Genomic DNA, 115343 nt, shown 5'->3' on the forward strand with positions numbered 1-115343 from the left:
AGGGTACTATTCTGGGGTAAAAAGCGTCATGAATTCTTGAAATTCCGTTGGTGTCCAGTAGTCCATTTTTTTCTTTTTGACTGGTAACTTTTTCAGTTGTTGGCATGGATTTTCTTTTAGTACCCCATGTTTCACTGCAACATCAAGTAATTTCTTCATCTGAATCATGAGTTTATTGATTGTGTTATTAGACAAGCCCTTGTCTGAAAGGGAAGAAAAGTTTTTAGCTTTTTGTGCGTCAGTTTTTCTATCTTTGCTTTTGCAAAATAGGTTTTGATGTATCCGATTGTAGTTATACTTTTGTGTCGCCATGTAGCTTTCTTTTCTTTGTTCCTCTGTGTCTATTTCTACCACCAATGCATATAACATATCCATTGACATGATACTTGAGGCAAAAGAGGTATCGCCTAATTGAGTAACTCTTAGATGATTTTCTAGCTCGATTGCTTCTTTGCGAGTAGGGATATTTCGTTTGATGATACATACGATTAGCTTGCCTGTGATAGGGTCTTTGACGTTTGATAAATCGATTACGCTTGCCAGTAACAGGGTTAAAACCATCTGAAATATCTACAATCCATGTCCTTGTTGCTTTGCCAAGCTTGAAAAGATGGTGTAGTTTCTACGTCCAGCTTTGAAGCTGTCTAAGAGGGTATCCTGTACCTGTCTGAGTACGTTTGAATGTACGTTAGTCGTTTGTCTTTTTGCCATAATAATGGTCTCCTTTATTCGTTATATTTGCAGGAACTAGAAAAATAGCTCCTATTCTATTGCAACAAAGAAGCCAAGCTTTGTCAGTAAAGGATTTCCGAGGTGCCAAAATCTTAAAAGGACTCCTGTTTACTTTTATTCCACCACTGACTCACCGTTATTTAACTTCTCTAAGTATTCTACTCGGCAAGATACCCCCATGTTAGATAGAAACAAGTACAGGGAGTTCATATAGCTATCATTCAAATTAAAAAGCACTAGGAATAGCTCTATATAGCCATTCTTAGTACTTTTATATTAGTTTTTCATTCAATTCTCTTTGTACTACTAGAATCACTTGTGCTAGTATCAGTCGTATTGGTTGAATCATCTGTACTATCCTGTGGTACTACGGGGTGTGCTTTCACAGCAGCTAAGGTAGTATTGATTGCCTCAATATGTGGTTGAAAGATTGTTTCAGTAGAAGTGTTTGCAAATAAAGGACGAAGACTGTACTTGCGGATTATCAGCTAATGCTTGTTCACCTGCTTTGATTGCTTGGTCAAGAGCGTCCACATAGTGTGATTGATACTTGTCTTTATTCAAGTAAGGTTTGGCATCAGTAATGGTTTGTTCAAGTAAAGCTCTGTTGTCTTCATCTACAGTTGGTGTATCAGTGTACCAGTTAACCGCAAAGCTCAATTCATTAAGAAATGTTTTCTTGTGTAAAGGACTACTAAATATTTATTAATATAAGTAGCTAGTAAGTACCCCAAGTATGACTAATAGCGTGATAGAAGTAGGAAAGGTGGATACTACGCTTCCCAGTAATACGTTATTCAGTGATCAAAATAGCTGAAAGCCAAGTGTACCAAGAAATTTGGTCTTTTGGTAGGTGAAAAGTCGGTCGTACCAATGGATTGCAGTGGTAGTGGTGAGAGCAGAAGCTGCCTCATTGCTGATACCCGAGGATAAGCAACTTACCTTTGGTCTGGTACGATTGCCAGCTATGATTTATACCTTTCAAATTTGGGGTATCTGCTATACATGGTAAATTTAAGTGTCTTACTCGTTGGGTGGTGTGGATTTAGTATCTAACCTTGAGCTATGAAAAATACCTTTGGTTTTCTAGTGATTTGATTTCTTTGTCTTTATTTATCATAATTGAAAATTTAAGAGTCTCATTGGTTGAAACCATTCTTTTCGTATCTATAAAATTCCCTTCAATATTTGTAATTGGAGGGACTTTTTTTATAAGAACTAGCTGGTTAGAATTGGATTTTATCAACAATTTTTTGGATGTTATAGGTGGTGTCAATTAGAATATAGTTACATTTAAATTTTTTGCACATCTCTAGGTTAAATATGTTATCTTCTAAGGTTGAACTACTTGTACAATAAGAATCATCAATTCTTTGCTCGATTGTACTTGCATATTTTTTGATTTCCGAAAAATTCTTTTTTATATAATCTTGACTTAATATCAAACAATAATGTTTAATGGATGATAAATATGAATCATCAAATGAATCTTTCCAATTGAAAGGTATATAGACGCCTTCAATTATTAGGTTTTGTTTATTTTCAATTGCTGTCTTAATTATCTCTTTCGTTATATTCCATAGGTATTCAGTCATAACTTTATCATCTTCTACGGTAAACTTCGTATTATCGCTCCGAATTAATCCCATTTTTAAGTGGTCTAACGATAAGTATGGATAGTTGACTTTTTCAAGTAGCTTTTGAGAAAGTAATGTTTTTCCGGTATGGGAAGCACCTGATATTAAAATAATCATTATTTATCCTCCTAGTGAAATTTAATGTTAACTCTATTTTACCATGTTTATGTTTATACACTTCTTTTGTTTATATGTTTACAAAAATACCCCCACTATCTGTGGCATGAAATAGTAGGCAAGAAGTAGGACAACTTATCAAAGGTGATTGAAAGCTAAAAGGAGGAAATACCTATTTTTTCATACTAGGCAGATTTCCTCCTTACATTAAATTAGCCACAATCTACTGAAATTACATTTGTCATACTGTCAGTATATTTATCAAGCGTGTGATTGCTAATAAAAACTTAAAACGGACAACAGCGATGAAAACTTAGAGACAAGACTCTTGATATTCTTTAATCGTTAATGCCCAAAGTACCAAAATCAATCTTTTTGTATTCTATGTCTTAAATTGTTCAACCATGTTTTTGCTGATTTTAGCTCTGCCATTGTCAACTCGTGACCTTGATTGAAAGAATAGACCGAAGAATGACTACCACTACTTTCAAATGCGTTTACTAGTTCATCAAAAGATTCTTTCGAAACAATGGGGTCCTCCTTTCCATACGAAAGCCAGACCATTTGTTTTTTTCCATCAGTCGAGTGATTGTTTGTGCCAAGTGACATTGGGTGAAAAAAGATTCCCTTCGATAGCTCATGTTCTCTTTCTAGTAATAGATGGGCAGCGATGTTTGCTCCGTTAGAATAACCAAGTAGTATCCAGTCTTCTAAAGGAATGTTTTCTTCCGTACTAATCTCTTTAATTTGCTTTAGTAAGCTATCTGTTTCATTTTCTAAATTATTGAGATCGAATTGATTGAGACCATGTCGCTTAAAGAAACGATTCATTCCATTTTCTTGGATGTTTCCACGAAAAGATAAAATTGTGCTGTCTGGATCAATATACCTCGCAAGTTCAAGTAAAGAATATTCATCTCCACCTGTACCATGTAATAGAATAAATTTTGCTGCATTTTTTGTTCCTTGCTCAAAAATGTAGTTCATATTGCTCACCTCGAGTTATTGTTATTCTGTTAACGTTGTATATTCGCATCGCTTGTATCAAAAGGTCGAACTATTTCTTCCATAGCTAGCCGTTTTTCTTCAAAAGCGGGTGGTAAAGATAGCTTTTCTCCCGCATGTTCTTTTCTTTCATCTTCAAAAAAACCAGGACCATCTGTTGCCAATTCAAAAAGTACATGTGAAGAGGCTAAAAAGTATTCAGATTGAAAATAAAAACGATCAACAAAACCAGAATCAGGTAATTCTACTTGTTGAATTTTTTGAATCCAGTGGCGTAAAGCTTGTTTATCAGCAACTCGAAGTGCAAGGTGATGAATATTCCCAAAACCTTCGATTGCATTGGGTAAATCATTGCGGACCTCAACAACAATAGTGGCACCATTTCCACCTTCACCAACTTCAAATTGATGGAAATTTCCTTCTTTAGCAGTTTCATGAAATCCAAGTAATGTTTTGAGAATGTGTTCAATACTTTGTAATTGGCTGACTCGAACAAAAACTGGACCAAGTCCGATCAGTGCAAATTGAGTAGGGACATTACTTTTTTTCCAAGGCGTGCCAGCAGCAACTCCATGATTTTGTTGATCTGAAATCAATTGATAGGATTGGTTATCGAAGTCTTCAAATTCCAGGTATTTTTTACCAAAGCGTTCCTTGATATTTGAGTGAGTGATTTGATACTTTGATAAACGTTCATGCCAAAAATTTAGTGCAGAGTCGTTGGGAACACGGAAAGAGACACGAGAAATACTGTTTGTTCCTTTAGAGCCTTTAGATTGATAAGGAAAGTCAAAAAAAGTCATATCTGTTCCAGGTGCACCATTTTCATCGGTAAAATATAAATGATAAGTTTCGATGTCATCTTGATTAACGGTTTTCTTTGCCAGTCGTAGTCCCAAAATATCAGTAAAAAAACGATAAATTTTGGTTGCATTGGAAGTCATAGCAGTAACGTGATGTAGACCTTTAATCTGTGTATCCATAATTATTCCTCCGAAATACACTTACAAAAAGTAAGTTTTATTTTTACAAGTATAGTAAGAATCCACAGATAATGCAATTATTCTGTCCTTTTAACAAAATAAAAAACGGTACCCATGTTGGGTCCGTTTTTAATTTGATTGAACATCTAAAATAGAATAGCTACGTACATCAAAACGATTGCGACTTGTTGAATATTCAATTGGTTGGCCATCTTTTAAATAAACGATTTGTTGAACTTCTAAAATAGGATCAGTTGCAGAACAATTTAAGTATTCTTGATCGAACTCTGTGCTTTTATCTGCAGAAATTGTTCGGTAAGCACCAGCAAAAAAAATATTTAAAGATTGATGTAAATAATCATAGATAGAAGATAACAAGTGCTCTCGTTTTAAACCGGGAACTAGATGGACAGGCATATAGGTATGCTCTAAAATATATGGTTCATTTTCTAAAATTCGTAATCGTTGAATATTATAAACAGGTTGTTCAGGTTGAATCATTAAATGCTCTTGTATTTGTTCATTTGGAAATTCAACATCAAACTGGATAATTTGACTAGCCAAAGACTGTTGACGTCGCGCCATTTGATGACTAAGCCCTTCATATTCATTTGCTGGGGAAGTATCTTTTTTGAAAAAAGGATGGTTCAAAACTTTTGTTCCAGAACCTCTTTGAGAATAGACAAGTCCTTCCATTGCGAGAATATTGATTGCTTTTTTGATTGTCATTCGGCTAGCGTCAAATTCTTTTACTAGGTCAGTTTGATTTGGTAAAAAACTATCTGGTGGGTATTTTTTTGAGCGAATACGATCTCTTAACGTGTTCGCTATATCTTCATATTTTGGCACAACATTCACCTCTCTTTGAGTATAGCGAAAGTTGGAACAACGGACAACTGCTAGAAGAGAGAAGTAAAAAGAAAAAGACCAAACTCATTAGAAACTATCCAATGTTTTGGTCTTCATGTTGTTTTTTAAATGTCAGTCACTGGTTGTTTATCTAAAACTTTCAGGAATGGATACCAAATGAGTCCAACAACAATGAAATCAATCACTTGTAAAAGACCACCTAGCCATGAATTAGTTGCAAGAATACCACTAGCGACAATGGGAACAGTCCATGGTACAGATACACCTGTTGGAGGAGGAACGATCCCAGCTGCCATTACTAAATAATTCAATGTAGTAACCACAAGTGGTGCAATTACCCATGGTATCAAAATCGTTGCGTTTAAAACAATTGGTAAGCCGAAAATAGCAGGTTCGTTGACATTAAAAATACCAGGTGCAAGGGCAAGCCGACCAACGTCACGATATTGCTTTTTCTTTAAGAAGAACGCCATAATCAAAACCACGGCTAATGTCATTCCAGATCCGCCGAGACCAACAGTAAATGTTTCCATGAAAGGTTTTGTGATAATGTGAGGAAGTTCTTTACCAGCTTGATAGGCTTCCAAGTTATCTAACATTAAAGTATTCCAAATTGGATCCATTACAGAATTGACAATAATTTGTCCATGAAGTCCGAAGAACCATAGAAATTGAACAAAAAATAAAGCAAGTAGGGTTGCAGGTAAGCTACTACCAAGTCCTGTTAAAGGTTTTTGGATTACTTCGTAAATAACATCGTGTAAGTTAGTGTTAAATATACCAGTCACAAGTGCATTGATAAATAAGAAGACTGTTAATGTTACAACAGCAGGAATCAAAGCAGCGAAAGACTTCGTCACTGCAGGTGGCACGCCGTCAGGCATTTTGATTTGCCAACCACGTTTTGTAATCCGGCAATAGATTTCCGCTGCTAAGAAGGCAGCAATCATTCCAATAAACATTCCTTTTGCACCTAGGCGATCAAGTGTAAGTACACCGGAAACTTCTTCACCATTTGTTGTAGTCATAACAAATGGGGTAAGAATCAAGAAGCTAGCAAACGAAACAGCACCGCCAAAAATGCCATCGACGTCATAAGATTTAGATAAATAATAGCCAATACCAAATGTAACAAATACGGACATGATACTCATTGTCGCATTCTGTCCATTTCCAAAGAGAGTCGATAGCGTTCCTTTAGTCGCGTCATTGAAAAAAGGAAGATTATTGATCACCACGACTATTGAACCAAACATTGTTAATGGAAAAGAAAGCATAAAGGCATCACGTAAAACGGTCAAGTAACGATTTTGCCCTAAAATATTGGCTAAGGGCATGATTTTTTCGGAAAGTTTGTCCATAAATCCATTCATATTTTTCACCTCTAATTTTTTTGCAATCGATTACAAACAAAATATAGCACCGATTTATACAAATGTCTAGTCATTTGTATAAAAAGTATTGATTTTTATTTGATTGTCGGATAAGATGGCGTTATCAATTGAAAAGTGAGGACCTTTAACATGAAAAAATATAACTTTCCAACTAATTTTTGGTGGGGATCTGCTGCCAGTGGCCCACAAACAGAAGGACGCATTGCTGGAGACGGTAAAGGTGAAAATATTTGGGATTACTGGTATGCAAAAGAACCTGAAAAATTTTTTAATGAGGTTGGACCAGATAAAACATCGCAGGTTTACACAAAATACAAAGAAGACATTCAGTTAATGAAAGAAACAGGTCATAATTCATTTAGAACATCTATTCAATGGAGTCGATTATTTCCAAATGGAACGGGTAATATCAATCAAACGGCGGTTGCTTTTTATCGAGAATATTTTCAAGAATTACGAGAAAACGGAATAGAACCATTTGTAAATTTATATCATTTTGATATGCCTTTAGCTTTACAGAAAAATGGAGGGTGGTTGAATCGTGAAACAGTAGATGCCTATGTGAGCTATGCGAAAAACTGTTTTGAGTTGTTTGGAGATCTTGTTCAAACTTGGTTCACGCATAATGAACCGATTGTTCCTGTTGAGGGCGGGTATTTGTATCAGTTCCATTTTCCAAATCACATTAGTTTAAAGGAAGCAGTCCAAGTTGGTTATCATGAAAATATTGCAAGTGCTAAGGCAATTCAAGCTTACCATCAAATGGGACTGGCAGGAGAAATTGGAATTATTTTAAATTTGACGCCAAGTTACCCAAGAGATAATGGTAATCCAGAAGATGTCAAAGCAGCAAAAATTGCGGATGCTTTTTTTAATCGTTCATTTTTGGATCCAGCTGTCAAAGGAGAATTTCCAGAAGATCTAGTTAAAATTATTCGAAATTTAAACTTGCTTCCTGAGATTGTTCCGGGAGATTTAACTTTGATAAAGGAGAACACTGTTGACTTATTAGGAATCAATTACTATCAACCACGTCGAATCAAAGCAAAAGAATCAACACCGGATAAGCTATCCTCACCAATGCCAGATGATTTCTTTGACAATTATGAAATGCCAGGTAGAAAAATGAATCCTTATCGTGGTTGGGAAATTTATGAAAAGGGAATCTATGATATTTTAACGAATACACGAAAAAACTATGGGAATATCAAATGTTTTATCTCGGAAAATGGTATGGGCGTCGAAGGAGAAGAACGATTTGTGAATGAGTTTGGTATGATCGAAGATGATTACCGTATCGAATTCGTTAAAGATCATTTGAAATATGTTCATCAAGCAATTGAGGAAGGAAGCAATTGTGTTGGTTATCATATGTGGACGTGCATGGATAATTGGTCTTGGACAAATGCGTATAAGAATCGTTACGGCTTCATCGCTGTCGATTTAGAGAAAGAAGGAGCGCGTACAATTAAGAAATCTGGTCATTGGTTTAAACAAGTAGCTGATGAGCATGGATTTGATTGAGCAATTGACTGGATAAGTTAGGCATGTGAGAAACTGGAGAAACGCTCAAAGATTTTCTCCAGTTTTAGTTTTTGCTAGGCTATCATTTCACTTCTGAGATTATTCGCAGTAGACTAATACTAGAGCAAATGAGAAAGAAGTGAAAAATATGCGAAACAAAGTAAAAAGTTCGTGTACAACGATTTTAGTTGGGAAAAAAGCGAGCATCGATGGGTCAACAATGATTGCTCGAAATGAAGATAGTGAGAAAGCAATCGAACCCAAACGTTTTATTGTTGTCCAACCAGAAGCTCAACCTAAAGTCTATGAGTCCAAGATTAGTCATGTATCAATTCCTCTGCCTGATAATCCTTTACGATACACAGCCACACCGAATGCCGATGATTCAATCGGAATTTGGGGCGAAGCAGGAATCAATCAAGTGAATGTGGCAATGACAGCAACGGAAACTATTACCTCAAATTCACGAATTTTGGGTGTAGATCCTTATGTCGAAAATGGTATCGGGGAAGAAGATTTGTTAACAATTGTTTTACCTTATATTACTAGCGCGCGCGAAGGAGTTATACGACTAGGACGGTTATTAGAAGAGTATGGAACCTATGAACCAAATGCTCTCGCTTTTTCAGATAATGACGAAATCTGGTATTTTGAAACAATCGGTGGTCATCATTGGGCAGCAATCAAGATTCCTGATGAAGCGTATGTGATTGCACCAAATCGAATGAATATCGATATTTTTGAGGTTGATTCAGAAAATACCATGTGCTCTGAAGATTTAGTCGAGTTAATTGAAAGCTATCACTTGAATCCTAATCCAGAAGAAACACTTAATTTACGTCATATTTTTGGGAGTGCCACAATCAAAGATCATCATTATAATAATCCACGTGCTTGGTATGGTCAAAAGTATTTCACGCCAGAAATCGTACAAGATCCAATGGATGACAATCTGCCGTTCATTTGCTATGCAAATCGAAAAATATCAGTTGAAGAGATCAAATTTGTTTTGAGTTCACATTATCAAGATACCGTGTTTGATGTGTATGGCACAGGAACAGAGCAACAAAGGAAAAGCTTCCGACCAATTGGCATCAATCGTAATATCCAATGCCATATTTTGCAATTGCGAAATGATGTTCCTAAATCAATTTCTGGTATTCAATGGCTGGCATTTGGACCGAATACATTTAACGTGTTGGTTCCTTTTTATACCAATGTTGAACAAACACCTGCACGTTATTCAGACACGTCGACTAGCTTCGATTTTAATCATCCTTATTGGTTATTCTGTATGGCAGCATTGATTGGTGACTATGATTACGACCGATTTACCGATATTTATGCGGACTATGAACAAGAAAGTATGGCTTCTTTTAGAAATAAACAGTTGCTAGCTGATGCACAAGCAACAAAGAGTTTTAGCACTGGCTATTTAGAAGAAATCAACCAACAGCTTGCAGAAGAATGCTATGATCGAACAGTTGCCTTATTAGGCAAAATGCTTGAAAAGGGAGCTACACACATGAATTTGCGTTTTGATCTTGGTGATTAAATCGTGACCACATTGGTTGTCCCAAGAAAAGAACAGTGATAAACTTAAGAAAAGGGAGGCGTTTACAATGACGAACACATATCAAAATATTTTGGTTGCAATTGACGGCTCAGAAAAAGCAGAAAAGGCATTTCTTGAAGCAATTGCGATTGCGAAACGAAACCAAGCAACTTTGCACATCTTATATGTTAATGAAGTAACAGGAAATTATTTTGGTGATTTTGCGTTTGTAACAACTAATTTACAAGCAGAGCTCGATGAAGTAGCAGAAAATCAAATGAAAGCTCATCGGAATTTAGCAATTGAAAAAGGGTGGACAGATATTGAAACGTATATCCTTTATGGTTATCCTAAAACACTTATTGCTAACTTCAATGAGTCAAAAGAACCAATTGACTTGATTATTATGGGATCAACTGGGTTAAACGCAGTGGAACGTGTCTTAGTAGGATCAACTACCGCATATGTCGTGAACCACGCACCATGCAATGTGTTAGTAGTAAAATAAAATAGAAAATAAAAAAGCAATCAACAACAATTGACGAAGGGTGAACCAATCAATGGTTTCACGATAAGATACGTCGATTTGTTGGATTGCTTTTTTTATTTTGTCTTTTTTATAAAATAGGTGATAGTAGTCGGGAAATTTGTTGTTTGAATAACAGCCAGGTAGACATTTCTTTGACTGTTTCTGTTGTCATAGTAGAACAGTTTTCTTCATCTTCAAGAAATTTATCAGAAAGTTGTTCTAAAAATTCATGGTCATAAATGACTGCACTGGTTTCAAAGTTTAGACGATAACTGCGGATATCTTGATTGGCGGAACCCACCATACAGATTTCATCATCCATGATCAATGTTTTCGCGTGTAAAAAACCAGCTTCATAAACTAAAATCTCAATGTTTTCTTTAATCAATTGGCGTGCGTAATATTGTGTAGCACGGTAAATGAATGGATGATCGGGTTTATTTGGAATCATGATTTTGACATGGACACCTGAAGCAGAAGCAATTTTTAATGCAGCAATCACGCTCTCGTCAAGAACCAAATAAGGTGTCTGAATCCAAATTCGTTTTTTTGCTGAAGTAATTAGTTTGATAAAGGCTAACTTGATTTGTTCACGCTCATTATTTGGACCACTTGAAACTAATTGAATATCAACATTGCCATTTTGCTCGTTATTTTCGTCCACTTTCTTGAAAAAATAATCCAAATGATAGCCAACCTTTTTTTCTTCTGAAACGGAAACGTTCCAATCCATTAAAAATCGAAGTTGCAACAACGACGCAGCAGCACCGAAAATTCGAATGTGAGTATCACGCCAGTAACCGAACTTTTTGGTCGTATAGACGTATTGATCGGCAATGTTGAAGCCGCCAGTATACCCAATTTTTCCATCAATCACAACGATTTTTCGATGATCATGATAGTTTAAACGAAAACGAAGTAATGCTTCTTGAGAAGTTAAAAAGGTTTGCGCTTCTCCACCATTGGCGATGAGTTGATTAAAATCTTTTGCTTTTGTACCATGTGAGCCAAATGCATCATATAGTAGGCGAACTTGAACTCCTTGGGCAGCTTTCTTTTCTAATAAACGTAAAACCTGATTGCCGATCTCGTCAGTTACAAATGCGTAATACTCAATATGGATAGAGTGCTTAGCCTCTTCAATATCGTTTAACAAAGAAGTTAACTTTTCTTGTCCATCAGTTAATAATGTAAGTCCATTTTTTCGAGTTAAAGGCATCTGATTCAAGGATGAGAAGAAGTCAACGAAGGCTTGTTTTTCGACTTCATTTGTTTGAGAATCGTAGAGCTCGATGGTACCATCTCGAAAATTCTGGAAATTTTCTAGCTCCTTTAAATCACTTTGTCGTAAGTAGAATTTTTTCTTGTCCGTTAAACCACGTCCAAAAAATAAATATAGAACAAAACCAACAACAGGTAGCGCAAATAGCACGAGTAACCACGCCCAAATGGCTGCAACATCGCGTGGCTTGATTAAAATAGTTATCAATGCAAAAACAGCATTAATTAAATAAATTGCTGAAACAATAAATCCTACCAAATAATTTTCCTCCTTTATTTCAATAGTGATAGTATAACATGAGTCGAAAAATAAACCTACGCGTGACCACTGGTTTCAATTACGGAAAATCTAGCAAATTGGCTGAACAAACGGAATAAAATAGTTGCTTTTTGTCATTTAATACGATAGGATAATAATACAGTTGAATATCTCCTTAGGGGAGTAACCGGCAACAAATTGTTGCGATAATATCAACAGTAAGTTAACCGATGGTTTTCTGGTATTGTATGAAATGGTGAGACCTAAGACAAATGTTGATTTGTCTTGGGTCTCTTTTTTTTCAGGCAAATGATGCCAGAAGCAAAAAGATTAAATGGGGGATGAAATTTGGAAAACAAGGAACAAGCACAACGAGTGATCTATCAAGAACCAATTGATTCGTTGATGCAGCAAACACACAGCTCAAATGAGGGTTTGAGCACGACGCTTGCAAAAGAAAAACTAGAAAAAGACGGGCTAAATCAACTGAAAGAAGCACCAAAAAAACCGACTTGGAAGTTATTCTTAGAAACATTCAAAGATGCGATGGTAATTGTGTTACTGATTGTTGCGCTTATTCAAATGATCATGGGAGAATACGTTGAATTCTTCGTTATTTTTGCAGTATTGATGCTTAACTCGGTTATCAGTGTGGTACAAGCAAAAAAGGCAGAAGGTTCATTAGAAGCATTAAAAAGTCTCTCGGCACCCGATGCTCGTGTCATTCGCGATGGTAAAGAAAAAACAGTGCCGGCAAAAGAACTAGTAGTTGGTGATTTAGTATTACTTGAAGCAGGAGACTATGTTCCAGCGGATGGTCGTTTAATCGAAGCCGGCTCGTTACAAGTAGATGAAGGTATGTTGACAGGTGAGTCGACTGCAGCTGAAAAAGAGGTTGTTGAAATCACAAATACTGTTCCGATAGGTGATCGTGTAAATATGGTCTTTAGTGGAACAATCGTGACTTACGGCCGTGGGAAATTCTTGGTTACTTCAACTGCAAATAACACTGAAATCGGACAAGTGGCTGGATTGTTAGAAAGTACAACAGAACAAACAACACCACTACAACGTGGACTAGACAAATTTAGTAAGAAGCTAAGTTTAGCCATTCTTGCTTTATCATTGTTGATTTTAGGCATCCAACTATTACGTATTTTCCTTGGTGAAGGTACTGGTGACTTAACTGCTGATATTGTCAGTGCTGTAATGTTTGCTGTAGCTGTTGCTGTAGCTGCAATTCCAGAAGCTTTGCAATCAATCGTTACAATCGTGTTATCTTTAGGAACAAATAAAATGGCTAAACGTCATGCGATTATTCGTAAGTTACCAGCAGTAGAAACATTAGGCTCAACAAGCATTATTTGTACGGATAAAACCGGTACTCTGACCCAAAATAAAATGACTGTTGTTGATTATTACTTAGCCAATGGTGACTCAGGAGACTTTACGGATAATCCGGAAAAATGGTCTGCTGATGAACGTCGCTTGATTGAAATCTCTGTGTTAGCAAATGATGCTTCAATCAGTGAAGACGGAACAAAACTGGGTGATCCAACTGAGGTTGCTTTTATTGATTTTAGTGAAAAATTAAATCAACCATATCAAGAAATCCGTTCAAACTTCCCTCGTGAAGCAGAGTTGCCATTTGATTCAGATCGTAAATTGATGTCAACGGCGCACACATTTGATAATGAGAAATATTTGCTAGTTAAAGGTGGACCAGATATCGTCTTTAACCGTAGTAAAAAGGTTTTGTTGAATGGTGAAGTTGTGCCGATGACAGATGAATTGATGACAAACTTCCAAAATCAAAACGAAGCGTTTTCTAATCGTGCTTTACGTGTGTTGGCTTTTGCTTATCGTCCAATCGATAACTTAGACTTAACATTTGACGACGAAAATGATCTTATTTTAGTTGGGATTTTGGCAATGATTGATCCACCAAGAAAAGAAGTAACGCAAGCTGTTGAAGAAGCACGTAGTGCAGGAATCAAAACAGTGATGATTACTGGGGACCACAAAACAACTGCGGTTGCAATTGCTAAGGAAATCGGCATTTTTGAAGAAGGAAACCAAGCGTTAACTGGTACAGAACTAGATGCTTTATCCGAAGATGAATTGATGAATATCTTAGAAAATGTGACTGTTTACGCACGTGTTTCGCCTGAAAATAAAATCCGAATCGTTCGCGCTTGGCAAGCAAAAGGACATATTTCTGCGATGACAGGTGATGGTGTCAACGATGCCCCTGCATTGAAACAAGCAGACATTGGGATTGCTATGGGAACTGGTACAGATGTTGCCAAAGATGCTGCGGCAATGGTCTTAACAGATGATAACTTTGCTTCAATCGTGAGTGCGGTAGAAGTTGGACGTAATGTGTTTGATAATATCAAAAAAGCTGTTGCTTATTTATTTGCTGGAAACTTAGGTGCCATCATTGCAATCATCTTTGCATTGGTTGCTGACTGGTCAAATCCATTCACGGCACTACAGTTGCTTTTCATCAACTTAGTAAATGACTCTTTACCTGCGATTGCTTTAGGAACAGAAAAAGCAGAACCTGCGACAATGAGTCGACCACCTAGAGATCCAAATACAGGTATCTTTACAGGCAGAACGCTGATTTCAGTAACTTATCGCGGAATTTTGATTGGTGTCGCTGTTATCTTTGCTCAGTGGTTAGGGATGCAACATTCACCTGAATTTGGCGTAGCAATGTCATTTACAACTTTGATTTGGTGTCGTACATTGCAAACATTCCCAGCACGTTCCAATACACAAACTGCATTCCAAGCTGGCTTCTTCTCAAATAAAGTTGTCTTGCTTGCGGTAGTTGTATGTAGTGCTTTGTTTAGCTTAACAATGATTCCGGGTCTCAAAGAAGTCTTTTCTATTCCGTCAGCCTTTGGCGTATCAGAAGTCTTGACGTGTTTGGGTCTGGCAGTTGTAACAATTCTTTTAATGGAAATCACAAAATTGATTATTGTTCGTGTCCAAAATGGAAAAGTAACAGAATAGCAATTGATTAATCACAAACTAGTTAGATAAAAATAAAAAGAAGTGTGCTAGTGATTAGCATACTTCTTTTTTGAAATTAAGGATGAAAAAAATGGATGAAGTAGCATGGGATGAATTTGCTGAAGAATATTACATTATTCAAGAAGAGTCACAGACTCCAATCGTCACAGATCTTGTCGATTACTTATCTAAGGAATCTGTTTTGCCTGCAGCCTCACTAGCAGATGTAGCAGGAGGGGCAGGCCGTTACCTACCTGCACTTGCTGAACAGGTTGGCAAGTACGAGCTAAACGATTTTTCAGCAGCAATGTTAAAGTACGCGCAACAAAAAGCAAAACGTTCTAAAGTGTCAAATGTGGTGTTCAAGAAACAAACGTTTGATGCATTCTTGAATTCAGCGAAGCAGTATGAAGTGATTTTTTCAGCGTCAAATCCAGCTTTTACTGAAACAGCACAAGTGGAAAAGCTAATGAGAAAAGCAAAAAAATGGTGCGTCATGGTACGAGTAATCAAATCAGAAGATGATCTTTTTACAATAATCGATGATGCGTTAGGCTTAGCAGTGGAAGACCCAAACGTTACACCCACTATCAGTAATCAGATAGAAGCATTTTTACAGAGTAAAAAAATTTTAGTTAAGAAAAAAGACTTTACGTATCAAATCAAGGAAACGATCTCAAGAGAATTATTGACTGAATATTACGAATCAGAGATGACAGCTGAATTGAAAGAAACAATCGAAAAGTTATTTAACAAAAAAAATGAACTTATCAGTACAACGACCGTAACTTATCGGCTGTTACTTTGGCAGATAAAAGAGGGTTCTCCAAAAAATTAACAAGGATAGATCTAATTTATCTTTTTAGCGTATATATAATTGAAAGCAAAAGCTCCATACAAATCAAAAAAGATTTGTATGGAGCTTTTGCTGTTTATTTTATTTCTTTATAATACCGAATATCGTTTTCTACTTTATAAATTGAAAATGGCACGTCACTGTTGTATTCTGCCTGTTGGCCATGCTCTGGTAGAACTTCAGTAAAAATTTGTTCATATTCTGCTACAGAAACTTGTTGGCGATTATCAAATAAAGCTTGATGATCTTCTTTGTCTAGGAAATCTTGGTAATTTTTTTCCAAAGTTCCAGTAAAAAATTCGCTGACTGCTCCAGAACCATAACTAAATAGCCCAACGCGGTCACCGGTACGTAAAGCTGTTGAATTTTCAAGCAAGGAAATCAAACCAAGGTAAAGCGAGCCAGTATATAAATTACCAACACGACGACTATACTGGATACTTTCATCATAACGGGTCAATAAACGTGATTGGTTTTCTTCATCTGTTTCAGCTAAAACACTTTGTAATGCTTTTTTTCCCATTTTTGTATAAGGAATGTGGAAGCATAATGCTTGATAGTCTTCCAAGGTCAAACCAGTTTGTTTTTTATGTTGTTGCCAAACTTTTTGGAAAGACTCGATATATGTCGCATTTGATAACGGACCATCAACAACAGGAAATTCGCTGTAATCTGGGCGCCAGAAATCATAGATATCTTCCGTTAAAAAGACACTGTCATCTTCAATTGAAAGAATTCTTGGATTTGCAGTGACCATCATAGCTACAGCTCCAACACCTTGAGTAACTTCTCCGCCAGTTGCTAAACCATAGCGAGCAATATCACTGGCAATCACTAAAACTTTTCGTTCAGGATGATTGCGGACGTATTCCTTGGCCATATGTAAAGCAGCGGTTCCCCCATAACAAGCTTCCTTTACTTCGAAAGAACGAGCAAATGGTTGGATTTTTAATAAACGATGAATAATGACCGCACTTGCTTTTGAATGGTCGACACCGGATTCTGTTCCGACGATGACCATGTCGATTTGTTCACGGTCTTCGTCTGTAACCAATTTACTAGCAGCATTCGCGCCTAAAGTGATGATGTCTTCTGTTGCGCGGTTAACCGCCATTTGATCTTGTCCAATACCAATATGATACTTGGCAGGATCATCTCCACGACTTTCAGCTAGCTCAGTCATGTCTAAATATAAATTTGGAATAAAAAAGGAAAGACGATCAATCCCGATTTTCATTTCAACACCTCTTCACTCATAATTAAAACTTACTTTAATAAAGTATCATAAAATCTTTAAAAGAAATATAAAAAAGACAATATTTAAGGATTGTTAAAATTTTCAAGTGGAAAAAATGATCGAGAGTGGTGAGCTATTTGTTTTTACTTGAAAGAATGTTATATTTTTGTAGGAGGTGGCTTACTTGAAAGAAGTCGTAATTATAGATGCTGCAAGAACCCCCATAGGTAAATACCGTGGGAGCTTGAGCCGTTATTCTGCTGTCGAATTAGGAACATTGACTACGAAAAAATTATTGAAAAAAGCTGGTATCAACAAAGAGCAAATTGATCAAGTCATTTTTGGAAATGTTTTGCAAGCCGGTAATGGCCAAAATGTTGCTAGACAAATTTCAATCAACAGTGGGATTCCCACAAGTGTACCCGCGATGACTGTCAATGAAGTATGTGGTTCAGGAATGAAAGCAGTTATTTTGGCACGTCAATTGATCCAATTAGGTGAGGCACAAGTCGTTATCGCTGGTGGGACGGAAAGTATGTCCAGAGCACCTTTGCTTCAATCTTATGAATCTGAAACAAATAGTTATGGTGAACCAATTTCAAGCATGGTCAACGATGGATTAACCGATGCTTTTTCAAATACTCATATGGGATTAACAGCTGAAAATGTTGCCCAACACTATCACGTGACTAGAAAAGAACAAGATGAATATGCACTTGCTTCTCAACTTAAAGCAGCTAAAGCAACCGAAGCCGGAATTTTTACGGAGGAAATCATCCCTATTGAAATTACGGAATCGCAATGGCTAGCAACAGATGAATCTGTTCGTGGGAACAGCACGATAGAAAAATTAGAAACACTGCGTACCGTATTTGCTGAAGATGGGACAGTGACAGCAGGAAATGCCTCACCATTAAATGATGGAGCCTCTGTATTGATCTTAGCTTCAAAAGAATACGCTATCGCAAATGATCTTCCTTATTTAGCAACAATCAAAGCAGTAGCAGAAGTTGGCATCGATCCATCAATGATGGGGATTGCGCCAATTACTGCTATCAATCATTTGATGGCTAAAACGGATGTTTCTTTAGCAGAGATTGGTTTATTTGAAATCAACGAGGCTTTCGCAGCTTCTTCATTTGTTGTGAATCAGGAACTCCAGTTGGAAAGTGACAAAGTAAATATTTATGGTGGTAGTATTGCTTTAGGTCATCCAATTGGTGCAAGTGGTGCTCGAATTTTGACAACTTTAGGCTACGGGTTACTAAGAGAAAAAGAGCGTTACGGAATTGCTTCATTATGTATCGGTGGTGGGCTAGGATTAGCGATGCTGCTGGAAGCAAATTTAGAACTGAATGAGGAGCAGTCTTTGCAAAAAAAAAAGTTCTATCAGCTGACGCCAATGCAACGTCGGGAGCAGTTAGTTGAAGAAGGAGCGTTAACGGAGAATACTGCCGACCTATTTGCGCAACAAACTTTACCTGAGGAAATAGCGAATCATCTGATTGAAAATCAAATCAGTGAAGTTGAAATTCCATTAGGAGTCGCTCAACATTTTCAAATTAATGGAGTTAAAAAATGGATTCCAATGGCTACAGAAGAACCTTCAGTGATTGCAGCAGCCAGTAATGGTGCGAAACTATGCGGAAATATCAAAGCAGAAACACCACAGCGATTGATGCGTGGACAAATTGTTCTAGCCGGTCAATCGGAGTATCAAGCAATCATTCAAGCACTTGAAGAACGTAAAGAAGAATTGATTTTGTGTGCAAATGAGAGCTATCCTTCAATTGTGAAACGTGGTGGTGGTGTAAGGGAAATTACAAGTCGTGAGTTTCAAGGAGAAGAACTAGCTTACTTGTCAATTGATTTCTTAATTGATGTAAAAGATGCCATGGGAGCCAATATTGTCAATGCCATTTTAGAGGGCGTAGCAACAAAAATTCGTGGATGGTTTCCAGAAAGAGAAATTTTATTCAGTATATTAAGTAATCTAGCTACTGAATCTTTGGCGACAGCTCGTTGCACGATTCCATTTGAGCGTTTCTCTTCTGATCGTCAAATGGGCGAGCAAATTGCAAAAAAAATCCAACAAGCGGCAGAATACGCGAAATTAGATCCTTATCGTGCAGCAACGCATAACAAAGGAATCATGAATGGAATCGACGCAGTTATTTTAGCAACAGGTAACGATACTCGGGCAACTGGTGCAGCTATCCATGCTTATGCTGCTAAAACTGGCCGCTACGAAGGTTTAACACAATGGCGTGTAACTGAGAGTGGCTTGAATGGAAAAATCACGTTACCGTTAGCAGTTGCAAGTGTTGGTGGCGCATCAAAGGTGTTGCCAAAAGCTGCAGCTTCTTTTGAACTACTAAAAGTCGATTCTGCAAAAGAACTTGCACAACTAATTGCAGCCGTTGGTCTAGCTCAAAATTTGGCAGCATTGCGTGCTTTAGTAACGGATGGTATCCAAAAAGGACATATGTCACTTCAAGCAAGAGCATTAGCGATGACAGTGGGTGCTAAGGGCAGTGAAATCGAGCAAGTGGCCCAGATACTAAGAAGTATGGAAAAAATGAACCAAGAGATTGCGAAGAAAATATTAGCGGAACTTCGGCAAACAAAAGAATGAAATATTTTTGATCGATAGAAAAAACTGAGGCAAATTTCTTGCCTCAGTTTTTTTAAAGAACACTAACATTACTTAAGTTATTCCTTTTGTTATTGATTTGGTAGGTGATAAAATAAAGAGGAAACAAAAATAAATAACGAAGGAGAGAAGCGATGGAAAAGAAAATATGGGGATGGTTGTTAGTAGGGGTTATATTTTTGGGCTGTGTCTTGCCGGCTGTAAAGGTAGACGCGGATATGTTTGATTATTATTGGGAGGGGCGAGCAAGAAATCAAACTTGGATGAGCGACCTCAAAGATAATACACGTTTATCAGAACTGTCAATCCCAGGAACACATGATTCAGCATCACATGGGATCAAGAACAGTACAGGACTCGGATATGCTAAGACACAAAGTATTGACATCACTCGGCAATTAAATAATGGCATTCGGTTCTTAGACGCACGTGTGTGTGAAACAAATGGTTCGTTTGCAATGCATCATGGTGTGTATTACTTAAATTCAATGTTTGGAGATGTCCTGAATAGCGTCACAAGCTTTCTTAGAAAAAATCCGGGCGAAGTTGTGTATATACGCTTAAAACAAGAGAATAGTTCAGTAAGTGACCAAGTATTCAATCAAGTTTTAAACGAAAAATACCTGAAAAATAGTTGTTGGAAAGACTTCTTTTATTATGGGCGTAGTAATCCAACTTTGGGAGAAACTAGAGGGAAAATTGTTATTTTACGTAATTTTTTAGGAAATAGTGTGGGAATTCCTTACCCAAGTCAATTTGATATCCAAGATTATTGGGATCCCGCAGATCCTGCAGATAAACGCTGGGCGATTGAACAGCAATTGGCAAAAGCCGCAAAGAGTCAAGGAACAGATAATATTAAGTATATTAATTATTTAAGTGCATCAAATTTCTTTTATCAAATTAAAGGTTTTGCAGAAAAAATGAACCCATTCACTGTAAATTATATCCGAAATAATCAAGTGAAACATGTGGGCATCGTAGCGGCTGACTATCCAGGTAGTGAATTAGTGAATACCATTATTGATCTAAATAATCGATTACTAAAAAATCCAGAGAAACATGGCGAATATTCTAGTTCAATTGTGACGATTCAAACACTATTGAACACGAATAAAGTGATTGATTGGTATAAAAGTTTTAATAGTGGAATCATCTACCCTAATAACAATGGTAGTAATCAAAAATGGCAAATGTGGTACGATTCAAACGCAAAAGCCTATCGCATACATACATATGACTATGGCCATCTTGCATTAAGACAAGCGACTACGCCTTATAATACCTCAAGATATAATGTGGTGATTGAAGGTGCGGATGACAGTAACAGGGGGTTGTGGCAACTCATTCCAGCAGGAGAACATGGCAAGAACAAAGTATACTACTTGAAAAATTGTGCAAGTAATCTTTATTTAGATGTAAAAAGCAGTGTGCATGATCCTTCAGGTGAGTTGATTACTTTCCCATATACGGGAGAAACAAATCAAAAATTTGTGATAAATGTAATCAGATAAGAAAAGATGACCGCCATGTCTATCCTTTCATTAGATTTTTTGTCTAACGAAAGAGATAGACGCATGGCGGTCATCTTTTTTCTTATTAGCGATTAGCAATAGGCATTGCTGCAAATTGTTCAATCAATGGTACAAGTGTTAATTTCACTTTGTATTTTCGTTCAAGTGCTTTTTCAATGGTAAATTCGTTGACTGTTGTCATTGAAATTTCAGCGAGTTTACGAGGTTCATCTGTTGTTTTTTCAAAGATGATTGCAGTATCTGCTGTTTTTTCAACATAGAATTTTGGATATTCTGCAACAGCGGCTGCAAACTGATCAAAGTTCAAGTCAGATGTAGCTGCTGGCGCTTTTTCAGTGACAGGTTCTACGTTGACTTCTTCAGTTGCAACTGATTTTTCTTTTGTTTCTTGCGCTTCAGTAGCAGGAGCCACTGGTGTTGAAACAACTTCAGCAGTTGGTTCATTGTTTTTCATTCGTTGGTCGTTCCAGTAAGAAACGATTTCGATCAATAGGTTATCGCGAAAACGTTCAAAGATATCTTTTTCGCCAGAACGAATACGTTTCAACACGCTCGTAAAGTTATCATCAATTGGCACGTTGATGCGAGTGGATTCATTTGAATTTCCAGCCAACCCAATTGTTAAGATCTGACGATTCTTTGGATCAAGCATTACTTGTAAGGGTAAGCCATAACGACGTAAACTTTCTTCTTCTAATGAATTGAATAGTTGACTTCTAATTCCATCTAAAGAGGGACGAAATTGATTTAATAATTTTTGTTTTTGTTTTTTCTTCATATTTTTGATTTCTCTCCTTCACTCATACCTTATCGATTATAAGAAAAATTTTGCCAATTGAAAAGGATTTAAAGGAAAAAACTTATGTAAGTACGCATAATGTTCCAATAATCGTTCTTTTTTGTCGAAAATTTTTGTTTTTTTAGATTAAGGGGGGAAACCAATAAAAAATTTTCCCTCAAAAAATAAGAAAAGAAGAGAAAGGGTCAAAAAAGAAAGCTTGGACAATTTTTTGTCCAAGCTTTCTTTACTCTTTTGGTAGTAACGCAAAAACGTTTAGTTCTGGTGAGTAGATAATTTCATGATCTTTCCAGTGAGTCACCATCAACGAATGATCCAAGCGTTTTTTGATCTCTTGGATTTTTTGATTATGTGACATATTTCTGGCTGGAAAGTGTTGGATTTTATCTGATTCAATCAAAAAGATAAAATCTGGATGAAATGTCTGAAGAATCTCTTCGGGTAATTCTTCTAATCTTTGGATAGGGTTCATACTTTCACCTACTCAATTAAAATTCAGTTGTATCAGGATTTTTAGCTTTACCCACGACGCCATCTAATGAATCGATTTGTGCCATTTCTGTTTCAGTTAATTCAAAGTCAAATAATTCTGTATTTTCTTTGATTCGACTTGGTGTGACCGACTTAGGTAAAGGTAAAAAACCATGTTGTAATGACCAGCGTAAGGAGATTTGTGCGATTGTTTTTCCATGGGCTTCAGCAATTGTTTGCATTTCAGGAACATCAAAAATTTTCCCCGTTCCTAAAGGACTGTAAGCTTCAAGAATCATATCATGTTGTCGGGCATAGTCCACGACTTCCGGTTGTAGTTCACCAGGTGCTAAGAAAATTTGATTCACCATTGGCATGATGCTTGCTGTTTTGGCTAAAGCATCTAAATGATGAGGTAAGAAATTACTTACACCAATTGCTTTGATTTTACCTGCTTCATATAACTCTTCAAAAGCACGCCAAGTTTCAGCATTTGCTTTTTCCCAGTTTTCACGGAAGGTAATTGGATTTGGCCAATGAATAAGAAAAAGATCAAGATAGTCTGTTTGTAGTTTTTCTAAAGACTCTTCAAAGGAAGACATTACTAGATCATAGCTATGATTGGTATTCCATAATTTCGTTGTTAAGAAAATCTCTTCTCTAGGAATACCACTTTCTTTGATTGCTTGACCAACACTTTCTTCATTTTTGTAACCTTGTGCTGTATCAATATGACGATAACCAGCCGCTAATGCTTCTTTCACAGAGGCAACAGCTACATCGCCATCAGGGGTTTGCCAAGTACCAAAACCAACGACTGGGATTTCATAACCATTTGCTAAACGATACGTGCTTGTTAAGTTTTCCATATTCACATCTCCATTTCTCTTTTCTTTCTCTAGTTTAGCGCATTTTTTACAAAAAGTAAGGCCTCGTGCTTTGATTTTTCTAGCGAAAAAGGAAAAGAAATATGGAGAAAAAATCTTTTTGATGATGCTAGCTTTTTTTTATTTTTTCAGTACACTAGAAAAGAAGGGAATGAGCACATGGATATTTATTTAAAGAAGGCAATCTTGCATATTATTGATCGTGAAACAGGTTCACCTGTTTTTTCACAAAAAGAATTGGACTTGACGAAGGACTTCATTCGTGATTTTTTGCAAAAAAAAATTCAAAAAATTTCTTCTGCGCAAACTAAAACGGGGCATTTGGCAGAAGACAGCGATTTTGCTAAAAGTCTCCAACACTTTTCTGACGATTTTATTGTAGCGAGTGAAGAAATCGTAACGCGCTGGTATGAAATCTATCAAGAAAGTGAAGAAGCACCAAGCGCTGATGTATTTATTGTGATGTATGAAATAGATACAGAATTATATGTAGCACTATTAAAAGTAAACTATCGTGAATCATATACTCATTTTGTTGAGGCAGATGAAACGGGAATTGAAAACAAATTGATCTTGAATCGTGCAATTTTAGGCTCTAAATCTCAAAAAGCAGATGAAGCAATTGCAGTCAATCTGCGGGAGTTATCTTATGAACTCTTGGAGAAAAAATATGAATTTTCTGGAAAAAAAGAGTGGTACTTCTCAGAAAAAGTGATCGAAAGTGTACCAGCACCTTCGTTAGAACAAAATGTCAAAGTGATCCAAAAAGTGGCGAAACAAATAGGAAAGAAATTTGAAACGGAAGAGTTTGATATGGTTGCAGATTTGAAAGAAGCTGTTTACGATACCATCGAAGAAAAAGGTCGTCTTGATCACGAAATGATTGCTGAAAAAGTATTCAAAGAAAATATCTCTGCTAAGATGGCTTTTAAAGAAGAAGTACAAGAACATGGTTTTGTTCCAGAAGCAATTCCTGTAAGAGAAGTACAAGAAATCTCAGAGAAAAAATTTGGCAAACAAAAGTTCAAATTATCTAATGGAATTGAATTGATTGTTCCAGTAGATGTTTATCGTAACCCAGATTTGATCGAATTTGTGAACAATCCAGATGGAACAATCTCTGTAATGATCAAGAATGTCGACGAAGTGTTGAATCGACTATAAGAAAAGTCAGATCGTTCCACGATAAGTGAAATAGAAAGCAAGAAAAAAAGCAGCTCAGATATATCTGAGCTGCTTTTTTTTTCAAGATCATGAAACGTTACTCCATTTTTTCTAATGCTTCTTTAGGAACATCAGTTTCTTTGACTTCTTCCCAACTCATGACGCCTTTACGTGGATTGACCTTAAGTTTTAAATAGGCGTTTAGCTTTAAAGGACGTTCTCTCGCTTCATTTAAAGTAACTTGTTTCGCTTCCCCATTTTTATTGTAAGCATTTTGTTTATACGTATATGTGGTATAGGATTCTCCGTTATCAGAGCGTTCAGTATGCTTTTCCCCATTTGTAGTAATTTCAGTATAGTAAGTTTCGCCACCATAAAAATAATTATAAGCGAACATACTTCCACCAATAAAGACGGCTAGTAGGGCAACTAATCCAATTATTTTTTTCATATTTTTCACCTCTGTTCTCTATTATTCCTGAAAAAATGTGATTCGTCTATTGAATCTTCTCAAACTAGTTTTATTTATAAAAAACTATACAAAAAAGGACATTAGAAAAGCGAATGTACACGAAAGTGTTCTTAGTTGACTTTGACCAATTTTGACGTATAATAATCATTGTTCCAGTCTTACAAAAAGTAAGGAGGACATATTCGTTTTTATTTTATAAAAAAAGGACTATAATAAAAACGTGAGAGCTGAAAGTTCAGTGATCTATATTATTTAGGAGGTTTGTAAATTATGGCAAAAGAACATTATGACAGAAGTAAACCACACGTTAACATTGGTACCATTGGACACGTCGATCATGGTAAAACCACTTTAACTGCTGCAATCACAACAGTATTAGGGAAAAAAGGCCTAGCAAATCCTCAAGACTATGCAAGTATTGATGCAGCTCCTGAAGAACGTGAACGTGGAATTACAATTAATACAGCACACGTAGAGTATGAAACAGACAAACGTCACTACGCACATATTGATGCACCAGGACATGCGGATTACGTTAAAAATATGATTACCGGTGCAGCTCAAATGGACGGTGCAATCTTAGTAGTATCTGCTACTGATGGCCCAATGCCTCAAACTCGTGAACACATTTTGTTATCACGTCAAGTTGGTGTTAAATATCTAATCGTTTTCTTAAACAAAACAGATTTAGTTGATGATGAAGAATTAATCGACTTAGTTGAAATGGAAGTTCGCGAACTATTAAGTGAATATGGGTTCCCAGGTGATGATACACCTGTAATCAAAGGTTCAGCTTTGAAAGCTTTACAAGGTGATCCAGATGCTGAAGCCGCAATCATGGAATTGATGGATACAGTTGACGAATATATTCCAACTCCAGAACGTGATACTGACAAACCATTATTATTACCAGTGGAAGATGTTTTCTCTATTACTGGTCGTGGTACGGTTGCATCAGGTCGTATCGATCGCGGTGCTGTTCGTGTTGGTGATGAAATTGAAATCGTTGGTATCAAACCAGAAACTCAAAAAGCAGTTGTTACAGGTGTTGAAATGTTCCGTAAAACACTTGATTATGGTGAAGCAGGAGATAACGTAGGTGTACTACTACGTGGGATCCAACGTGAAGATATCGAACGTGGACAAGTAATTGCTAAACCAGGTTCAATCACACCACATACAAAATTCAAGGCAGAAGTTTATGTATTGACAAAAGAAGAAGGCGGACGTCATACACCATTCTTCAATAACTACCGTCCACAATTCTACTTCCGTACAACGGACGTAACAGGTACAATCGTATTGCCAGAAGGTACAGAAATGGTTATGCCTGGCGATAACGTAACAATCGACGTAGAATTGATTCATCCAGTCGCAATTGAAAATGGTACAACATTCTCAATTCGTGAAGGTGGACGTACTGTTGGTTCAGGTATCGTTACTGAGATCGAAGCATAGACACGTTTAAAAATAATCTGAACACAACTAAAAAGGATTCCAGAAATCATTTCTGAAATCCTTTTTTGCTATTTTTTAAACCATTTTTTCAATCCTTTTTGTAAAGGACTCATTTTTCCACTTTTTTCAACAGGAGCATTGTCGATAATCAGTAACGCAATCATGACATACGCAATCCAACTATCTCGAGAATAAAGGGTATATCGAGGTGTCCAATGTGTTGCATATTTTTCTTTGTATTCACGTAATCCATGGAAAGAATAAAAATGGGAACCAAATTCATAAACCAAGTAAGCAATTCGCTCTTGAAGAAAACTTTTTCTAGATGTTCCCACATTCGAAAGAGGAGCCATTCCTAGGTTGAACCATTGAATCCCTTGCTCTTTCATATGATTGAACAAGTGGATGAATAAGAAATCCATGCTACCAGAAGGCGCCTTTTTTGGATCATAACGCATCAAATCGATTGTTCCAACTTTGTTATCTGTATAAGTTGGCATAATATTTGCGAAGGCAACTATTTCTTTTTCGGAATTTCGGACAACAGCAATAGGTCCACGTTGAAGATAATCTTCAGCAAAAAATCCTAGCGAAAACCCTTTTTCTTTACGACTGCCAAGCCAGTTATCGGAAATTTGTTTAAATGTTTGCATTTGTTCTACAGAAAATGGAGGCGAAAGGACTTCAAAAGTAAATCCATCACGTTCGATTCGATTAATGACTGCCCGAGTACCCTTCATTTTCTTCCCAGAAGTAGTGAATTCAGGTAGTTCAACGTACGCTTCTTCTCCCATTTTGATGAAATCATAGCCTACGTCATGGAGAATCATTACAAGTTCTTCACTTGACTCATAAAAAACAGGTAAGTAGCCAAGACGATCCGTTTCTGTAATAAATGCTTCAATTGCTTTTGGAAAATCTTCCTTTTTCCCAGAAGGATCCCCCATAACAACACATTTATTGTTATAAGAGGCAAACTGTAATAATACAGTTGGTTCACCATTTGATTCGTAAGTGAACATCCGTTTATCTTTCAAGAAAATAAGTTGACTATCGGAATTCCCTCCATAATTAGCCAGCACAGCTGTTGCTTTTTCTTCATCAAAAACTTCACCCACTAATTTCTTTTTCCCCTGTAAGAAATGAACAAAGAGGATCATGATCAAGCTAACCGTAACAATTGCTAAGAAACCAGAGAGCCAGATTTTTTCAGATGGAAATAGAAAGAATGAAATAAAGTGATGCTTCCGATGGGGAAATATCGGCAGATTATAGACGCCAATTACCAGATACAAAATGGTTAATGTGCCAATCAACAAGCCATCGACGGTTAACCATTCCCAAGAATAAACTAGTTGTTCTCGAAAAAGCTCATTTTTTGAAGCAATGATGATCACTAATAATAGGGTCAAGAAAATTGATCCAGTCAAGGTGAAATCACCAAGGATAACATACAGTAACGCAAGACCTACAATGATAATTGTTGGTAAATAGGCACGAGTGACTCGTGCAGCGATTCCGCGTCCCATAATCAATAATAAGAAACCTAAAATAATGCTTGGAAACTGGACGATAAAATGGAATTTTAGTGGGTTCAATGTGTGCAACCAATGAAACTCCGAAAAAGCTTGTGGAATTGTAGCTGATAATACGAGCATGATGCCAGAAAAATAAAGTAAAACAACAACAATTTTGTGCGCAATTTCTGTCGCCAGTTGTCTAGGAATACCAGAATAGCGCTGATTGAAAGAGGCACCGATATTTTTGAAGAAAAAGACGATACCCAATAAAAATGGAATAAAGTAATAAAAAATCCGAAAAAGTAAAATCCAGACCACTACGATTTCACGAGGAATCCCGATTGCTGATAACCCGAGAATCATCATTACATCGAAACTTCCAATCTCACCGGGAATCATCGATACGATTCCAATCACAGAAGCCGCAATAAATAAAGGAATTGTCTGCCATAAATCAATCGGAATCTCCATTAAAAAACCGACCGAAAGAAAACTTAGCAGGACACCTGTCCATTCTAAAAAAGAAACAAGCAGTAATTGTCCGCGTAGCTTCCAAGTCAAACCACCCAAGTATCCTTCTTTCTTTAAGGTAGTGACTAACAAGACAACTGGAAAATATAGCCCACCACCAATTAACCAAATCCAATATTGTTTGATGAAGGGAGTCACAGGAGTAAAAAGCACCAGCAAAAATGACAATAAACTATAGATAGAGAGTCCTGCCATCAAAAATAAGAAAATTTTCGAAAGGGCCTGCATGACTTTCTTTCCATCTTTTTTCTGTCCATAAAGTTCTGAACGAAGACCGATACTTACAAAACCACCAAAACCTGCTACATTGTTAATCGTATTGATCAACCAACTTGTTTCGAGTAAATAACTCCACGACAATTTTTGACCTAATAAACGATTTAAGATTACATCATAACCAATCATTGGTGCGACACAAAGTAATCCAATGATGAACATCAAAAATGTTTTCCAAATCGGGATATTGGAAAAAGTCTGAGCTAGCTGATCGACAGACAACGTCTTACCGATTGATAAGAGTTCTCCAAAAATAATCACAACAACAGAAATTAAAAAAATTGTTTTAAATAGTCCTAAATGATTCTTAAACCATTGAAGGGCTGTTTTTAACACATAAATCACCTACTATTCTTCTAAAAAATTTAGTACTTCTTGATTGAATCTTTTTGGATCCTGACGCGCTAATTGATGGCCACTTCCTTTTACAAGTACAAAGGAAGCGTTAGGCAAAGTTTTTGCTAAGAAAAGCGAGTGCTTGAGCTTGATCACATCTTTTTTCCCAACTAAAATCAGTGTCGGACAAATAATTTTGCTTAATTGTGTTCCAGTCAAACCAACATTATGTAACAGTAAAGAAATCACTGCTAATTTTTTTCGTAATTTTGGCCAAAACAAGGAAGCAATCCAAATCATGCCGTAGTGAAGATAGCTAGCAACCAATGGAAGTAGGCGGACACCCTGAACTAAAGTGTTTCCGGAATTCAAAATCAAACGATGAACATTTTTTGGATACGTACTTGCGAAAACCAAAGCTAAATTAGCACCATCGCTAAATCCTAAAATATCCACTTGTTGGATATTTTCCAAAACTAATATCGTCGCTAAGTCTTCTGCCATTAAATTGAAGCTCAAATTAGCGGATTCGTTAGTTGAATGACCTTGACCGCGACTATCAATTAAATAAACTGTGAAATGTTGTTCAAAAAGTGGAACTTGTTGTGAAAAAAAAGTTCCATTGCCCCCATTACCGTGGAGTAAAAAAAGAGGGAATCCACTACCACTTTTTTCATAATAGATTTGACTGCCGTCTGCCATTTTTGCATATTTCTTTTCTTTTTTCACATAATCACCTACTGTTTAAAGTATAACGATTTTTTCTGTTTTTAGACAATTGTTTTTCTTGAAACTTATCGATCAATTTTGTAAGTTGACAAATTTTATGGGAAAATTTCATTTTTTATTAAGTAATTTACAGAAAACAAGTAAGAAATGGCGAATCTTGAAAAGAAATAGTAAGATAAAAAAAGATGTCTAAATAACTAGGTGATGTATGATGAAGAAAAAAAGATTTTCAATAATGAAAGCTTTCTTTTTTACGATACTACTCGTGCTCGTTGGAGGCGCAATTTTTTTTGCTAATCGAACGTACCAATCTGTAAAAAAGGTAGAAGCTTATCAAACAGAAATAACAGAAGCTACACAAAAATACCAAATGGAAAATGACGAAACTTTAATCAAAGCGATTATTTTAACGGAATCAAAAGGTTCTGGAAAAGATTTGATGCAGAGTTCTGAAAGTGCGCATGGTGAAACGAACGTGATTGATGATCCACAGGAAAGTATCAATCAAGGTGTGAGCTATCTGGCAGAAATGATCGCGGAAGCTAAAAAACAGGGGTGTGATTTAGCAACTGCCATCCAAGCGTATAACTTTGGTAAGGATTATATTGCGTATGTAAAAGAAAACGGTGGTGAAAATACAGTCAAGTTAGCTGAAAAATATTCTAAAACAATTTTGAGTCCATTGTTAGGAAATGAGGAACAGACACAGTACCGCTATTGGCGAGTCCAATCTGTTTTGTACAATGGTGGCTATCTTTACCATAATGGAGGAAACATGTTCTATGCGGATATTGTGATGATGAATGAAAAGATAATCCAAGCATATGAAAAAATATTTAATTAAGTAAAGGTGAAAGTATCATCTGTCTAAATTTTTATTTAGACAAATTTGAGAAACAGAATTTATTTTTTTGAGTGGAGAATCTGTTTGAACCCTAAAAAAACAAGTTGTTTTTAAGTCAGGAAAACGCTAGACTTAAAGACGTGATTATTTTTGAAAGTTGGCGAAAAATGGAAAATAAAAAAATGATGGGTCTAACACAGGAAGAAGTTAGACAAAAGCTGGCTTTAGGTCAGCAAAATGACTATCAAGAAGATGCTTCAAAAACAACTAGACAAATTTTCAGCGATAACATTCTGACATTATTCAATTTTCTGAACTTTGGGATTGGTGTCTGCTTACTTTTAGTTGGTGCTTACTCCAATATGGCTTATATCGCCATCATTGTCATGAATATCGTTATCGGAATCTATCAAGAGATTCATGCACGAAATCTTGTTAGAAAATTGTCGATCGTTTCTCAATCTGAAGTAACGGTTGTGCGTGAGGGAAAAGAGCAAGCAATTTCAACAAAAGAGCTTGTGCTGGATGATTTAGTAAAAATTGGTGCGGGAGAACAGATTCCTGCAGATCTGCAAGTGCTGAGTGGTCGAGCAGAAGCAAATGAGGCTTTATTGACGGGCGAATCGGATCTTATCGTTAAGGAAGCTGGAGCAGAATTACTCTCTGGGAGTTTCTTAACAAGTGGTTCAGTTTTTGCGAAAGTGATTCGGGTTGGAGCAGACAACTATGCTGTTCGTTTAACGAGCGAAGCTAAAAAACATAAAAAAATTCAATCTGAATTAGTTGACTCAATCAGAAAAGTATCGAAATTTACCAGTTTTGTCATTATTCCATTAGGGATTATTTTATTCTTGCAAGCATTATTTATTAGAGATGCGTCAATCAAACTATCAGTTGTTGCTTCAGCTGCTGCGTTACTAGGAATGTTGCCAAAAGGATTGGTATTATTAATCAGTATTGCTTTGACAACTGGAGTTACAAAGTTAGCAAAAAAACGGATACTTGTTCAAGACATGTATGCAATTGAAACCTTGGCTCATGTCGACACACTTTGTTTGGATAAAACAGGAACAATCACGGAAGGGAAAATGAGTATCCAGCATGTAGAAGCATTAGATAAACGTTACGAAAAAGCAATTCCAGAAATTATTGGGACTTATTTAGCAGAAAGTAATGACAATAATGTGACGATGCAAGCTTTACGTAATTATTTTGCGGTTTCCAATCGCTATCAAGTAGAAGAGGTCTTAGCATTTTCTTCTGATCGAAAATGGGGAGCAATGGAATTCCCTGAATTAGGTGTGGTGTATGTTGGGGCACCAGAACGATTAGTTCCACAAAGTCAGTTACCAGAACGATTGATGTCTGCACAGGCAAATGGTTATCGTGTCTTGATGTTAGGCGTTGCGCCTCATCAAAAATTATCTGAGGATAAACCAACCGGTGTTGAACCCATTGCTTTATTTGAAATTGACGACCCTATTCGGAAAAATGCACCAGAAACATTAGCTTATTTACATGAAGAAGGTGTGGATCTAAAAGTTATTTCTGGTGATAATCCTTTTACTGTTTCTAATATTGCGAGACGTGCAGGCTTGCCTAATTATGATGCATATATTGATCTTTCAGATTTAATGAACGAGGAAGATGTTCGAAAAGCTGCGCATGACTATACAGTTTTTGGTCGGGTAAGTCCTCAGCAAAAGAAAACTCTTGTCAATGAGTTAAAAGAGAGTGGTCGGACAGTTGCGATGACAGGGGATGGCGTAAATGATGTATTAGCACTTCGTGAAGCTGATTGTAGTATTGCCATGGCGGAAGGCGATGGGGCAACTCGCCAGATTGCTAATTTAGTTTTACTTGATTCAGATTTCACGACATTGCCAGAAGTTTTGTTTGAAGGCCGCCGAGTGGTTAACAATGTGACTAAAGTTTCGGGAATTTTCTTTATCAAAACAATTTACTCCTTCATTTTGTCTATCATATGTGCGATTACAGCAGTTGGGTTCCCGTTTATTCCAATTCAAATCACATTAATTGATCTAGCTATTGAAGGGTATCCGTCATTCTTCTTGTCTTTTGAGCAAGATAAACGAAAAATAAATTATCGCTACTTGCCGACAGCGCTGATCAATGCTTTACCAAATGCAATTTTGGTTGTCTTAAACGTTGTGACGGTTTATCTGTTGGGACAACGATTGGACTGGTCAAATGGTGAAACGACAACATTGATGTATTATTTATTGATTGGCATTAGTTGTTTAGCTGTAATCAAAGCATGTTATCCTTTCAATCCACTACGAATTTTCTTAGCTGTAACGACAATTGTTGGGATCTATGTAGCAGCGATGCTTTTCCATGGCATTTTAGAAGTAAACTTAGGCGTGGGAAATCAACTTGGTTTATTCGTTGGGTTCATGGCAATAAATATTGTTCTTCGTCTAGCGTATTGGCGTGCGAATATTCAAGAAAAGCTATTGAATAAGTTTGCTTAAATGATTCATTAATTTGTTAGAACGTTATACTTGAAAAAGAACAGGAATATGATACAATCAAACATGTATAATTGTGTCCTTTAAAATCGCGCTGATTTCGGTTGGTGCGATTTTTTACCGGTTATTCTCCTGATAGATTTACTCGATTTTTATGGAGTATACAAATGAGGGGGTGGAAACAATGGTTCAGCGAATTCCTCAGGAAGTGATTGAAAATATTCGAAGTCAAACGAATATTGTTGAGGTGATTGGACAATATGTTCAATTAAAGAAATCTGGGAAAAATTATTTAGGACTTTGTCCCTTTCACGAAGAAAAAACACCTTCGTTTTCCGTAGCTGAAGATAAACAGATCTTTCATTGCTTTGGCTGTGGAAAGGGTGGAAACGTCTTTACTTTTCTTCAGGAACTTGAAGGATTGACTTTTCCAGAATCAGTTGTAAAGGTCGCAGAATTTGAACAAATTCCCTTAGCAGATCAATGGAAACAACAAACATATGTTGTTAATGAAACAGATTCAGCTACTGGCAAACTACTCGTGGCACATGAAAAAGCTGTAGAAGTTTATCACCATATGTTGTTACACACGAAAGCCGGACAGCCTGCACTTGATTATTTACTGAAGCGTGGTTTGACAATGGAACTGATTGAAACGTTTAAGATTGGTTTCGCACCAAACGAACGTTCCTTTTTAGTTCAAGTGTTCAATAATGAGTCATTATCGAGTGATGTCTTTGAACGTTCAGGATTGTTTATCAAGCATGATGATGGTAATTTCTCTGATCGATTTTATCAGCGTATTATGTTTCCAATCAATAATTCACAAGGACGAACGATTGGTTTTTCTGGTCGATGGTTAGCACCAGAGAAAGGGCAAGAAAAAGATCAACCTAAGTATTTAAATAGTCCAGAAACAGAACTATTTAATAAGCGCCAAGTTTTATTTAACTTGGATAAAGCAAGAAGTGAAATCCGAAAAAGTAATGAAATACTACTGTTTGAAGGATTCATGGATGTGATTGCAGCCTGGCAAGCTGGAATCAAGAATGGCTTAGCTTCAATGGGAACCAGTTTGACTGCTCAACAAATCCAGCAAATGGAGCGCTTAACAAAAGAGCTTGTATTTTGTTATGACGGTGATCAAGCAGGGTTTGAGGCTACCAATCGTGGAATCGAACTTCTACGTGAAAATAGTCGATTGCAGTTATCTATCGTGGTTGTGCCAGAAAAACTGGATCCCGATGAATATTTGCGAAAATATGGTGAAGCATCCTTTCAGGAATTGATTCAACATGGTCGTGAAACAGTCTTTACATTTAAAACACGTTATCTGAAACAAAATAAGAATTTAGATAACGAAAAAGATAAGTTAGATTATCTCCAAGAAGTGTTGATTGAATTAAGTAAAGTAGTCTCACCAATTGAGCAAGATATGTATCTATCACAGCTAACAAGTGAATTTCAAGTTAGTCGTGAAACGATTCAAAAACAATTGCGTGAGTTGAAACGAACAAACCGACAAGAACGGCAACGAGCTGCCGAACCGAACATGCCAGTGGTAAAGCAGGAGTTACCGCAACAAAAACAACCGCTGACACAAGTTGAAAAAGCGGAGCAAATGCTGTTGTATCGTGCGTTCAAAGAAATCTCAGTTCGGAATCTTCTAAAAGAACAAGAGTTTCAATTTATCCATGATGAATATGCAGAAATCTATTTTTTATTTGATGCTTATTTATCACAATATGAAGAGTTTAACCTTGCAGACTTTTTAAACTTTTTGCAAGATGAAAAAATTAGGCGTTTAGTGGTTGAGATTGCTTATTTGCGAGTGGCCGAAGAAAGCTCTACGCGCGAGATTCAAGATTTACTGGCTGTTATCAGTAAATCTGGCTTAGCTGATAAAATAATCGAAAAAAAACAATTGCAGCAAGAAGCCAGGCGTACAGGTAACAAACAGTTAGAATTAGAATTGACAATTGAGATCATTAATTTAACGAGACAGTTAAAACAAGCCAAATAGCTACTTGAAGGGGGCCTTCTTTTATGGCAAATGTAACGGATAAGAAAAAATATGAAGCAGCAGTAACAGCTTTCATCAAAGAACACAAACCTAAAAGACAAGTTGTTTATGACGATTTATCAAACCAACTTGCTACACCATTCACATTGAATGCTGAGGAAATGGACAAATTGATCCAAAAAGTTGAAGATGCTGGAATCAGTGTTGTTGACGAAAATGGTGAACCATCAATCCACAGTTTAAAAAGTGGTGAGAAAAAAGCTGAAAAAGCAAAAACAGAGGATCTATCTGCACCAACTGGTGTAAAAATCAATGATCCAGTTCGTATGTATTTAAAAGAAATCGGCCGAGTTTCCCTTTTAACAGCTGAAGAAGAAGTAGCACTTGCCTTAAAAATCGAAGAAGGCGACCAAGAAGCTAAACAACGTTTAGCTGAAGCAAACTTACGTCTAGTTGTAAGTATTGCGAAACGCTATGTGGGTCGTGGGATGCAGTTCTTAGATTTGATCCAAGAAGGAAATATGGGTTTAATGAAAGCCGTTGAAAAGTTTGATTACCGTAAAGGATTCAAATTCTCAACTTATGCAACTTGGTGGATTCGTCAAGCAATCACACGCGCGATTGCTGACCAAGCACGTACGATCCGTATTCCAGTTCATATGGTCGAAACAATTAATAAATTGATTCGTATCCAACGTCAACTACTCCAAGATTTAGGTAGAGAACCAACACCTGAAGAAATTGGAGCAGAAATGGACCTACCTACAGAAAAGGTACGCGAAATCTTAAAAATTGCTCAAGAACCTGTCTCATTGGAAACACCAATTGGTGAAGAAGATGATTCACATCTTGGAGACTTCATTGAAGACCAAGAAGCTACAAGTCCTGCTGAACATGCAGCTTACGAATTGTTAAAAGAACAATTAGAAGATGTGTTGGATACACTGACTGACCGGGAAGAAAACGTGTTGCGTTTACGTTTCGGTTTAGATGATGGTCGAACAAGAACCTTAGAAGAAGTAGGGAAAGTTTTCGGCGTAACACGTGAGCGTATTCGTCAGATTGAAGCAAAAGCCCTAAGAAAATTACGCCATCCTTCACGTTCAAAACAATTAAAAGATTTCTTAGAATAAAAAACAAAAAGCTGACACAAAACAAATCAACGTTTTGTGTCAGCTTTTTAGTTGATCAAATAAAAAAATTACGTAATATCTATTTTCTAATCCTTATTTTTAACGTTCGATTTACTTATTTGTTAGAAAATCGTAAAGATAAACTATTGGCTGATAGGTCAGAATGTGATAGATTAAATGTTAGCGTTAAACTTAGTTAAAGGAGCCGATCACTAAGTGAAAAAAAAATGTCCAAAATGTGGATCGAAAAAGATTAAGGGTCAAAAAGTTTGCCCAGATTGTGGCTTTAGCCTTGAAGAAAAAGATCAGCACATTCAAAATAAACGAGATGTTATCGAATCGAAAGACCAATCTCTTGAACAATTTCCTGAAGAGAATAACCAACCAGATTTTCCAGATACAGAGCTAAATGACCCAATTGAATGGTCAGAACTAAAAGATTTACCACTTGAATCAGTTATGGAATTGTTTGATGCCTCGGAAAAGTCAGAAGCAGTAGCGGAAAAAGAAACTGCGGGTGAACGATTGGAAGAAAAGAAAGAGAAAGCTGTCAAGCCTATGAAAAAAAATCGAGATAAGCAACCAAAGGATCAAAATGAAATCAACACTGAAAAAGGACTTTCAGTTGATGAAGTAGTTGAAAAAGAAAAACAAGAACGTATTACACAACTAAAAGAAAATGTAAAAAAAGAAGATGATCAATCAATTCTTGCAGCCTATATCCAAGCACATCGTGAAGACGTGGATGAAGAACAATCAAAAGAATTGATGCAAATGATCCATGAAAAGATTGCTGCTAATCAGACATCTGAGATTGCAGAAGGTGCAGCAGATAACAAAGAAGAAAACAGTGCTGACACGGAAGCTGTCGTGTCTACTTCTGCTAAAAGCGACGACGAAAAAGGAGAAAAAATAGAACGTTCAGAAGAGTTGGTCACGAAAGAAAAATCTGCTGTGCCAGCTGTTGAAGGGCGGGAATCTAAAGTTGACGAAGCGGAAGAAACAGCAGAAGAACCAATAGCTGTTTCTCAGAAACAATCAGCAAAGGATGAATCTTTAAAGCTTGCTAAAGTAGGTTCAAATGAGCATTTAAAAAAAGCTTCAAAAAAAGAAGAAGTGAATTCTCCCGAATATGATGCTACTGTGAATCAACCAGTAGAAGCGGACGAACCAACTGAACAAATGACTAAAAAGCCTGCTGTAGCGTCTGTTAAAGCAAATCAAGAAGCTGGAAAAGAACCAGCAATGATAACTCCAAACCCAGAACAACCAACTGGAAAATCCAAAAAAGTTAAAAAAGGTCCTTACCTACTGTTAGCTGCAGTTATTTTACTAGGTGTTGGTGGTTGGGCATACTATGACAATCAACAAAAAGTCGAAGCTGAACGAATTGCTGAGGTAGCCAGACAAGAAAAAAAAGTCTCTGAAATCAAAAAGGAACTAGCTAGTTTTTACTTTGGTGATAAAAATGAATTCATTCGTACAGACCACTTGAATCAAGATTTGTCGAAAATCAAACAAGAGTTAAACGAAGTTGATTCTACAAAAGATTATCAAGAATTGAATGAGACGTATGATGATATTCAAGCAAAGATAATCAATATCAAAAAAGTAAATGATTTGTTTATTAACCCAGTAATTGAAGATGATCATTTAGCCGAAAAACCAGTGCTAAGAAATACTGATAAAATCGAAGCAATTGAAACCGATGATTCAGATTTTGGTGAACTTATTCAAAAGGCCCAGCAAGAAGCGCAGAAACAACTCGAACAAATTGAAACAGCTGAAGAAAAGACAAAAGTTGTTTACCAAGATGAAAAAGTTGTTGAATCAGCTACGCGGGATCAATACAAAACAGCGAAAGAAGCTGTTGATAAAATTGTAAACAAGGAACTTGCCGATTCTTTCAAGCAACAATTAACAAAAGTAGATCATCAATTATCGGAGAAAGAAAAACAAGCAGCTGAGAAAAAAGCTGCAGAAGAAAAAGAAAAACAAGAAGCAGAGCAAAAAGCAAAAGCAGAACAAGTTGCTGCGGCTCAAGCAGCTCAAGCAGAAAAAGCAGCTCAGGAAGCTGCAAAAGCAAACACAGCTTCTAGTAACACAACTGTTGGCTCAGGCTCAACAGCGAATCAACCGATCATGGGAACAAATGCAAGTGATGTTGCAGATAGTTCCAACGCAGCGTGGAACTGGGCATCTGGAGTAAGAGAAAGTGTCATCGCTACTTGTATTCAACGAGGCTATATTGTTGACGGCGGCTATAAGTTAGAAAAGGCACAAATCAGAAATGGTGAAGGCTACTACAATCTTTACGCAACTTCAACTAAATCTTCGCTAATGAACGGTATCGGTGAAAGTGCTTTGCCATTTTATATCGTAACAATCAACTGTAAAACAGGTTGGTTTGGTGGAAATGGAAGTAACTAAAAAATTACTAATTAAACAAGCGAATGGCTTAGGCGAATCATGATAGATGATCGCCTAAGTTTTTTTATGCCTTACTGCTTGGAACATTGTTCTTGGTGAAAGCTGTATGTTATGATAGCAGAGAAAAGTGATGGGAAAACAAAGCCTTTCAATTAAAAGGAGATCGAAATGAATAATTTATTAGCAAATATATTTACAGGAATTATTATTGATGAAAATGAAAAAAATTATTTTGTCCAAAAGAATGGACAAACTTTTGGTTTAAGCAAATCAGAAGGCGAGCATAAAATTGGTGAAGCGGTTGAAGGATTTGGCTATCAAAATCAAAAACATGAAAACCGTTTAACAACGTTGATTCCTAAAAGTCGCATTGGTCATTATGCTTTTGGAACAGTAACAGCAACTAGAAGAGATCTAGGTGCTTTTGTGGATATTGGCTTACCAGATAAAGATTTTGTTGTTTCTTTAGATGAATTACCAACAATGACGGAATTGTGGCCTAAAAAAGGAGATCGATTAATGATTGCCTTGAAGGTAGATGCAAAAAATCGTATTTGGGGTGAGCTTGCGGACGAAAAAATCTTTAAATCATTGAGTAAGCAGGGGAATGAAGAACTAAAAAATAAAGATGTTTCGGGAACGACTTATCGCTTGAAATTAGCAGGAACGTATGTCTTGACCGATGATTTTTATGTGGCGTTTATTCATCCGTCTGAACGTTACCAAGAGCCGCGCTTAGGTGAACATGTAAGTGGTCGTGTTGTTGGTGTTCGACCAGATGGTGTTTTAAACATCTCTCTGAAACCACGCGCCCATGAAGCAATTAGTGATGATGCACAAATGATTTTGACGATTTTAGAACGTTCGGCAGAAAAACAATTACAATTTACGGACAAATCAGATCCAGAAGATATTATGAAAACTTTTGGAATCAGTAAAGGTGCTTTCAAACGTGCAATGGGAAATCTGATGAAGCAAGGATTGATTAAGCAAGAAGACGGTGTGACGAAATTAATCGAAAAATCTAATTGAGAATATCTTGCATGTTTTTCTTAACTAGCTTATAATTATTATAATTTAACAGAGTATTATTATTTGCTTATTTATAATTATTATAAATTGTTGGAGTTGAATTAATGAATGAATGCTATATTAGCAATGAAGAAAACGAAACAACAATTACATGAATCAGGTTTTAAATTGACTCCGCAGCGAGAGGCGACGCTGCTTGTGCTCTTAGAAAATGAAAAGGAGCATCTGTCTGCCGAAGAGATTTTCTTTTTAGTTAAGAAAAAAAGTCCAGAAATTGGTCTTGCAACGGTTTACCGCACGTTAGAAATTTTGACTGATTTAAAAATTGTCGATAAAGTGAGCTTCAATGACGGATTAGCTCGTTATGATTTACGAAAAGATGGTGCGAAGCATTTTCACCACCATTTACTATGCCTTAATTGCGGTGCTATTGAGGAAGTCGAAGAAGACCTTTTGGGAGAAGTTGAAGAAGTTGTTGAAAAAAGATATCATTTTTTAGTGAAAGATCATCGTTTGACCTTTCATGGAATTTGTCATAACTGTCAAGAAAACGAAAAGAGAAAGTAGCCCGTCTGTTGAAAGACGGCTTTTTCTTTGTGCAGATAACGTAAATGGACTATCGAAATAAAGGTGTATCTGATATGATAGAGAAAGCATGAGGTGGGTTATAGTATGAAAGAAGAATTAAGTGAGTACCTTCATTATTTGAATATTGAACGTGGACTTTCTGCCAATACGCGTAAAAGTTATGAACGCGATTTGGAACAATATTTGCATTTTATGGAAGAAAAGAAGATTACCTCTTGGCAAATGGTCGATCGTTATTTAGTCATTCAGTATTTAGAAAAATTACATGAAGAACAAAAAGCGACTGCAACAATTACTCGAATGATTTCTAGCTTAAGAAGATTTCATCAATTTTTGCGACAAGAACGCTATACGGACCATGATCCTATGCAACATATTGATACACCAAAAAAAGCACAAAAATTGCCAAGTACATTGACGCTTAAAGAAGTCGAAATATTGATTGAAACCCCGGATACTTCAAAAACATTAGGAATTAGAGATCGGGCAATTTTGGAAGTAATGTATGCAACTGGCATGCGGGTTAGTGAATTGATCAATCTAAAACTTGGGGATCTTCATCTTTCTCTTGGCTTACTACAAACAATTGGTAAGGGAGATAAAGAACGGATCATCCCTTTGGGAGATTATGCAATCCAATGGCTAGAACGTTATTTGGATGAGGCACGTCCATTGTTGGTGAAAGATACTTCTGAACTGCATGTATTTGTAAACAACCATGGAAAAGGACTTTCTCGACAAGGAATTTGGAAGAACTTAAAGCAATTAGTACAGCAAGCAGGTATTCGTAAAGACGTCACACCACATACTTTACGTCATAGTTTTGCTACGCATTTGTTGGAAAATGGAGCTGACTTACGGACGGTACAAGAATTATTGGGACATGCAGACATCTCAACAACACAAATCTATACACATATCACGAAAAAAAGAATGACAGATGTTTACAAGCAGCATTTTCCAAGGGCTTAATTAGAGGAAGGTGAAATAATGTTAACACATTACCGAAAAGAGAACCGAAAAATTGCAATGGGCTTGTTAAGCTTTCATAAAAAATTATCGGATCAAACAGATTTGTTAAAAGAAATCGATGTTTATGAAGCAGAAAATAAGTATGAACTATTTTTCTTCACTCCAGAAGACTCGACGAACATCCAAGGGATCATCGGTATTGAATGGATAGGTAAGGATCAATTGATCATTCATGATATTTCGTTGAATCCTTCTTACCGAGGAGAAAATATGGGCTTTCTGATGCTAAATGAGCTTCAGGAAAAATACCCCGAAGTGACCTTTTTAGCAACTGAAGTTACGAAACCTTACTTATCTAAATGGCAATGAAGCATAACTAAGAAAGAGTGAAACATTTGACTGAAATCAATATTAAACTAGATATTTTTGAAGGGCCATTGGATTTATTGCTTCATTTGATTCAGCAAATGGAAATTGATATTTACGATATTCCAATTGCGACGATTACGGAGCAGTACATGAACTATATTCACACGATGAAAACGATGGAGCTAGCGTTAGCTGGAGAATATTTGGTAATGGCAGCCACACTAATGGCAATCAAAAGTAAAACATTACTGCCCGTTCAGGAGTTAGCAATTGAAGATGATCTGATATGGGAAGAAGATCCACGTGACGAATTGGTCACACAACTTTTAGAATATCGAAAATATAAGTACGCAGCGGAAAAGTTGATTGAAAAAGCTGAGGAACGCAGTTTATATTATTCGAAAGAACCAACTATGGTAGAAGACTTGGCAGAAAAAGAATTGCCTCTCAAACGTGGGCAAGTAAAAAAAGTCGATTTATTTCGAGCCATGCAGGCTATTTTAGAACGGAAAAAATTTTCACAAAAAGTGGAAAAAACGATTGCCCCAGATGATACGACAATCGAAGAACGTATGAGTTTTATTAAGGAAAAGTTAGTAAACAGTCAATCAGGCTGTACATTTGAATCATTTTTTGAAGCCCCAACAAAAGCAGAAGTTGTGACGACCTTCATGGCATTACTTGAACTGATGAAAAATGGGCAGATTTTTGCTGAACAGGCAGAAAATTATGATTCAATCATGCTTTATCCAGTAGTAGGAGATACAACGAATGACAAAATTAAGTGAACTAGAAGCTATCCTTTTCGTTGCCGGTGAAGCAGGAATTGGCAGTGACGAGTTAAGTTATTTATTGAATATTGATAAACAGGAATTATCTGAACTGATTGTGGCCTTAGAAAAAAAATATCAGGCGACTCTTGATTCAGCGTTACACATTTTCGAAACAGAAGACCATTTCGTCTTAACAACAAAAAAAGAATTAGCACCACTTTTAAAAAAATATGCACAAGGTTCATCAAATACGTTATCACAAGCAGCAGTAGAAACGTTAGCAATTATTGCTTACAAACAACCAATTACACGTACAGAAATCGAACAAATCAGAGGTGTCCAAGCTTCTGGTCCCGTTCAGCGATTGGTTGCTCATAAATTAATTGAAGAAAAAGGACGCGTGGAAGGACCAGGTCGTCCAATTTTGTATGGAACGACAGGTTATTTCCTTGATTATTTTGGTTTAAAAGACTTAACAGAGTTACCAGACACACAAGAACTAGAAAATGCGTTAAAAGATGATGCATCATTGGATTTGTTTTTTGATGGAGTGAGCGAAGGAGAACAAAAGTAATGGAAAGATTGCAAAAAGTAATTGCACACGCCGGAATTACTTCTCGAAGAAAAGCAGAAGAATTTATTTTGGCTGGTCGTGTAAAAGTCAATGGCACAGTTGTGAGAGAATTAGGTGTAAAAGTGGGTAAACACGATGTTGTCGAAGTAGACGAAGTACCTATTTATCAAGAAGAATATGGGTATTATTTACTTTATAAGCCTAAAGGAGTTATTTCTGCAGTATCAGATGATAAAAACCGAAAAGTGGTTACAGATTTATTGCCGATGGTAAAAGAACGAATTTACCCTGTCGGGCGCTTAGATTATGATACATCTGGTATTTTACTATTAACAAATGACGGCGAATTTGCACAACGTTTGACGCATCCAAAGCATGAGGTTGATAAAGTGTATGTGGCAAAAGTAAAAGGGATTGCTACAAAATCAGTATTATCTCCTTTAACGAAAGGTATTAAATTAGAAGGACGAAAAACGGCACCTGCTAAAGTTCAAATCTTATCAGTGGACCCTAAAACGAACCATAGTATTGTTGAGTTAACAATTCATGAAGGGCGTAATCATCAAGTAAAAAACATGTTACAGGCAGTTGGTTTACCCGTGCAAAAACTAAAACGAGAAAGATATGGGGATTTGACTCTTCAAGGGTTACGTCCGGGAGAATATCGTGAGCTAAATAAAAAAGAAATCAGTACGTTACTAAATCATTCAAAATGATAGCTTACTTTTTGTAAGAGATAAATGTTGCATTTTTTTCAAGGCTATGTATAATGTAAGTGTAAACAAAATAATATAAAAGGTTCGTCTTCAGGGGCAGGGTGCAATTCCCGACCGGTGGTTATAGTCCACGACCTATTTCTTTAGGAAATAGCTGAATCGGTGAAATTCCGGTACCGACAGTATAGTCTGGATAAAGAAGATAGAGCTTATTTGACTAATCATTTATCAGATAACTCTAACTCTATTTTCCCTGCGAAAGTAGAGTTTTTTTGTTTGAAAAATTAGTTGGATAGTTCGCTGAAGAGGAGTCCTAACAGGAGGATTTCAAATGAAGAACACACGGGTACAAAAAATGGTTATGGTAGCGATGTTCGCTGCAATCGGGTTAGTTTTGCAATTTATTGCTTTCCCAATTATGCCGGCATTTAGTTTTTTAAAAATTGATTTCAGTGATATACCTGTCTTGATTAGTATGTTTTTATTTGGCCCTGTAGCTGGTGTAGCTACGGCTTTCTTACGCTCGCTGTTACATCTGGTGACAACAGGATTTTCACCAGACAATCTAGTTGGGGATGCTGCAAGTTTCTTGGCAACGACTATTTTCACGTTACCAATTTTCTACTTCTTCAAAAAAATTAAAAAACATGCAAATAGAAATAAAATTCTGGGCGTTGTTTCCGGAACTTTAGCAATGACGCTTTTTATGAGTGTCGCAAACTATTTTGTTATTACACCATTATATCTGATGTTCTTTGGATTGAATGCAAATCAAATGCTAGGTATGCCACTAGTAAATTATGTGTTGATCGGGATTGTTCCATTTAATTTAATCAAAGGATTCATCGTTAGTGCTGCTTTCTTAGTTTTACATGCTAAGCTATTACCTTGGTTGAGTCGTAAACAACATGCTTTAGAACAAAGACATACGATTTAAAAATGAATATTCAAAAGGGCCAGTAATTTTTTGGTCCTTTTTTTTTGAAAAAAAATGCAATAAAACCGCAAATGTAAACGTTTTATTAGTTGTTATTGAGTATTTTATTTTTTTATGTATAAACATGAATTTGTAATAAATGAATGTGAGATTCTTCTCTTTTTGAATGACGAATAGGTTTGTTTACAAAACAAAGAGACAGGCTACAATTACTTTGAAAGAAGTATCTTAGATGAAAGGAGGCAATGAGTCGTCACTATTAATGGATTTTTGAACAAAAAGTATCATTTATTCGAGATATTATTTTTGTTCTGCCGCTCTTTTTGATAAAATAACGATGGAACCAATATTACTTGATTCTAAAAATGAAAAAGGGAAAGGAAGAAGAAAATGGAACAAAAAAAGAAAAAATTTCAGATGCCGTCAGCGTATACGGTCTTATTCATTATCATTGCAATTATCGCTGTCCTTACTTGGTTCATTCCAGCTGGTCACTATAGTGTAGATGATGCAGGCAATATCATCGCTGGATCGTATCAACGAGTAAAACAAAATCCACAAGGTCTTTGGGATATTTTTATGGCACCAATCAATGGGATGTTGGGGGTTGAAGCGGGTGAGTTAACAAGTGCGACACCAGCAGCTATTCCGATTTCATTCTTTATCTTGATCGTGGGTGGATTTTTAGGAATTATCAATAAAACGGGTGCATTAGATGCCGGAATCGCTTCTGTCGTTAAGAAATTTAAAGGCAAAGAAAAAATGTTGATTCCTGTTTTAATGATTTTATTCGCTTTAGGTGGTTCAACTTACGGAATGGCCGAAGAAACAATTCCTTTCTATGCGTTACTAATTCCAGTTATGATGGCTGTTGGTTTTGATACTGTAGTAGCCGTTGCAATCGTTTTAGTTGGTTCGCAAGTAGGTTGTTTGGCTTCAACAGTTAATCCGTTTGCCACTGGGGTAGCATCACAAGCTGTTGGTATCTCTATGGGTGAAGGAATTGGCTTACGTTTCTTAATGTTTGTGATCTTATTAGGTATTTCAATCATTTATGTTTATCGTTATGCTTCAAAAATCGAAAAAGATCCAACCAAGTCTTTGGTTTATAACCAACGACAAGAAGACATGAAACACTTCGATATCGAATCGATTGGGCGTCAAGAAACAATTACAAGCAAACAAAAATCTGTTAACATTTTATTCTTTATTACTTTTGGTATCATGATCATCAGCTTGATTCCTTGGACAACATTGAATGAAAACTTTACTATTTTTGAATCATTAACAAACTGGCTAACAGGTCTTCCTGTAATTGGTACAGTATTAGGGATTGATATGTTACCACTTGGTGACTGGTACTTCCCAGAAATCACTATGTTATTCCTAGTTATGGCGATCGTTGTTGCATTCACATACGGTATGAAAGAATCTGAATTCATTTCAGAATTCTTAGCTGGTGCATCAGACTTGATTGGTGTAGCAATCGTTGTTGCTGTTGCTCGTGGTATTCAAGTTGTTATGAACAATGGTTTGATTACAGATACTATTTTACACTGGGGAGAACAAGGGTTGAGCACATTATCTTCAAGCGTGTTCATCATTATCACGTTCATCTTCTATATCCCAATGTCATTCTTGATTCCATCAACATCAGGCTTGGCTGCGGCTACAATGGGGATTATGGGACCTATGGGTGAATTTGCTGGTGTAGGTAAAGACTTAGTTATCACTGCTTATCAATCTGCTTCTGGATTGGTTAACTTGATTACTCCAACTTCTGCTATTGTTATGGGGGCTGTTGCGATTGCTCGTTTTGACATCTCAGTTTGGTGGAAATTTACTGGTAAACTAATTGCTATTTTATTCGTAGCTATCTGTGTGATTCTCGGCGTTGCAGCAATGATTTAGTTTTGCCTAGACAAAATGATTGGAAACATCTATCATTGAATAATAAAGTAAACAAAGCTAACTGAGTTGGCTTTAAGAAGACTCGGTAGGCAAACTATCGGGTCTTTTATCTTATTAGGAGGTAAGTGTAATGAAACAATTTGTTACAAAAGAACATCATGAACAAGCGTTACAATCACTTAATGAACTAATCAGAATCCCTTCTGTATTAGATGAAGAGGATACTGGGAAAGGACATCCTTTCGGGACAAAAGTTGTTGAAGCATTAGACAAAGTGTTAGCAATCAGCGAAGAATTAGGATTCCGCACATTCAAAGACCCAGAAGGCTATTATGGTTATTCAGAAGTTGGTTCTGGTGATGAATTGTTTGGTATTTTGTGTCACATGGATGTTGTTCCTGCTGGTGATGAAAAAAATTGGGATACAAAACCGTTTGATCCAACTGTAAAAGATGGTTGGTTGATTGGACGTGGATCACAAGATGATAAAGGACCATCAATCGCTGCAATGTATGCTGTCAAATCATTGATGGATGCTGGTATTGAATTTAAAACACGAATTCGTTTTATTTTTGGGACAGATGAAGAAAACTTATGGCGCTGTTTAGATAAATACAACGAAAAAGAAGAAGGAATCACACAAGGTTTTGCACCAGATGCTGAATTCCCATTGATTTACGCTGAAAAAGGATTATTACAAGCTTATCTAACTGGTCCTGGCACTACTGATTTTTCTGTGAAAGCAGGTGGCGCACTAAACGTAGTTCCTGATGCGGCTCCATATTCTGGTGAAAAATTAGAAGAAGTGAAAGAAGCATTGAATAAACTTGGTTTTGATTTTGAAGATCATGGTGATTCAATTATTGTTCTTGGAAAAAGTATCCATGCGAAGGACGCACCAGAAGGCGTGAATGCAATTTCACGTTTGTCTATGGCTTTAGCTGAAGTCTTCGATTTTGCACCAATTGATTTCTTAGGCAAATTGGTGAAAGAAAATGCAACTGGTGAACATGTTGTTGGAAAAACGAAAGATGAGCAATCTGGCGAATTAACAATGAACTTTGCTAGCTTAGAAATCACACCAGAACAAACAAAAATTGGTGTGGATATGCGTATTCCTGTAACATTCAAAAAAGATGATCTGGTAGCAAAATTAGCTGAAACAGTGAAGAAATATGAATTAACTTATGAAGATTTTGATTTCTTAGATTCTTTATACGTGCCACTAGATAGCGAATTAGTAAAAAATCTTTTGCAAACTTACCGTGATATCACTGGTGACATGACTGAACCATTTGTATCAGGTGGAGCAACTTTTGCTCGTACAATGAATCAATGTGTGGCATTTGGCGCAATGTTCCCAGATACACCAGATTTCATGCATCAAGCAAATGAACGTTGGGAATTAAGTAGCATGTATAAAGCTATGGAAATTTATGCTGAAGCTGTTTATCGCTTGTGTGCGAAATAAGCTATTTGTGAGAGAAGCATTTTACTCAAAAAATAAGAAAAATGATTAGAAATTATTTTCGAATTTTTGAGTGATTTGTGCTTATTTTAAAGGAATGACTTATTGAACACTAGTTATTCAAAAAGGAGATGTGATAAGATCTTATCACATCTCCTTTTTTATTTGTTTGGAATAATTAAGAAATTATTTTCGTCATTTTTTTGAAATACACGTATAATAAGCTAAAAGAGGATTAAAGGAGGATGGTAGCTTGAAAAAATTAGGAAAAATATTCTTAGGTATACTGATTGTTTTAAGTTTGATTGGTGTTGGAAGCTATTATTATTTAAAAGAAAATACTTATGAACCAAGCCAAACTGCATTAACATCCAGTAAAAAAGCAATTGATAACAAGGAATACCTTTTATTTGAAAGTCCAAAAAAGAAACTTGCAAAACAACACCCAATCATTATTTTTTACCCAGGTGCTTTAGTTGAGCCAACAAGTTACAGCGTTTGGGCAAGCAAACTTTCTGAAACTGGCTATGACGTGGCAATCGTCAAAATGCCACTTAATCTAGCGGTACTAGATAAAAATCGCGCAGAAAAAGTGATTAAAGATTTTCCAGATCGTACCTTTGTTTTTGGCGGTCATTCGCTTGGTGGAGTAATGAGTAGTCGTTATGTTTCTCAAAATGTGACAGATAAGAATAAAGGTATCTTTTTCTTAGCGAGTTATCCTGACAAAAATGGGACATTATCTCAGTCAAAAATTCCGGTACTTTCAATTACTGCATCAAAAGATCAAGTATTAAATCAGGAAGCATATGAAGATGCTAAACAATATTTGCCTACGCAAACAAAGTACGTGGTGATTAATGGCGGAAATCATAGTGGGTTTGGTTCGTATGGTGAACAGAAAAAGGATGGACAAGCCGAAATTACGAATGAAGACCAGCAGATCGTCCTTGTGAATACGATTGAAAACTGGTTAAAGCAAAATGGTTGGTAGTTCGTTACTTTCGATCATTAGTAAATAAAAACGTGAGCCTAGCGAAACAGTTTGAAAAAGTAGCAACTGAGCTAACTTTTTTGAGAAGTTTCTGACTGGACTCACGTTTATTTTTGAGCAAAATTTTTGCTCGTTCTATCTTGATAGACAAATTCTTCTATAAAATTCATAATTGATTTGTCGAAGGAATGATAAATTATTTTTGTTCTTCCAAGAGTATTGCTCGAACGGGACACTTCTGATAGGCTTTCTTTACATACTCAGTTTCTGCTTTGGTGACGAATTGTTGATGTGCTTCTGGTTCTTGTGCAAAGAGCACGATTCCTTCTTCATCGTAATCAAAAATATCAGGAGCCTCAATTTGACACAGGCCGCAAGCGATACAACGTTCGGGTACAAGTTTACATAATAATGACATGTTTAACCATCCTAACTTAAGGAGAATTGCTATGCTTTTATTTATTCTATCTTTATTTCCCTCAAGAAACAAGTTGAGGATCAGTTCTTTTTATCAATTATTGACAGGTAAAAAAACAACTTCCGTATTGATTTTTGGATTCTTAAACCAATTGTTGCCGGCACACAATAGTTTACCAGAACTAACTCAGAAAACCTATCAAGAACGATTAACTGAGTTAGAAAAATCAGGTTTGATTCAGATTGAAGAAAATGAAGTTTTCTTGACGTCAAAAGGGAGAGAACGTCAAAAAAAATTGAATGTCTTGTATCCTGATTTACATTTTGATCTCTATGGTAGAAATTGGGAAGAGGCATGGCGATTGGTAAAATTCGCTATTCAAGTCGTTTCTTATTTAAATGCGCATCAGTCAGAATATTTACCAGCAGAAACCAGCCCATTTTATACTACTAAAATCAAAACGTGGTTAGTCCATAGTGGCTATTCAAAAGAACAGCTAGCTGATACAATTTATCACGAATTATCGACTTGTTTAGGCAAATTAACGAAGGAACAAGCTAATTTATTAGCCAATCAGTTTTCTGGTTATGAACAAATCGGGTTACTGCCCTATCAACTAATTGAGACGAGTGAGGATGAAACGACAGTCTATTTGCAACAGGCACAAGCTGTTCACGCTTTTTTCAACCAATTGCAACGGTTTCCAGATTTTTTATTCAGTCAGTTATTGTTACCTATTTTGGAACAAAATTACAATCAAAGTATGCTAGTCACGCGACAACTTTTTCTTCAAGGGCATTCTCTCTCTGAAATCATGACATACCGTCATTTGAAAAAAGGGACAATAACGGATCACTTAGTTGAATGGGCATTGTTTTTAGACGATTTTCCATTTGATCAGCTGATTTCGAAAGAGACCAACCAATTATTAGCGAGTCAAGCGACACCTGTCCAAACTTGGCGTTATCAAGAATTAAACAAAACGGGTACACTTGATTATGGTGAATTTCGTTTTTACCAAATACGAGCTTTAAAAGGAGGACGAAAAGATGAATTTAACAGCTGAGTTAAAACGTTATTTTGGTTTTTCAACTTTTCGCCCAGGTCAAGAGGAAATTATTCAAACATTGCTGAACAAAGACAACGTATTAGCTGTGCTGCCAACGGGAAATGGTAAAAGTTTATGTTATCAGTTAACAGGTTATCTATCAGAAGGTTTGGTCGTTGTGGTTTCACCATTGCTATCACTAATGGAAGATCAGGTTATGCAGTTACAAAAAATGGGCGAAAAAAGAGTTGTTGCCTTTAATAGTTTATTGACCTTTCCAGAACGTAAATATGTTATGGAGCATTTATCTCAATATAAATTTTTATTCTTAAGTCCGGAAATGTTATTGCAATCAGAAATGTTAACCCAATTAAAAAAGCAAAAAATCGGACTTTTCGTAGTTGACGAGGCACATTGTGTTTCACAATGGGGTGTCGATTTTCGCCCAGAATATCAACGTTTGGGCGAAGTAAGAACCCAATTGGCGATTCCAGTGACCTTGGCACTTACAGCTACAGCAACAAATGCAGTCCAACGAGATATCGAGACCGTGTTATTTACAAACAAACCAAAAATCGTTAAGCATTCAGTGAATCGAGAAAATATAGCTTTATTTGTAAGAGAAACGACTCAAAAGACGGAAGAGCTAGAAGCGATTATGAAAGAAATAAAGGGTGCGACCATCATTTACTGTGCAACGAAAAAAGAGGTGGAGCGTTTATATGCAGAATTACGTGGTCGCTTCGCTATTGGCTATTATCATGGTGGTCTAGATGCGAGCCAAAGACGCCAATTACAGCAACAATTTTCTCAAAATCAATTGCAATTTTTAATTGCAACAAACGCATTTGGCATGGGGGTAGACAAAGCGGATATTCGTTATGTTATCCATTATGATTTACCAGATAGTCTGGAAAATTATGTGCAGGAAATCGGACGTGCCGGACGTGATCAGAAGCCAAGTACGGCCATTTTGTTGTACCAAACAGGAGATGAAGCGATACATCATTTTTTTAATCAATTAGCGAAAGAGCAACGTCAGGGATTTGAAGTTTACTTAGCACATGCGCAGGAGCCAGAACGCCCCTTTGATGAACTCCAACAAAAATGGTTAGAAATTGTCAAAAAAACAAATCAACCGGATCGATGGATGGAAAAATTAAAGCTTCAAGAAAAAGAGAAACAGTTTCGTTTATATCAAATGTTACGATATATCCATGCATCTACTTGTCGCAGAGAATTTATTCTGAATTATTTTGGCGAAAAATTAACAGCAAAACCCAAAAATTGTTGTGATTTTGACGAAGCAACATGGTTTCTTCCAGCAGAAACAAAAGTAAGAACAAGTCATTTTGAGAATAACTGGGAAGAGATTTTACTAAATTTATTTAAAAAAAACGTAGAGGGATAATTTTTTTCGGCATGGCCCATTTTCCTATGGTATAATACTCACGAAAGAAATTAGGAGGTAGCAAAGGTGAGCAGAAAAGATAGACATCAATCATCAGAAAATAACGAAACACAAGAACCGTGGGAGCAACCGATTTATGATACTGAAGATGAAAATTCTTCAAGAAGCTCTCAAAGACAACAAAAGAAAGGAAATACTGTTTTCTTATCAATCTTTTTGTTTTTATTAGTACTTTGTATCGCAATCCCTGCAGGAGCTTACTTCTGGATTAGAAATGGTTCAAGTAATAATGCAGCAAGTTCGACTTCAACATCGACAACTTCATCAATCGTGGAAAGTTCAACCATGAGTTCAAAAGAAGAGTCAACAACTGTCTCTTCAACTACTGCAACAGTTCAAAGTTCTGAAACTGTAGAATCAAGTATTATTGAACCAGAAACTTCAAGTTCAGTTGCACCAGTTACACCACCAGCTTCAAGTGAAACAGTCACACAAGAAACAGAAACAACACCTTCTTCATCAACAGAAGCAGTGGCTGGTTCAACGACAGTTGTTCAAGCGGGTGAAGGACCAAAACAAGTAGCTGAGCGTGCTGGAATCACGATTGATCAATTGTTCCAATTAAATGGAATGGACCCCAACAGTTATATGTTATATCCTGGACAGGAATTACGAGTGAAATAATGTGAGCCGCATTTTGCGGCTTTTTTTTGAGGAGCGTTTTTATGACAAAGATTAGTATTGCAATTGATGGGCCGGCTTCTTCTGGCAAAAGTACTGTAGCAAAAATTTTAGCGAAAGATTTTCAGTATATTTACACCGACACAGGAGCTATGTATCGAGCAGTGACCTATCTGGCAATCAAGCATCAAATTTCTTTTGCTGACGAAGTTGGGTTAGTTACTTTGATTAAAGAAAATCCAATTTCTTTCCAACAAAAAGCAGATGGCCAGCATGTGTTTGTTTCAGGACAAGATGTGACAGCTGAAATTCGTCAGCCTGATGTGACAAAAGCTGTTTCAGAAGTTTCAGCACATGGAAAAGTCCGAGAAGAGCTTGTTGCTATTCAACAGCAAATTGGTGAAGATGGTGGCGTGGTAATGGATGGACGTGATATTGGAACAGCCGTTCTACCGCATGCAGAGATCAAAATCTTTTTAGTAGCAAGTGTTTCTGAACGGGCACAACGCCGTTACAAAGAAAACCAAGAAAAAGGGATCCCAACTGATTTAGAAACCCTAACAAAAGAAATTCAAGAACGTGATCATTATGATTCGACACGTGAAATTTCTCCGTTGAAACAAGCAGAAGATGCCGTACGAATTGATACAACGGGAAAATCTATTTTAGAAGTGGTAGCAATGATTAAAGAAGTTGTTTCCGAAAAAGGCTATCAATTATAAGGCTTGGTTGAAAAAAAAACGATGAAATAAGCGGAAAGTTGAGAATTTTCAAATAAACCGGGCGAAATCGCTTTATTTTTTTTTAAGAATCAATTAAACTTAAATTAATACCGTACTTACGGCATAATGTTGGTTAGGAGGACAAGTGTTATGACAGAATTTGATCAAAATCAAGCAGATAGCAATCAGTCAATGGAAGATGCAATGAAGAGCGTCCAAGAAGTTAGTGTTGGCGATGTAGTTAAAGGTGAAGTTTTAGCTATTGAAGACAAACAAGTAATTGTTGGAATTGAAGGTGCTGGCGTTGAAGGTGTCGTTCCAGCAAAAGAATTATCGACATTACCTGTAGATGACATTGATGAGCTTGTTCATGTTGGCGATCTTTTAGACTTAGTTGTTATTAGTACAATTGGTAAAGATAAAGAAAACGGAAGTTATTTATTATCCAAACGCCGTTTAGATGCAAAAAAAGTTTGGGAAGATATCGAAAAAGATTTCCAAGCTGGTAAAATTATCGAAGCACCAGTAACAAACGTAGTTAAAGGTGGTTTAGTTGTTGATGTTGGCGTACGTGGATTTGTACCTGCATCAATGGTTGAAGATCACTTTGTAGCTGATTTTTCAGAGTATAAAGGGCAAACGTTGAGCTTCAAGATTATTGAAATCGAACCATCAGAAAATCGTTTGATTCTTTCTCATAAAGCAGTGGTTGAATCTGAAAAAGAAGAAAAGAAAAAAGAAGTATTAACTGCTATTCATGAAGGAGATGTCATTGAAGGACGTGTTGCACGTTTGACTGACTTTGGTGCTTTTGTTGACTTAGGTGGAATTGACGGACTTGTTCATGTTTCAGAAATTTCTCATGGTCACGTAGCAAAACCAAGTGATGCATTAGCTGTTGGGGATGAAGTAAACGTAAAAGTTTTATCAATCAACCCTGAGCAAGAACGTGTTTCACTATCAATCAAAGATACATTACCTGGACCTTGGACAGACATTGAATCAAAAGCACCAGTTGGAGCTGTTCTAGAAGGCACAGTTAAACGATTAACAAGCTTTGGCGCTTTCGTAGAAGTTTTCCCTGGGGTAGAAGGTCTTGTTCATATTTCTCAAATTTCACATAAACATATTGCGACACCTCATGAAGTACTTCAAGAAGGTCAAACAGTTGATGTGAAAGTATTAGAAGTTAATCCAGATGAACATCGAATTGCTTTAAGTATCAAAGCTTTAGAAGAAAAACCTGCTTCTGAAGAAGAACCAAAAAATATTGAATCCTATGAATTGCCAGAAGAAAATACTGGATTCACAATGGGTGATATTTTAGGTGATGCGTTAAAAGAAGAAGTGGAAGAAACGACGGGCGACGAATCAGATAAATAATTAAGTCATGTAATTTAAGACCAAGACGAAAGTGACAGCTTTTGTCTTGGTCTTATTTTTTCGTTCTTGATTAGTGATAATCAAGAAAAATCTAAAATAGTTGGAGGAATTGATTAACTAAGCTTGAAAGTTTGGGGTTCATTCGTTAAACTAAGTAGGATTGGAAACTTGTGAGGAGGAAAAAATATGGCAAATCCAACAATTGCAATCGTTGGCCGTCCGAACGTCGGTAAGTCTACGATTTTTAACCGCATCGCTGGCGAGCGTATCTCGATTGTCGAAGATACTCCAGGAGTGACTCGTGATCGTATTTACGCAAAAGGCGAATGGTTAGGTCGTGAATTCAGCGTGATCGATACAGGCGGGATTGATTTAGGTGACGAACCATTTATGGAACAAATTAAGCATCAAGCAGAAATCGCGATTGATGAAGCAGATGTGATTATTTGTGTAGTTAGTGGACGAGAAGGTATCACTGACGCGGATGAAATGGTTGCAAAGATTTTATATCGTAGTAATAAACCTGTTATCTTAGCAGTTAACAAAGTAGATAATCCTGAAATGCGTAATGATATTTATGAATTTTACGCATTAGGACTAGGTGATCCATACCCTGTTTCTGGGAGTCATGGTCTGGGAATTGGTGATATTTTAGATGAGGCAGTCAAATATTTTGCCACTGACACGGAAGAAGAAGACGATGATACCATCAAATTTAGTTTAATTGGTCGTCCAAATGTCGGCAAATCTTCTTTGATCAATGCAATTTTAGGTGAAGATCGCGTAATCGTTTCAGACATTGAAGGAACGACTCGTGATGCAATCGATACCCATTTTGTATCAGAAAGTGGTCAAAAATTCTTGATGATTGATACAGCGGGGATGAGAAAACGCGGGAAAGTGTACGAAAATACTGAAAAATACAGTGTTATGCGTGCTATGCGTGCCATTGACCGTTCAGATATCGTTTTGATGGTCTTAAATGCTGAAGAAGGAATTCGTGAACAAGATAAACGTGTTGCGGGATATGCACACGAAGCAGGTCGCGGAGTCATCATCGTGGTGAATAAATGGGACTTAGTGAAGAAAGAAACAAACACCATGCGTGATTTTGAACAAGAAATCCGTGATGAATTCCGTTATCTTGATTATGCACCGATTATTTTTGTTTCTGCAGTGACGAAACAACGTTTGAATCGTCTGCCAGAAATGATTGAAGATGTTAGCATGAATCAAAATCTACGCGTTTCATCCGCAGTATTGAACGATATCATCATGGACGCTGTAGCAATTAATCCAACACCAACAGACAAAGGCAAACGTTTGAAGATTTTTTATGCAACGCAAGTGGCTGTTAAGCCACCAACCTTTGTGGTATTTGTTAATGAAGAAGAACTAATGCATTTTTCTTATGAACGATTTTTAGAAAATCAAATTCGTAAGGCTTTCACTTTTGAGGGAACTTCGATTCGAATCATTCCAAGAAGAAGAAAATAGGCATTTTACCATAGTCATTCTTTTTTTTCAAAGAATAAAGGTACTTTCTTTTATTACGTTTTAATGACCAAAAAAAGCACGTTAAAATCAGTAAAAACCTTGCCATTAAGCGGTTTATATGATATCGTGATAACAGAATATTGAAGTAAGTCAATATTTCTATTAAACTTTCTGGACCACTCAGATTGTATAATTGGTTGATGTTTTACATCATATCTCTTGTTGAGGAGGTGAATCTAATCCATGGCAAACAAAGCAGAATTAATCGAAAAAGTTGCTTCAGCTACTGATTTAACTAAAAAAGACGCAACTGCAGCTGTAGACGCTGTATTTTCAACTATTCAAGATGCTTTAGCTAACGGCGAAAAAGTTCAATTAATCGGTTTTGGTAATTTCGAAGTTCGCGAACGCGCAGCTCGCAAAGGTCGTAACCCACAAACTGGTGAAGAAATCGAAATCCCAGCTAGCAAAGTACCTGCATTCAAACCAGGTAAAGCATTGAAAGACGCAGTTAAATAATTGTGTAATAAAAAGCGCTTGTAGCCATATGGCTACAAGCGCTTTTTATGTAGAGTACAATTACATTATTGATTAGTAAAAATAAAGAGGCATAAAAAATATTCAATTAATGTAATGTGTCTCCAAAACGTATTGTTTATTTCAGATGACACTCCCACCCTAATCCCAAATTAAATTCTTCCAATACACTTGTGTAGTTGAATTGCCCATCATTTTCTTGAATCAGATAATTGATCATCGAAGTATTCGCTTCGTTTTCCATTTTTGAGTGGAAGACAGGATTGCTATATAATGCATTGAATTCTGAATGGTTTAGTGCATGATAAAGTTCATGAAGGATCACTTGTTTTTGCTTTTCTTCTGATTGATTTTGATTGATGACCATTAGATTCAAGTCATCAAAATAATAGCCTCTTTTTTCTAATTCCATCACGACTAGCTCAATTCCATGACTAGCGAGTAGCTCCTTTATTTTTTCCATAAAAAAGACTCCTTACTTACTCATTCGTCCTTCTAAAAATGCGCGAATGGCCTCTCTGTCATTGTCCGTCATCGGTTTTCCATCAAAGCTTTTCACATTGTCTAAGATTTTATTGAGATCCTCTGGTATCGTTGATTTGGTGCCCAAAGAAGGTGTATCTGTTCGTCCAAGTAAATAATCTGTTGAAACGTGAAAGTATTCTGCGACTTTTTCAAGAGTTTCCGCTTTTGGACTACTTGTCCGCCACTGATAGATCACATTTTTTGACAGCCCAATATCTTCTGCAAGCTTATTTAAGCTGATTCCTTGTTTTTTTGAAAGATTCGAAACTCTTTCGTATAAACTCATTATAAAAACTCCTTTTTATATTTTTTTATAAAAATGTTGAAAATTATAAAATAATGGGATAATATTATTTATAGATTACTTATGCAAAAACAAAGTGAATAAGAAATGTTGTTTTTGTTACTTTTATTTTATAAAACTTTATGATGTAAGTCAATGTAAGTTTAGATTTTCAAGATAATTATATTTTTTTATGAAGATAGTAATAGTAAGAGAATGACGTCAATAAAATATTTTACCTATATAAAATTAGTTAGGAGTGGAGCATTTTGCGAAAATCAACATTTAATTATATTAAGGATATTTTATCTGATTATTATCAAACAGATGCGTATATTAAACAAAGAGAAGAAGAATTACGCCATCCATTTATAGAAGCCGATTTGAATAGCTCTATTCGTGGTCAAGGAAACCATAACGTAGCAACTGAAAGGATGGCTATCACGATTGCAATGGATCGCCGACTTTGGAATTTAGAAAGAAACCGTGATGTGGTGAAAGACTGTTTGGCGCGCGCGGATGAAAATACAAAAGAAATCATCGAGAAACTCTATTTACAAAAAAATGCAACAGTCAATTTATTGGGAATGAGTCAACGCTTGTTTATTAGTAAAAGTAAAGCTTACGAACTAAGAAATGATTTTTTTGAAGCTGTTGCAGATGAGTTAGGTTTGTAACTTTGGAAAAACTCAGGAATTTTTTTCGTAGTCAACAGGCTAAAATAATATCATCAAGAAAATAAACATTTCAGAATTAATTAACTTGCTTCTTAAAAATGAAGAAAACTAATTTAGAATTGAAAAATTTTCTTGAAGTTATTATAAGGTGGTGATTTCTACTTAGCTCAACGTTTTTCGTTTCAAAAAACGTTGAGCTAAGATGACTGAAAAAATTAGAATAGGGTAAAAATTTGATTTTGATTATATGTTTTAAATTAGAGATAGGCATGTTAAATAGGCATGTCTATTTTTTAGGACAAATAATAAAAATTGAAAGGTGGTAACAGATTGATTATCGATAATTTATTATTATGGAATGAATTCCGAGGATTACTAAATAATATTTACATCCAAATTTTTGTTTGGATTGTGATTGCAGATATTGTGACAGGTATTTGCAAAGGAATTTTAATTAAAGAAACGAATAGTACAAAAGGTTTAATGGGGATTGTAAAACACCTACTAGTTATTGGCTTGGTTTTGATTTCATATCCGTATCTAAAAATTATGGGGTTTGAAGGAGTAGCAACAGCGTTTGTCTTTTCTTACATTGCTGTTTATGGTATTTCCGTAATTGAAAATCTAGGACAGTTAGGCATTCCTGTACCAGAATTTGTCAAAAATCGTTTTAGTAAATTAAAAAACACATCAGAAAAACAAGGTGAAGAAGAAAATGGAGGGGAAAAATAATGGTCAAAATTATCAATAATTCCGTTTGTCGTGGCGTAGCAGGTAAGCGGGTGGGAAGTGTAAAAGGTGTTGTCATTCACAATACTTGGACAAATACAACTGCTGAACAAGAAATGAATCGTTTGGAAAATATGACACCTAAACAATTAGAAGCTGGATTTGCCCATTATTATGTGGACGAAAAGACAATTATTCGCACGGAAGATACTTACAATCGGGCTTGGCACGTGGCGAATTCAGAAGGTAATAATAGTTATCTTGGTTATGAAGTACGTGGTAATCGCGAAACGTCCAAAGTAGTATTCTTACAAGCAGAACAAAATGTTTTCTGGCAGGCTGCAATTGATTTACATTATTATGGTTTATCAGTCAATCGTGACACCGTTAAATGTCATCATCAGTTTTCAGCAACTGAATGTCCGAAGCGCTCATTGATGGAACATTGTGGATTTGATTCGACGTTTGCTATACCAACAGAGGTTACTGCCAAAATGCAAGATTATTTTATTTCTCAAATCAATAAATATTATGATGATCCAACTTTGCAGCCAGATGGAAGTAGCGAAGGAGATAATGAACATGATGAAATTATTGCAGGAAGTCCAGCAAAAACGATTAATGGAATGACTGCAAAACTAGATATTTATAATGAAAATCCGATTGGTTCTTTCCGTGGAGCAGGCTGGGCACATGCTGGGAAACAGACCTTTAATTATTGTTTTATCTTCTTGATGGACGCTGAGACTGGTAACGAAATTGAACGACAACAATCAAAAAATATTGCACGCCCAGATGTAAATGCAATTTACGGATTAGCTAATGATAACAAGCCAGGCTTTGATGGAAGCATCAATATTACGAAACAAGCTGGTAAGAAAGCTTATATCAAAATTCGGTTAACTAATGATAGTAGTGGAAATACAGTAGGTGGTGCAAAAGATGTAGACTTTAATGAATATGTATTAACAATCCCAAAACGGTCACACTAACATAAAATGATTAGGATTAACAAAAGTTGGCACAAAACATAATTGTGTTTTGTGTCAACTTGGTACATAAAATAAAAAAAGATCAACTAAGGTTATCAACTGATATACCCATTATTTTTTAACGCTTTTTGATGTTCACAAGGTTCCCCAACAATTGTGAAGTTAGTGATTCTAGTGCTTTCTTGTTGATTTGACCAATCGTAAGTGCAGTTTTTGCCAGTCCAAATGCTATCACAAGCAAAGCAATGATATTCCACTCCAATTAGTCCAGCTGGATTTTCATCTTGAATCTACCCAATACATTTAGCTGTGCCATTGTCATCGTGGCTTGATCTAAGTCGAAATCATAAGGATTATAAGTAAATTCTGTTAGCGGTATCGTTTTAGTAGCTAGTGCTTTTGCTAATACAGGATCGACGCTAGCTTTTTCTTCGGATTTTTTCTGTTTTTTCTGATGTTTGTTCTTCTGATAGTTGTTTTTCTGGTTGTGTCTGTATCGTTTGTTGACTTGTTTCAGTTGAAATAGTTGAAGAAGCTATATCAGTTTTCTTTTCAGGATTTTCCTGAATAATGGTAAAATAAAGAAAAGGGGGGATGCGTGTTGGAACTTAAGTTTTCCATGGTTGAACAAACCACAACGATTTCTTACGGTGAAACGTTAAGCAGTCTACTAAAACCATTGGCTATCAGAGAACCAATCTTGTTCTTAACTAATCAGCGTTATTATGATTTGTTTTCAGAAAAAATAAATCATTTTTTTGCAAATCAGGCAAATGTTGATTGGTATATTTGTACGAATAGTGCACAATGCAATAACTTAACAGAACTTGCGCATCTCTTAGACTATGTCAAACGTTTTTCGGAAAATCAGCAGCTGGTTGTGATTGGATTTGGAAATGAAGGAATGATGGAATTAGCTAGTTTTTTTCAAAAACACACGATTCTTACAACAAAGCTTTGGTTGATTCCTGTATCTGCTCGTTCATTCGGTGGGGCATTAACAAACAAACGCAGTATTTTACAGTTACCTTATCAGGCTGTTTTAGAAACAGAGAATTTGCCTGAACGAATTTTCTATGACCAAACGATTAGTGATCGCCAAGTTGAAGGCAAACAAATCGACTTTTTGACGTTTATCGTTTGTGGATTGGTTTGTGATTATGGTTTCTTACAGAGCTTATACAAAAATTACTCAACACAGCAAAAATTACACAACGTTCCTTTTTCAGGAATGCTTGAAGAATTGGTCTATTTTTACCAAGAAGAGGCGGAAAATCTTGCAACTTATGGTAAACTATTTGAGCAAGCTTTTTATCTAACAGAAAACGGACATTTATTATCAGCAAGTATGAAAAAATTTTTAGGGTTGATTTTTCAACTAGTTTGGAACGTCGAGCGTAATGCAATCTCTTTTCAATTGAAAAATTTTTTTATTTGGTTGCAACATCTTGGTTATCCAATTGACTGGTTGGAGCAGCTATCTGAAGCTGAATACTTAGAAAATGTCTTGAGTTTAGCAGAAAAAAGCAAAAAGATTCTTGTTTTAGAAAAAATTGGTATAATAGAAGGATACCATTCACCAAGCGAGAATGAATTGTTGAAAATGATGACAAGATATCAACAAATTGTCAATGAGATTAGAGGGAATTGAATGAAAACGTATAGTGAAAAAATGTTACAAGCCTTGTCTGAAGAAGATTTAGCACAGGCGCAACTATTACTTGTACAGGCTTTAAAGGAAGACCCAGCGGATGTTTTAGCTGAATTAGGCGAAGAGCTATTAGCAATTGGCTTTTTAGAAGAAGCAAAACAAATTTTTGAGCAACTTGTCACGCAATATCCTGAAAATGATGGCTTAAATATTCCATTGGCAGAGATCGCGATTGAAGATAATGAAATTGACGAAGCATTTACGTATCTAGAAAAGATAAGTAAAGAGAGTGATTATTATCCGCAAGCGTTATTGGCCATTGCTGATCTGTATCAAGTAATTGGTATTCCAGAAGTAAGTGAAGCAAAATTAAAAGAAGCAGCTAGTTTACTTCCCGACGAACCATTGATTCAATTTGCTTTAGCAGAATTGTATTTTTCGGTGGATCGATTTAAAGAGGCCGCTGTTATTTATGACAACTTGTTAAACAGTCAGATCAAAGAAATTTCTGGTATTTCCATGCAAGAACGTTTAGGGCAATCACTAAGTATGCAAGGTGAGTTTGAAGCAGCAATCGAACCATTAGAAGCAGCATTGGAAGAAGAACGTACAGATGATCGATTGTTCCAATTAGCTTTTACGAACTTACAATTAAAAGAAAATCAACAAGCAATCAATTACCTGCAGGAATTACGGACAGTTAATCCGCATTATCAATCACTTTATTTGTATTTAGGACAAGCACTACAAGAAGAAGAATTGGTTGAAGAAGCACAAACAGTGTTAGAAGAAGGAATCAAAGAAAATCCGTATCAAGTTGAACTGTATCATTTAGCTTCTGAAAACGCCTTTCGTTTGCATGACAAAGAAAGTGCTGAAAAATTATTGTTGCAAGCTCTTGAGTTAGGAGAAAAACAAGATGATACGTTATTGACTTTAAGTAATCTTTATTTAAATGAAGAACGTTATGAAGATGTTATTAATGCAGTCAACCAAATGGAAGAAACAGCAAATCCGTATGCCGAATGGAATTTAGCTCATGCGTATAATGAATTAGAAGATTTTGCTGTTGCAGCGCTCCATTATGAGCAAGCTTTCCACGAGTTGCAACATGAACCAGATTTCTTGAAAGAATACGCATTTTTCTTACGTGAGGAAGGAAAACTGGATCAAGCAAAAGAACTATTAAAACGTTACTTACATCATGAACCTGGAGATATGGAGGCCCTGTCTTTATTAGATGATCTATCATAAGGGGTGATCAAGATGTTTATAAATGTGCGAGAAAAAAAGAACTTCCTAACATGGATGGTGAATCATGTTTCATTTAGTCGTCGTGAAGTTTTTTGGATTTTGAATTACTTGTCAAGTCATGAAGCGATTTTGAAAAATGTTCATTTTGTTGAGGGGGCGGATCAAACTTCCCGTGGCTTACAAATCAGCGACTTGTCTGTAGCTGGTGAACCAATGAAGTTGTTTTTAAAAGGAAAAGTATTTACTGATACGGATCAGATCTTTCATGAAATTCGATTGAATCGAACAGAACCATTGTATGTGGAATGTTTTTTTGAAGATGCGTGGCAAACGAGTGAATATCTATCGATTTTAGAAGACAATCCTTTTGCTACTTGGGAATCAACGATTGCGGAAGAAGAAACAGAAGCAATTGAAAAATACTTTCATGTAAAAGAACAAGAGGCACACTTAAAGATGCTTTACGCACAAATTGATCAAGCATTAGAAGATGGAAATAAGGATGCGTTCTTGAAACTATCCGATGAAGTCAATCGTCAAATTTTAGCAGATGCACAAAAAGCGTCAGATAAAAATGGCGTTAGTTAATCAAAAAAATTGTAGTTCCAAGCAATAAGGATGCGTTTCTAAAAATCGTTTTTCCTCTTTTTATGAAAAGAGAATTTATTGCCGAAGAAGCTGCTTGGGGAACACCATGGATAAGGTGGTGGCGCAAAATGTTTGGCTTCGACAAGATAGCAGACATGTAAAATAGCTTTAGATTGTTTGTTATTTCGAAGAGTTGTTTTAAGCGCACCGTTTATTTAAAAGAAAAGGGGCTGTGACAATATTGTTGTCACAGCCCTTTTTTTTGTCTGAATTTCAATCGTTTGGTTTGAGGCTTCAAATAGGTAAATCCTTCACCGGCAACTTCATGAACATTAATGACGGAGAGAAAAGCTTGTTCATCAATTTCATGGATGATTTGCTTGGCAGAGGCCAATTCGCTAGAACTAACAACTAAGTAAATGATTTTCTTTGAATAACCAGAAAATCCACCCTCACCATTTAAAAAAGTGACTCCTCGTTGTAGACCAGTCATCAATAACGGTGCAATTTCATCACTTTTATTAGAAACAACCAATAGACCTTTTGCAGAATAACCACCATCAAGAATCGAATCAACCACTCGACTGAATACGTACGAAACAATCAAGGTGTACATCATTCGTTTCAAATCAAGATAAGTTAATGAAGCCAGTAACACGATAATATCAAAAGTGAGTAATGAGCGTCCCATAGATATACCATAATTCTTTTCTAAAATACGTGCAATGATGTCACTACCGCCAGTCGTTCCTCCCATACGATAGACCAAACCGCTACCCACGCCAGCAATGAGTCCTGCTAATAAAGCAACAATCAATAAGTCATGTTCTAAATTGATCTCAATAGGGACACGTTGCCAAACCCAAAGAGCAGCTGATAAAGAAACAGTTCCTAGAATGGTATAAGCGAGTGAGCGTCTACCAAGAATTTTTCCCCCGATGAGAATCAACGGAATATTGATAAGTAAAGTTGTATAAGCGGGATCAATACCAAAGAGTGCGCGTAAAATCAAAGTAATCCCTGAAACACCACCTTCAGCTAAATGATTTGCGATATTTAGATAGACAAGTCCAAAGGCATAGATACTTGTTCCAATAATAATAAAGAAAACCTCTTTAATTGTTTTTAATAATGTCATGTGATCCCTGCTTTCGTTAAAATAGCTGAAAAAGTTAGAAAATTTTTTCAATTCAATATTAATGTAGCATGTAATTTTCATTTTCACAATTGCTCTTAGCTATGTTTTACTGTAAAGTTTTGTTAGGATAAACTTGAAAGGGGAACGCTATGAAGAACGAACGGACATTAAGAAGTATGCAGATAGAAGTGGATGAGTATATTCAACAATTCAAGGTCGGTTATTTTTCTCCTTTAGCTCAAATGGCACGCTTGACGGAAGAAGTCGGCGAGCTTGCGCGAGAAGTCAATCATTCTTATGGGGAAAAAGCGAAAAAGAAAACGGAGAAAGAAAATTCTGTTGCACAAGAGTTAGGCGATGTGCTTTTTGTTACAATGATTATGGCTAATTCACTAGATATTGATTTGACAGAAACTTTTGAGAAGAATATGGAAAAGTTTAACCGAAGAGATCATTACCGATTTGAGAGAAAAGATGGTCAAAGGGACGAAGGATAAACGTCCAATCAAAGAGAAATACTGAAGAGGTAGAAAAATGAAATTAGAACAATTACCGCTGGAGTACCAAAAGGCGATTCCAGTTTTACAAAAATTAGAACATGCCGGATATGAAGCTTATTTTGTCGGCGGGAGTGTTCGTGACATCTTATTACATCAGGAAATTCATGACGTGGATATTGCAACGAGTGCGTTCCCACAAGAAATCAAAACGCTGTTCCCTCGAACGATTGATGTCGGCATTGAACACGGAACCGTTTTAGTCTTAGAAGAAGAGGAACAATATGAGATTACAACCTTTCGAACAGAATCGACTTATCAAGATTTTCGACGTCCGGATAAAGTGGAATTTGTTCGTTCGCTTGAGGAAGATCTAAAGCGACGTGATTTTACAATCAATGCATTTGCTTTAAAAGAAGACGGAAAAATCATCGACCTTTTTGATGGCTTGGCTGATTTACATAACCATGTTTTACGAGCTGTAGGAAATCCTCACGAACGTTTTCATGAAGATGCACTACGAATGATGCGTGGGCTGCGATTTGTTAGTCAATTGGGCTTTGAATTAGAAACAGAAACAATGGAAGCAATCAAAGAAAACCACACCCTATTGGGGAAAATTTCTATTGAGCGAATCAATATTGAATTTGTCAAAATGCTTTTGGGAAAAAATCGTCGAGCAGGTTTACAAGCATTCGTTGAAACCGAATGTTACATCTATTGTCCAAGTCTAAGTGAGGAAGGTGAAGCCTTGCTACGAATGGCTGATTTGCCAGATATTCCGTTGAGAACTGAAAGTCAAGCATGGGCATTGCTACTAAATCAATTAGGTCTAGCTGGTTCAGCAGTCCGACCTTTTTTGAAAAGTTGGAAGTGCTCCAATCAAATGATTAAAGAGGTACAGGCGTTAGTCCAAGGATTGACTTTGCGACAACAGGGGCCGTTATTACCAATGTCTCTGTATCAACTAGGGGAAACAGCAGCTGTTCAAGTAGAAGAATTAATGGTTTATTTTGCGAAAACACCTGAGCTTGAGAAAGTAAAGGAGGCTTATCAAGAACTTCCAATCAAATCATTACGAGATTTAGCAATCGATGGGAAAATTTTACTAGCTACGATGGAGCGAAAACCAGGTCAATGGGTCAGTGAGGCACTGCATTCAGCAGAAGAAGCGGTCATTAATCAACTAGTGAAAAATGAGCGTGAAGCATTATTGACTTACGTGAAGGAGCAACTCAGTAATTAAAGTATAAGAGGAGGCGTGGAAAAAAATATTTTTTCCACGCCCTTTTTCTGAATAAATGTTGTTTCTCAAACAGCTCTTCTATGTAGCTAGCATCCATTCAATAGATGAAGAGCTATTCTGTATGACTACTGGCTAGAGTATTGAGCCAAAATGTTTTGAATTACAACTTCTATTCACGGTTTTCTCCAAGCTACGTCTTTGACAATAAGTTCTCTTTTCATAAAAAATATGAAAAACTATTTTTAGAACTTAAAATGTGACCACTTACATTTGTTATGCTAAACTTGTAGTGCAATGCTGATTATTATTTGGAAGAAGGAGATTTTTTATGAAAAAAGAAATGACAGCGCTAAAATTTTATTTCCGTAATGGAGAAACTTGGACGATTGATCGTCGTCATATTGGTGACTTATGGATCAAACAAATCACAACGAGCTTTGGAAGAATCAATGGAAGTGAATTTGTTGAGATTCATCCATGTGCTGGATTTAAAATCGAAATTTTTCAAGAAGGCGACTCAGTTGCAACGCATGATATCAACTTGGGTGGCTTAGAAATGGGCATGTTTAGCCGTGCGTTAAAATATGAAGATATTGAGCGGATGGAAATTTTATATCGTAATGGTACGCCTGATATGGTTTATTTCCCTTACCTAGATAAAGGAACAGAAGGTTTGGACAATCAATATCAATCAACAAAAATCAGTGAACAAACGGGAAGCTTGTACATCGTCATCAATCCTGAACAACGTGTAGAAGAAGTTTACAGCCAATTTTTCGAATAGAAAAGTAGTAAAATGTATTTGTTTTTTTCCTCGACTACGGGGCGAAAAATGGATACATTTTTTGCTGTGTCCATTTGTAAAATCGCTTAGTGCAGTGAAATGAAAGCTTCATTTTTATTTTCTGAAAGAACTTTTTAATTTTTTTGCGGAAAACTTGCTATCTTGCATCTTTTGGAATAGAATAGGGTTTTGAAAAATCATTGTAAACAGCAAACGGACAATAGTGAAACGAGAGATGAGCTCGATTAAAAGAGTTCGAAGTTTTGCTATCAAATGTGCAGTTTGTATATAGGAGATCTGAAAAATGAGAGAGAGTTTTGAAAAACAAAAAAGACTGTTGCATGATCGCTATGGGGCATTTTCAATGGAAGATCGTCGTCGGATTCTTTGCTATTTACGAAAGAAAAATATTTTAACGTATCGTCAAATGGAACGTTTAAAACATGAATTACTTCGTTTAGAATCAAAACGAGTACAGTGTGAATTAGATGGCAATGAGGTACAAGCTGAAGCTGTCGAAAGTAAGATTTTGAAGAAAAAGGAACAATTTTTAAAGGTACTTGCACAAAATAAAAAATAGAGGAGATGGGCCATGGAATTTGCTGAATTAGTAATCATCTTTGCTGTAACGATTACTGCATCAAACATAGTCAGCCGCATCTTACCGGTAATACCAGCACCATTGATTCAAATTTTTCTTGGAGTTATTTTAGGTTTAACAAAATGGGGTGAGTCCATCAACTTTGAACCAGAATTATTTCTGGTGATGATCATTGCTCCTTTGTTGTTCCGTGAAGGTGAAAAAGCAGATGTTACATCAATTCTTAAAAATTTTGATACAATTCTATTTCTAGCCTTTGGTGGGGTTATTTTGACTTTGCTTGGTGTAGGAATGACACTGTCGTTTTTACTACCAAGTTTACCTTTTGCTGCCTGTTTTGCCTTTGGCGCGGCGCTTGGGCCAACAGATGCCGTTGCGGTCAGTTCCTTGTCAGGGCGAGTGAATATTCCCAAAAAAGCCATGCATATCTTAGAAGGCGAGGGCTTACTCAATGATGCATCGGGCGTTACAGCCTTCCAATTTGCGTTAGCTGCCTTGATCACTGGTTCTTTTTCTGCGGTAAATGCAGGAGTAAGTTTAGTGATCTCAAGTTTGGGTGGGGCACTTGTAGGTTTTTTGCTGGTTTGGGTTAAACGAAAAGTCATCAGCATGATTGAAAAAGCTTCGGCTAGAGATGTGACAGGCTATTTATTAATCGAACTTTTATTACCTTTTTTGGCATATGTGTTGGCAGAAGTCTTTGGTGTTTCAGGTATTATTTCTGCGGTCGTTGCTGGTATATTACAAGCATCCAGTTTTCGAAAAATCACGATTTTTGATGCAGAGTTATCCAGTTTATCCAATAGCACTTGGACCACTGTGACATTTACGCTGAATGCGCTCGTGTTTATTTTCTTAGGAATTGAATTGACACAAGTCTTTTCGCCTGTCTGGGAGAATGGGGCCTATCCCAATTGGATGTTGATTCTTGTCATTTTGTTGATCTCAGTGATGTTGTTTGTCATTCGTTTTGTTTCAATTACGGCTTTTTATTTATTTAAGGGTGGCTTAACTAGATTTAAAGAGGAACTCAATGAAATTTTGATTTTAACTTTTGGTGGGGTTAAGGGGACAGTCAGCTTAGCAACAATTTTTATTTTGCCGCTGACAATTAATGGCATGGTCTTTCACCAGCGATCATTGCTGCTATTCTTAACTGCAGGTGTCATTTTGGTTACGTTGGTTGTTGGGATTCTTGCATTACCAATCTTGACTGAAGAACAAGAAACAAATGGAACAGATTTAAACGTATTAATGATTTTAGAAGAGGTTGTCGAAAGTTTGCGCCAAGAAGCAAAAGACTTACCGAAAAATTCAAAAGAGTATCTGGCGACAGAAGCTGTGATTGAAAATTATCAAGAACGAATTCGAGAACTGTATTTTGAAGATTTAACGGAAGATGAAAAACAAGAAGTACAAGAAATCCAAGCACTTATTTTGTCGATTGAACGTGATGGATTAGATGAAAGCTATCGTTCAGGTAAATTGACAGTCAATGGTTATCGCTTTTATTCACGGTTTTTGTCACGCTTTGAACGCTCAATTACAGGTGAAATTCTCTCCTTTATCGGTTTTTGGTTATTATTTGTTCGGCGAGTCATTCGAATTATTTTGCATCCAAAAATGTTCTGGGAACGTCGCAACAGAGAGCAACAAACCGTTGTTACAAAAAAAGATATTAGTGATGTAAGAGATGTCTACCATAAAAATACACAATTGATTATTGAAAGCTTGGACAACCTAACAGATGTGTATGGCGATGTGATGATCCAATTCTTTATTGAACAAAGGAAAGCGCAAGAAATGCGGATTATGTCGAAAAACTTTTTCTCTACAATGATGATTCAACAAGAAACTTTATTTACGAAAAAAATGCTTCGAGGCTATTATTTGGAACGAAAAGTTGTCGATGAATACGAAGTTGCTGAAACGATTACCACTTTTTCAGCAAATGATTATCGAAAAAATATCAATCTTTTAGAATCCTACACAATGAATAAACCGGCTGATACTTCACCTTTACGATTTGTGTATGGTCGAAAAAAGCGCGAGCTGCAAACCAAAAAGATGAAGCAACAAGCGTACGATAAATAATGAATTTAAGCAAGCTTGAAAGAAAGATCATGATGATTTTTCTTTCAAGCTTGCTTTTTCGTTTCTGATAATAGTTAAGTGAAAAAGTCTCATTATTCTTATGGATTTTATGATACAATAACCGAGATAAGGAGGGGACAAGTTGAAAGAATTAAAAGTAACTGACCTCAAAAAAACTTACGGAGAAAAAGATTTGTTTAATCAAATTTCTTTTTTGATTCATGAAAAAGATCGGATTGGATTGATTGGAACAAATGGTACTGGTAAGACTAGCCTCTTAAATATCTTAGCCGGCATAGATAGTGGTGATGGGGATCGCCAGACAGTTTTTTATCCAACGAATTACCGAATAGGCTATTTATCACAATCAACAGATTTTTCAGATGAGTTAACTGTTCTACAAGCAGTTTTCCAGGGTACAAGCCCTCTTATTCGAACAGTACGTTCCTATGAAGAAGCTTTGCTACGCTTGAGTGCTAATGGTGATGATCCAGCTGCACAAAAACAATATGCACAAGCGGAAGAAGCAATGAATAAAGAAGATGCTTGGACGACAGATACGAATGCAAAAATTATTTTGCAAAAGCTAGGTATCAGTGAATTAGATAAAAAGATTGGTACACTTTCTGGTGGGCAAAAGAAACGTGTGAGCTTAGCTCAAGTCTTGATTGATGAACCAGATTTATTATTGTTAGATGAACCAACAAACCATTTGGATTATGCAGCAATTGAATGGCTTGAATCTTATTTGAAGCAGTATCGTGGTGCATTACTAATGGTTACCCATGATCGTTATTTCTTAGATCGAGTGACGAATCGAATTTTTGAATTGGCGTTTGGTGAGCTTCATGAATATAAAGGAAATTATGAAGCGTATGTTCTAGAGAAAGCAGAGCGTGATCGTGTCGAAGTTGAACAGGAAGAAAAGCGCAAGCGTTTATACAAACAAGAGCTTTCTTGGATTCGCGCAGGTGTGCAAGCACGGGGCACAAAACAGCAGGCTCGAATCAATCGCTTTGAAGATTTAAAAGAAAACTTGTACCAAGTAAACCAGGAAGCAGACTTAGAGTTGAACATCGCAACACAGCGTCTTGGAAAAAAAGTTTTAGAGATCAAAGATGGGTATTATTCCATTAACAACCAAATTTTATTAGCTGATTTGCAATTGTTGATTCAAGCAAAAGAACGACTAGGAATTACTGGAAAAAATGGCGCTGGAAAGTCCACTTTACTAAATATTTTGGCTGGACGAATAACCCTAGATAGTGGTACATATTCTATTGGGGAAACGGTGCGATTAGCGTACTACACACAAGAAAACGAAGAGATGGCGCCAGATCAACGAATGATTTCTTATTTGCAAGAAGCTGCAGAAGAAGTTAAAACAGCTGACGGCGCTCAAATTGGTGTAGCCGAATTATTGGAGCGATTCTTATTCCCAAGATATATGCATGGCACACGAATTGGTAAACTTTCTGGTGGCGAAAAACGACGTTTATATTTATTAAAACTTTTGATTCAACAACCGAATGTTTTATTATTAGATGAACCAACCAATGATTTAGATATTGCTACGTTAACCATTTTGGAAGATTATTTTCGAACATTTCCAGGTGCAGTAATTACTGTGTCCCATGACCGCTATTTCTTAGATAAAGTAGTTGATAAGTTACTTGTTTTTCAAGGAAACGGCAGGCAGGAACTTTTTTACGGAGACATGTCCGACTACTTAGAAAAGCAAAAGGAAGAAGACAAAGTAGTCGTTGCTAAAGCAAAGCCAAAAGCTACACCAAAAGACGAAACAAAAAAGAAAAAGCTCTCTTATATGGAACAAAAAGAATGGGCAACTATTGAAGATGATATCGCAGAGTTAGAAAATAAACTCGATGAACTGCAAGAAGAAATGAACCATCAAGGAGATGACTTCACACGTCTTCAAGAATTACAAAAAGAAGTAAGTTTGACAGAAGAGCAACTGGAAGAAAAAATGGCTCGCTGGGAATATCTTAGTGAGTGGGCCGATAATTAGGAGGAGAATGAATGGAACAAGCTTATCTTGATTTAGGAAAAAAGTTGTTGGAAGAAGGAAATCAAAAAGGTGATCGAACAGGAACAGGTACACTTAGTACATTTGGCTATCAAATGCGTTTCGATTTACAAAAAGGTTTTCCATTGTTAACAACTAAAAGAGTCCCATTTGGTCTCATTAAAAGTGAATTACTTTGGTTTTTAAAAGGAGATACGAATATCCGCTATCTTTTAGAAAACAATAATCATATTTGGGATGAATGGGCGTTTGAACGCTATATCAAAAGCGAAGATTACACTGGTCCAGATATGACGGACTTTGGCCATCGAAGCTTAGTTGATGAGGCGTTTAACGAACTTTATCAAGAACAAAGTAAACAATTTTGCGAAAAAATCATCAATGATACAGAATTCGCAGCAAAATATGGAGATTTGGGACATATTTATGGGTATCAATGGCGTCATTGGGAAACAAAGGATGGCAGTTTTATTGATCAAATCAAAGAAGTGATCGAAGCAATCAAAACGACGCCAGATTCCAGACGTTTGATTGTTTCAGCGTGGAATCCTGAAGATGTACCAAGTATGGCGTTGCCTCCTTGCCATACTATGTTTCAGTTTTATGTTTTTGAAGGTCGCTTAAGTTGTCAGTTGTATCAACGAAGTGGTGATGTTTTCTTGGGTGTTCCATTCAACATTGCTAGTTACGCATTGCTTACTCATTTGATTGCGCATGAAACAGGGTTGGAAGTTGGTGAATTTGTTCATACGCTAGGTGATGCGCATTTGTATTCCAATCACGTAGAACAAATGAAAGAGCAATTGAGTCGTGAAATACGTGCGTTTCCAAAATTAAGTTTGAATCCAGAAAAAAAATCTGTATTCGATTTCGAAATGGAGGATATCCAATTAGAAGGATACCAACCACATCCAGCAATTAAAGCACCGATTGCTGTGTAAGAAAGGATGAGAAGATGCTAGCTGCAATTTGGGCACAAGATGAAAATGGACTGATTGGAAAAAATGAGCAACTTCCTTGGCGATTACCGAATGATTTGAAGTTTTTTAAACAAACAACCGAATCAAATATTTTAGTAATGGGCAGAAAAACATTTGAAGGAATGGGCAGTCGACCATTGCCAAACCGCCAAACAATCGTCCTTACACATGATAAAAATTATCAAGCAGATGGCGTAACCATCATGCATGAACTAGAAGAAGTCCTTGCTTTTGAAAAAAAAGCAGATGGCATTGTATTTATCGCAGGTGGTGCTGCCATTTACCAAGAATTTTTACCTTACTGTAATGTATTGTATCGCACCGTGATTCAGCACGCCTTTGATGGTGATACATACTTTCCAACTGTTGATTGGGAAGACTGGTCATTGATCAATGTCAGTACAGGTGAAGTAGATGAAGCCAATCCTTATGTACATCAATTTGAAACGTATCAACGAAACGAAAAATAAAAACGACAAGAATTTTTAATTTCGCTCGTATGTATAAAAAAGACCTTTGCACGTACTTCGCGCAAAGGTCTTTTTTTATGCGTTCTTTTTGGAATCAAGTAAAGAATAAGACAGAAAAATACATGAATCCTGCACCTAACATAACAAAAAGATGCCACACGACGTGCATGAAGCGAACGGATTTCAAACTATAGAAAAAGGCACCGATTGTATAAGAAAGTCCACCTAAAACCATTAATGAAATCCCCGTTAAACCTAATGAATGGTAAAGAGGTACTGCAGCAATCAGGCAAAGCCAACCCATCACAATGTAAATGAAGGTTGAGACTTTTGAGACCGTTTCTTTTTTGTGCAAGGTTAGTGATTTATAAACAATTCCAGCAATCGCAAAAATCCAAATCAAACCAAAAAGTGTCCATCCTAACCAACCTTTCACACTTAAAAGACAAAAAGGTGTATAGCTTCCAGCAATCAATAGGAAGATAGAGCTATGATCAAAGACTTGAAAAACGCTTTTTGCTTTGGTAAAAATCAACGAATGAAACAACGTTGAAGTTAAAAATAAAAGAATCATCATAGATCCATAAATGGCATAAGTGACAACGTGAAGAGGAGAATGAAGATGTGCGCCTTTAATGAGCAAAATGACTAAGCCAGCGATACTTAATCCAGCACCAATTCCGTGAGTGATCGCATTAAAAACCTCGTTGACAATCAAGTAACTGCGACTAAATTTTGTTTTTTCCATGAAAACGGCTCCTTTGTTTGACGTATTTAATGAAAAATCATTGTTTGTCTGTTATACTAAAAAAAGAAATTGCCTTGAATGTAAGTTTAACATGAATAAGGCAGCTGTTAAAGGAAGAGTGAGAAAACAATGACAAATGTAAAAATTGTAACAGATTCTTCTTGTACAATGGAAAAAGATGTACGAGACACTTTAAATATTCATGTCATGCCACTATCAGTAATGATTGATGGCGTTATGTATCCTGATGACGATCAGTTAGACGGAGAAACATTCATGCGGATGATGTCTACTGCTAAAGCTTTGCCAAAAACGAGCCAACCACCAATTGGTGAATTTGTTTCATTATATGATGAATTGGGCAAAGATGGCAGTGAAATTATTTCCATTCATATGACAAAAGGATTAAGTGGAACTGTAGAAGCTGCACGTCAAGCGAGCAATTTAACTAAAAGCAAAGTAACGGTTATTGACAGTGACACAACGGACCAAGGCTTGTCCTTCCAAGTCATTCAAGCAGCAAAATTAGCAAAAGAAGGTAAATCTTCAACCGAAATTTTAGCTGAAATCGAAAAAATTCGAGACAATACCAAATTATATATTGGTATCGCTACTTTAGATAACTTAGTCAAAGGTGGACGAATCAGTCGTGCGACAGGACTGCTGTCAAGTATGTTGAACATTCGTGTGGTCATGAATTTTACCCATGGAAATTTAGTTCCAGTTGCCAAAGGCCGCGGAAAGAAAACTTTTGATAAATGGTTTGATAGCTTGAAAAAAGAACTAAAAGAATTGCCGAATGTTCATCAAGTTGCTATTTCCCATGCTGATGCAAAAGAATTGGCATTGGAGTTCAAAGAAGGTCTACAAGAACTATTTCCTGAAATGCACATTCCAATTTTACAAACAAACCCAGTAATTGCTACACATACGGGTAAAGGTGCTTTTGCGATCATGTATTATGTCGATTAAAAATCAATAGCGTCAAAAAAAAGAACTAGTTAGGTGATAGTTTCCTTTTACTAGTTCTTTTTGTATGCTTTTTTGAAAAAAAGATAAGTTCTTACGATTTCTTTCGAAAAGCTACCTTTTTCAAATAACTTTTGATAAGATTAGAAACAATTGAAGACAGAGGTGAAAAAATGAAATTACTTAAGAAATATAGATTGTTTTTCATTCCAATCGTCATCGCAGTCGTTGTTTTCACAGGTTTATCATTGAGTATTCCGAAAGCAGAACCCTTAATAAAGCCACCAGTTACTACGAAGAAAACGTCGAACATGAAAAATAAACTTCATTATGTAGCAATTGGCGATTCATTGACTGAAGGAGTAGGTGACCAAACCAAGCAAGGTGGGTTTGTTCCTTTAATTGCGAATGACTTACGAGAAGATTATCAGTTGAAGACCGTTGAAACAGAGAATTATGGTGTCAATGGCGAACGAAGCGATCAAATACTTAAGCGAGTGAAGAAAAAAGAAACGATCCAATCAAACATTGAGACTGCTGACTTTATCACATTGACTGTGGGTGGAAATGATTTGATGAAGGTGATTCAAAATAATTTTTTTGGGTTAACAACACACTCTTTTAAAAAACCTTTAAAAAACTATCAAGAAAACGTGACCAAACTTTTAGCAGAGATTCGAGGCTTAAACTCAAGTGCGCCGATTTATGTTCTAGGTATTTACAATCCTTTTTATTTGAACTTTCCAGAAATTACAGATATGCAGACAATTGTAGATAATTGGAATCAAGGAACAGAGACAATTGTTAAAGAGACGGATAATTGCTATTTTATTCCAATCAATGACTTACTCTATCAGGGATTAGATCAAAAAGTTGGAGTAGCTGAAGAACAATCCAATACAACAGATAGCACAGCAGAAAGTCTGAATGATATTAAAAATAATGTTTTGTATGAAGAAGATCATTTTCATCCAAACAACTTAGGCTATCAATTGATGGCAAATGCAGTAAAAGAAAAATTAGTTGAGACTAAAGAACAATGGTTACTAAAGGAGGGTGAAAAATGACAGAACAAGAAAGTCCAAAAAATCCAGAAATAAAAGTAAAAGAACCTTTGAATGCGAAAAAAAGTCATGTGTCAAATTATTGGCAAATGGCTTTCTTGATTTTATTAGGCGTTGTGGTTGGCACAATTCTTTTTTTAGGCGCTCGAATTTTTTCAAGCCAACCCGAGTACAAAAATATGCCAGAAATTACAGCAATCGAAGGAGAACCAGTTCTAACAATCAATTCAAATAAAGAAAAAGTCAATCAGTTGATTAGTTTTTTCTTGAGCGATTTTCAAAAAGAAGGCGACATTGAGTATAAATTTTATTTAGAAAATGAAGCTATGTTAAATGGTCAATTTGAAGTCTTAGGTTTTCCTGTAAATTTCTATTTGTATTTTGAGCCTTATGTCATGGAAAATGGGAATGTTCAGTTGAAAGCAAAAAGTTTATCCATTGGCACATTGAGTTTGCCGATCAAAGATGTGATGAATATGGTCAAACGTAATTATAATTTGCCAAAATGGGTCGAGATTGACACGAAAGATTTAACAGTTATGCTTCGGCTTGATAAGTTCCGAATGCAAAATGGGATGTATATTAAAGCCGATAAAATAAATTTAGTGGACGATGATATCCGTTTTAGTTTATACTTACCCGCAAGTGAAGGAGCAACAAAAGAAAGTTCTGATCAATAAGTGAAATCAAATGAAAGAATCAAAAGGGGGGATTTGATGGAACGTGCAATTTTTGCAGGTGGTTGCTTTTGGTGCATGATTCAGCCATTTGATACTTTACCAGGTATCCATTCCATTATGTCGGGATATACTGGCGGACAGTTGGCTAACCCAACATATGAACAAGTGAAGAGCCAAACAACTGGTCATACAGAAGCAGTTGAAATTATTTATGATCCACAAGTGATTTCCTATCAAGAATTAGTCGATTTATATTGGGAACAAACAGATCCGACTGATGCGTTTGGTCAGTTTGAAGATCGAGGGAGTAGTTATCGACCTGCCATTTTTTATTCAACAAAAGATCAACAAATGATTGCAGAAAAAAGCAAACAACAGTTAGCTGAGAGTGGTCGTTTTACAGAAAAAATTGTGACGACTATTGAACCCGCACAGCCATTTTATTTGGCTGAAACAAGTCACCAAGACTACTATAAAAAGAATCCAGAAAACTTTGCACGCAATCATGCAAGAAGAGCGGCTTTTGTCGAGAAAAATTGGGGGAATCATCAGTGAATCGAAGTTTTTACCATTATTTAATGACCCTTCGTGGACCAAATCACCTAGATCCAGTGACTGAATTTGCAAACGAAGCAGGAAAAGATATTCAGTTTCCAAAGCATAGCTCAGATTATGAGGAACTTTCTGATTATTTGGAAATGAACGTAGACTATCTGGCATCCATGGACGTGTTCGATGCAGCTTGGGAACAATATTTGGAAAACAATCATGCTTCTTAAGCTTTTGTTTGTCTTTGAAAAAAGATTAATTTCATCTCTTAGTCGCAATTTGTTTGAAATTTCCCTATAATAAAAATAGAACTACAAATGAGGGATGAATGTTGACAACGAAACAGAAGTGGACGAATCGTTTTTGGCTAGCTGTGAAATATTTATTGATTTCGATTTTTCTGGCATTTATTTTACGTGGCTTTCTTTTTATTCCAGTGCCTGTTGAAGGAAATTCAATGGAAAATACATTGAGTCAAGGAAATATGACGGTAATGGAAAAGTTTAGTGAAATCAAACGATTTGATGTTGTTGTTTTTCAATTAGCAGATGGAACAATCTACATCAAGCGGGTAATCGGCCTGCCTGGTGAAACAATCAGCTATCAAAATGACACATTACAAGTGGATGGGAAAAAAATCGAAGAACCTTTTTTGAATAAAAATATTCAATCGGATCATGAAACTGCACCTTATACGACAGATTTTACATTGCAAGGATTAACTGGGGAAGAAAAATTGGCTAAAGATAATTATTTTGTCATGGGTGATAATCGAAGAATTTCAAAAGATAGTCGTTCTTTTGGTACAATTTCTCGCGAAGATATCTTGGGTAAGGCACGTATGGTGTACTATCCTTTAAGTGAAATCAAATGGATCAAATAATTGATGGCTTGAAATAGTATCAGTCAAAAAGACAATTGAGTGAGATCAATTGTCTTTTTTTTGTTTTTTTAATATAGCTAAAGTTATTTTTTGACAGCTGCTAACTGGATATGTTAACGTTTTCTTAGAGAGGTGAAAAAAATTTTTGTTGTTTTATCTTATCTTTTTTAGAGGAGGTGAAAGTTGAAAAGAGAGACGAGAAAATTTGTTAAATAATAAAACAAAAAAGGAGTAAGAAAATGAAAAAGATTATTGGAGTGTTTTTTGCTTTGTTCTTATTGCTTCCTCAAGCAATGGTAAATGCAAGTGAAATGGAACAAACAGTTATTGAAACAAGTAGTAGAGCAAACAACCAAATGGAATATGAAATTACTAGAAATATCTTGGTAGGTTCATTTACCGAGGACTGGGAAGTAGAAAGAATGAGAGTAACAGATTATGCAATTGAGTTTGATGCTAATATGTGGGATTTTGGAGAATATAGCAATCAAGTACGAGAGACACAGACTCTATCCAGCGGACCAGAAGGTAATTATAAAATCGATGGTGAACGAATTCTTCGCGAAAAGAAAAATGGTCGAAACTACTACACTTTTCGATTTAAAAGAAAACAATACATAAACGGTCCTAATACAGTTATCCATATCAAATCAGTTGTAGATACTGACTTTTTATACAACGAGCTGATTATTAAGCTAGATACAAAAATACCAGAAAACTATACTGACTTACTTGTTTCCATTCAAAGTAAAATGGATCCTTGGAAAGTAGTTGATTGGGATATAACACATAATAAAGCGATTAGTTTCAATAATAATGGTAACAACAATCAAAAATGGTATCTCAAATATAATGAAGCAAAAAATGCGTATAGTATTCATAGCTATAAACAAACTGACTATAACTTAATAGAAAATAGTAATGGAACTGTTGGTGTCCAAGCAAATGTTAGCAATAATGAAAGCGCGCTTTGGCAATTGATTTGGGAAGGTAATCACACAAACGGCCAAACTTACTTTTTGAAGAATCTAAAAAGTGGCAAAGTCATGGATATTGAAGCAAGTAAATTAGATGGTGGGAACATTATTACCTTTAACAAAACAAATACCGAAAATCAAAAGTTTATTTTGCACATTGAAGGAAGAAAGTAAACGATCAAAAGGGTTTGATCCAAAAATTTAATTAGGAAGGAAGAAAGAAAATGAAAAAGATAATTGGGTTGTTTTTAACATTATTTTTATTGTTCCCTCAGGTGGTAGTGAATGCTAGTGAAAAGGGACAAACGGCTTTGGGAAACGAAGCAAATACGGCAGAAAGTCGTGGTATGAATTACTGGGTTGACATTGACTATCATACTTCTAATTTTTTAGCGGGCTGGAAAATAGAACAACTTAGAGTGACCGATCAATACATTGAGTTTGATGCAAATGTCGGTTCGTATACTGGTGGAAATGGGCCAATAAAGACAGCAGATGCTTTATGGGCAGGGCCTGAAGGAAAGTATGAAAGTCAAGGGAAACGGATTTCTCGTGGCGTCAATTATGGTCGTCATTATTACACGATTCGATTTGAAAGAAACCAATACATAAACGGAACAGCTACGATTCGTCTAATGAATTATACGTATGGTGCTGAGAATTATATCTTTTTGAAATTAAACACAGGAGTACCGGTTCATTATGGAGGTTTATTAGTATCTATTCAAAGTAAGATTGATCCTTGGAAAGTGATTGACTGGGATTTAACACATAACAAAGCAATTAGTTACCACAACTATGGCAATAACAATCAAAAATGGTATTTAGAATACGATGAAGTGATTGATGCTTATAGTATTTATAGTTATAGAAGTAAGTACAGTTATCTAGTAGAAAATAGTAATGGTCAAGTTGTAGTAACTGATAGTGTTAACAAGAGAGAAAACTCATTTTGGAAATTGATCAGCGAAGGGACTCATGAAAATGGCAATACTTATTATTTGAAAAACTTCCAGAGTGGCAAAGTCATGGACATTGAAGAAAGTAAATTAGATGGTGGGAATATTATTACCTTTAATAAGACAGGAACAGAAAACCAAAAATTTATTTTACACATTGAGGGGAGAAAGTAATTTCTGGATAAGCTGGAAAATTGAAAAATTTGTATTTAAAAGAGAAAGCAAAAAAGGAGATACCAGTAAGGTATCTGCCTTTCTTGCTACTTGAACATTTAGTTGGTCGATAGAAAAAAACGAAAAAAAGGAGAAAAAAATGAAAAAATTGATTGGGTTGTTTTTTACTTTATTTCTATTTTTGCCTCAAGTGACGGTCAATGCAGATGTCGTCAATATAGAAGGAGAGAAAAGTGTTGAAACGATGACACATGCCATGAGTTATAGTAACGTTCGTCCATTAGTTTCAGGTCCATTTTTTGGCGGATGGGAATTGGAAGCAATGAGAGTAACTGATTATGCGATTGAATTTGATGCTAGTATGGGGATCTATGGAGGTCCTTCAGAATACTACCCTAATTACGAAAGCGCCTATTTAATGACTGGGCCGGGAAAAAGTCACAAGGTTCGAGGTACTCGAAAGCTAAGAGAAACGAAGAAGAATCGTAATTACTATACGATTCGATTTGAGAGAGATCAGTACATAAACGGAGAAACAACGGTCAAATTTTTAACACTGACAGAAGCTACTCCATATTTTAATTATTTGTCATTTGACTTACACACAGGAATACCAGAAAACTATAATGACATACTGGTTTCCATTCAGAGTAAGATTGATCCTTGGAAGGTCATTGATTGGTATGAAGAGCAAAATACGGCAATCAGCTTCAATAATAATGGCAACAGCAATCAAAAATGGTATCTCAAATACAATGAAGTAAAAAATGCGTATAGTATTCATAGCTATAAACAAACGGCCTATAGCTTAATAGAAAATAGTAATGGAACTGTCGGTGTCAAACCAAATGTGAGCGACAATGATAGCGCGCTTTGGCAATTGATTTGGGAAGGTAATCACACAAACGGCCAAACTTACTTTTTGAAGAATCTAAAAAGTGGCAAAGTCATGGATATTGAAGCAAGTAAATTAGATGGCGGAAATATTATTACCTTTAACAAAATAAATACCGAAAATCAAAAGTTTATTTTGCATATTGAGGGGAGAAAGTAAGGATTGTGTTTGAAGCAAAAGAAGGAGAGATGCAGGTGACCGTTGACTAACTTTAAAAACATGATTTGAAAGCAAAGAAAAAGAAATCACTCCAACAATGTAACGTTGGAGTGATTTCTTTTTGTTTATTTTTATCCTTTTTTAGTTTTACATTGCCATCCAAGAGGGCTCTAACATATTTCCATCTAGGTCTTGCACTTCAAGACCAAACATTTGATCTTCTGGAATCCCCATGTCCACGTGATAATAAGATCCACCATTTTCTTTTGCTGTTTCGGCAAATTTTTTGACTGCTTCTGCATTAGGTAGACTGAAAGCAATCAGTGCGCCACTGGTTGTCTGTGCATCTGCAATTTTTCGATCGTTGATAAATGTTTGATAAAATTCATGATCCAACAGCATAATCCAAAAGTGATCATCCCACACCATAGAGCTTGCTTGTTCTGTCGAAAATTCTTGATTTTGTTTAAACCCAAGTTTCGTATAAAATTCTGTTGACTTTTTCACATTTCTAACTGGAAAATTAACAAAAACCATTGTGCTCATTTTTTTCGACCCCTTTCTATTATCATAATCTACTGTTTGGAAAGCGCTGTCAAAAAATCTGCTTAACCTTTTGCCTAACCTTTAATGAAGAAAAGCAAATTTTAACAAATATTTTTTTGCAGAGTAGATAAATCTACTTTGCTTTTTTTTAACAAAAATGATTCGATCAGTGCAATCTTTTGATTAAATTATTTTGATTAATAAACGAAAATTGGTGTGATTTGAACACTTCTTCTTTAAGAATAATTATTTTATGAAGCAGAGAAAGATAGACGCAACAAAAAAAACAAATGTGACTTTCGAAAATGAAAGCTAAAATGGATGGCGAATTATGCTTGAAAAAAGAAAAATAAGTTGCAAAAAAAAGCAAAGACTTGCAAGTATATGAGTTATTGTTTAATCTAGCAGAAATTTATGGTAAAATGCGAAAGATGTTTAGTGATAAGATAATACATGGAACAGTTTTTTATAAAAGAAAAAGCATGGTTTTATGAAAGATCTTTTATTAGAAATAAAACAGTTTAAAGGTTAGTAAACCTGAATACGAAAGGAGTTGTATTTATAAGATGACTATCCAATGGTTCCCTGGACACATGGCTAAAGCACGTCGTGAAGTCTCTGAAAAAATGAAATATGTTGATATTGTGTTTGAATTAGTTGATGCGCGTCTGCCATTATCATCAAGAAATCCAATGCTTGATCAAATCATCCAACAAAAACCACGGATTGTTTTATTAAACAAAGCTGATTTAGCAGATCCACAACAAACAAAATTATGGCAAGAATACTTCAAAAAGCAAGGTCACGCAGCTTTAGCAATCAATGCACAGGAAAATAAAGGTGTTAAGGGCTTGATTCCAACCGCCAAAGAAGTGTTAAAAGAAAAAAGAGCGAGAGATGCTGCTAGAGGATTGAAACCACGCGCGATTCGAGCAATGGTTTTAGGAATCCCCAATGTCGGAAAATCGACATTAATGAATCGCTTAGTTGGAAAAAAGATTGCACAAACAGGAAATAAACCTGGGGTTACTAAAGGTCAACAATGGTTACGCCATGGAACAGAATTAGAATTATTAGATACACCAGGAATTCTTTGGCCTAAATTTGAAGATGAAGAGATTGGTAAAAAGCTAGCGTTGACTGGGGCAATCAAAGATCAATTACTTCATTTAGATGACTTAGCCATCTATGGTTTGGATTTTTTTGCCCGTTATTACCCGGGAAGAATTCAAGAACGTTACCACTTAACAGAAGAACAAGAGCAAGGACTTGCACCAGAAATTTTAATGGATATCACGGCTAAAAGAGGCTTCAGAGATGATTACGCTCGGGGAAGTGAACTAGTTGTGTTCGAAATCAGAGATGGTAAACTAGGGCGCTACACGTTAGATCGTTGTGAAGAAATGGGGCAAGAAGTGAATGAGTGAATCGATTCAAGCCATTAAGGAAAAACTATCTACAATTACTTCCTTCACTGATCCTTCACTTGAATATTTGAAACAAGATCCGCGAAAAGGAGTGCAACAAGCACTTGATTCCTTAGCAAAGCGACTTGAAAAGGAAGCGAAAGTAAAAGAAAAGTATCAAGAAATGTTTATTTTTGAAAAACAAGGGTATGCCAATGGTCATCAATGGATTGCAGGGATTGATGAAGTTGGTCGGGGGCCTTTAGCTGGTCCGGTTGTTGCGGCAGCTGTTGTATTACCCAAAGATGAAGAAATTCTTGGCTTAAATGATTCTAAACAGTTATCTGAGAAAAAACGTGAATTACTTTATCAAGAAATTCAAGAGAAAGCTTTGGCTATTGGAATTGGTATTATTGATGAAAAAGTAATCGATCAAGTCAATATTTATGAAGCAAGTAAACTAGCAATGATACAAGCAGTTGAAAAATTAGCAGTTAAGCCAACTTATTTACTGATTGATGCGATGAAATTAGATTTGCCCATTCAACAAGAGAAGTTAATCAAAGGTGATGCACGCTCTGTTTCTATTGCCGCCGCCAGCATCATTGCTAAAGTTTACCGCGATCGTTTGATGAAAGAATACGACCAATTGTATCCGGGATATGGATTTGGGCATAATGCTGGTTATGGGACAAAAGAACATTTGCTCGGTATGGAAAAACAAGGAATTACACCAATTCATCGTCGAACATTTGCTCCAGTTAAAAAATATTTATAAAAATTTAAACTCATCTTTTGCGTATCTTATCAAAAAGAAAGCAAAAGGTGGTTTTTTTATGGAAAAAATAAAAGAATATTTATTGCGTTTGACTTACGCAAAAGGAATTAGTAGTCAAGGAAAATGGCAAGTGCTTCAGTACTTGTTAGAAAATCCAGAAGTGCGGTTAACAATAGAAGTGATTTGTAAGATTGCCTCCATTACGAGTCATCGTGAACTATTTCGACAAAGCTGGTTGGAAATCGAAGCCAACTGGGAAAAGATTAAAAAAGACCAACAGTATATTACTTGCTTGGATCCACGGTATCCTCCACAACTACTGGATTTGACATATCCTCCCATTCTATTATTTTATCGAGGAGATGTATCTTTATTGACATGCAAGATGCTGAGTGTTGTTGGAGGAAGACGTTCATCAGTTCTTGCAAAGAAAACTGTTTTTCAGCTCTTACGTCCAGTGATTGCTGATGGTTACGTAATCGTAAGTGGTTGTGCTAAAGGCATTGACACATATAGTCATTGTGCAGCAATTAGGGAAGGCGGGCGAACGATTGCTGTTGTTGGAACAGGTTTGGGAAAATTTTATCCGAGAGAAAATGAACAATTACAAATGAAAATTGCGGAGGAGCATTTGCTGTTAAGTGAGTACCCACCAGAAGCAGGACCAAGGAGACATCGCTTTCCGATGAGAAATCGAATCATTGCTGCCTTGTCACGGGGAACTTGTGTAGTTGAGGCAAGGAAAAAAAGTGGTTCACTAATAACAGCACAGCAAGCATTAGACTTAGGTAAAGCTGTTTTTGCCGTTCCAGGAAATGTTTTAACAGAACACTCTGAAGGCTGTCATCACCTCATTCAAGATGGTGCAATTTGTACGATTTCAGGACAAGATATTTTGGAAGAATTGAAAGAATAACAGCACATTTCCCATTTGCTTTCCTTGACAAACGATTTCTGAATGGATATGATTAGCTACGATTTGTAGGAAACCTCTAATATAAGTATATATAGTAGGAACTCGACAATGAAAGGAGTCCATTCAAGAATGGCATATAAATATTTAGTGATTGTAGAATCACCAGCAAAGGCCAAAACAATTGAAAAATATCTGGGCCGAAATTATAAAGTAATGGCAAGTGTAGGCCATATTCGTGATTTACCAAAAAGTAAAATGGGAATTGATGTCGAAAATAATTATGAACCCCATTATATTTCCATCCGAGGAAAAGGCGACGTTATCAAAAGTTTAAAATCTGCGGCTAAAAAAGCACAAAAAGTTTATCTCGCAAGTGACCCGGATAGAGAAGGGGAAGCTATTGCTTGGCATTTAGCTTATTTGTTAGGATTAGATCTTGAAGACAAAAATCGTGTTGTTTTCAATGAAATCACCAAAGATGCTGTGAAAGCAGCGTTTAAAGAACCTCGTTCAATTGATGTTGATTTAGTGGATGCACAACAAGCACGCCGCGCACTAGACCGATTAGTTGGTTATTCAATCAGCCCAATCCTTTGGCGTAAAGTGAAAAAAGGATTGAGTGCGGGGCGCGTTCAATCTATTGCTTTAAAAATTATCATTGATCGTGAGCAAGAAATTCGCGAATTTATTCCAGAAGAATACTGGAGTATCGATGGAAATTTCAAAAAAGCACGTAAGAAATTCAAAGCGAACTTCTGGGGAATCGATGGGAAGAAGAAAAAACTGCCGGATGCAGAAGCTGTGAAAGAAGTCACTGCTAGAATTGATGGTCAAGACTTTGAAGTGAAAAAAGTGGAAAAGAAAGAACGAAAAAGAAACCCAGCAAACCCATTTACTACGAGTAGTTTGCAACAAGAAGCTGCACGTAAGTTGAACTTCCGTACAAGAAAAACAATGATGGTCGCACAACAACTTTATGAAGGAATTGCATTAGGCAAACAAGGAACAGTTGGTTTGATCACCTATATGCGTACCGATTCAACACGAATTGCCGATACAGCAAAGGCTGAGGCAGCTTCATTTATCCAAGAAACTTACGGTGATGAATTTTCTGCCCATGGGAATAAAAAAGTAAAAAATGCTCAAGGCGCACAAGACGCCCATGAAGCAGTGAGACCAACGAGTGTTTTACGCACACCCGATGAAATCAAACAATATTTAGATAAAGATCAATTAAAATTGTATACATTGATCTGGTCACGTTTCGTTGCCAGTCAAATGACACCAGCAATTTTAGATACGATGAAAGTGACTTTAGACCAAAATGGTGTCATCTTTATTGCTAATGGCTCAAAAGTGAAATTCAAAGGATTTATGCAGGTGTATGTTGAAGGGCGTGATGACGGGAAAGAGGACAAAGAAAATATCTTGCCGGAATTAACAGAGGGAGATATTGTTCAATCTGTGGATATCGAACCAAAACAACACTTTACGCAACCACCAGCAAGATTTAGTGAAGCAACGCTTATCCGAGCGTTGGAAGAAAATGGTGTCGGTCGTCCATCTACTTATGCACCAACGTTGGATACGATTCAACGTCGTTACTATGTCAAATTGACACAAAAACGTTTTGAACCAACGGAGTTAGGTGAAATCGTCAACTCATTGATTGTTGAGTTTTTCCCTCAAATCGTTGATATTCATTTCACAGCGGAAATGGAAAATGACTTGGATAAAGTGGAAGAAGGGAAAGAAGCTTGGGTCCAAGTGGTTGATCGTTTCTATAAACCGTTTGAAAAAGAATTGAGTAATGCAGAAGAAAAAATGGAAAAAATCCAAATCAAAGATGAACCAGCCGGCTTTGATTGTGATGTCTGTGGGCATCCAATGGTGATTAAATTAGGAAAATATGGTAAATTTTACGCATGTAGTAATTTCCCAGATTGCCGCAACACAAAACCAATCGTTAAAGAAATCGGTGTTACTTGTCCCGTATGTCACGAAGGCCAAGTGATTGAACGTAAATCCAAGAAGAATAGAATTTTTTATGGTTGTTCTCGTTTCCCAGACTGTGAATTTACTTCTTGGGATAAACCAGTAGGCAGGAATTGTCCAAAATGTAATCAATATCTAGTTGAGAAGAAAGTTAAAGGTGGCAAACAAGTTGTCTGTGTAAATGGCGACTATGAAGAAGATGTTCAAAAATAATCGAAAAGAGGTTTTTACTTGAAAACTGTAAATGTCATTGGTGCCGGTCTTGCCGGAAGTGAAGCAGCTTGGCAAATTGCACAAGCTGGAGTTCCTGTTCGTTTATATGAAATGCGTCCAATTAAATCAACGGAAGCACACCATACTGAAAATTTTGCAGAATTAGTTTGCTCTAATTCTTTAAGAGGAAATAGTTTAGCAAATGCTGTCGGTCTATTGAAAGAAGAAATGCGTCGTTTAAATTCAGTAGTGATTACTTCGGCTGACGAAACGGCAGTTCCTGCTGGTGGTGCATTAGCGGTTGACAGAGATTCATTTTCAGAAACGATTACTCGAAAAGTGAAAGAGCATCCATTAGTCACTGTGGTCAATGAAGAAATGACTGAAATACCAGAAGGCATTACTGTTATCGCAACAGGTCCGTTGACCTCTCATCCATTAGCAGAAGCAATCAAAGAATTTAATGGTTCAGATGGTTTTTATTTCTATGATGCTGCTGCACCAATTATTGATAAATCAACGATTGATATGGACAAAGTTTATTTGAAATCACGTTACGATAAAGGTGAGGCAGCTTACTTGAACTGTCCGATGACAGAAGAAGAGTTTACGGCGTTCCATGATGCATTGATTCATGCAGAAGTTGCAGAATTAAAAGCATTTGAAAAAGAAAAATATTTTGAAGGTTGCATGCCAATTGAAGTAATGGCACAACGTGGATTTAAAACGATGTTGTTTGGTCCAATGAAGCCAGTTGGATTGGAAGACCCAAAAACAGGCAAACGTCCTTATGCAGTAATCCAATTGCGTCAAGATAATGCGGCTGCTTCTCTTTATAATATTGTTGGTTTCCAGACTCACTTGAAATGGGGCGAGCAAAAAAGAGTATTTCGTATGATTCCTGGATTGGAAAATGCTGATTTTGTACGGTATGGAGTCATGCATCGTAATAGTTTCATGAATTCACCAGAACTATTGAAACCAACTTACCAATCAACAAAGCGCGAAGATTTATTTTTTGCAGGTCAAATGACTGGTGTGGAAGGCTATGTAGAAAGCGCAGCTAGTGGTCTGCTAGCTGGAATCAATGCTGCACGATTGGCAAAAGAAGAAGAGCCAATTGTCTTTCCGCAAGAGACGGCGATTGGAAGTATGGCATACTATATCACGCATGCCGAAGGAAAACATTTCCAACCAATGAATGCAAACTACGGGTTGTTTCCGGAATTACCTGAACGAATCCGCGATAAAAAGTCACGCTATGAAGCGTTGGCAAACCGAGCATTAGCTGCCAATGAAAAAGTAATTGCTGACTTATCTTCACCTGTTTCTGCACAATAAACAGCAAAATTGATTCGACTTAGAGAATGATGCTTGATTCATCCTTCTCTAAGTTTTTTTGTTGCGTAAAATGAAAGATTCACTGAAAAATTAGCGAGAAAAATGAAAACAAAACGAAAAATTGTGCGAATTGTGAACAAACTTAGAAATATTGATTAAATTCTGACAATTTATTTGTTTTTTTATAATGGCTATGCTAAATTTATTTCTGGGATTGTAAGGAAGGTGAAAAAATGGCAGAACTAAGCTTGGAAGAAAAGTTTCTACGCTATTTGATTGTCGAGCGAGGGTACTCGGATAAGACACGTCAAGCATATGAGGAAGACATTAATGACTTCAAAGAGTTCCTAAAAGAATCTGGTGAGGAAGACCTATTGAGTATCAATCACTTAGATGTACGAGTGTATTTAGGATTTTTATCGGACAAAGAATACAGCAGGAACACAATTAGCAGAAAAATTGCCAGTTTACGTTCATTTTATCAATATCTTTTAAAAGAGGAATTGATCGAGGAGAATCCTTTTTCTTATGTCCACTTAAAGAAAAAAAATATTCGATTACCACGTTTTTTTTATGAAAATGAAATGCAAGCTTTGTTTGAAAGTGTGGCTGGTGATAAACCTTTGGATTTTAGAAATCGGGCAGTGCTAGAAGTTTTGTATGGCTCTGGCATTCGGTTAAGTGAATGCAGCGGATTAAAAGTGAAAGATATCGACTTTCAAGCAGAAGTAATGTTGATCCATGGAAAAGGAAACAAAGAAAGATATGCGCCACTGGGATCATTTGCTCAAGAAGCTTTACAAGAATATTTTGAAAAAAGCCGCTCGTTCTTGATGAACAAATATCATAAGGAACATGATTTTGTTTTTGTTAATCACCATGGCGATCCGATTACACCAACTGGAATCGAATATATTTTAAATCAAATAATCAAAAAAAGTAGTTTAGATAGTGATATTCATCCCCATATGTTGCGCCATACGTTTGCAACACATTTGTTGAACAATGGTGCAGACATGCGGACAGTTCAAGAGTTATTAGGACATGCAAATCTATCTACAACTCAAATTTATGCTCATGTGACGAAAGAAAGTTTACAAAAAAACTATCGCTCTTTTCATCCAAGAGCGTAGCAAAGACATTATTTTATTAGGGGGTCTACAAATGGTAGAATCACAATTTCATTCAACCACGATTTGTGCAGTTGAAAAAGACGGAAAATTTGCAATGGCTGGAGACGGTCAAGTAACAATGGGTGAATCTGTTGTTATGAAAGGAACAGCTCGTAAAGTTCGCAGAATTTATAATGATGAAGTGGTTGTCGGTTTTGCTGGAAGTGTAGCGGATGCCTTTACTTTGGAAGAAAAATTTGAAGGAAAATTGAATGAATACAACGGTAACTTGCAACGTGCTGCTGTTGAACTAGCACAAGAATGGCGGACACAACAATCCATGCAGAAATTGGAAGCAATGCTGATCGTTATGAATGATAAAGAAATGTTGTTGGTTTCTGGAACGGGTGAAGTGATTACACCTGATGATGGTATTTTAGCTATTGGTTCTGGCGGAAACTTTGCATTAGCTGCTGCAAGAGCAATGAAAAATTATGCACAAAATGAGATGAGTGCAAAAGAAATTGCTGAAAACGCGCTGAACATCGCAGCAGATATTTGTATCTTCACAAATCATAATATCATTGTAGAAGAATTATAAGAGGTGACTAGAATGAATGAATTAAGACAAACACCAAGACAAATCGTTAGTGAACTGGATCAATACATTGTGGGACAAGAAGCAGCTAAAAAATCTGTGGCTGTCGCTTTACGAAACCGCTATCGTAGACTCCAGTTGGATGAAAGAATGCAACAAGATATTACACCTAAAAATATGTTGATGATTGGACCAACTGGTGTTGGGAAAACAGAAATTGCTCGTCGACTTGCAAAAATCGTCAATGCACCTTTCATCAAAGTAGAAGCAACTAAATTTACAGAAGTTGGTTATGTTGGCCGAGATGTCGAATCAATGGTTCGTGACTTGGTCGAAAATGCAATTCAAATCGTTGAAAAAGAACAATATAGCCGAGTATATACAAAAGCTAAGAAAAATGCTGAAAAGCGGTTAGTGAAAGTTTTAGTACCGGGTATCAAAAAGGAGCAAAAACAATCAACAAATCAATTTGAACAGATGATGAATATGTTTAATGCATCGACACAACAGGCTGAACCACAAGAAGAAATCACTGAAGATATTCGTGTTAATCGTCGCACAGTCTTAGATCAACTGGAAAAAGGTCTGCTTGATACACGCGAGGTGACGATCGAAGTTGAAGAACAAAAAAAAGCTGCGCCAATGATGAATAATGGCTTAGAACAAATGGGAATTGATTTGAATGAAACATTAGGTGCATTAACACCTACTAAAAAAGTTGAAAGAACAGTCACAGTGAAAGAAGCACGCGAAATTTTGATTCGTGAAGAGTCTGCTAAACTTGTGAAAGATGCAGATATTCACAGTGAAGCAATCAAATTAGCTGAATCAAGTGGGATCATTTTTATCGATGAAATCGACAAAGTAACTTCAAAATCACAACAGTCTGGTGAAGTTTCTCGAGAAGGCGTACAACGTGATATCTTACCAATTGTTGAAGGCTCACAAGTCAATACGAAATATGGTACGTTACAAACCGATCATATTTTATTTATTGCTTCAGGTGCCTTCCATTTATCAAAACCAAGTGATTTGATCCCAGAATTACAAGGACGCTTCCCGATTCGTGTCGAATTAGATGATTTATCAGCGGAAGATTTTGTGAAAATTTTGACAGAACCTAACAACGCATTGATAAAACAATATATTGCGTTGATTGAAACAGAAAATGTTTCCGTTACGTTTACTAAAGAAGCAATCGAACGAATTGCACAAATTGCTTTTAATGTGAACCGTGATACAGATAACATTGGTGCACGTCGTTTGCATACAATCTTAGAAAAACTATTAGAAGATCTATTATTTGAGGCACCAGATATGCAGATGGGTGAGATTACAATCACAGAAGCATATGTCGATGATAAATTAGTTTCAATTGCACAGAATGAAGATTTGAGCCGCTATATACTTTAAGAATCGGAGGACGACTATGACGGATTTGCTAACAAAAACCCGAAAAATCAACAAACTTTTACAACAAAAAAATACCTTTGATATGGATGCTGATTTACCATATGACAAAATGGCAGTAACACTAGGTGGAGTACTGGATAGTAATACGTATATCATAGGCAGCGATGGCGTATTACTTGGCTATAATGAACGTCATGATGTGAATAACGAACGTGTAAAAACAATGTTTGTAGAAAAACAATTTCCACTTTCTTACACAGATACAGTCGATCAACTGGTCAAAACCGAAGCAAATATCCCGATCACGAGTGAAATTACAGCTTTTCCAGTAGAATCGAGAGAAAAATATCCATTTGGCCTAACGACAGTCGTACCGATCTTTGGTGCAGGGGAACGGTTAGGAACAATTATTTTGTCACGCATGGAACAGGCATTTACCGATGATGATTTAGTTTTAGCGGAATATGGTGCAACAGTGGTAGGTATGCAAATTCTTTACCAACAGTCCCGTAGTATTGAAGAAGATGTACGAAGTGCAACAGCTGTCCAAATGGCAATCAACACTCTTTCTTACAGTGAATTAAAAGCAGTTCAAGCCATCTTTCATGCCCTTGATGGTGATGAAGGGCGTTTGACAGCTTCAAACATCGCGGATGAAATTGGAATTACTCGTTCAGTAATTGTTAATGCTTTGCGTAAATTGGAGTCGGCAGGTATCATCGAGTCACGTTCTTTGGGAATGAAGGGAACTTACTTGAAAGTCCTTAATTCACGTTTCAAAGAGGAACTAGCAAAACATAGCTACTAACATTTCATTGGCTAAGACGATCTAGGATAGTAGCAATTTTAAAAATGGGGGAGTAACAATGACCGTAATTATTCAAAATGATCAGCTTATTGCTAAAATAGCTGAACATGGAGCAGAGCTAATTAGCTTACAATCAAAAGAGCATAATCTTGAATATATTTGGCAAGGAAATCCAGAATTTTGGGGACGTCATGCACCGGTTCTTTTCCCATTTGTTGGTCGTTTGAAAAATGACGAATACATGTATCAAGGAAAAACGTATTCGATGAGACAACATGGTTTCGCAAGAGATATGGATTTTGAAGTTATTGAACAAGGACCAGAACAAGCAAGTTTTCGGTTGAAAAGCACACCGGAAACGAAAAAAAATTATCCGTTTGATTTTGAATTAGTTATTACTTATGAATTAGGTGGCGATGGGATAACTGTTCATTACCAAGTTGAAAATATTGGAGAAGAAGAAATGTACTTTTCAATTGGGGGACATCCAGCGTTTAATGTACCATTGGAAGAAGGCTTGACTTTTGAAGATTTTTATTTGGCTTTCTCGCCACGAAAATCAAGATTGCGTTTACCATTGGCAGGCCCTTATATCGATTTAGATCAACGAACTTTGGGACAAACTAATACGAACTTAGCTCTGGATCGTGAATTGTTTGATCAAGATGCCCTTGTTTTTGAAACAAAGGGACTAAATGCATATTCGATTCGTAGTGAAAAATCACGTCACAGTGTGACTTTAAGTTACAAAGATATGCCTTATGTTGGTATCTGGTCCCCTTATCCCAAAGAAGCACCTTTTGTTTGTATTGAACCTTGGTGTGGGATTGCAGATACAGTGAATAGTAATGGTAGTTTGATGGAGAAAGTGGGAATCAATCAATTGGGTGCCCATGAAATTTTCCAAACAAAATATTCGATCACGGTAAAATAAACATAAAAAAGTGAGCTACGACAAATGGTCGCAGCTCACTTTTTTAGAAAAGAAAATCATTTCTTTTTGCTACTATTTAAACCAAAAGGAATTCGGCTTTCCGTTTTGTTTTTGATTCGTTGAATGTTTTCTTTGTGACGAAGAAAAATAAAGGAAGACACTAAAAAAGCGATAATCGTTAACAGCCAATTATGTTCTGGTAAAATAACTGGTGCGATATAAGGTAAGAAAATCGTTGACAAAGTAATCAGTACCGCACTGATCATACTGCTTAAACTTACCATGCTTGTGAAGTAAAGACTTAAGACAAAGATTGCTGCGGAATAGACGAAGAAAATAGGGCTGAACCCTAGAAGCATGCCAGCACTGGTTGCGACTGCTTTTCCACCTTTAAATTTGGCGAAAATCGGAAAAGTATGACCCAGAATTGCACAGACCCCAAACCAAAGTGGATTGATTGTCGTAATGTGAAAAATAAGTGGAAGACAAGTTGCCAGTGTTCCCTTCAAGATGTCCATTAATAAGACAACGATTCCTGCTTTTTTTCCTAATACTCGAAACGTATTGGTTGTTCCAGTATTTCCACTCCCGTATGCGCGGATGTCTTTATTGAAAAAGATTTTTCCAATCCAGACACCGGAAGGAATAGAACCCAAAAGATATGCTACAATAAGTAATAAGATCAATTTCATTTTTTTACCTCTTTCAAGTTGAAAACTAATGTTTATTTTAGCATGAAAGAGTAGTAGGAACAATCGAAATTCACGAATGAAAGGAATGAGTAGGATGCCATTTGAAAATCCAACCCAAGAAATGATTTTTGACTATTTAAAGTCAGCAAAAAATATTGCTGTTGTCGGTTTGAGTAATAACTCTGAGCGAACAAGTCATCAAATCGCAAAACTTTTACAGCAAAAAGGTTACCGCATTTTTCCCGTGAATCCAGTTCTGGCTGGACAAGAAGTATTAGGTGAGAAAGTTTATGGTCACCTGACAGAAATTACAGAACCAATTGATATTGTTGATATTTTTCGACGTAGTGAATTTTTACCTGAAGTAGCACAGGATTTTTTGCAAACAGATGCAAAAGTTTTTTGGGCACAGTTAGGAATTGAAAATGAAGAGGCAGCAAACTTGTTGCAAGCCGCTGGTCGAAAAGATGTCGTGATGGATCGTTGTGTAAAAATTGAACTAGCTAAGATGGAAAATGATAAGGTTAAATAAAAATAAATAAAAATTTTAATGTGCGAAAGTTGTTAGTTAAAAGCAGGTTGGGCGACTGTTTCTCTTGATTTTTCCCCAACCTCTTTTTTTTCGCAGTTTTTTTTAGTATGATTAGTTCGATGCGGTCTTTACTATTTCCGCAAGTATTATTGAAGGAGCGTTTGCCTTGGCAAAAAAAGTAATCAATGAATATAATGATGCGTCAATCCAAGTTCTTGAAGGATTAGAAGCAGTTAGAAAACGACCAGGGATGTATATCGGTTCCACTGATAGCCGAGGCTTACATCATTTAGTGTATGAAATTGTTGATAATGCAGTCGATGAAGCTTTATCAGGTTATGGAAATGAGATTGATGTAGTGATACATAAAGATAACAGTATCACTGTAGTAGATAGTGGTCGCGGAATGCCAGTTGGAATGCACGCTTCAGGAATTCCAACGGTTGAAGTGATTTTTACAGTGTTGCATGCTGGAGGCAAGTTTGGTCAAGGTGGCTATAAAACATCTGGTGGACTACATGGTGTAGGTGCTAGTGTGGTAAATGCTTTATCAAAATGGCTGACTGTGACGATTGTTCGCGATGGTGTTGAATATCAGCAAAAATTTGTAGACGGTGGTAAGCCACAAGGCACATTAAAAAAATTGGGTAAAACAAAAAAAGCAAATGGAACGACCGTTCACTTTTTACCTGATGATACGATCTTTTCAACAGTGAAATTTTCATATGAGACGTTATCAGAGCGTTTGCGTGAGTCTGCTTTTCTTTTGAAAGGCGTTCGAATTACATTAAGTGACCTTCGTGGTGAAGAAGAGGTTACAGAAGTTTTTCACTATGAAGAAGGAATCAAAGAATTTGTTGAATATTTGAATGAAGAAAAAGACACCTTGACACCAGTTGTTTATTTTTCAGGTGAAAAAGACGGTATCGAAGTGGAAGTGTCTTATCAATATAATGATGGCTATTCAGAAAATATATTATCTTTTGTTAATAATGTACGGACGAAAGATGGCGGCACACATGAAGCCGGAATGAAAACAGCAATGACGAAAGCTTATAATGAGTATGCCCGTAAAGTTGGTCTTTTGAAAGAGCGAGATAAAAATTTAGAAGGCAGTGATTTTCGTGAAGGGTTAGCGGCAGTTTTATCCATTCGCGTACCAGAAAACTTACTGCAGTTTGAAGGCCAAACGAAAGAAAAATTAGGTACACCAGTTGCTCGGACAGTTGTTGATAATGTCATTGGTGAACAAATGGGCTTTTATTTACAAGAAAACAGTGAAATGAGCCAAATGTTAGTTAGAAAGGCAGTAAAGGCTCGTGAAGCACGAGAAGCTGCTCGTAAAGCGCGAGAAGAAAGCCGTAATGGGAAAAAACGCAAAAAAGGCGAATCTTTATTATCAGGAAAATTAACGCCCGCTCAATCACGTAACCCTAAAAAGAATGAGCTTTATCTAGTCGAAGGAGATTCTGCTGGCGGTTCTGCAAAACAAGGACGTGATCGTAAATTCCAAGCTATTTTGCCACTTCGAGGTAAAGTCATCAATACTGAAAAAGCCAAAATGCAAGATATTTTGAAAAATGAAGAAATCAACACGATGATTTATACGATTGGTGCAGGTGTAGGACCAGAATTTTCGATTGAAGACTGTAATTACGACAAAATTATTATTATGACCGATGCGGATACGGATGGGGCACATATCCAAGTGTTATTGCTCACTTTCTTCTATCGATACATGAAACCTTTGATTGAGGCTGGAAAAATCTACATTGCTTTACCACCTTTATACAAGGTCTCTAAGGGCCAAGGGAGAAAGCAGGTAGTTGAATATGCTTGGACAGATGAAGAGCTAGCTGCAGAAATCAAAAAAGTTGGTAAAGGTTACTTATTACAACGTTATAAAGGACTAGGAGAAATGAATGCTGATCAGCTATGGGAGACAACAATGGATCCAGCTTCACGAACATTGATTCGAGTACGAATTGATGATGCAGCTCAAGCAGAACGACGTGTAACAACATTAATGGGAGACAAAGTTGAACCACGACGAAAATGGATCGAAAGCCATGTCCAATTTACATTGGAAGAAGATGGCAGTATTTTAGATAAAAAAGAAGACACTGAAATGCCAATTTCATCTTCAAGTGAACGATTAGATGAAGAACATGAAAATGTTGAAAAGCCAATTCAGTTGTTTGATGTAGAATAGGAGGTCACCTGATGGAAAATCGACAAGAAATCCAAGAATTAACGTTAGAAGAAGTAATGGGTGACCGATTTGGACGTTATTCAAAATATATTATTCAAGAACGCGCCTTGCCGGATATTCGTGATGGGCTAAAGCCAGTCCAACGACGAATTTTATATGCAATGAACAAAGATGGGAATACTTATGATAAAGGCTTCCGTAAGTCTGCGAAATCAGTCGGAAACATTATGGGTAACTATCATCCACACGGTGACAGTAGCATTTATGAAGCAATGGTTCGTATGAGTCAAGACTGGAAGCTCCGAGAAGTGCTAATTGAAATGCATGGAAATAATGGTAGTATGGACGGCGATCCCCCAGCAGCCATGCGTTATACAGAAGCACGTCTGTCTAAACTAAGTGGTGAGATGTTAGCTGATATTGAAAAAGATACGGTTGATATGGTTTGGAACTTTGATGACACTGAAAAAGAACCAACCGTTTTACCTGCTAGATATCCAAACTTATTGGTAAACGGTTCGACAGGTATCTCAGCGGGGTACGCGACCGAGATACCAACACACAATTTAGGGGAAGTCATTGATGGGACGATTTACCTTATTGACCATCCTAATGCAAGTTTAGAGAAACTGATGGAATTCATTCCGGGACCTGATTTTCCAACAGGAGGAATCTTACAGGGAAAAGATGAAATCAAAAAAGCCTTTGAAACTGGTCGTGGAAAAGTAATCTTACGTTCTAAAACAAAAATCGAAGCAATTAAAGGAAACAAAGAACAAATTGTTATTTCTGAAATTCCGTATGAAGTCAATAAAGCAACACTTGTGAAAAAAATCGATGAAGTTCGTTTGAACAAAAAAGTGGATGGAATTGCTGAAGTTCGTGATGAAAGTGACCGAACAGGGTTACAAATCGTTGTGGAATTAAAAAAAGATGCAAATGCACAAGGAATCTTAAATTATCTATTTAAAAACACAGAGCTACAAATTAACTACAACTTTAATATGGTAGCCATTGACCATATGACACCACATCAGGTTGGTCTACGAGATATTTTGAGCAGCTATGTGGGACATAGGAAAGACGTGATTACGAAACGTAGTCAGTATGATTTGGCAAAAGCAGAAAAGCGTCAACATATTGTAGAAGGTTTGATGAAGGCATTATCGATCTTAGATCAAGTGATCGCGACAATTCGTGAAAGTAAAGATAAACGTGACGCAAAGAAAAATTTGGTGGATGTTTTCCAGTTTACGGAAGAACAAGCAGAAGCAATTGTGACGTTACAACTTTACCGTTTAACAAACACCGATATCACTGAACTTCAAAAAGAATCTGAACAATTGATTGCGCAAATCACGGAATTAAATAAAATTCTTTCAGATGATAAAGAATTATTTTCATTAATGAAAAAAGAATTGCGTGAAGTGAAAAAAAATTATGCAACAAAACGTATTACAACAATTGAAGATGAGATCGAAGAAATAAAAATTGATACGAAAGTGTTAGTTGCACAAGAAGACGTAGTCGTTAGCGTTACGCATGAGGGATATGTGAAACGAAGTAGCATACGCTCTTATAGTGCTTCAAAACCAGAAGAGATTGGTATGCGTGAAGGTGATTACCTTCTATACACGGGCGAATTAAGTACATTAGATCATGTCTTGTTTGTGACGAATAAAGCAAATATGATTTATCGTCCTGTCCACGAGTTACCAGACCTAAAATGGAAGGAAGTCGGAGAACACATTTCGCAAACAATTTTGAATTTGTCCATGGACGAATCGATAATTGCAGTGTTCCCATACACGAAAATCCAACCAGAACAAACCTTTATTTTTATCAGTAAAAATGGCATGATCAAACAAACGAGAATGACTGAATTTGAACCATGGCGTACGTATAAGAGTCGTCCACTTAGTTCGATGAAACTAAAAGACGAGGACGAGCTGATAGCGGTCTATTTAGAAGAGGAACAAACAGATTTAGATGTCTTTTTAGTTACCTATCAAGGAATGGGCTTAAGGTACCCATTAGTTGAAGTACCAGTCGTTGGTGCAAAAGCAGCAGGAGTGAAAGCCATCAATCTCAAAGAGGATGACACGGTAACAAATGGATTATTAGTTTTCGCTGAAGGCGATACGCCAATCGTCATCGTCACACAAAGAGGTGCAGTCAAACGAATGCTTGCGCAAGAAATCTCACAAACTTCACGCGCAAAACGTGGTGTACAAGTTTTAAGAGAATTGAAGAAAAACCCTCATCGAGTGGTTTATATGTCAGAAGGAACAAGTCGTGAATTATCAATTGTGAACCAAAAAGGAAAACAAGTAGAATTTAATCCAACTGATTTTCCAATTGGTGACCGGACTTCGAATGGTTCGTTTGTGTTGGATGAAAAACAAGGCGGAGAGATTATCGATGTCCTTGAAACGAACAACACAAAAATAGAAGAATAACTGTATTATTTTTTGTTGAAGGGGCACAATCTGTACTACTACAGATTGTGCCCCTTTTTTCATTTGTTAACTAGAATAAATTGAACTTTTTTTATTAAATATGAAAGTGTTCACAATACTTAAAGCTTGGTGTTGCAGCGTTGTTTAGTAATGTAGTTATTAAAATCTAAAAATTGTTAAAGAAAAAACAAGAAAACCCTTGCAAAGATGACGCTCTGTGTTATACTAATCACGTAAAAACTGTTACATAAAACAGAAACTTTTAGGAGGTCCATACAATGGAGCAATGGAATGGATTTAAAGGAAAAACCTGGAAAGAAGAAGTAAACGTTAGAGATTTTATCCAAGAAAACTATACCCCTTATGATGGGAATGACGAATTTTTAGCTGGTCCAACAGAAGCAACAACAAAACTTTGGGATCAAGTAATGGAATTGAACAAACAAGAGCGTGAAGCTGGTGGCGTATTAGATATGGATACTAAAGTCGTATCTACAATTACTTCACATGGTCCAGGCTACTTGAATAAAGATTTAGAAACAGTTGTTGGATTCCAAACAGAAAAACCATTTAAACGTAGCTTGCAACCATTTGGTGGAATCAGAATGTCTGAACAAGCAGCTGAAGCTTACGGCTTTGAAATCGATTCAGAAGTTTCTCACATTTTCCGTGATTATCGTAAAACACATAACCAAGGTGTTTTTGATGCATACACACCAGAAATTCGTGCAGCACGTCGTTCAGGTGTTATCACTGGTCTTCCTGATGCCTATGGTCGTGGACGTATCATTGGTGACTACCGTCGAGTAGCACTTTATGGTGTAGATTATTTGATTAAAGAAAAACAAGTTGATTTGTCTAACTGTGGTATTGGCATCATGTCAGATGATATCATTCGCCAACGTGAAGAATTGAACGAACAAATCCGTGCGTTAAGTGAGTTGAAAGAATTAGGAAATATCTACGGTTTCGATATTTCAGAACCTGCTACAAATGCAAAAGAAGCATTCCAATGGTTATATCTTGGATATTTAGCAGCAATCAAAGAACAAAATGGTGCAGCAATGTCATTAGGACGTACCTCAACATTCTTAGATATCTATGTGGAACGTGATTTACAAAATGGCGTTATTACTGAAGAAGAAGCACAAGAAATCGTTGACCATTTTGTTATGAAACTACGTCTTGTCAAATTTGCTCGTACACCAGATTACAACGCATTGTTCTCAGGTGACCCAACTTGGGTTACAGAATCAATCGCGGGTATCGGTGAAGATGGACGCCACATGGTAACTAAAAATAGTTTCCGTTTCTTACACACGTTATCAAACTTAGGACCAGCTCCGGAACCAAACTTAACTGTTTTATGGTCAACTCGTTTACCACATAACTTTAAAACTTTCTGTGCAAAAATGAGTATCCAAACATCAGCTATCCAATACGAAAATGACGATGTTATGCGTAAACATTGGGGCGACGACTATGGAATTGCTTGCTGTGTATCAGCAATGAGAATTGGTAAACAAATGCAATTCTTTGGCGCTCGTGCAAACTTAGCCAAAACATTGTTGTATGCAATCAACGGTGGGGTTGACGAAAAATCAAAAGCTCAAGTTGGACCTAAATATCAACCAATTACTTCAGAAGTTCTTGATTACAATGAAGTAATGGAAAAATACGATGTCATGATGGACTGGATCACTGAATTATATGTGAATACATTGAATATCATTCACTATATGCATGATAAATATTCATATGAACGTATTGAAATGGCTTTACAAGATACAGATATCTTGCGCACAATGGCAACTGGTATTGCTGGATTCTCAGTAGCAGTTGACTCATTATCAGCAATCAAATATGCAACTGTCCGCACAGTTCGTGATGAAAATGGAATTGTTGAAGATTACGAAATTGAAGGTGACTACCCTAAATATGGTAATAATGATGACCGTGTAGATGAAATTGCTGTTCAATTACTAAAAACATTTATGACAAAAGTGAAACGTAATAAAACTTATCGTAATTCAACACCAACTACTTCAATTCTTACAATCACTTCAAATGTTGTGTATGGTAAGAAAACAGGTAATACACCTGATGGTCGTCGCGCAGGCGAACCATTTGCACCAGGTGCTAACCCAATGCATGGTCGCGATACACACGGAGCATTAGCAAGCTTGTCTTCAGTAGCAAAATTACCATATGAATATTCATTAGATGGTATTTCAAATACATTCTCAATCGTACCTAAAGCTTTAGGTCGTGACGAAGAAACACAAGAAGAAAACTTAGCAACAATGCTTGATGGTTATGCGAAGAAAATGGGTCACCATTTAAATATCAACGTATTCAACCGTGATACTTTATTGGATGCCCAAGAACATCCAGAAAAATATCCTCAATTAACTATCCGTGTTTCTGGATATGCAGTAAACTTCATTAAGTTAACACGCGAACAACAAAATGATGTAATTGCGCGTACAATGCACGAATCAATGTAACAAAAGTCAAGGAGGCGGATGGACTGATTCAGTCGATTCGCCTTTTTTACTTGAAAAGTCATTATTAGGAGGACACGTCTATGACAACACCTGTAACAGGTTCTATTCACTCAACTGAAAGCTTTGGGTCCGTCGACGGCCCTGGTATCCGTTTTATCGCATTTATGCAAGGATGTCGGATGCGTTGTCAATTTTGTCATAATCCAGATACTTGGAATATTGGCGGTGGTGTTGAACGATCAACAGACGATGTGTTAAATGAAGCACTTGCTTACCGAGAATTTTGGGGAGATAAAGGTGGCATTACTATTAGTGGTGGTGAGCCTTTACTGCAATTAGATTTTTTAATCGATCTTTTCAAAAAAGCAAAAGCGCAAGGGGTTCATACAACAATTGATACATGTGGGAAACCTTTTACGCGTGAAGAACCATTTTTCAGTAAATTTGAAGAGCTAATGGAATACACAGATTTGTTATTATTTGATATCAAACATATCGATAATGATCAACATAAAATTTTGACAGCAAATGGAAACCAAAATATTCTGGAAATGGCACAATACTTGTCAGAAATCGGTAAACCTGTTTGGATTAGACACGTTCTTGTTCCTGAACGTAGTGACTACGATGAGTATCTGATTCGGTTAGATGAATTTATCAAAACGCTGGATAATGTGGATAAGGTGGAGATTCTACCTTACCACACCATGGGTCGGTATAAGTGGGAAACATTAGGCTTGAAGTACCCATTAGATGGAATTGAACCACCGACGAAAGAACGTGTAGAAAACGCAAAACAATTACTTCACACAGAAGATTACCAAGGATATTTAACTAGATAGTTTTGAAACGGAAAAGGAAGTTAGTATTGCTCTTTTCCGTTTTTTTGCTATTATTAAATAGGAGAAAGAACAAAGGAGCGAATGACATGTCAAAAATTTTAGTTTTTGGACACCAAAATCCAGATACAGATGCAATTGGTGCGGCGATTGCATTTTCACATTTACAAAATGAATTAGGAAAACAAACAGAAGCTGTAGCATTAGGCATACCGAATGAAGAAACACAATTTGCCTTAGATTCATTTGGATTAACAGCACCTCGCGTAGTAGAGTCAGCGAAAGCAGAAGATGCAGCTGTTATGCTGGTTGACCATAATGAATTTCAACAAAGTATTTCAGATATTGCAGAGGTAACGATTTTATCTGTGGTGGATCATCATCGCATCGCAAATTTTGAAACAGCTAATCCTTTATATTACCGTGCCGAACCAGTTGGTTGCACAAGCACAATCGTTTTGAAAATGTACAAAGAAAATCAAGTAAGCATTCCAAAAGAAATTGCCGGAATCATGCTTTCAGCTATTATTTCTGATACATTACTATTCAAATCACCAACTTCTACACCTGAAGACGAAAAAGCAGCACAAGAGCTTGCTGAAATCGCAGAAGTAGATCTAAATGTTTATGGTCTAGAAATGTTAAAAGCAGGTACAAAATTAAGCGATAAATCAGCTGCAACCTTGCTTGATTTAGATGCAAAAAGTTTCCCAATGGGAGACAAGAATGTCCGTATTGCTCAGGTTAATACAGTTGACTTGAATGAAGTAATGGATCGTCAAGCTGAGTTAGAAACAGCCATGGCTAAAGAAATGACTGCAAATGGTTATGATTTGTTTGTTTTAGTTGTCACGAATATTTTAGACAGCGACTCAGAATTATTGGTTGCTGGAGATGACAAAGAAAAAGTTGAAGCAGCATTCCAAACAAAATTAACAAACAATCGTGCATTTTTAAAAGGCGTTGTTTCTCGTAAAAAACAAGTTGTTCCTCAATTAACAGAAGTTTTTAGTTAATTACTGATTTAGCTGAGTCGAGCGTAAACTGCGACTCAGCTTTTTTTATCACGAATGAAGATAGAAGTTGAATGGAGTGAGGGAGCAAATGAATTATTTTTATTCACCCAAAAATAAAGTTTATCAAAAATTGGTGACTGATCCGCTGTTCTCACCAGTTATTACGTATTTAAGTGAGCAGCCCGAGCCAGTCATTTTGAGAGAATTAAAACAAGTTTTTCCTCAGCGAAAATTTGAACATTTTTTGGATCAATTGATTGAAGCTGGACTAGTTAAACGAGAACAAAGAAGATACGAATTAAACTTCCCAATCTTCACAGAAAATGAAGCTAACTATCAAGAAATCATTGCTAGTCAAGCTCAGCGATTAAGTGAACAGCTTTCTAAGCTTTCCAAAGATGAGCAACAATTCATTTTAGGAGAAACACTTTGGTCAATTTGTTTTGAAGAAGATAGTAAAGTTTTTTATGGCTACAAAGGTGAGACAGAAGAAACGACACGAAAGACGATTGCCGGAAATGAAGCCTATCAATTTGTTTCAATTTCTACTACAAAAAACTTTCCAGTAACATTAGCGAATTATTTCTTCGTTCAAAAAAATAAGCTTACACAATTCCCAAATTTTTCATCATTAGCAACTTTGCTGGGGGATGTGAATGAAGTCTATTATTTTGATCAAGTGGAAGTGATCATTGAACGTATCCGGCTAAATAAATTTAAAAATCGCCGTCCAAATATTTTTTTGGAATCCTTAATCCAGACAAAAACCATTCAATCAGAACCGGCTTTTGAATTATTGTTACCGGTTCTTGAAAATAAAAAAGAGTTGAGCGACGTTCAGCTTACTGAAATAGTTGGTCTAACTGAATCAGAAGTTGCTTTCGTTCACAGAAAAATGTATGAAGAAGTAAAACAATCTCTTGGGTTAACGGCATATTCTTATATCAAAGCAAAATAAAACATCCAGACAAACCTTCAATCGTTTGTCTGGATGTTTTATTTATATGTTTTGTTTCGTTGATATTGCCACATTAAGAATGCTAAACAAATCACAAATAAGAAATCAAAACAGTTACTGACATCTTGAATAATCGTTGTTTGGATCGTGGGTGCAAATGCCAAAAACAAAAAAGCAAAAAAGTTATAGCCAAAACAAATGAGTGAGATCCAGCAAAAGAAAGGATTTAATTTCAATTCTTTAAATACTAACGAGAAGAAAAAGAAAGAAAAAATTGCTAAGGTAACCACTAAGCCATTTAAAATAAAAAAGAAAAGCGAATTTTGATTAAAGGTATAGAGTAAAACAGCCAAGAATGAAAACAATTTTAATGCGATAAAAATAAATGAAGCTTCCGCTAGTTCTTTTGTTTTTTCTAGGTAAACATAGCGCGAAAAAAAGATGGCAAACAAAAGTGACGATAAAGAAGACAAGATAAGTAAGCCTGCACTCTGGTCCAATGTATTAAGTGTTGAATAATCCAGTAAGAGCCATCCAAGTGCATGGTTTGGTGCATCAGAAGTTGTAGAAAAGGTATGTAAGACAAAAAATAGGATTGCCAATAGTCCAAATAGCGAAGCTAATTGGAGATAAATCATTGTTTTTCGATACATTTCAAGTAGTTCTCCAATACTAAAAAATGATATTTTGCATATATTATCATAACAAAACAATGAGCTTTTGTCGAGGATTAGACAAAAATAAACCGGTTCAAACAAATAGAATTTGCTAAACCGGTATGAGAAAATCATTTCTTTTTTGATTAAAAAAATTTAATTTTTTTGACGTTTCCGGACTTTTTTCGTCCAAAATCCTCCAGAAATATATTTTGGTTCATAGGAAATAATGAATGCACGTTCTTCGACTGTTTTGATCAAGTGATAGAGCTCACGTTCACTTTTACGTGGAGAAAGGATTTCTAAAACTAATCGTTCACCCTCAAGTCCCATTGCAGAAGTTTGTGTAACTCCGTACCCGTTTTCTCGCAAAATTCGAGGCAAATTTTTATCTTCAGAGGTATTTGTTGGCAAAATCGTCGTAACCATGATGTAGCCAAGTGCTAATTTGTCTTCAATCAAGATCCCTACACTGATTCCTACAGCATAGCCGAGTGCGTAAACAAAGAGATTTAAAGGATTATCTAAACGATCAAGAACGAGAGAAAGCCCCATAATATAAATAATTATTTCAACCATACTTACTAAAGGAGCAATCAAGCGATAGCCCTTCATCGTCAGCATAAATCTTAGGGTATTTAGCGTAATATACGCAAAATTGATAATAAAAATCATTAGTAACATTTTTGGATCAACCATCAAAACACTCCCCCTATTTCTTTCTTCTCTACAATAGCAAAAAAATCAAAATTTGGGAAAAAATTAAAGTATCTTCATTTGAAAAAAATTAAAAAAAGATTATAATTGTATTATAAAGACGATGGGTAGGTGATGCTATGAAAAAGATCAATCAAATTATTTGTGTTAGCCATCTATTGAGTATGGTCTTTAGCGTATATTTAGCTGTTTATGCCGTTCAAGAAACGTTTGAGGTAGAGGATCTATTCTTCTCATTATCCATCATTGATTACTTTCTATTAAGCGTTATCTTCTTTCTAGTCCTTTTTATTGGGAGTATGTTTGGTGGTGTAGCTAGCTTTCTTCGCTTTTCCATTTATCCGGTACTTACATTGTTACTGGGAATAATTGGAATATCTTCTCTTTTTTTATTTCCGCAATGGTATTTACAATCGACTTTGCTTTTTTTTAGTAGTATTAGCATTTTTCAAATTTTAAGTAGCAGTTGGTTATTTTTTCAAAATATAAATTTAATTAAGTTAGGTGACTCGAAGTGAATCCAATCGTAATGAAACGTAAAGTGAAAGCAATTCCCGTGTTAGAAGTTGTTTTAGAAGAATTCAAAAGCAAAAAAATTCCAGTGGTTGTCTACTATCACGGCTGGCAAACAAGTAAAGAATTGGTTCTGACACAAGGTAGAAAAATTGCGCAGTATGGGATTCGAGTCATTTTGCCAGATGCAATGAATCATGGCGAACGGAAACAGCCTGTGTCTTCCATTCCCTCTTACACGTTTTGGAATAGTATTTATGGCAATTTATTCGAATTTGAAACACTGATGGAACATCTTGACAAGCGAGGTTTACTCCATGAAAAAGTAGCGGTAGGCGGTGTTTCGATGGGGGGGATGACTACTTGCGCATTACTTAGTCATCACCCTAGGCTTATTGCTGGTGCCTGTTTAATGGGGTCACCTGCGCCACTAGCTTACGGACAAGGAATCAAGGCGCGTGCTAAACAACTCGATCTTACTTTACCTAAAGATTATTTTGAATTGATTTCTTGGGTTGAAAGATATGATTTGTCTTTGAATCCACAGCGTTTAGCTGGAAGACCTTTGTTTTTTTGGCATGGAAAGAAAGATGAGAAAATTCCTTTCGAACAGACCGCTGATTTTGTAAGGGCTAATCAATGGACTCAAGCAGGGCGGCAGATTCTTTTTCATCCTTCAGAAAAGCAAGGGCATTTAGTTGAAATTCCATTGATGGAAGAGGCAGCGGCTTTTTTTTACAAATGTTTGATTAAGGGAAACCATGAAGAAAAGATGTAAGAAAATCGTATTCAGTAGTTGAAAAGGAATAAGGGTTTTTGAATAAAGGTATTTTTTGAGTGAAGTTCTTATTTCTAGTAATAAAAAAAGATTGGAAATTTCTTTGATTCCAATCTTTTTTTCGTCCTTTCTTGTTTGGTGACAGAAAAGATATGAAAACTTGACTATAAAACGAAAAAATTTTAGGTATAATAGAGGATGAAGTAAATTGGTCTATGTCCTTCATCGTGAGGTGTATTCGCGAAATTTTTGTTAGAAAGAGGTAGAGCTATGACAACTCTTGCAGACGTAGCAAAATTAGCAAATGTTTCAAAGATGACTGTATCAAGGGTGATCAATCATCCTGAACAAGTCACTGACGAGCTGAAAGAACTGGTCTTTTCAGCCATGGCTGAATTGAACTATCGCCCTAACATTGCGGCAAAAGCACTTGTTTCTAATCGATCACAAGTAATCAAATTATTTATTTTAGAAGAAATCGATACAACAGAGCCCTACTATATGAATTTGTTGATGGGAATCGCCAATCGAATTGGTCGAGCACATTATTCATTACAGCTAGTAACAACAAGTGGGTTTGATGTTGGTGCTTGTGACGGATACATCATTACGGGGATGCGTGAAAAAGATTTTGATTGGATAGCCCGCTTGGAAAAGCCAGTTGTTTTATTTGGGGAAAATGATTTTGGTTATGATTATGTAGATAGTGATAATCAATACGGAACAACAAAAGCAACGGGATATGCTCTATCTCGTGGGTATAAATCGGTGGTTTATATTGGGATGGATGTGGCAGAGCCTTTTGAACGTGCCAGAGAAGCGGGATATTTAGCGGTTATGAAGGAACAGGAGTTATCAACAAAAACAGTTCGTTTTCCTAATCATTCGACAAAAGCGGAAGAGTATATTGACTCACATTGGGATGAATTTGACAAGAATACTTGTTTTGTTTGTAGTTCAGATCGTTTAGCTTTAGGTGTTGTTCGAGGAATTATGAAAGTTGGCGGGAAAATTCCTCAAGATTATGGTGTGATTGGTTTTGATGGGGTCTTTTTGGATCAAATCAGTTCTCCCAAGTTAACAACGGTGAAACAAGATATTATTCGGATGGGTGAAGTTTGTGGTGAAATGTTGTTGAAAAAAATTGAAGAAAAAGGAGCAAGTCAAGGTTATCGACGATTTTTTCCAGAAGTTATTTTACGTGAAACGACGAAGTAATTCACGTTTTCTTTAAAAATGGTCGTGATTTCTGAAATTTATCAGCGCATTATTACTGAAATAGCTGAAATTATGCTATGATTGAGAAAAGTTCCGTTTTGAAAAGGATGAGTTAAATGAAAGAAATCAAGCGAAAACATTTTCGTTTTCCAGCTTATGATGATGAAATAGGGGTAAAATTAAGTACGGAGTCTAATCGAGTTTTATTTGATGGTGTCGATGATTTGATGACCCAAACAGATCAACATCCACAACAACGTTACGGTCGAACAAAAGAGTTTCATTTTGATGAAAACGACCGAAATCAGACACGCCAAAGAAAACAAAGACGTACGATGAATGAAACGACAAAAGTTGTGCCACGTCAAGAGAAGTTGGAACGTTATAAAGAAAATTTGCCAGAATATGGAAAGCATTCTCAACTTAAGACATCGCCAACTGGACAGAAGAAGCTTTTTGGTGAAAAAAATCATGTTCAAACAAATCAATCGGTGACATCATCTGCACGTAATAAAACATCTTCAAAAACAAATAATGTCACTCATGAACGTTCCTACTTTGTACCAAAATTTATTCCAGCATCAATTATCCCAGATCCAAGAGAAACACAGGTGACGGAAAATGAATTAATCCAATCAATGAAGAAAGCAGAAGATGCATACCTGTTATTTGATACTGATCCAACGCCGTATCAAGAGAAAAAAGAGAACAAAACGGTCAAGACTTTTCATAAAAGTGAAGAAGAAACAACAGTAAAGACAACAAATAAGAAGACAACGAAAGCAAAAAAAGCACATGGAGTGTTGGAACGCTCACTTCACGGGTTGATCGAGGATCAAGGCAATTCATTAAAAGAAAATAGCTATTTCAAACAATAGCATTGGCTGATTGAAAATGACAAAAAGAGCAATGATGTAAATCATCGCTCTTTTTGTGTATGGTGCCGTATGTGAAGATGATTTAGCAATTGTTTCTTAGTTGACAGAATCAAATGACTTTAAGCGACACTTGCTTAAGTGTCAATCAGTTGGATTGAGAACGGTCGCTTTGTACCATGACCTTTATGGCCGGTATTCCAAAAGGACTCTTCCATATAGCTTACAGTCACTGCAAAATATGAAAAGCTACTTGGAGTGCTTGCTCACTATCTTGTCGGAGCTAAACGTTATATATATCAACTTTTAGAAAGTAGGAAAAATCATGAAAAAACAAATGAAAAAAATTGGCTTCTATCAAGGGTTACCAATCGAAGAAAAAGAGAGTTTCATCGAAATAACTGATGCAGTTCCCGTTGCTACAGGTCACGATTTGTTAGTAGAGGTAGATGCAATTTCTGTTAATCCAGTTGATACGAAGTTTCGTCAGAATGCAGCAAAAAAAGATCAGTTAACTGTTTTAGGTTTTGATGCAGTTGGGCGAATCGTCGCTGTAGGTGAGAGGGTTGAAAAATTTCAAATCGGCGAACGTGTTTTTTATGCAGGAAGTAGCAAACGTCCAGGTAGTAATCAAGAGTTTCAACTAGTCGATGAAAGAATCGTAGCAAAAGCACCAGCTTCTTTATCAGATGAAGAAGTAGCCGCGTTACCGTTAACCAGCTTGACGGCTTTTGAATTATTATTTGAAAAATTTCAATTAACTCCACAAGCAAAAGCGAATATAGGGAAAAAATTATTAGTAATCAACGGTGGAGGCGGGGTTGGCTCCATTTTGACTCAGCTTGCTAAATGGAGTGGTCTTGAAATATTTGCAACAGCGAGTGTCAAAAACTTTGAGTGGCTCCATAATAATGGAGTGGATCATCCCTTGGATTACCATGAAAACTTAAAGAAACAATTGATTTCTTTGGGAACGGATCGTGTAGACTATGTGGCTGTATTATATGATGTTGTACCTTATTTCCAACAACTACTAGAAATTGTACAACCAGGGGGCCGAGTGGGAACAATTGTTGGTATCAATCAACCCTTACCAATTGGTGAATGGAAAAATCATTCAATTAGTTTTGATTGGGAATATATGTTTGCGAAAACGGATTTTGATTATAAAATTGAAACGCAGGGGGCGATTTTAGCAAAAATCACCACTTTGGTTGAACAAAAAGAAGTGCATAGTCATTTAGGCAAAGTTTATCAGGGAATTTCTGTCACTCACTTGAAGCAGGCAACAAAAGATGTCGAAGAAGGACATGTTCAAGGGAAAGTGGTATTAACGGGTGGTTTTGTTGACTAAATAAAAAAAGAGCTTGAGTATCCGTAGCGCATCTCAAAAGTTAGACTAAAAAGCGAACTTTTGAGGTGTACGGCATGCTCAAGCTCTTTTTAAGTTGAACAAACTAGTTGTATCAAATTGGTTCTTGATATTCTGGTAATTCTTCAAAAGGCGTGGCAGTTTCTTCTAAAGTCCCCATTGAATCTTTCGCTGATTGAAAGAAATCAGGAAGCTGAACATATTTTACTTTGTTTAACGTATAAGCTAAAACAGAGCAACTTAGTAAAGTGTATAAGAAGTGTCTAAGATCAAGGTATAAAAGAGACACGACTAAGATAACAAAAGTGACTAAGAAAAGACTTTTTCCGATTTTAACGTGAAAATACTTTTCAATTGCTTGATATAAAATATCGGTTCCGCCCGTACTACCTCCAAAGCGAAAAACCAAGCCACAACCAATACCAGAAAGTAGACCAGTCATCAGACTATTGATTAACAAGTTCCCAACGGCAAACTGTATATGAAGACTTTCCCATAAATGTAAAAAGAAAACTAATGCAAATGTTCCCACAATCGTACGAAGAAATGCATGTTTTCCAAAAATAAATAATGAGATCAGTAATAATGGTAAATTAAAGACTAATGAAGTAATTGAAGGTGCAAATCCAAAAAGGTTATTTAGCAGTAACGCAATACCTGTCACCCCGCCATCAGCAAGTTTTGAAGGTACATTGATTCCAGTTACAGCAAGCCCGTAGATCCCAGCACCTAAAATAATTCCACCAAGGTCTGTAAATAAATGTAGTTTTTTCATCTCTAACCCCTTTTCTGTTTGAAAATTTTCAGCAACCCCTATATTATACAAATAGAATCAATTCTTCAAGAGGGAAAAAGAAATTTTTTTCTGTGTGAAAACTTTTTATTAGGCAAACAAAAACAAAGGAGGAAATCATGCGCGCTGCTGACTTACTAACTATTTTGACCAATCCGCCACAAAACAAAGAATACCAAGGAATCTTCTTACTGATTAAAAATCAGAAACGGCCAGTCACAAAGATTGAGGTCACGCCAAAAAACGAGTTAGTCTTACATTTCAATCAACCAAAAAATGGATTGACAATGAAAGAAATTTTAGTTGAACTAATGATGAATCGTGAAAAAAATATTTACTATCAATTGGATGCAGAAATAATTCCTTTATATGGTATTAAAGAAACAGGAACAGAATTAATGATTTAAATAAAAAAATAATCACGTGAAGGATTAGTTTTTTTAAAATTGATATTTTCCGATGGGACGGTAAAATCTGAATAGATTTGAAGCAGTGAGTTTTGTTATTATTTAACTCGGGGAAAGCAATTACGTCACACAACGAAGGGGGGATGAAATGAGACAGAAAAAGCTAATGATCGGCACGATATTTCTGTTAGCTATTTTCTTGACGAGTCCAGTAGCATTTGCCACACAGGGGAACGAAACGACACTTACCGTCCAAGGAGTGCTGTATAGACCAACTTTAGGAGAAACAACAATCACTATGCCAGAGCAATTGCCAAAAACAGCAGAGGTTCAGTCAGAAGCATTGGTTTGGTTGGGAATATGTCTGGTCTGTATTTCATTCGTTGGTTACCTACTTGGACGAGAAGAAATGAACTTTTTTGGGGAGAAGAGTAATGTCATGAAAGCAATTCAAAGTAGTGGTCAATCTTTTGCTTACTATATAAGAAGCATCATTAAGAAAAAGGGATTCGTACATAAAACGTAGTAAAGCGTTTATCTTAATGTTCTTTGATTGAAACTATCAAAGAACATGGGAGCACATAGTAAAATGAGTTGTTTTTATAAATAAGTTACCTGATAGTTGTGAAGTAGTGTCCTCTCGTTGTAAAGCTAAGTAATATATCTTTGTAAGAACAATGAGGAAACGACCATCAACAAGGTAAAAAGAAATAAAAAATGGAAAAGAAACTAGGCTAAGAAAAGAGTCCCCCAAAGATTCTTCTCTCATCCAAGTTTCTTTTATTGTTAACGGACGTCCGTTGAACCTATGGTAGCAATGACTTAGTAATAATGCCAACAATTATACTTGTGAAAAAAGTCACGACAAGAAAGAGAAACTAAAAACATATTTTTTGTCAAAAAAAGAAAAACGTCTTATTTTTTAACAGTTATGCGCAGAAAACAGCTTTTTTTTACAATTCTCACAAAAATTTCGTCTACTCACCTATAATTACAAGAGAACAAGCCAGTAAAGAAAATTATCTCCCCCACGAGATTTCCACTTTATTGGCTGTTTTTCTTCTTATTGATTTGTTGGGCTGAACTGCTAAGACAGAAGAGCTCCTAAAATTCCCCATTATTTTGTTGTTTTTAGATCAACCAAAAAGACCAGAAAATCATCATGATTTTTCTGGTCTTTTTGGTTTAACAAGGCAACATATTTGGGGAAAGTATTTGAGAGGTTTATACTTAAGAAATAACAAAATTAATTAAGAAAGAGGAGACTAATGAATCAGTTTATTCAAATTCTCGATGAACGAAAAGCAGAATTGCTAACTGCCACGTTCCAACACCTATCGATTTCTTTCTTTGCATTACTCCTTGCGGTTTTGATTGCAATTCCTTTAGCCATTTGGTCGGTGAGTCATAAAAAGTTAGCAGAAGTTTTATTACAAATCACTAGTGTATTACAGACGATTCCATCATTAGCTTTATTAGGATTATTGATTCCGTTTGTTGGAATTGGTACAGTGCCAGCATTGATTGCTTTGGTCGTATATGCATTACTACCTATTTTTCAAAATACGTATATTGGTTTAACTGAAATCGACCCATCAATTGAAGAAGCAGCTGTAGCTTTTGGCATGTCTCGAATGCGACGTTTAATCAAAGTTGAATTACCAATTGCGTTGCCAGTAATTATTTCGGGGATTCGTACAGCGTTGGTTTTGATTATTGGAACGGCTACCTTAGCAGCGTTGATTGGTGCAGGTGGTTTAGGAACGTTTATCTTGTTGGGAATCGATCGCAATACACCTGCGTTGACACTGATTGGTGCTATTAGTTCGGCATTACTAGCTATTATTTTTAGTAGTTTGATTCGTTTGTTACAACGTGTTCGACCGCTATACACCTTGATTGTTTTAGCCTTGACGATTGGCGTCCTTGGAGGCGTATCCGCTTACCAAACATTTTTTGTGAAAGAAGAGCCTGTAGTAATTGCGGGTAAACTTGGTTCAGAACCAGAAATTTTGATTGAGATGTATAAAGAACTGATTGAGGAAAAAAATCCAGATCTTGCTGTTGAAATCAAACCAAATTTTGGAAAGACGAGCTTTTTGTTTAGCGCCTTACAGAATGAGCAAATCGATATCTATCCAGAATTTACTGGAACGGTTTTAGAAAGCTTGGTCAAGGTTCCAGAAGCAATGAAAGAAACGAAGTTATCCGAAAAAGATACGTATCAACAAGCAAAAGAGTTGCTCCAGCAACAAGAAGCAATGACTTTCTTAGAACCAATGGCGTATCAAAATACTTATGCACTAGCAGTGAAAGAGTCCTTTGCTAAAGAGCATCAGTTAGAAACGATTTCTGATTTGATTAAAGTGAACAATCAACTCAAAGCAGGTTTCACTTTGGAATTTATTGATCGTAACGATGGTTATCGCGGAATCCAATCGGTTTATCATCTAGCATTTCCAAGTGTCCAAAGCATGGAACCAAGTCTTCGTTATCAAGCAATCAAGAATGGGGACGTCAATATAATTGATGCTTACTCGACAGATAGTGAGTTAAAAGAATATGGATTAGTGACTTTAAAAGACGATTTACAACTATTTCCCCCTTACCAAGGTGCACCTCTAATGAAGGAAAATTTTGCTAATAAACATCCAGAAATCGTGAATGCCTTGAATCAACTTGGTGGGAAAATCACTGAAGAAGAAATGATTGAGATGAATTACCAAGTAAATGTTGAAAAACGAGAACCAGCACAAGTCGCCCACGAGTTTTTAGTAACGATTGGGTTGAGCAAGGAGGCTGAAAAATGACAGAAATCATCGAGTTTCATCAAGTCCAAAAAAAATTTGCTGAAAAAGTTGTGATTGATCAACTAAACTTTGTTGTTCATCCAGGTGAGATTTTCGTATTAGTTGGCCCGTCTGGTAGTGGAAAAACAAGTACGCTGAAGATGATCAATGGATTGATCAAGCCAACGAGTGGGGAGATATATTTTAAAGGTGAAAAATTAACTAGTTACAATTTACAAAAATTGCGGTGGAAGATGGGATATGTTTTACAACAAATCGCTTTATTTCCAACTATGACTGTTAAACAAAATATTGAAGTGATACCAGAGATGCTAGGCTGGGACAAGTCAAGACGGGAACGACAAGTGGACCAGTTATTGGAAAAAGTAGGGCTTTCGCCAACGGATTATCGAGATCGCTTTCCACGGGAATTATCTGGTGGAGAGCAACAACGAATCGGTATTCTACGTGCAATTGCTGCCAATCCAGAAATCATTTTGATGGATGAACCGTTTAGTGCACTTGATCCTCTTTCACGTGCTTCCTTGCA

General features: G+C 36.3%; 104 protein-coding genes, 3 pseudogenes and 1 riboswitch (1 of these 108 cut by a window edge). Of the genes and pseudogenes, 80 read left to right on the forward strand and 27 right to left on the reverse strand.

Annotated features, from left to right (window positions below; genetic code table 11):
- Positions 1-6: 6 nt before the first annotated feature.
- From AC4BC3_RS04430 to celB, 8 genes and pseudogenes are all read right to left on the reverse strand, one after another.
- The gene (locus AC4BC3_RS04430) at positions 7-561 is read right to left on the reverse strand and encodes a phage integrase SAM-like domain-containing protein (protein WP_490467072.1); all 555 of its coding nucleotides are present in this window, start codon (positions 559-561) and stop codon (positions 7-9) included.
- Positions 530-711 (reverse strand): annotated as a pseudogene (locus AC4BC3_RS04435) (hypothetical protein); the annotation flags it as partial. The gene AC4BC3_RS04430 and the pseudogene AC4BC3_RS04435, both read right to left, overlap by 32 nt.
- Before the next feature lie 456 nt (positions 712-1167).
- The gene (locus tag AC4BC3_RS04440; RefSeq protein WP_490467073.1) at positions 1168-1392 is read right to left on the reverse strand and encodes a hypothetical protein; all 225 of its coding nucleotides are present in this window, start codon (positions 1390-1392) and stop codon (positions 1168-1170) included.
- A gap of 566 nt (positions 1393-1958) precedes the next feature.
- Positions 1959-2486 carry an adenylate kinase gene (locus tag AC4BC3_RS04445; protein ID WP_490467074.1) on the reverse strand — a complete coding sequence of 176 codons (528 nt, stop codon included), beginning with the start codon at positions 2484-2486 and terminating at the stop codon, positions 1959-1961.
- 366 nt (positions 2487-2852) lie between these two features.
- Positions 2853-3473 (reverse strand): alpha/beta hydrolase, encoded by a 621-nt coding sequence (locus AC4BC3_RS04450; protein WP_490467075.1) that lies wholly within the window; start codon positions 3471-3473, stop codon positions 2853-2855.
- 29 nt (positions 3474-3502) lie between these two features.
- The gene (locus AC4BC3_RS04455; RefSeq protein ID WP_490467076.1) at positions 3503-4474 is read right to left on the reverse strand and encodes a ring-cleaving dioxygenase; all 972 of its coding nucleotides are present in this window, start codon (positions 4472-4474) and stop codon (positions 3503-3505) included.
- Positions 4475-4603: 129 nt separating this feature from the next.
- A complete protein-coding gene (locus tag AC4BC3_RS04460; protein ID WP_206909956.1) occupies positions 4604-5323 on the reverse strand; it encodes a UTRA domain-containing protein in 720 nt (239 codons plus the stop codon).
- 125 nt (positions 5324-5448) lie between these two features.
- Complete coding sequence (gene celB, locus AC4BC3_RS04465; protein WP_490467077.1) at positions 5449-6717, reverse strand: PTS cellobiose transporter subunit IIC; 1269 nt, start codon at positions 6715-6717, stop codon at positions 5449-5451.
- A gap of 150 nt (positions 6718-6867) precedes the next feature.
- Between celB and AC4BC3_RS04470 the strand changes: the two genes are divergently transcribed.
- The 3 genes from AC4BC3_RS04470 (at position 6868) to AC4BC3_RS04480 (ending at position 10325) form a co-directional block, all read left to right on the forward strand.
- Positions 6868-8262, forward strand: coding sequence for a glycoside hydrolase family 1 protein (locus AC4BC3_RS04470; RefSeq protein WP_490467078.1), 1395 nt, complete (start codon positions 6868-6870; stop codon positions 8260-8262).
- Between the two features lie 148 nt (positions 8263-8410).
- On the forward strand, positions 8411-9817 hold the full coding sequence (locus AC4BC3_RS04475; RefSeq protein ID WP_490467079.1) for a C69 family dipeptidase: 1407 nt from the start codon (positions 8411-8413) through the stop codon (positions 9815-9817).
- 67 nt (positions 9818-9884) lie between these two features.
- Positions 9885-10325 (forward strand): universal stress protein, encoded by a 441-nt coding sequence (locus AC4BC3_RS04480; protein WP_490467080.1) that lies wholly within the window; start codon positions 9885-9887, stop codon positions 10323-10325.
- A gap of 109 nt (positions 10326-10434) precedes the next feature.
- On the opposite strand, the gene cls is transcribed toward AC4BC3_RS04480, so the two are convergent.
- The gene (gene cls, locus AC4BC3_RS04485; RefSeq protein WP_206909967.1) at positions 10435-11886 is read right to left on the reverse strand and encodes a cardiolipin synthase; all 1452 of its coding nucleotides are present in this window, start codon (positions 11884-11886) and stop codon (positions 10435-10437) included.
- Between the two features lie 348 nt (positions 11887-12234).
- Here cls and AC4BC3_RS04490 point away from each other — a divergent pair, with 348 nt between their 5' ends.
- Both AC4BC3_RS04490 and AC4BC3_RS04495 read left to right on the forward strand, forming a co-directional pair.
- Positions 12235-14910, forward strand: a complete 2676-nt coding sequence (locus AC4BC3_RS04490; RefSeq protein ID WP_206909969.1) for a cation-translocating P-type ATPase — start codon at positions 12235-12237, stop codon at positions 14908-14910.
- Between the two features lie 91 nt (positions 14911-15001).
- A complete protein-coding gene (locus AC4BC3_RS04495) occupies positions 15002-15748 on the forward strand; it encodes a class I SAM-dependent methyltransferase (protein ID WP_490467081.1) in 747 nt (248 codons plus the stop codon).
- Between the two features lie 94 nt (positions 15749-15842).
- Here AC4BC3_RS04495 and AC4BC3_RS04500 read toward each other — a convergent pair whose 3' ends face one another.
- A complete protein-coding gene (locus AC4BC3_RS04500; protein WP_490467082.1) occupies positions 15843-17003 on the reverse strand; it encodes a hydroxymethylglutaryl-CoA synthase in 1161 nt (386 codons plus the stop codon).
- A gap of 184 nt (positions 17004-17187) precedes the next feature.
- Between AC4BC3_RS04500 and AC4BC3_RS04505 the strand changes: the two genes are divergently transcribed.
- Positions 17188-19638 carry a hydroxymethylglutaryl-CoA reductase, degradative gene (locus tag AC4BC3_RS04505; protein ID WP_490467083.1) on the forward strand — a complete coding sequence of 817 codons (2451 nt, stop codon included), beginning with the start codon at positions 17188-17190 and terminating at the stop codon, positions 19636-19638.
- Between the two features lie 152 nt (positions 19639-19790).
- Positions 19791-21170 carry a phosphatidylinositol-specific phospholipase C domain-containing protein gene (locus AC4BC3_RS04510; protein WP_490467084.1) on the forward strand — a complete coding sequence of 460 codons (1380 nt, stop codon included), beginning with the start codon at positions 19791-19793 and terminating at the stop codon, positions 21168-21170.
- Positions 21171-21255: 85 nt separating this feature from the next.
- Here AC4BC3_RS04510 and AC4BC3_RS04515 read toward each other — a convergent pair.
- The 4 genes and pseudogenes from AC4BC3_RS04515 to AC4BC3_RS04530 form a co-directional block, all read right to left on the reverse strand.
- Positions 21256-21483 (reverse strand): annotated as a pseudogene (locus tag AC4BC3_RS04515) (hypothetical protein); the annotation flags it as partial.
- A gap of 110 nt (positions 21484-21593) precedes the next feature.
- Positions 21594-21969 (reverse strand): annotated as a pseudogene (locus tag AC4BC3_RS04520) (hypothetical protein); the annotation flags it as partial.
- 247 nt (positions 21970-22216) lie between these two features.
- Positions 22217-22462 (reverse strand): hypothetical protein, encoded by a 246-nt coding sequence (locus AC4BC3_RS04525; RefSeq protein ID WP_206909976.1) that lies wholly within the window; start codon positions 22460-22462, stop codon positions 22217-22219.
- Between the two features lie 16 nt (positions 22463-22478).
- A complete protein-coding gene (locus AC4BC3_RS04530; protein WP_206909978.1) occupies positions 22479-23330 on the reverse strand; it encodes an aldo/keto reductase in 852 nt (283 codons plus the stop codon).
- 177 nt (positions 23331-23507) lie between these two features.
- Between AC4BC3_RS04530 and AC4BC3_RS04535 the strand changes: the two genes are divergently transcribed.
- Complete coding sequence (locus tag AC4BC3_RS04535) at positions 23508-24512, forward strand: nucleoid-associated protein (RefSeq protein ID WP_490467085.1); 1005 nt, start codon at positions 23508-23510, stop codon at positions 24510-24512.
- A gap of 97 nt (positions 24513-24609) precedes the next feature.
- Here the strand turns inward: AC4BC3_RS04535 and AC4BC3_RS04540 are convergent, their stop codons facing one another.
- A complete protein-coding gene (locus AC4BC3_RS04540; RefSeq protein WP_206909982.1) occupies positions 24610-24963 on the reverse strand; it encodes a YxeA family protein in 354 nt (117 codons plus the stop codon).
- Between the two features lie 291 nt (positions 24964-25254).
- On the opposite strand from AC4BC3_RS04540, the gene tuf reads away from it, so the two are divergent.
- Positions 25255-26442: an elongation factor Tu gene (gene tuf / locus AC4BC3_RS04545; RefSeq protein ID WP_010719593.1), complete on the forward strand. Its 1188-nt coding sequence runs from the start codon at positions 25255-25257 to the stop codon at positions 26440-26442.
- Between the two features lie 68 nt (positions 26443-26510).
- Here tuf and mprF read toward each other — a convergent pair whose 3' ends face one another.
- Both mprF and AC4BC3_RS04555 read right to left on the reverse strand, forming a co-directional pair.
- Positions 26511-29105: a bifunctional lysylphosphatidylglycerol flippase/synthetase MprF gene (gene mprF, locus AC4BC3_RS04550; protein WP_490467288.1), complete on the reverse strand. Its 2595-nt coding sequence runs from the start codon at positions 29103-29105 to the stop codon at positions 26511-26513.
- A gap of 12 nt (positions 29106-29117) precedes the next feature.
- On the reverse strand, positions 29118-29834 hold the full coding sequence (locus AC4BC3_RS04555; RefSeq protein WP_490467086.1) for an alpha/beta fold hydrolase: 717 nt from the start codon (positions 29832-29834) through the stop codon (positions 29118-29120).
- A 211-nt stretch (positions 29835-30045) separates the two neighbouring features.
- On the opposite strand from AC4BC3_RS04555, the gene AC4BC3_RS04560 reads away from it, so the two are divergent.
- The 16 genes from AC4BC3_RS04560 (at position 30046) to AC4BC3_RS04635 (ending at position 49090) form a co-directional block, all read left to right on the forward strand.
- Positions 30046-30678: a lysozyme family protein gene (locus AC4BC3_RS04560; protein ID WP_206909988.1), complete on the forward strand. Its 633-nt coding sequence runs from the start codon at positions 30046-30048 to the stop codon at positions 30676-30678.
- A 182-nt stretch (positions 30679-30860) separates the two neighbouring features.
- Positions 30861-33173, forward strand: coding sequence for a cation-translocating P-type ATPase (locus tag AC4BC3_RS04565; protein WP_206910111.1), 2313 nt, complete (start codon positions 30861-30863; stop codon positions 33171-33173).
- Between the two features lie 181 nt (positions 33174-33354).
- Positions 33355-35193, forward strand: coding sequence for a DNA primase (dnaG, locus tag AC4BC3_RS04570; protein WP_490467087.1), 1839 nt, complete (start codon positions 33355-33357; stop codon positions 35191-35193).
- A gap of 23 nt (positions 35194-35216) precedes the next feature.
- On the forward strand, positions 35217-36326 hold the full coding sequence (gene rpoD / locus AC4BC3_RS04575; protein WP_206909991.1) for an RNA polymerase sigma factor RpoD: 1110 nt from the start codon (positions 35217-35219) through the stop codon (positions 36324-36326).
- 216 nt (positions 36327-36542) lie between these two features.
- Positions 36543-38756 carry a cell division site-positioning protein MapZ family protein gene (locus AC4BC3_RS04580; RefSeq protein ID WP_490467088.1) on the forward strand — a complete coding sequence of 738 codons (2214 nt, stop codon included), beginning with the start codon at positions 36543-36545 and terminating at the stop codon, positions 38754-38756.
- A 168-nt stretch (positions 38757-38924) separates the two neighbouring features.
- Positions 38925-39788 (forward strand): CvfB family protein, encoded by an 864-nt coding sequence (locus AC4BC3_RS04585; protein WP_490467089.1) that lies wholly within the window; start codon positions 38925-38927, stop codon positions 39786-39788.
- A gap of 108 nt (positions 39789-39896) precedes the next feature.
- A complete protein-coding gene (fur, locus tag AC4BC3_RS04590) occupies positions 39897-40355 on the forward strand; it encodes a ferric iron uptake transcriptional regulator (protein WP_277988522.1) in 459 nt (152 codons plus the stop codon).
- 105 nt (positions 40356-40460) lie between these two features.
- Positions 40461-41348: a site-specific tyrosine recombinase XerD gene (gene xerD / locus AC4BC3_RS04595; RefSeq protein ID WP_206909996.1), complete on the forward strand. Its 888-nt coding sequence runs from the start codon at positions 40461-40463 to the stop codon at positions 41346-41348.
- Positions 41349-41366: 18 nt separating this feature from the next.
- Positions 41367-41717 (forward strand): GNAT family N-acetyltransferase, encoded by a 351-nt coding sequence (locus AC4BC3_RS04600; RefSeq protein ID WP_490467090.1) that lies wholly within the window; start codon positions 41367-41369, stop codon positions 41715-41717.
- A gap of 17 nt (positions 41718-41734) precedes the next feature.
- Positions 41735-42505 (forward strand): segregation/condensation protein A, encoded by a 771-nt coding sequence (locus AC4BC3_RS04605; RefSeq protein ID WP_206909999.1) that lies wholly within the window; start codon positions 41735-41737, stop codon positions 42503-42505.
- Positions 42489-43064, forward strand: a complete 576-nt coding sequence (scpB, locus tag AC4BC3_RS04610) for an SMC-Scp complex subunit ScpB (protein ID WP_206910001.1) — start codon at positions 42489-42491, stop codon at positions 43062-43064. The genes AC4BC3_RS04605 and scpB overlap by 17 nt, the downstream gene beginning before the upstream one ends.
- Entirely contained in the window at positions 43064-43780 is a 717-nt protein-coding gene (locus tag AC4BC3_RS04615) for a pseudouridine synthase (protein WP_490467091.1), read from the forward strand. Before scpB ends, AC4BC3_RS04615 begins: the two co-directional genes overlap by 1 nt.
- Before the next feature lie 82 nt (positions 43781-43862).
- Positions 43863-43988, forward strand: a riboswitch (FMN riboswitch).
- A 123-nt stretch (positions 43989-44111) separates the two neighbouring features.
- Positions 44112-44717, forward strand: coding sequence for an ECF transporter S component (locus AC4BC3_RS04620; protein ID WP_490467092.1), 606 nt, complete (start codon positions 44112-44114; stop codon positions 44715-44717).
- A 390-nt stretch (positions 44718-45107) separates the two neighbouring features.
- The gene (locus AC4BC3_RS04625; protein WP_206910007.1) at positions 45108-46628 is read left to right on the forward strand and encodes a YfcC family protein; all 1521 of its coding nucleotides are present in this window, start codon (positions 45108-45110) and stop codon (positions 46626-46628) included.
- Positions 46629-46758: 130 nt separating this feature from the next.
- On the forward strand, positions 46759-48099 hold the full coding sequence (locus AC4BC3_RS04630; protein WP_206910009.1) for a M20 family metallopeptidase: 1341 nt from the start codon (positions 46759-46761) through the stop codon (positions 48097-48099).
- Positions 48100-48349: 250 nt separating this feature from the next.
- Entirely contained in the window at positions 48350-49090 is a 741-nt protein-coding gene (locus tag AC4BC3_RS04635; RefSeq protein WP_490467093.1) for an alpha/beta hydrolase, read from the forward strand.
- Between the two features lie 196 nt (positions 49091-49286).
- Here the strand turns inward: AC4BC3_RS04635 and AC4BC3_RS04640 are convergent, their stop codons facing one another.
- Positions 49287-49508 (reverse strand): ferredoxin, encoded by a 222-nt coding sequence (locus AC4BC3_RS04640; RefSeq protein ID WP_206910011.1) that lies wholly within the window; start codon positions 49506-49508, stop codon positions 49287-49289.
- Between the two features lie 31 nt (positions 49509-49539).
- Between AC4BC3_RS04640 and AC4BC3_RS04645 the strand changes: the two genes are divergently transcribed.
- The 7 genes from AC4BC3_RS04645 (at position 49540) to AC4BC3_RS04675 (ending at position 56769) form a co-directional block, all read left to right on the forward strand.
- Complete coding sequence (locus tag AC4BC3_RS04645; RefSeq protein WP_206910012.1) at positions 49540-50574, forward strand: helix-turn-helix domain-containing protein; 1035 nt, start codon at positions 49540-49542, stop codon at positions 50572-50574.
- Positions 50558-51967 (forward strand): RecQ family ATP-dependent DNA helicase, encoded by a 1410-nt coding sequence (locus AC4BC3_RS04650; protein WP_490467094.1) that lies wholly within the window; start codon positions 50558-50560, stop codon positions 51965-51967. Before AC4BC3_RS04645 ends, AC4BC3_RS04650 begins: the two co-directional genes overlap by 17 nt.
- A 66-nt stretch (positions 51968-52033) precedes the next feature.
- On the forward strand, positions 52034-52651 hold the full coding sequence (locus AC4BC3_RS04655; protein ID WP_206910018.1) for an SAG1386/EF1546 family surface-associated protein: 618 nt from the start codon (positions 52034-52036) through the stop codon (positions 52649-52651).
- 41 nt (positions 52652-52692) lie between these two features.
- On the forward strand, positions 52693-53370 hold the full coding sequence (gene cmk, locus AC4BC3_RS04660; RefSeq protein WP_206910020.1) for a (d)CMP kinase: 678 nt from the start codon (positions 52693-52695) through the stop codon (positions 53368-53370).
- Positions 53371-53520: 150 nt separating this feature from the next.
- Positions 53521-54753, forward strand: coding sequence for a 30S ribosomal protein S1 (gene rpsA, locus AC4BC3_RS04665; RefSeq protein ID WP_206910022.1), 1233 nt, complete (start codon positions 53521-53523; stop codon positions 54751-54753).
- A gap of 186 nt (positions 54754-54939) precedes the next feature.
- On the forward strand, positions 54940-56250 hold the full coding sequence (der, locus tag AC4BC3_RS04670; protein WP_206910025.1) for a ribosome biogenesis GTPase Der: 1311 nt from the start codon (positions 54940-54942) through the stop codon (positions 56248-56250).
- 243 nt (positions 56251-56493) lie between these two features.
- Complete coding sequence (locus tag AC4BC3_RS04675) at positions 56494-56769, forward strand: HU family DNA-binding protein (protein ID WP_002290178.1); 276 nt, start codon at positions 56494-56496, stop codon at positions 56767-56769.
- 136 nt (positions 56770-56905) lie between these two features.
- Here the strand turns inward: AC4BC3_RS04675 and AC4BC3_RS04680 are convergent, their stop codons facing one another.
- Complete coding sequence (locus AC4BC3_RS04680; RefSeq protein ID WP_206910027.1) at positions 56906-57250, reverse strand: ImmA/IrrE family metallo-endopeptidase; 345 nt, start codon at positions 57248-57250, stop codon at positions 56906-56908.
- A gap of 12 nt (positions 57251-57262) precedes the next feature.
- On the reverse strand, positions 57263-57598 hold the full coding sequence (locus tag AC4BC3_RS04685) for a helix-turn-helix domain-containing protein (RefSeq protein WP_206910029.1): 336 nt from the start codon (positions 57596-57598) through the stop codon (positions 57263-57265).
- Positions 57599-57864: 266 nt separating this feature from the next.
- Here AC4BC3_RS04685 and AC4BC3_RS04690 point away from each other — a divergent pair, with 266 nt between their 5' ends.
- The 6 genes from AC4BC3_RS04690 to AC4BC3_RS04715 all read left to right on the forward strand — a co-directional run bounded on the left by AC4BC3_RS04690 (position 57865) and on the right by AC4BC3_RS04715 (position 63486).
- Complete coding sequence (locus AC4BC3_RS04690; protein ID WP_206910031.1) at positions 57865-58272, forward strand: DUF722 domain-containing protein; 408 nt, start codon at positions 57865-57867, stop codon at positions 58270-58272.
- 330 nt (positions 58273-58602) lie between these two features.
- Positions 58603-59004, forward strand: coding sequence for a phage holin family protein (locus tag AC4BC3_RS04695; protein WP_242589959.1), 402 nt, complete (start codon positions 58603-58605; stop codon positions 59002-59004).
- Positions 59004-59993 (forward strand): peptidoglycan recognition protein family protein, encoded by a 990-nt coding sequence (locus AC4BC3_RS04700; protein ID WP_490467095.1) that lies wholly within the window; start codon positions 59004-59006, stop codon positions 59991-59993. The genes AC4BC3_RS04695 and AC4BC3_RS04700 overlap by 1 nt, the downstream gene beginning before the upstream one ends.
- A gap of 619 nt (positions 59994-60612) precedes the next feature.
- Positions 60613-61644, forward strand: coding sequence for a hypothetical protein (locus AC4BC3_RS04705; protein ID WP_490467289.1), 1032 nt, complete (start codon positions 60613-60615; stop codon positions 61642-61644).
- The gene (locus tag AC4BC3_RS04710) at positions 61645-62898 is read left to right on the forward strand and encodes a tetratricopeptide repeat protein (protein ID WP_490467096.1); all 1254 of its coding nucleotides are present in this window, start codon (positions 61645-61647) and stop codon (positions 62896-62898) included. It abuts the gene before it with no gap.
- A 12-nt stretch (positions 62899-62910) separates the two neighbouring features.
- The gene (locus AC4BC3_RS04715) at positions 62911-63486 is read left to right on the forward strand and encodes a ReoY family proteolytic degradation factor (protein ID WP_490467097.1); all 576 of its coding nucleotides are present in this window, start codon (positions 62911-62913) and stop codon (positions 63484-63486) included.
- A 247-nt stretch (positions 63487-63733) separates the two neighbouring features.
- Here the strand turns inward: AC4BC3_RS04715 and AC4BC3_RS04720 are convergent, their stop codons facing one another.
- Positions 63734-64624 (reverse strand): YitT family protein, encoded by an 891-nt coding sequence (locus tag AC4BC3_RS04720; RefSeq protein WP_206910040.1) that lies wholly within the window; start codon positions 64622-64624, stop codon positions 63734-63736.
- 149 nt (positions 64625-64773) lie between these two features.
- On the opposite strand from AC4BC3_RS04720, the gene AC4BC3_RS04725 reads away from it, so the two are divergent.
- The 8 genes from AC4BC3_RS04725 (at position 64774) to AC4BC3_RS04760 (ending at position 73343) form a co-directional block, all read left to right on the forward strand.
- Entirely contained in the window at positions 64774-65121 is a 348-nt protein-coding gene (locus AC4BC3_RS04725; protein WP_490467098.1) for a nucleotide pyrophosphohydrolase, read from the forward strand.
- A 37-nt stretch (positions 65122-65158) separates the two neighbouring features.
- A complete protein-coding gene (locus tag AC4BC3_RS04730) occupies positions 65159-66367 on the forward strand; it encodes a CCA tRNA nucleotidyltransferase (RefSeq protein WP_490467099.1) in 1209 nt (402 codons plus the stop codon).
- A 328-nt stretch (positions 66368-66695) separates the two neighbouring features.
- A complete protein-coding gene (locus AC4BC3_RS04735; RefSeq protein WP_206910043.1) occupies positions 66696-67151 on the forward strand; it encodes a hypothetical protein in 456 nt (151 codons plus the stop codon).
- A gap of 304 nt (positions 67152-67455) precedes the next feature.
- A complete protein-coding gene (locus AC4BC3_RS04740) occupies positions 67456-67731 on the forward strand; it encodes a hypothetical protein (protein WP_067484952.1) in 276 nt (91 codons plus the stop codon).
- A gap of 12 nt (positions 67732-67743) precedes the next feature.
- Positions 67744-69846 carry a cation:proton antiporter gene (locus tag AC4BC3_RS04745; protein WP_490467100.1) on the forward strand — a complete coding sequence of 701 codons (2103 nt, stop codon included), beginning with the start codon at positions 67744-67746 and terminating at the stop codon, positions 69844-69846.
- 142 nt (positions 69847-69988) lie between these two features.
- Positions 69989-71875, forward strand: coding sequence for an ABC-F family ATP-binding cassette domain-containing protein (locus AC4BC3_RS04750; protein ID WP_490467101.1), 1887 nt, complete (start codon positions 69989-69991; stop codon positions 71873-71875).
- Between the two features lie 11 nt (positions 71876-71886).
- Positions 71887-72834: a thymidylate synthase gene (locus tag AC4BC3_RS04755; protein ID WP_490467102.1), complete on the forward strand. Its 948-nt coding sequence runs from the start codon at positions 71887-71889 to the stop codon at positions 72832-72834.
- Between the two features lie 14 nt (positions 72835-72848).
- Entirely contained in the window at positions 72849-73343 is a 495-nt protein-coding gene (locus tag AC4BC3_RS04760; protein WP_206910052.1) for a dihydrofolate reductase, read from the forward strand.
- A 94-nt stretch (positions 73344-73437) separates the two neighbouring features.
- On the opposite strand, the gene trhA is transcribed toward AC4BC3_RS04760, so the two are convergent.
- A complete protein-coding gene (gene trhA, locus AC4BC3_RS04765; protein ID WP_490467103.1) occupies positions 73438-74091 on the reverse strand; it encodes a PAQR family membrane homeostasis protein TrhA in 654 nt (217 codons plus the stop codon).
- A 129-nt stretch (positions 74092-74220) separates the two neighbouring features.
- On the opposite strand from trhA, the gene AC4BC3_RS04770 reads away from it, so the two are divergent.
- The 9 genes from AC4BC3_RS04770 (at position 74221) to AC4BC3_RS04810 (ending at position 81400) form a co-directional block, all read left to right on the forward strand.
- A complete protein-coding gene (locus AC4BC3_RS04770) occupies positions 74221-75063 on the forward strand; it encodes a DegV family protein (protein WP_206910056.1) in 843 nt (280 codons plus the stop codon).
- A 170-nt stretch (positions 75064-75233) separates the two neighbouring features.
- Complete coding sequence (locus tag AC4BC3_RS04775) at positions 75234-76127, forward strand: SGNH/GDSL hydrolase family protein (protein WP_490467104.1); 894 nt, start codon at positions 75234-75236, stop codon at positions 76125-76127.
- An 86-nt stretch (positions 76128-76213) separates the two neighbouring features.
- Positions 76214-76804 (forward strand): YpmS family protein, encoded by a 591-nt coding sequence (locus AC4BC3_RS04780; RefSeq protein WP_242589963.1) that lies wholly within the window; start codon positions 76214-76216, stop codon positions 76802-76804.
- A 36-nt stretch (positions 76805-76840) separates the two neighbouring features.
- The gene (gene msrA, locus AC4BC3_RS04785; protein ID WP_490467105.1) at positions 76841-77359 is read left to right on the forward strand and encodes a peptide-methionine (S)-S-oxide reductase MsrA; all 519 of its coding nucleotides are present in this window, start codon (positions 76841-76843) and stop codon (positions 77357-77359) included.
- The gene (locus AC4BC3_RS04790; protein ID WP_206898792.1) at positions 77356-77583 is read left to right on the forward strand and encodes a YozE family protein; all 228 of its coding nucleotides are present in this window, start codon (positions 77356-77358) and stop codon (positions 77581-77583) included. Before msrA ends, AC4BC3_RS04790 begins: the two co-directional genes overlap by 4 nt.
- Positions 77584-77681: 98 nt before the next feature.
- A complete protein-coding gene (gene lepB, locus AC4BC3_RS04795; RefSeq protein ID WP_490467106.1) occupies positions 77682-78236 on the forward strand; it encodes a signal peptidase I in 555 nt (184 codons plus the stop codon).
- 239 nt (positions 78237-78475) lie between these two features.
- Positions 78476-79387, forward strand: a complete 912-nt coding sequence (locus AC4BC3_RS04800; protein WP_490467107.1) for an RICIN domain-containing protein — start codon at positions 78476-78478, stop codon at positions 79385-79387.
- Positions 79388-79437: 50 nt separating this feature from the next.
- Complete coding sequence (locus tag AC4BC3_RS04805) at positions 79438-80346, forward strand: RICIN domain-containing protein (protein ID WP_490467108.1); 909 nt, start codon at positions 79438-79440, stop codon at positions 80344-80346.
- Between the two features lie 139 nt (positions 80347-80485).
- Positions 80486-81400: an RICIN domain-containing protein gene (locus AC4BC3_RS04810; RefSeq protein ID WP_490467109.1), complete on the forward strand. Its 915-nt coding sequence runs from the start codon at positions 80486-80488 to the stop codon at positions 81398-81400.
- A 147-nt stretch (positions 81401-81547) separates the two neighbouring features.
- On the opposite strand, the gene AC4BC3_RS04815 is transcribed toward AC4BC3_RS04810, so the two are convergent.
- A complete protein-coding gene (locus AC4BC3_RS04815; RefSeq protein WP_490467110.1) occupies positions 81548-81946 on the reverse strand; it encodes a VOC family protein in 399 nt (132 codons plus the stop codon).
- A 566-nt stretch (positions 81947-82512) separates the two neighbouring features.
- Here AC4BC3_RS04815 and ylqF point away from each other — a divergent pair.
- From ylqF to AC4BC3_RS04865, 10 genes are all read left to right on the forward strand, one after another.
- Entirely contained in the window at positions 82513-83373 is an 861-nt protein-coding gene (ylqF, locus tag AC4BC3_RS04820) for a ribosome biogenesis GTPase YlqF (protein WP_206910069.1), read from the forward strand.
- The gene (rnhB, locus tag AC4BC3_RS04825; RefSeq protein WP_206910070.1) at positions 83366-84130 is read left to right on the forward strand and encodes a ribonuclease HII; all 765 of its coding nucleotides are present in this window, start codon (positions 83366-83368) and stop codon (positions 84128-84130) included. The genes ylqF and rnhB overlap by 8 nt, the downstream gene beginning before the upstream one ends.
- Positions 84131-84188: 58 nt before the next feature.
- Entirely contained in the window at positions 84189-85046 is an 858-nt protein-coding gene (gene dprA / locus AC4BC3_RS04830) for a DNA-processing protein DprA (protein ID WP_490467111.1), read from the forward strand.
- A gap of 129 nt (positions 85047-85175) precedes the next feature.
- On the forward strand, positions 85176-87254 hold the full coding sequence (gene topA, locus AC4BC3_RS04835; protein ID WP_206910072.1) for a type I DNA topoisomerase: 2079 nt from the start codon (positions 85176-85178) through the stop codon (positions 87252-87254).
- A gap of 18 nt (positions 87255-87272) precedes the next feature.
- A complete protein-coding gene (gene trmFO, locus AC4BC3_RS04840) occupies positions 87273-88595 on the forward strand; it encodes an FADH(2)-oxidizing methylenetetrahydrofolate--tRNA-(uracil(54)-C(5))-methyltransferase TrmFO (RefSeq protein ID WP_206910074.1) in 1323 nt (440 codons plus the stop codon).
- Between the two features lie 233 nt (positions 88596-88828).
- Positions 88829-89728, forward strand: coding sequence for a tyrosine recombinase XerC (gene xerC, locus AC4BC3_RS04845; protein WP_206910076.1), 900 nt, complete (start codon positions 88829-88831; stop codon positions 89726-89728).
- 31 nt (positions 89729-89759) lie between these two features.
- The gene (gene hslV / locus AC4BC3_RS04850; protein WP_067485006.1) at positions 89760-90308 is read left to right on the forward strand and encodes an HslVU peptidase proteolytic subunit; all 549 of its coding nucleotides are present in this window, start codon (positions 89760-89762) and stop codon (positions 90306-90308) included.
- Positions 90309-90320: 12 nt separating this feature from the next.
- Positions 90321-91718, forward strand: coding sequence for an ATP-dependent protease ATPase subunit HslU (hslU, locus tag AC4BC3_RS04855; RefSeq protein WP_206910077.1), 1398 nt, complete (start codon positions 90321-90323; stop codon positions 91716-91718).
- Between the two features lie 16 nt (positions 91719-91734).
- The gene (codY, locus tag AC4BC3_RS04860; protein WP_067485011.1) at positions 91735-92526 is read left to right on the forward strand and encodes a GTP-sensing pleiotropic transcriptional regulator CodY; all 792 of its coding nucleotides are present in this window, start codon (positions 91735-91737) and stop codon (positions 92524-92526) included.
- Positions 92527-92584: 58 nt separating this feature from the next.
- Positions 92585-93460 carry an aldose 1-epimerase family protein gene (locus AC4BC3_RS04865; RefSeq protein ID WP_490467112.1) on the forward strand — a complete coding sequence of 292 codons (876 nt, stop codon included), beginning with the start codon at positions 92585-92587 and terminating at the stop codon, positions 93458-93460.
- A 56-nt stretch (positions 93461-93516) separates the two neighbouring features.
- Here the strand turns inward: AC4BC3_RS04865 and plsY are convergent, their stop codons facing one another.
- Complete coding sequence (plsY, locus tag AC4BC3_RS04870; protein WP_206910079.1) at positions 93517-94152, reverse strand: glycerol-3-phosphate 1-O-acyltransferase PlsY; 636 nt, start codon at positions 94150-94152, stop codon at positions 93517-93519.
- A 94-nt stretch (positions 94153-94246) separates the two neighbouring features.
- Between plsY and AC4BC3_RS04875 the strand changes: the two genes are divergently transcribed.
- From AC4BC3_RS04875 to AC4BC3_RS04905, 7 genes are all read left to right on the forward strand, one after another.
- Positions 94247-94684 (forward strand): CoA-binding protein, encoded by a 438-nt coding sequence (locus tag AC4BC3_RS04875; RefSeq protein ID WP_490467113.1) that lies wholly within the window; start codon positions 94247-94249, stop codon positions 94682-94684.
- Positions 94685-94850: 166 nt separating this feature from the next.
- Complete coding sequence (parE, locus tag AC4BC3_RS04880) at positions 94851-96896, forward strand: DNA topoisomerase IV subunit B (RefSeq protein ID WP_490467114.1); 2046 nt, start codon at positions 94851-94853, stop codon at positions 96894-96896.
- Positions 96897-96907: 11 nt separating this feature from the next.
- Complete coding sequence (gene parC / locus AC4BC3_RS04885) at positions 96908-99355, forward strand: DNA topoisomerase IV subunit A (protein ID WP_490467115.1); 2448 nt, start codon at positions 96908-96910, stop codon at positions 99353-99355.
- Positions 99356-99633: 278 nt separating this feature from the next.
- Positions 99634-101862, forward strand: coding sequence for a formate C-acetyltransferase (pflB, locus tag AC4BC3_RS04890; RefSeq protein WP_206910083.1), 2229 nt, complete (start codon positions 99634-99636; stop codon positions 101860-101862).
- Between the two features lie 80 nt (positions 101863-101942).
- The gene (gene pflA, locus AC4BC3_RS04895; RefSeq protein ID WP_490467116.1) at positions 101943-102704 is read left to right on the forward strand and encodes a pyruvate formate-lyase-activating protein; all 762 of its coding nucleotides are present in this window, start codon (positions 101943-101945) and stop codon (positions 102702-102704) included.
- Between the two features lie 86 nt (positions 102705-102790).
- Positions 102791-103717 (forward strand): manganese-dependent inorganic pyrophosphatase, encoded by a 927-nt coding sequence (locus AC4BC3_RS04900; protein ID WP_490467117.1) that lies wholly within the window; start codon positions 102791-102793, stop codon positions 103715-103717.
- Positions 103718-103805: 88 nt separating this feature from the next.
- Positions 103806-104675, forward strand: coding sequence for a DUF1803 domain-containing protein (locus AC4BC3_RS04905; protein WP_490467118.1), 870 nt, complete (start codon positions 103806-103808; stop codon positions 104673-104675).
- 38 nt (positions 104676-104713) lie between these two features.
- Here AC4BC3_RS04905 and AC4BC3_RS04910 read toward each other — a convergent pair whose 3' ends face one another.
- Positions 104714-105328 (reverse strand): hypothetical protein, encoded by a 615-nt coding sequence (locus tag AC4BC3_RS04910; protein ID WP_206910091.1) that lies wholly within the window; start codon positions 105326-105328, stop codon positions 104714-104716.
- 159 nt (positions 105329-105487) lie between these two features.
- Positions 105488-106030, reverse strand: coding sequence for a DUF2179 domain-containing protein (locus tag AC4BC3_RS04915; RefSeq protein ID WP_206898813.1), 543 nt, complete (start codon positions 106028-106030; stop codon positions 105488-105490).
- A 532-nt stretch (positions 106031-106562) separates the two neighbouring features.
- On the opposite strand from AC4BC3_RS04915, the gene AC4BC3_RS04920 reads away from it, so the two are divergent.
- The 4 genes from AC4BC3_RS04920 (at position 106563) to AC4BC3_RS04935 (ending at position 110786) form a co-directional block, all read left to right on the forward strand.
- Positions 106563-107339 carry an alpha/beta fold hydrolase gene (locus AC4BC3_RS04920; protein WP_490467119.1) on the forward strand — a complete coding sequence of 259 codons (777 nt, stop codon included), beginning with the start codon at positions 106563-106565 and terminating at the stop codon, positions 107337-107339.
- A 270-nt stretch (positions 107340-107609) separates the two neighbouring features.
- On the forward strand, positions 107610-108557 hold the full coding sequence (locus AC4BC3_RS04925) for a LacI family DNA-binding transcriptional regulator (RefSeq protein ID WP_206910094.1): 948 nt from the start codon (positions 107610-107612) through the stop codon (positions 108555-108557).
- A gap of 116 nt (positions 108558-108673) precedes the next feature.
- Complete coding sequence (locus AC4BC3_RS04930; protein WP_206910096.1) at positions 108674-109435, forward strand: hypothetical protein; 762 nt, start codon at positions 108674-108676, stop codon at positions 109433-109435.
- 322 nt (positions 109436-109757) lie between these two features.
- Entirely contained in the window at positions 109758-110786 is a 1029-nt protein-coding gene (locus AC4BC3_RS04935; protein WP_490467120.1) for a zinc-binding alcohol dehydrogenase family protein, read from the forward strand.
- A 112-nt stretch (positions 110787-110898) separates the two neighbouring features.
- On the opposite strand, the gene AC4BC3_RS04940 is transcribed toward AC4BC3_RS04935, so the two are convergent.
- Positions 110899-111579, reverse strand: a complete 681-nt coding sequence (locus tag AC4BC3_RS04940; protein WP_206910098.1) for a YitT family protein — start codon at positions 111577-111579, stop codon at positions 110899-110901.
- A 137-nt stretch (positions 111580-111716) separates the two neighbouring features.
- Between AC4BC3_RS04940 and AC4BC3_RS04945 the strand changes: the two genes are divergently transcribed.
- The 4 genes from AC4BC3_RS04945 to AC4BC3_RS04960 form a co-directional block, all read left to right on the forward strand.
- Positions 111717-112004 carry a hypothetical protein gene (locus AC4BC3_RS04945; protein WP_206910100.1) on the forward strand — a complete coding sequence of 96 codons (288 nt, stop codon included), beginning with the start codon at positions 111717-111719 and terminating at the stop codon, positions 112002-112004.
- A 148-nt stretch (positions 112005-112152) separates the two neighbouring features.
- The gene (locus AC4BC3_RS04950) at positions 112153-112530 is read left to right on the forward strand and encodes an LPXTG cell wall anchor domain-containing protein (protein WP_206910101.1); all 378 of its coding nucleotides are present in this window, start codon (positions 112153-112155) and stop codon (positions 112528-112530) included.
- 742 nt (positions 112531-113272) lie between these two features.
- A complete protein-coding gene (locus AC4BC3_RS04955; RefSeq protein WP_206910102.1) occupies positions 113273-114814 on the forward strand; it encodes an ABC transporter permease/substrate-binding protein in 1542 nt (513 codons plus the stop codon).
- Positions 114811-115343: the 5' portion of an ABC transporter ATP-binding protein gene (locus AC4BC3_RS04960; protein ID WP_206910103.1), read on the forward strand. It continues 424 nt past the right edge of the window; only the first 533 of its 957 coding nucleotides appear in the window; its start codon is at positions 114811-114813; its stop codon lies off the right edge, out of view. The genes AC4BC3_RS04955 and AC4BC3_RS04960 overlap by 4 nt, the downstream gene beginning before the upstream one ends.

Source organism: Enterococcus sp. AAFC-DPL-6103, assembly GCF_058216595.1.

Excerpts from the sequence above, each read along its gene's own strand:
- AC4BC3_RS04430 (WP_490467072.1), bottom strand. The coding sequence starts at position 561 with ATGGTTTTAACCCTGTTACTGGCAAGCGTAATCGATTTATCAAACGTC.
- AC4BC3_RS04445 (WP_490467074.1), bottom strand. The coding sequence starts at position 2,486 with ATGATTATTTTAATATCAGGTGCTTCCCATACCGGAAAAACATTACTT.
- AC4BC3_RS04450 (WP_490467075.1), bottom strand. The coding sequence starts at position 3,473 with ATGAACTACATTTTTGAGCAAGGAACAAAAAATGCAGCAAAATTTATT.
- AC4BC3_RS04455 (WP_490467076.1), bottom strand. The coding sequence starts at position 4,474 with ATGGATACACAGATTAAAGGTCTACATCACGTTACTGCTATGACTTCC.
- celB (WP_490467077.1), bottom strand. The coding sequence starts at position 6,717 with ATGAATGGATTTATGGACAAACTTTCCGAAAAAATCATGCCCTTAGCC.
- AC4BC3_RS04470 (WP_490467078.1), top strand. The coding sequence starts at position 6,868 with ATGAAAAAATATAACTTTCCAACTAATTTTTGGTGGGGATCTGCTGCC.
- AC4BC3_RS04475 (WP_490467079.1), top strand. The coding sequence starts at position 8,411 with ATGCGAAACAAAGTAAAAAGTTCGTGTACAACGATTTTAGTTGGGAAA.
- AC4BC3_RS04480 (WP_490467080.1), top strand. The coding sequence starts at position 9,885 with ATGACGAACACATATCAAAATATTTTGGTTGCAATTGACGGCTCAGAA.
- AC4BC3_RS04495 (WP_490467081.1), top strand. The coding sequence starts at position 15,002 with ATGGATGAAGTAGCATGGGATGAATTTGCTGAAGAATATTACATTATT.
- AC4BC3_RS04500 (WP_490467082.1), bottom strand. The coding sequence starts at position 17,003 with ATGAAAATCGGGATTGATCGTCTTTCCTTTTTTATTCCAAATTTATAT.
- AC4BC3_RS04510 (WP_490467084.1), top strand. The coding sequence starts at position 19,791 with ATGGAAAAGAAAATATGGGGATGGTTGTTAGTAGGGGTTATATTTTTG.
- AC4BC3_RS04525 (WP_206909976.1), bottom strand. The coding sequence starts at position 22,462 with ATGAACCCTATCCAAAGATTAGAAGAATTACCCGAAGAGATTCTTCAG.
- AC4BC3_RS04530 (WP_206909978.1), bottom strand. The coding sequence starts at position 23,330 with ATGGAAAACTTAACAAGCACGTATCGTTTAGCAAATGGTTATGAAATC.
- AC4BC3_RS04535 (WP_490467085.1), top strand. The coding sequence starts at position 23,508 with ATGGATATTTATTTAAAGAAGGCAATCTTGCATATTATTGATCGTGAA.
- AC4BC3_RS04540 (WP_206909982.1), bottom strand. The coding sequence starts at position 24,963 with ATGAAAAAAATAATTGGATTAGTTGCCCTACTAGCCGTCTTTATTGGT.
- tuf (WP_010719593.1), top strand. The coding sequence starts at position 25,255 with ATGGCAAAAGAACATTATGACAGAAGTAAACCACACGTTAACATTGGT.
- AC4BC3_RS04560 (WP_206909988.1), top strand. The coding sequence starts at position 30,046 with ATGAAGAAAAAAAGATTTTCAATAATGAAAGCTTTCTTTTTTACGATA.
- AC4BC3_RS04565 (WP_206910111.1), top strand. The coding sequence starts at position 30,861 with ATGATGGGTCTAACACAGGAAGAAGTTAGACAAAAGCTGGCTTTAGGT.
- dnaG (WP_490467087.1), top strand. The coding sequence starts at position 33,355 with ATGGTTCAGCGAATTCCTCAGGAAGTGATTGAAAATATTCGAAGTCAA.
- rpoD (WP_206909991.1), top strand. The coding sequence starts at position 35,217 with ATGGCAAATGTAACGGATAAGAAAAAATATGAAGCAGCAGTAACAGCT.
- AC4BC3_RS04585 (WP_490467089.1), top strand. The coding sequence starts at position 38,925 with ATGAATAATTTATTAGCAAATATATTTACAGGAATTATTATTGATGAA.
- fur (WP_277988522.1), top strand. The coding sequence starts at position 39,897 with ATGAATGCTATATTAGCAATGAAGAAAACGAAACAACAATTACATGAA.
- xerD (WP_206909996.1), top strand. The coding sequence starts at position 40,461 with ATGAAAGAAGAATTAAGTGAGTACCTTCATTATTTGAATATTGAACGT.
- AC4BC3_RS04600 (WP_490467090.1), top strand. The coding sequence starts at position 41,367 with ATGTTAACACATTACCGAAAAGAGAACCGAAAAATTGCAATGGGCTTG.
- scpB (WP_206910001.1), top strand. The coding sequence starts at position 42,489 with ATGACAAAATTAAGTGAACTAGAAGCTATCCTTTTCGTTGCCGGTGAA.
- AC4BC3_RS04615 (WP_490467091.1), top strand. The coding sequence starts at position 43,064 with ATGGAAAGATTGCAAAAAGTAATTGCACACGCCGGAATTACTTCTCGA.
- AC4BC3_RS04620 (WP_490467092.1), top strand. The coding sequence starts at position 44,112 with ATGAAGAACACACGGGTACAAAAAATGGTTATGGTAGCGATGTTCGCT.
- AC4BC3_RS04625 (WP_206910007.1), top strand. The coding sequence starts at position 45,108 with ATGGAACAAAAAAAGAAAAAATTTCAGATGCCGTCAGCGTATACGGTC.
- AC4BC3_RS04630 (WP_206910009.1), top strand. The coding sequence starts at position 46,759 with ATGAAACAATTTGTTACAAAAGAACATCATGAACAAGCGTTACAATCA.
- AC4BC3_RS04640 (WP_206910011.1), bottom strand. The coding sequence starts at position 49,508 with ATGTCATTATTATGTAAACTTGTACCCGAACGTTGTATCGCTTGCGGC.
- AC4BC3_RS04645 (WP_206910012.1), top strand. The coding sequence starts at position 49,540 with ATGCTTTTATTTATTCTATCTTTATTTCCCTCAAGAAACAAGTTGAGG.
- AC4BC3_RS04650 (WP_490467094.1), top strand. The coding sequence starts at position 50,558 with ATGAATTTAACAGCTGAGTTAAAACGTTATTTTGGTTTTTCAACTTTT.
- cmk (WP_206910020.1), top strand. The coding sequence starts at position 52,693 with ATGACAAAGATTAGTATTGCAATTGATGGGCCGGCTTCTTCTGGCAAA.
- rpsA (WP_206910022.1), top strand. The coding sequence starts at position 53,521 with ATGACAGAATTTGATCAAAATCAAGCAGATAGCAATCAGTCAATGGAA.
- der (WP_206910025.1), top strand. The coding sequence starts at position 54,940 with ATGGCAAATCCAACAATTGCAATCGTTGGCCGTCCGAACGTCGGTAAG.
- AC4BC3_RS04675 (WP_002290178.1), top strand. The coding sequence starts at position 56,494 with ATGGCAAACAAAGCAGAATTAATCGAAAAAGTTGCTTCAGCTACTGAT.
- AC4BC3_RS04680 (WP_206910027.1), bottom strand. The coding sequence starts at position 57,250 with ATGGAAAAAATAAAGGAGCTACTCGCTAGTCATGGAATTGAGCTAGTC.
- AC4BC3_RS04685 (WP_206910029.1), bottom strand. The coding sequence starts at position 57,598 with ATGAGTTTATACGAAAGAGTTTCGAATCTTTCAAAAAAACAAGGAATC.
- AC4BC3_RS04700 (WP_490467095.1), top strand. The coding sequence starts at position 59,004 with ATGGTCAAAATTATCAATAATTCCGTTTGTCGTGGCGTAGCAGGTAAG.
- AC4BC3_RS04705 (WP_490467289.1), top strand. The coding sequence starts at position 60,613 with ATGGTTGAACAAACCACAACGATTTCTTACGGTGAAACGTTAAGCAGT.
- AC4BC3_RS04710 (WP_490467096.1), top strand. The coding sequence starts at position 61,645 with ATGAAAACGTATAGTGAAAAAATGTTACAAGCCTTGTCTGAAGAAGAT.
- AC4BC3_RS04715 (WP_490467097.1), top strand. The coding sequence starts at position 62,911 with ATGTTTATAAATGTGCGAGAAAAAAAGAACTTCCTAACATGGATGGTG.
- AC4BC3_RS04720 (WP_206910040.1), bottom strand. The coding sequence starts at position 64,624 with ATGACATTATTAAAAACAATTAAAGAGGTTTTCTTTATTATTATTGGA.
- AC4BC3_RS04725 (WP_490467098.1), top strand. The coding sequence starts at position 64,774 with ATGAAGAACGAACGGACATTAAGAAGTATGCAGATAGAAGTGGATGAG.
- AC4BC3_RS04730 (WP_490467099.1), top strand. The coding sequence starts at position 65,159 with ATGAAATTAGAACAATTACCGCTGGAGTACCAAAAGGCGATTCCAGTT.
- AC4BC3_RS04735 (WP_206910043.1), top strand. The coding sequence starts at position 66,696 with ATGAAAAAAGAAATGACAGCGCTAAAATTTTATTTCCGTAATGGAGAA.
- AC4BC3_RS04740 (WP_067484952.1), top strand. The coding sequence starts at position 67,456 with ATGAGAGAGAGTTTTGAAAAACAAAAAAGACTGTTGCATGATCGCTAT.
- AC4BC3_RS04745 (WP_490467100.1), top strand. The coding sequence starts at position 67,744 with ATGGAATTTGCTGAATTAGTAATCATCTTTGCTGTAACGATTACTGCA.
- AC4BC3_RS04755 (WP_490467102.1), top strand. The coding sequence starts at position 71,887 with ATGGAACAAGCTTATCTTGATTTAGGAAAAAAGTTGTTGGAAGAAGGA.
- AC4BC3_RS04760 (WP_206910052.1), top strand. The coding sequence starts at position 72,849 with ATGCTAGCTGCAATTTGGGCACAAGATGAAAATGGACTGATTGGAAAA.
- trhA (WP_490467103.1), bottom strand. The coding sequence starts at position 74,091 with ATGGAAAAAACAAAATTTAGTCGCAGTTACTTGATTGTCAACGAGGTT.
- AC4BC3_RS04770 (WP_206910056.1), top strand. The coding sequence starts at position 74,221 with ATGACAAATGTAAAAATTGTAACAGATTCTTCTTGTACAATGGAAAAA.
- AC4BC3_RS04775 (WP_490467104.1), top strand. The coding sequence starts at position 75,234 with ATGAAATTACTTAAGAAATATAGATTGTTTTTCATTCCAATCGTCATC.
- AC4BC3_RS04780 (WP_242589963.1), top strand. The coding sequence starts at position 76,214 with ATGGCTTTCTTGATTTTATTAGGCGTTGTGGTTGGCACAATTCTTTTT.
- msrA (WP_490467105.1), top strand. The coding sequence starts at position 76,841 with ATGGAACGTGCAATTTTTGCAGGTGGTTGCTTTTGGTGCATGATTCAG.
- lepB (WP_490467106.1), top strand. The coding sequence starts at position 77,682 with ATGTTGACAACGAAACAGAAGTGGACGAATCGTTTTTGGCTAGCTGTG.
- AC4BC3_RS04800 (WP_490467107.1), top strand. The coding sequence starts at position 78,476 with ATGAAAAAGATTATTGGAGTGTTTTTTGCTTTGTTCTTATTGCTTCCT.
- AC4BC3_RS04805 (WP_490467108.1), top strand. The coding sequence starts at position 79,438 with ATGAAAAAGATAATTGGGTTGTTTTTAACATTATTTTTATTGTTCCCT.
- AC4BC3_RS04810 (WP_490467109.1), top strand. The coding sequence starts at position 80,486 with ATGAAAAAATTGATTGGGTTGTTTTTTACTTTATTTCTATTTTTGCCT.
- AC4BC3_RS04815 (WP_490467110.1), bottom strand. The coding sequence starts at position 81,946 with ATGAGCACAATGGTTTTTGTTAATTTTCCAGTTAGAAATGTGAAAAAG.
- ylqF (WP_206910069.1), top strand. The coding sequence starts at position 82,513 with ATGACTATCCAATGGTTCCCTGGACACATGGCTAAAGCACGTCGTGAA.
- rnhB (WP_206910070.1), top strand. The coding sequence starts at position 83,366 with ATGAGTGAATCGATTCAAGCCATTAAGGAAAAACTATCTACAATTACT.
- dprA (WP_490467111.1), top strand. The coding sequence starts at position 84,189 with ATGGAAAAAATAAAAGAATATTTATTGCGTTTGACTTACGCAAAAGGA.
- topA (WP_206910072.1), top strand. The coding sequence starts at position 85,176 with ATGGCATATAAATATTTAGTGATTGTAGAATCACCAGCAAAGGCCAAA.
- xerC (WP_206910076.1), top strand. The coding sequence starts at position 88,829 with ATGGCAGAACTAAGCTTGGAAGAAAAGTTTCTACGCTATTTGATTGTC.
- hslV (WP_067485006.1), top strand. The coding sequence starts at position 89,760 with ATGGTAGAATCACAATTTCATTCAACCACGATTTGTGCAGTTGAAAAA.
- hslU (WP_206910077.1), top strand. The coding sequence starts at position 90,321 with ATGAATGAATTAAGACAAACACCAAGACAAATCGTTAGTGAACTGGAT.
- codY (WP_067485011.1), top strand. The coding sequence starts at position 91,735 with ATGACGGATTTGCTAACAAAAACCCGAAAAATCAACAAACTTTTACAA.
- AC4BC3_RS04865 (WP_490467112.1), top strand. The coding sequence starts at position 92,585 with ATGACCGTAATTATTCAAAATGATCAGCTTATTGCTAAAATAGCTGAA.
- plsY (WP_206910079.1), bottom strand. The coding sequence starts at position 94,152 with ATGAAATTGATCTTATTACTTATTGTAGCATATCTTTTGGGTTCTATT.
- AC4BC3_RS04875 (WP_490467113.1), top strand. The coding sequence starts at position 94,247 with ATGCCATTTGAAAATCCAACCCAAGAAATGATTTTTGACTATTTAAAG.
- parC (WP_490467115.1), top strand. The coding sequence starts at position 96,908 with ATGGAAAATCGACAAGAAATCCAAGAATTAACGTTAGAAGAAGTAATG.
- pflB (WP_206910083.1), top strand. The coding sequence starts at position 99,634 with ATGGAGCAATGGAATGGATTTAAAGGAAAAACCTGGAAAGAAGAAGTA.
- pflA (WP_490467116.1), top strand. The coding sequence starts at position 101,943 with ATGACAACACCTGTAACAGGTTCTATTCACTCAACTGAAAGCTTTGGG.
- AC4BC3_RS04900 (WP_490467117.1), top strand. The coding sequence starts at position 102,791 with ATGTCAAAAATTTTAGTTTTTGGACACCAAAATCCAGATACAGATGCA.
- AC4BC3_RS04905 (WP_490467118.1), top strand. The coding sequence starts at position 103,806 with ATGAATTATTTTTATTCACCCAAAAATAAAGTTTATCAAAAATTGGTG.
- AC4BC3_RS04910 (WP_206910091.1), bottom strand. The coding sequence starts at position 105,328 with ATGTATCGAAAAACAATGATTTATCTCCAATTAGCTTCGCTATTTGGA.
- AC4BC3_RS04915 (WP_206898813.1), bottom strand. The coding sequence starts at position 106,030 with ATGGTTGATCCAAAAATGTTACTAATGATTTTTATTATCAATTTTGCG.
- AC4BC3_RS04925 (WP_206910094.1), top strand. The coding sequence starts at position 107,610 with ATGACAACTCTTGCAGACGTAGCAAAATTAGCAAATGTTTCAAAGATG.
- AC4BC3_RS04930 (WP_206910096.1), top strand. The coding sequence starts at position 108,674 with ATGAAAGAAATCAAGCGAAAACATTTTCGTTTTCCAGCTTATGATGAT.
- AC4BC3_RS04935 (WP_490467120.1), top strand. The coding sequence starts at position 109,758 with ATGAAAAAACAAATGAAAAAAATTGGCTTCTATCAAGGGTTACCAATC.
- AC4BC3_RS04940 (WP_206910098.1), bottom strand. The coding sequence starts at position 111,579 with ATGAAAAAACTACATTTATTTACAGACCTTGGTGGAATTATTTTAGGT.
- AC4BC3_RS04945 (WP_206910100.1), top strand. The coding sequence starts at position 111,717 with ATGCGCGCTGCTGACTTACTAACTATTTTGACCAATCCGCCACAAAAC.
- AC4BC3_RS04950 (WP_206910101.1), top strand. The coding sequence starts at position 112,153 with ATGAGACAGAAAAAGCTAATGATCGGCACGATATTTCTGTTAGCTATT.
- AC4BC3_RS04955 (WP_206910102.1), top strand. The coding sequence starts at position 113,273 with ATGAATCAGTTTATTCAAATTCTCGATGAACGAAAAGCAGAATTGCTA.